At 73.3% G+C, this 115,343-nt stretch carries 80 protein-coding genes, 1 tRNA gene, 3 rRNA genes and 2 pseudogenes (2 of these 86 cut by a window edge); 28 read left to right on the top strand and 58 right to left on the bottom strand.

Annotated features, from left to right (window positions below):
- The 9 genes from OG618_RS13710 to eccD all read right to left on the bottom strand — a co-directional run.
- A protein-coding gene (locus OG618_RS13710; RefSeq protein WP_329487690.1) for a ribonuclease J crosses the window boundary here: on the bottom strand, positions 1 to 109 show its start. It extends 1,577 nt beyond the left edge of the window; the window shows 109 of its 1,686 coding nt (coding positions 1-109); the start codon lies at positions 107 to 109; its stop codon lies beyond the left edge, outside the window.
- Positions 110 to 279: 170 nt separating this feature from the next.
- Positions 280 to 1,179, bottom strand: a complete 900-nt coding sequence (gene dapA / locus OG618_RS13715; RefSeq protein WP_329487691.1) for a 4-hydroxy-tetrahydrodipicolinate synthase — start codon at positions 1,177 to 1,179, stop codon at positions 280 to 282.
- A gap of 215 nt (positions 1,180 to 1,394) precedes the next feature.
- Complete coding sequence (gene thyX, locus OG618_RS13720) at positions 1,395 to 2,126, bottom strand: FAD-dependent thymidylate synthase (protein ID WP_329487692.1); 732 nt, start codon at positions 2,124 to 2,126, stop codon at positions 1,395 to 1,397.
- Positions 2,123 to 2,584: a hypothetical protein gene (locus tag OG618_RS13725; protein ID WP_329487693.1), complete on the bottom strand. Its 462-nt coding sequence runs from the start codon at positions 2,582 to 2,584 to the stop codon at positions 2,123 to 2,125. The genes thyX and OG618_RS13725 overlap by 4 nt, the downstream gene beginning before the upstream one ends.
- 7 nt (positions 2,585 to 2,591) lie before the next feature.
- A complete protein-coding gene (gene dapB, locus OG618_RS13730; RefSeq protein WP_329487694.1) occupies positions 2,592 to 3,347 on the bottom strand; it encodes a 4-hydroxy-tetrahydrodipicolinate reductase in 756 nt (251 codons plus the stop codon).
- Between the two features lie 14 nt (positions 3,348 to 3,361).
- Positions 3,362 to 4,738: a M16 family metallopeptidase gene (locus OG618_RS13735; RefSeq protein WP_396491716.1), complete on the bottom strand. Its 1,377-nt coding sequence runs from the start codon at positions 4,736 to 4,738 to the stop codon at positions 3,362 to 3,364.
- Between the two features lie 83 nt (positions 4,739 to 4,821).
- A complete protein-coding gene (locus OG618_RS13740; RefSeq protein ID WP_329487696.1) occupies positions 4,822 to 7,029 on the bottom strand; it encodes a polyribonucleotide nucleotidyltransferase in 2,208 nt (735 codons plus the stop codon).
- A gap of 463 nt (positions 7,030 to 7,492) precedes the next feature.
- Complete coding sequence (rpsO, locus tag OG618_RS13745) at positions 7,493 to 7,783, bottom strand: 30S ribosomal protein S15 (RefSeq protein WP_030397713.1); 291 nt, start codon at positions 7,781 to 7,783, stop codon at positions 7,493 to 7,495.
- A gap of 163 nt (positions 7,784 to 7,946) precedes the next feature.
- Positions 7,947 to 9,404, bottom strand: a complete 1,458-nt coding sequence (gene eccD / locus OG618_RS13750; RefSeq protein WP_329487697.1) for a type VII secretion integral membrane protein EccD — start codon at positions 9,402 to 9,404, stop codon at positions 7,947 to 7,949.
- A 513-nt stretch (positions 9,405 to 9,917) separates the two neighbouring features.
- Here eccD and eccCa point away from each other — a divergent pair.
- Positions 9,918 to 13,865 carry a type VII secretion protein EccCa gene (eccCa, locus tag OG618_RS13755; protein WP_329487698.1) on the top strand — a complete coding sequence of 1,316 codons (3,948 nt, stop codon included), beginning with the start codon at positions 9,918 to 9,920 and terminating at the stop codon, positions 13,863 to 13,865.
- 481 nt (positions 13,866 to 14,346) lie between these two features.
- A complete protein-coding gene (locus OG618_RS13760; RefSeq protein ID WP_329487699.1) occupies positions 14,347 to 15,756 on the top strand; it encodes an APC family permease in 1,410 nt (469 codons plus the stop codon).
- Between the two features lie 170 nt (positions 15,757 to 15,926).
- Here OG618_RS13760 and mycP read toward each other — a convergent pair whose 3' ends face one another.
- The 4 genes from mycP to eccB form a co-directional block, all read right to left on the bottom strand.
- The gene (mycP, locus tag OG618_RS13765) at positions 15,927 to 17,153 is read right to left on the bottom strand and encodes a type VII secretion-associated serine protease mycosin (protein WP_329487700.1); all 1,227 of its coding nucleotides are present in this window, start codon (positions 17,151 to 17,153) and stop codon (positions 15,927 to 15,929) included.
- Positions 17,154 to 17,265: 112 nt separating this feature from the next.
- Entirely contained in the window at positions 17,266 to 17,556 is a 291-nt protein-coding gene (locus OG618_RS13770) for a WXG100 family type VII secretion target (RefSeq protein ID WP_329487701.1), read from the bottom strand.
- A 73-nt stretch (positions 17,557 to 17,629) separates the two neighbouring features.
- Positions 17,630 to 17,929, bottom strand: coding sequence for a WXG100 family type VII secretion target (locus OG618_RS13775; protein WP_329487702.1), 300 nt, complete (start codon positions 17,927 to 17,929; stop codon positions 17,630 to 17,632).
- A 181-nt stretch (positions 17,930 to 18,110) separates the two neighbouring features.
- Entirely contained in the window at positions 18,111 to 19,799 is a 1,689-nt protein-coding gene (gene eccB / locus OG618_RS13780) for a type VII secretion protein EccB (protein ID WP_329487703.1), read from the bottom strand.
- 170 nt (positions 19,800 to 19,969) lie between these two features.
- Between eccB and eccE the strand changes: the two genes are divergently transcribed.
- The 3 genes from eccE (at position 19,970) to OG618_RS13795 (ending at position 24,706) form a co-directional block, all read left to right on the top strand.
- On the top strand, positions 19,970 to 21,367 hold the full coding sequence (eccE, locus tag OG618_RS13785; RefSeq protein WP_329487704.1) for a type VII secretion protein EccE: 1,398 nt from the start codon (positions 19,970 to 19,972) through the stop codon (positions 21,365 to 21,367).
- Positions 21,367 to 22,137 (top strand): hypothetical protein, encoded by a 771-nt coding sequence (locus OG618_RS13790; RefSeq protein ID WP_329487705.1) that lies wholly within the window; start codon positions 21,367 to 21,369, stop codon positions 22,135 to 22,137. Before eccE ends, OG618_RS13790 begins: the two co-directional genes overlap by 1 nt.
- A 127-nt stretch (positions 22,138 to 22,264) precedes the next feature.
- Positions 22,265 to 24,706, top strand: coding sequence for a MinD/ParA family ATP-binding protein (locus OG618_RS13795; protein ID WP_329487706.1), 2,442 nt, complete (start codon positions 22,265 to 22,267; stop codon positions 24,704 to 24,706).
- Between the two features lie 87 nt (positions 24,707 to 24,793).
- Here OG618_RS13795 and OG618_RS13800 read toward each other — a convergent pair whose 3' ends face one another.
- From OG618_RS13800 to rimP, 10 genes are all read right to left on the bottom strand, one after another.
- Positions 24,794 to 25,738: a bifunctional riboflavin kinase/FAD synthetase gene (locus tag OG618_RS13800; protein WP_329487707.1), complete on the bottom strand. Its 945-nt coding sequence runs from the start codon at positions 25,736 to 25,738 to the stop codon at positions 24,794 to 24,796.
- Positions 25,739 to 25,803: 65 nt separating this feature from the next.
- Positions 25,804 to 29,535, bottom strand: coding sequence for a serine protease (locus tag OG618_RS13805; RefSeq protein ID WP_329487708.1), 3,732 nt, complete (start codon positions 29,533 to 29,535; stop codon positions 25,804 to 25,806).
- Positions 29,536 to 29,804: 269 nt separating this feature from the next.
- Positions 29,805 to 30,734 (bottom strand): tRNA pseudouridine(55) synthase TruB, encoded by a 930-nt coding sequence (gene truB / locus OG618_RS13810; protein ID WP_329487709.1) that lies wholly within the window; start codon positions 30,732 to 30,734, stop codon positions 29,805 to 29,807.
- Positions 30,735 to 30,768: 34 nt separating this feature from the next.
- A complete protein-coding gene (locus OG618_RS13815) occupies positions 30,769 to 31,872 on the bottom strand; it encodes a DHH family phosphoesterase (RefSeq protein WP_329487710.1) in 1,104 nt (367 codons plus the stop codon).
- Between the two features lie 2 nt (positions 31,873 to 31,874).
- The gene (rbfA, locus tag OG618_RS13820; RefSeq protein ID WP_329487711.1) at positions 31,875 to 32,315 is read right to left on the bottom strand and encodes a 30S ribosome-binding factor RbfA; all 441 of its coding nucleotides are present in this window, start codon (positions 32,313 to 32,315) and stop codon (positions 31,875 to 31,877) included.
- Positions 32,316 to 32,469: 154 nt separating this feature from the next.
- A complete protein-coding gene (locus tag OG618_RS13825; RefSeq protein WP_329487712.1) occupies positions 32,470 to 32,766 on the bottom strand; it encodes a DUF503 domain-containing protein in 297 nt (98 codons plus the stop codon).
- A gap of 151 nt (positions 32,767 to 32,917) precedes the next feature.
- The gene (infB, locus tag OG618_RS13830) at positions 32,918 to 36,079 is read right to left on the bottom strand and encodes a translation initiation factor IF-2 (protein ID WP_329487713.1); all 3,162 of its coding nucleotides are present in this window, start codon (positions 36,077 to 36,079) and stop codon (positions 32,918 to 32,920) included.
- 249 nt (positions 36,080 to 36,328) lie between these two features.
- Entirely contained in the window at positions 36,329 to 36,577 is a 249-nt protein-coding gene (locus OG618_RS13835) for a YlxR family protein (RefSeq protein WP_329487714.1), read from the bottom strand.
- 138 nt (positions 36,578 to 36,715) lie between these two features.
- Positions 36,716 to 37,729 (bottom strand): transcription termination factor NusA, encoded by a 1,014-nt coding sequence (gene nusA, locus OG618_RS13840; protein ID WP_329487715.1) that lies wholly within the window; start codon positions 37,727 to 37,729, stop codon positions 36,716 to 36,718.
- Positions 37,730 to 37,786: 57 nt separating this feature from the next.
- The gene (gene rimP, locus OG618_RS13845) at positions 37,787 to 38,353 is read right to left on the bottom strand and encodes a ribosome maturation factor RimP (RefSeq protein ID WP_329487716.1); all 567 of its coding nucleotides are present in this window, start codon (positions 38,351 to 38,353) and stop codon (positions 37,787 to 37,789) included.
- A gap of 1,013 nt (positions 38,354 to 39,366) precedes the next feature.
- Here rimP and OG618_RS13850 point away from each other — a divergent pair.
- Together OG618_RS13850 and OG618_RS13855 are read left to right on the top strand one after the other, a co-directional pair.
- Complete coding sequence (locus OG618_RS13850) at positions 39,367 to 39,816, top strand: ferritin-like domain-containing protein (RefSeq protein WP_442906942.1); 450 nt, start codon at positions 39,367 to 39,369, stop codon at positions 39,814 to 39,816.
- Between the two features lie 130 nt (positions 39,817 to 39,946).
- Positions 39,947 to 40,864, top strand: a complete 918-nt coding sequence (locus tag OG618_RS13855) for an aminoglycoside phosphotransferase family protein (RefSeq protein ID WP_329487717.1) — start codon at positions 39,947 to 39,949, stop codon at positions 40,862 to 40,864.
- On the opposite strand, the gene OG618_RS13860 is transcribed toward OG618_RS13855, so the two are convergent.
- From OG618_RS13860 to dxr, 5 genes are all read right to left on the bottom strand, one after another.
- Positions 40,837 to 41,412, bottom strand: coding sequence for a GNAT family N-acetyltransferase (locus OG618_RS13860; RefSeq protein ID WP_329487718.1), 576 nt, complete (start codon positions 41,410 to 41,412; stop codon positions 40,837 to 40,839). The genes OG618_RS13855 and OG618_RS13860 overlap by 28 nt on opposite strands.
- 55 nt (positions 41,413 to 41,467) lie before the next feature.
- Positions 41,468 to 42,343, bottom strand: coding sequence for a GNAT family N-acetyltransferase (locus OG618_RS13865; protein ID WP_329492101.1), 876 nt, complete (start codon positions 42,341 to 42,343; stop codon positions 41,468 to 41,470).
- Positions 42,344 to 42,480: 137 nt separating this feature from the next.
- Positions 42,481 to 43,641 carry a flavodoxin-dependent (E)-4-hydroxy-3-methylbut-2-enyl-diphosphate synthase gene (gene ispG, locus OG618_RS13870; RefSeq protein ID WP_329487719.1) on the bottom strand — a complete coding sequence of 387 codons (1,161 nt, stop codon included), beginning with the start codon at positions 43,639 to 43,641 and terminating at the stop codon, positions 42,481 to 42,483.
- Positions 43,642 to 43,781: 140 nt separating this feature from the next.
- On the bottom strand, positions 43,782 to 45,086 hold the full coding sequence (locus tag OG618_RS13875) for a M50 family metallopeptidase (protein WP_329487720.1): 1,305 nt from the start codon (positions 45,084 to 45,086) through the stop codon (positions 43,782 to 43,784).
- Between the two features lie 55 nt (positions 45,087 to 45,141).
- Entirely contained in the window at positions 45,142 to 46,386 is a 1,245-nt protein-coding gene (gene dxr / locus OG618_RS13880) for a 1-deoxy-D-xylulose-5-phosphate reductoisomerase (protein WP_329487721.1), read from the bottom strand.
- A gap of 68 nt (positions 46,387 to 46,454) precedes the next feature.
- Here dxr and OG618_RS13885 point away from each other — a divergent pair, with 68 nt between their 5' ends.
- A complete protein-coding gene (locus tag OG618_RS13885) occupies positions 46,455 to 47,120 on the top strand; it encodes an NAD(P)H-binding protein (protein ID WP_329487722.1) in 666 nt (221 codons plus the stop codon).
- Positions 47,121 to 47,242: 122 nt separating this feature from the next.
- Here OG618_RS13885 and OG618_RS13890 read toward each other — a convergent pair whose 3' ends face one another.
- The 3 genes from OG618_RS13890 to OG618_RS13900 form a co-directional block, all read right to left on the bottom strand.
- Positions 47,243 to 48,685: an aldehyde dehydrogenase family protein gene (locus OG618_RS13890; RefSeq protein WP_329487723.1), complete on the bottom strand. Its 1,443-nt coding sequence runs from the start codon at positions 48,683 to 48,685 to the stop codon at positions 47,243 to 47,245.
- A 243-nt stretch (positions 48,686 to 48,928) separates the two neighbouring features.
- Positions 48,929 to 50,497 carry a PucR family transcriptional regulator gene (locus tag OG618_RS13895; protein WP_329487724.1) on the bottom strand — a complete coding sequence of 523 codons (1,569 nt, stop codon included), beginning with the start codon at positions 50,495 to 50,497 and terminating at the stop codon, positions 48,929 to 48,931.
- 136 nt (positions 50,498 to 50,633) lie between these two features.
- On the bottom strand, positions 50,634 to 52,664 hold the full coding sequence (locus OG618_RS13900) for an ATP-binding protein (RefSeq protein WP_329487725.1): 2,031 nt from the start codon (positions 52,662 to 52,664) through the stop codon (positions 50,634 to 50,636).
- A gap of 300 nt (positions 52,665 to 52,964) precedes the next feature.
- Here OG618_RS13900 and gabT point away from each other — a divergent pair, with 300 nt between their 5' ends.
- Positions 52,965 to 54,320 carry a 4-aminobutyrate--2-oxoglutarate transaminase gene (gabT, locus tag OG618_RS13905; RefSeq protein ID WP_329487726.1) on the top strand — a complete coding sequence of 452 codons (1,356 nt, stop codon included), beginning with the start codon at positions 52,965 to 52,967 and terminating at the stop codon, positions 54,318 to 54,320.
- A 506-nt stretch (positions 54,321 to 54,826) separates the two neighbouring features.
- Positions 54,827 to 55,465, top strand: a complete 639-nt coding sequence (locus tag OG618_RS13910; protein WP_329487727.1) for a phosphatase PAP2 family protein — start codon at positions 54,827 to 54,829, stop codon at positions 55,463 to 55,465.
- Between the two features lie 295 nt (positions 55,466 to 55,760).
- Here the strand turns inward: OG618_RS13910 and OG618_RS13915 are convergent, their stop codons facing one another.
- Both OG618_RS13915 and OG618_RS13920 read right to left on the bottom strand, forming a co-directional pair.
- A complete protein-coding gene (locus OG618_RS13915; protein ID WP_329487728.1) occupies positions 55,761 to 56,432 on the bottom strand; it encodes a signal protein in 672 nt (223 codons plus the stop codon).
- 611 nt (positions 56,433 to 57,043) lie between these two features.
- Complete coding sequence (locus tag OG618_RS13920; protein WP_329487729.1) at positions 57,044 to 57,388, bottom strand: DUF2218 domain-containing protein; 345 nt, start codon at positions 57,386 to 57,388, stop codon at positions 57,044 to 57,046.
- A gap of 176 nt (positions 57,389 to 57,564) precedes the next feature.
- Here OG618_RS13920 and OG618_RS13925 point away from each other — a divergent pair, with 176 nt between their 5' ends.
- Positions 57,565 to 58,191 (top strand): MarR family winged helix-turn-helix transcriptional regulator, encoded by a 627-nt coding sequence (locus OG618_RS13925; RefSeq protein ID WP_329487730.1) that lies wholly within the window; start codon positions 57,565 to 57,567, stop codon positions 58,189 to 58,191.
- Here the strand turns inward: OG618_RS13925 and OG618_RS13930 are convergent.
- Positions 58,082 to 59,023 carry an EamA family transporter gene (locus OG618_RS13930; RefSeq protein WP_329492102.1) on the bottom strand — a complete coding sequence of 314 codons (942 nt, stop codon included), beginning with the start codon at positions 59,021 to 59,023 and terminating at the stop codon, positions 58,082 to 58,084. The genes OG618_RS13925 and OG618_RS13930 overlap by 110 nt on opposite strands.
- Before the next feature lie 106 nt (positions 59,024 to 59,129).
- On the opposite strand from OG618_RS13930, the gene OG618_RS13935 reads away from it, so the two are divergent.
- Positions 59,130 to 60,035, top strand: a complete 906-nt coding sequence (locus OG618_RS13935; protein WP_329487731.1) for a LysR family transcriptional regulator — start codon at positions 59,130 to 59,132, stop codon at positions 60,033 to 60,035.
- An 82-nt stretch (positions 60,036 to 60,117) separates the two neighbouring features.
- Here the strand turns inward: OG618_RS13935 and OG618_RS13940 are convergent, their stop codons facing one another.
- The 16 genes from OG618_RS13940 to OG618_RS14015 all read right to left on the bottom strand — a co-directional run bounded on the left by OG618_RS13940 (position 60,118) and on the right by OG618_RS14015 (position 82,035).
- Entirely contained in the window at positions 60,118 to 60,909 is a 792-nt protein-coding gene (locus OG618_RS13940; RefSeq protein WP_329487732.1) for a ZIP family metal transporter, read from the bottom strand.
- 267 nt (positions 60,910 to 61,176) lie between these two features.
- Entirely contained in the window at positions 61,177 to 62,907 is a 1,731-nt protein-coding gene (locus tag OG618_RS13945; RefSeq protein WP_329487733.1) for a restriction endonuclease, read from the bottom strand.
- Between the two features lie 113 nt (positions 62,908 to 63,020).
- On the bottom strand, positions 63,021 to 64,814 hold the full coding sequence (locus OG618_RS13950; protein WP_329487734.1) for a hypothetical protein: 1,794 nt from the start codon (positions 64,812 to 64,814) through the stop codon (positions 63,021 to 63,023).
- 198 nt (positions 64,815 to 65,012) lie between these two features.
- The gene (locus tag OG618_RS13955; RefSeq protein WP_329487735.1) at positions 65,013 to 65,327 is read right to left on the bottom strand and encodes a cupin domain-containing protein; all 315 of its coding nucleotides are present in this window, start codon (positions 65,325 to 65,327) and stop codon (positions 65,013 to 65,015) included.
- Between the two features lie 161 nt (positions 65,328 to 65,488).
- Positions 65,489 to 66,145 carry a YigZ family protein gene (locus OG618_RS13960; RefSeq protein WP_329487736.1) on the bottom strand — a complete coding sequence of 219 codons (657 nt, stop codon included), beginning with the start codon at positions 66,143 to 66,145 and terminating at the stop codon, positions 65,489 to 65,491.
- A gap of 189 nt (positions 66,146 to 66,334) precedes the next feature.
- The gene (locus OG618_RS13965) at positions 66,335 to 67,624 is read right to left on the bottom strand and encodes a DUF6986 family protein (RefSeq protein ID WP_329487737.1); all 1,290 of its coding nucleotides are present in this window, start codon (positions 67,622 to 67,624) and stop codon (positions 66,335 to 66,337) included.
- A 150-nt stretch (positions 67,625 to 67,774) separates the two neighbouring features.
- Positions 67,775 to 69,328, bottom strand: a complete 1,554-nt coding sequence (locus OG618_RS13970; RefSeq protein ID WP_329487738.1) for a DUF2637 domain-containing protein — start codon at positions 69,326 to 69,328, stop codon at positions 67,775 to 67,777.
- 243 nt (positions 69,329 to 69,571) lie between these two features.
- Entirely contained in the window at positions 69,572 to 70,237 is a 666-nt protein-coding gene (locus OG618_RS13975; protein ID WP_329487739.1) for a response regulator transcription factor, read from the bottom strand.
- Positions 70,189 to 71,598, bottom strand: coding sequence for a sensor histidine kinase (locus OG618_RS13980; RefSeq protein ID WP_329487740.1), 1,410 nt, complete (start codon positions 71,596 to 71,598; stop codon positions 70,189 to 70,191). The genes OG618_RS13975 and OG618_RS13980 overlap by 49 nt, the downstream gene beginning before the upstream one ends.
- A gap of 247 nt (positions 71,599 to 71,845) precedes the next feature.
- Positions 71,846 to 71,962, bottom strand: a 5S ribosomal RNA gene (gene rrf, locus OG618_RS13985).
- A gap of 85 nt (positions 71,963 to 72,047) precedes the next feature.
- A 23S ribosomal RNA gene (locus tag OG618_RS13990) occupies positions 72,048 to 75,168 on the bottom strand.
- A gap of 278 nt (positions 75,169 to 75,446) precedes the next feature.
- Positions 75,447 to 76,970: ribosomal RNA gene (locus OG618_RS13995) — 16S ribosomal RNA — on the bottom strand.
- Together the 16S, 23S and 5S rRNA genes form the textbook arrangement of a ribosomal RNA operon.
- Positions 76,971 to 77,514: 544 nt before the next feature.
- The gene (locus OG618_RS14000; RefSeq protein WP_329487741.1) at positions 77,515 to 78,189 is read right to left on the bottom strand and encodes a nucleoside/nucleotide kinase family protein; all 675 of its coding nucleotides are present in this window, start codon (positions 78,187 to 78,189) and stop codon (positions 77,515 to 77,517) included.
- A 33-nt stretch (positions 78,190 to 78,222) separates the two neighbouring features.
- Positions 78,223 to 79,179 (bottom strand): S66 peptidase family protein, encoded by a 957-nt coding sequence (locus tag OG618_RS14005; RefSeq protein ID WP_329487742.1) that lies wholly within the window; start codon positions 79,177 to 79,179, stop codon positions 78,223 to 78,225.
- Between the two features lie 98 nt (positions 79,180 to 79,277).
- Complete coding sequence (gene trpS / locus OG618_RS14010) at positions 79,278 to 80,402, bottom strand: tryptophan--tRNA ligase (RefSeq protein ID WP_329487743.1); 1,125 nt, start codon at positions 80,400 to 80,402, stop codon at positions 79,278 to 79,280.
- A 175-nt stretch (positions 80,403 to 80,577) separates the two neighbouring features.
- The gene (locus tag OG618_RS14015) at positions 80,578 to 82,035 is read right to left on the bottom strand and encodes an APC family permease (protein WP_329492103.1); all 1,458 of its coding nucleotides are present in this window, start codon (positions 82,033 to 82,035) and stop codon (positions 80,578 to 80,580) included.
- Between the two features lie 441 nt (positions 82,036 to 82,476).
- On the opposite strand from OG618_RS14015, the gene OG618_RS14020 reads away from it, so the two are divergent.
- Positions 82,477 to 83,577 carry an ABC transporter substrate-binding protein gene (locus OG618_RS14020; protein WP_329487744.1) on the top strand — a complete coding sequence of 367 codons (1,101 nt, stop codon included), beginning with the start codon at positions 82,477 to 82,479 and terminating at the stop codon, positions 83,575 to 83,577.
- Between the two features lie 142 nt (positions 83,578 to 83,719).
- Positions 83,720 to 85,102 carry a hypothetical protein gene (locus OG618_RS14025; protein WP_329487745.1) on the top strand — a complete coding sequence of 461 codons (1,383 nt, stop codon included), beginning with the start codon at positions 83,720 to 83,722 and terminating at the stop codon, positions 85,100 to 85,102.
- An 84-nt stretch (positions 85,103 to 85,186) separates the two neighbouring features.
- Here the strand turns inward: OG618_RS14025 and OG618_RS14030 are convergent, their stop codons facing one another.
- On the bottom strand, positions 85,187 to 85,717 hold the full coding sequence (locus OG618_RS14030; RefSeq protein WP_329487746.1) for an NUDIX hydrolase: 531 nt from the start codon (positions 85,715 to 85,717) through the stop codon (positions 85,187 to 85,189).
- A 188-nt stretch (positions 85,718 to 85,905) separates the two neighbouring features.
- Here OG618_RS14030 and OG618_RS14035 point away from each other — a divergent pair, with 188 nt between their 5' ends.
- On the top strand, positions 85,906 to 86,910 hold the full coding sequence (locus tag OG618_RS14035; RefSeq protein ID WP_329487747.1) for an ATP-grasp domain-containing protein: 1,005 nt from the start codon (positions 85,906 to 85,908) through the stop codon (positions 86,908 to 86,910).
- Positions 86,911 to 86,958: 48 nt separating this feature from the next.
- Here OG618_RS14035 and OG618_RS14040 read toward each other — a convergent pair whose 3' ends face one another.
- Together OG618_RS14040 and OG618_RS14045 are read right to left on the bottom strand one after the other, a co-directional pair.
- Positions 86,959 to 90,810 carry an ABC transporter ATP-binding protein gene (locus OG618_RS14040; protein WP_329492104.1) on the bottom strand — a complete coding sequence of 1,284 codons (3,852 nt, stop codon included), beginning with the start codon at positions 90,808 to 90,810 and terminating at the stop codon, positions 86,959 to 86,961.
- A 602-nt stretch (positions 90,811 to 91,412) separates the two neighbouring features.
- Positions 91,413 to 92,069 carry a TetR/AcrR family transcriptional regulator gene (locus tag OG618_RS14045; protein ID WP_329487748.1) on the bottom strand — a complete coding sequence of 219 codons (657 nt, stop codon included), beginning with the start codon at positions 92,067 to 92,069 and terminating at the stop codon, positions 91,413 to 91,415.
- 133 nt (positions 92,070 to 92,202) lie between these two features.
- On the opposite strand from OG618_RS14045, the gene OG618_RS14050 reads away from it, so the two are divergent.
- The 4 genes from OG618_RS14050 to OG618_RS14065 all read left to right on the top strand — a co-directional run bounded on the left by OG618_RS14050 (position 92,203) and on the right by OG618_RS14065 (position 98,959).
- The gene (locus OG618_RS14050) at positions 92,203 to 93,936 is read left to right on the top strand and encodes a carboxyl transferase domain-containing protein (RefSeq protein ID WP_329487749.1); all 1,734 of its coding nucleotides are present in this window, start codon (positions 92,203 to 92,205) and stop codon (positions 93,934 to 93,936) included.
- Positions 93,937 to 94,218: 282 nt separating this feature from the next.
- A complete protein-coding gene (locus OG618_RS14055; protein ID WP_329487750.1) occupies positions 94,219 to 96,606 on the top strand; it encodes an acetyl/propionyl/methylcrotonyl-CoA carboxylase subunit alpha in 2,388 nt (795 codons plus the stop codon).
- A complete protein-coding gene (locus tag OG618_RS14060; protein ID WP_329487751.1) occupies positions 96,603 to 97,589 on the top strand; it encodes a hydroxymethylglutaryl-CoA lyase in 987 nt (328 codons plus the stop codon). Before OG618_RS14055 ends, OG618_RS14060 begins: the two co-directional genes overlap by 4 nt.
- 179 nt (positions 97,590 to 97,768) lie before the next feature.
- A complete protein-coding gene (locus OG618_RS14065; RefSeq protein WP_329487752.1) occupies positions 97,769 to 98,959 on the top strand; it encodes an acyl-CoA dehydrogenase family protein in 1,191 nt (396 codons plus the stop codon).
- 262 nt (positions 98,960 to 99,221) lie between these two features.
- On the opposite strand, the pseudogene OG618_RS14070 reads toward OG618_RS14065, so the two are convergent.
- Positions 99,222 to 99,656, bottom strand: a pseudogene (locus OG618_RS14070) (universal stress protein); the annotation flags it as partial.
- Positions 99,657 to 100,773: 1,117 nt separating this feature from the next.
- Between OG618_RS14070 and OG618_RS14075 the strand changes: the two are divergent.
- On the top strand, positions 100,774 to 101,685 hold the full coding sequence (locus OG618_RS14075; protein ID WP_329487753.1) for an HAD family hydrolase: 912 nt from the start codon (positions 100,774 to 100,776) through the stop codon (positions 101,683 to 101,685).
- 239 nt (positions 101,686 to 101,924) lie between these two features.
- Here OG618_RS14075 and OG618_RS14080 read toward each other — a convergent pair whose 3' ends face one another.
- The gene (locus OG618_RS14080) at positions 101,925 to 102,743 is read right to left on the bottom strand and encodes a GNAT family N-acetyltransferase (protein ID WP_329487754.1); all 819 of its coding nucleotides are present in this window, start codon (positions 102,741 to 102,743) and stop codon (positions 101,925 to 101,927) included.
- A 1,146-nt stretch (positions 102,744 to 103,889) separates the two neighbouring features.
- On the opposite strand from OG618_RS14080, the pseudogene OG618_RS14085 reads away from it, so the two are divergent.
- The 5 genes and pseudogenes from OG618_RS14085 to OG618_RS14105 form a co-directional block, all read left to right on the top strand.
- Positions 103,890 to 104,889: pseudogene (locus tag OG618_RS14085) on the top strand (helix-turn-helix domain-containing protein); the annotation flags it as partial.
- A gap of 835 nt (positions 104,890 to 105,724) precedes the next feature.
- Positions 105,725 to 106,327, top strand: a complete 603-nt coding sequence (gene orn / locus OG618_RS14090; protein ID WP_329487755.1) for an oligoribonuclease — start codon at positions 105,725 to 105,727, stop codon at positions 106,325 to 106,327.
- A gap of 184 nt (positions 106,328 to 106,511) precedes the next feature.
- Positions 106,512 to 106,587: transfer RNA gene (locus OG618_RS14095), tRNA-His, on the top strand.
- A 142-nt stretch (positions 106,588 to 106,729) separates the two neighbouring features.
- The gene (locus OG618_RS14100; protein WP_329487756.1) at positions 106,730 to 107,176 is read left to right on the top strand and encodes a DUF4442 domain-containing protein; all 447 of its coding nucleotides are present in this window, start codon (positions 106,730 to 106,732) and stop codon (positions 107,174 to 107,176) included.
- Positions 107,177 to 107,307: 131 nt separating this feature from the next.
- A complete protein-coding gene (locus tag OG618_RS14105; protein ID WP_329487757.1) occupies positions 107,308 to 108,336 on the top strand; it encodes a hypothetical protein in 1,029 nt (342 codons plus the stop codon).
- A gap of 171 nt (positions 108,337 to 108,507) precedes the next feature.
- On the opposite strand, the gene OG618_RS14110 is transcribed toward OG618_RS14105, so the two are convergent.
- Positions 108,508 to 109,452, bottom strand: coding sequence for a spermidine synthase (locus tag OG618_RS14110; protein WP_396491778.1), 945 nt, complete (start codon positions 109,450 to 109,452; stop codon positions 108,508 to 108,510).
- A gap of 195 nt (positions 109,453 to 109,647) precedes the next feature.
- Positions 109,648 to 110,169, bottom strand: a complete 522-nt coding sequence (locus tag OG618_RS14115) for a hypothetical protein (protein WP_329487759.1) — start codon at positions 110,167 to 110,169, stop codon at positions 109,648 to 109,650.
- Between the two features lie 483 nt (positions 110,170 to 110,652).
- On the opposite strand from OG618_RS14115, the gene OG618_RS14120 reads away from it, so the two are divergent.
- Positions 110,653 to 112,260, top strand: coding sequence for a tetratricopeptide repeat protein (locus OG618_RS14120; protein WP_329487760.1), 1,608 nt, complete (start codon positions 110,653 to 110,655; stop codon positions 112,258 to 112,260).
- Between the two features lie 81 nt (positions 112,261 to 112,341).
- Here the strand turns inward: OG618_RS14120 and OG618_RS14125 are convergent, their stop codons facing one another.
- The gene (locus OG618_RS14125; protein WP_329487761.1) at positions 112,342 to 112,992 is read right to left on the bottom strand and encodes a histidine phosphatase family protein; all 651 of its coding nucleotides are present in this window, start codon (positions 112,990 to 112,992) and stop codon (positions 112,342 to 112,344) included.
- A gap of 236 nt (positions 112,993 to 113,228) precedes the next feature.
- Between OG618_RS14125 and OG618_RS14130 the strand changes: the two genes are divergently transcribed.
- Together OG618_RS14130 and OG618_RS14135 are read left to right on the top strand one after the other, a co-directional pair.
- The gene (locus OG618_RS14130) at positions 113,229 to 114,533 is read left to right on the top strand and encodes a hypothetical protein (protein ID WP_329487762.1); all 1,305 of its coding nucleotides are present in this window, start codon (positions 113,229 to 113,231) and stop codon (positions 114,531 to 114,533) included.
- Positions 114,530 to 115,343: the 5' end (the start) of a hypothetical protein gene (locus tag OG618_RS14135; protein WP_329487763.1), read on the top strand. The gene runs 836 nt beyond the window's last position; 814 of the gene's 1,650 nt are visible here — the first part of the coding sequence; the start codon lies at positions 114,530 to 114,532; its stop codon lies off the right edge, out of view. Before OG618_RS14130 ends, OG618_RS14135 begins: the two co-directional genes overlap by 4 nt.

Here is a 115,343-nt window from a genome sequence, read left to right on the forward strand (position 1 = left end):
GGACCGTCATGTTGCGGCCGATCTCGCCGAGGCCGCCGAGCGGAGTGATGCGCAGGGCGCCCTCCTTGAGGGCCGGGGGCGCGCCGAGTTCGGGATGCGGGTGGCTCAAAAGACTCTCCTCACGACGCACGCCATATGCCTGGGGTCCTCCCCGAGAGACATATGGCGTGCGTACTCAGTGTCGGTTTCCTACTGGGTAAGTACTCTCACGCCTTCGTTCCGGTCCAGCGGCGGCCCTCCTGGGAGGTCCGGCGAGCCGGGGCGCGCACGTCTTGTCTGTTACAGGTGTACCCCGCCGGCGGCGAGATCCTTCTTCAATTGCGCGATCTCCTCGGAAGTCGCGCCGACCAGTGGCAGCCGGAGCGGGCCGGCGGGCCGGCCCTGCAGCTCCAGGGCCGCCTTGGTGAGGATGACACCCTGCGTGCGGAACATACCGCTGAAGACCGGCAGCAGGCTCTGGTGGATCGCCGTGGCCTTGGCCACATCCCCGCCCAGGTAGGCGTCGAGCATGCTGCGCAGCTCCGCGGCGACCACGTGCCCGACCACGCTGACCACACCGACGGCGCCGACCGAGAGCAGCGGCAGGTTGAGGATGTCGTCGCCGGAGTACCACGCCAGGTCGGAGCGGGCGATGGCCCAGGCGGCGGCGCCGAGGTCGCCCTTGGCGTCCTTGTTGGCGACGATCCGCGGGTGCTCGCCGAGCCGGACCAGCGTCTCGTGGCTCAGCGCGACACCGCTGCGGCCGGGAATGTCGTAGAGCATGACCGGCAGGCCGGTGGCGTCCGCGATGTGCGTGGTGTGCCGGTACAGGCCCTCCTGCGGGGGCTTGCTGTAGTACGGCGTGACGACCAGCAGGCCGTGGGCCCCGGCCGCCTCGGCCTGGCGGGCGAGGTCGGCGCTGTGGTGCGTGTCGTTGGTGCCGACACCGGCCACCACGTGGGCGCGGTCCCCCACCGCTTCCACGACGGCGCGGACCAGCCGGGCCTTCTCGGCGTCGCTGGTGGTCGGGGACTCACCGGTGGTGCCGTTGAGGACGAGGCCGTCGTTGCCTGCGTCGACGAGGTGTGCGGCGAGGCGCTGGGCGCCGTCGAGGTCGAGCCCGCCGTCAGCGGTGAACGGGGTCACCATCGCGGTCAGGACCCGGCCGAACGGCGTCTGGGGGGTGGAGGTCGGAGCCATGCGTCCAAAACTACTCGTAGGCGGTGGGGCGGTACCCAGGCCGGTCCAGGGTTCGGACAGGTGTGGCGCGCGGAGCGGCACAAAGATGGGATTCCGGTGCTGCATGCTCGGGGGTTCACGCAGCACCGGAATCCGTGTCACGAGCGTAGGGAGCGGCTAGAAAAGCCGCAATCCAGACATGCCAGGCAAGCCGCCCATATGCCTGTCACCCCAGCTCAGGGGGCGACCCGGCCGTGCTTCTCGAAGGCCGCATGGGTGAGCGGCATGAGCCGGGCCCACTGCTCCTCCATCTGCTCGGCGACCATCTCGATCTCGCGCTGCGGGAACGACGGCACCGCGGCGTTCTCCTTCTTGGTCCGCAGCGACAGGAAGTGCATCAGCGAGCGGGCGTTGCAGGTCGCGTACATCGAGGAGAACAGGCCGACCGGCAGCACGGCCCGGGCCACCTCGCGGGCGACACCGGCCGCCAGCATCTCCTGGTACGCCCGGTAGGCCCCCTGGTAGGCGGCCTCCATCTGCTCGGCGACCACGTCGAACTGCTTCGGCGTGCCCTCGACGAACTCGTAGCGCCCCGGGCGGCCCTGCTGGACGAGCTTGCGCTCCTCACCGGGCACGTAGAACACCGGCTGCAGCTCGCGGTAGCGGCCGGACTCCTCGTTGTACGACCAGCCGCTGCGGTGGCGGTGGAACTCCCGGAAGACGAAGATCGGCGCACTGATGAAGAAGGTCATCGAGTTGTGCTCGAACGGCGTACCGTGCCGGTCCCGCATCAGGTAGTTGATCAGACCGGTGGACTTCTCCGGGTCCTGCTGCAACGCCTCCAGGGACTGCTCCCCGGCCGTCGAGACCCGGGCCGCCCAGATGACGTCCGAGTCGGCGGCGGAGCTGCGGACCAGCTCCACGGTGACATCGCTGCGGAACCTGGGGGCGGTGGGTTCGTCGGTCACGCGGTACTCCTTGCGGGTTCGTTGGTGCGGTGCAGCCGGATCGCGTGCTGCATGGTCTTACGGGCGCGCGGGGTGTCGCCGGCGTCGGCGTACGCCACCGCGAGGCGGAAGAAGACCCGCCAGTCGCCGGGCGAGGCCTCCGCCTCGGCCTTGCGGCGGGCGAACACCGCGTCGGCCGAGTCCCGGTCGATCCGGCCGCCGGCGGTGCGCTTCAGCTCGTCCACCGGCAGGCCGCCCTCGGCCTCCAGCTCGCGGGCGAGCCGCTCGCTGGCCCGGCCGAAGCGGACGGTCTGGCGCAGGAACCAGACCCCGATCGGCGGGACGACGAAGGCGCACAGGCCCAGGCCGATGCCGAGCGGCTTGCCGGTGGCGATCAGCTGGACGCCCTCGCCGACGCAGACCAGGGCCACCAGCAGCAGCACGCCGGAGAGGACGAAGAAACCGGTACGGGAGGTCACCGGTCGCTCACAGGTCCAGGAAGTTCTCAAGGCCCACGGTGAGACCGTGGTTCTCGACGACCTTGCGCACCCCGAGCAGGATGCCCGGCATGAAGCTGCTGTGGTGCAGCGAGTCGTGCCGGATGGTGAGGGTCTCGCCGGTGTCGCCGAACATCACCTGCTGGTGCGCCAGCAGGCCGCGCAGCCGGACGGCGTGCACCGGGATCCCGTCCACGTCCGCGCCGCGGGCACCGGGCAGGCTGTGCGTGGTCGGGTCCTGCTGCGGCGGGCGGCCGGCCTCGGCGCGGGCCGCGGCGATCAGCTGCGCGGTCCGGGTGGCCGTACCGCTCGGCGCGTCGGCCTTGCGGTCGTGGTGCAGCTCGACGACCTCGACCGACTCGAAGTACCTGGCGGCGGTCTGGGCGAACTTCATGCCCAGCACCGCGCCCAGCGAGAAGTTCGGCGCGACCAGCACACCGAGCGGCCGCGGCTCGCCGCCCGGCATCAGCCAGCCCTCCAGCTCGCCCAGCCGCGCGTCGTCCCAGCCGGTGGTCCCGGTGACGACGTGGATGCCGTGGTGGACGCAGTAGTCGAGGTTGGCCATCACCGAGTCGGGGTGGGTCAGCTCGACAGCGACCTGGGCCCCGGCCCGGGTCAGCTCGTCGAGGTCCGATCCCCGGCCCAGGGCGGCGACCAGCTCCAGGTCGGGGGCGGCCTCGACGGCCTTGACCGCCTCGGAGCCGATCCGGCCCTTGGCGCCGATCACGGCGACACGCAGCGTCATGGTGAGAAGTCCCTTCAGACCAGCAGGTCGGCGAGCCGGGCGGCCCGCTTGTCGTTGATCGGACCGATCAGCGCCAGCGAGGGCCGGTGCGCGCCCAGCACGTCACGGGCCACCGCGTGGACGTCGTCCAGGGTCACGGCCGCGATCCTCGCCAGCATGTCGTCCACCGAGAGGTGGTGGCCGTAGCTCAGCTCGGCCTTGCCGATCCGGTTCATCAGGGAGCCGGTGTCCTCCATGCCGAGCACGGTGGAGCCGGAGATCTGGCCGATCGCCCGGCGCAGCTCCTCCTCGGTGATGCCGTCGGCGACCACCTTGGCGAGCTCCTCGCGGCAGATCCGCAGCACCTCCTCGACGCGCTTGGGCTGGCAGCCGGCGTAGATGCCGAACAGGCCGCTGTCCGCGTAGGAGGACGAGTACGAGTACACCGAGTACGCCAGGCCGCGCTTCTCCCGGACCTCCTGGAACAGCCGCGAGCTCATCCCGCCGCCGAGTGCCGCGTTCAGCACGCCCATCGCCCAGCGGCGCTCGTCGTGGCGCGGCACCCCGGGCACGCCGAGCACCAGGTGGGCCTGCTCGGTGGAGCGGTTGAGCACCTCGACCTTGCCGGCGGTGCGCACGGCCTTGACGCCGCGGCGGGCCTCGGCGGGCTCGGCCCCGGAGCGCGCCAGCAGCGCCGCGAAGGCCTTCTCGACCTGGCGGACCACCTTGCGGTGGTCGAGATTGCCGGCCGCGGCGACGACCAGGTGCTCGGGCTTGTAGCGGCGGTGGAAGAACCCGGCGATCTGGTCGCGGGTGAGCCCGTTGACCGTCTCCTGGGTGCCGAGGATCGGGCGGCCGAGCGGGCCGCTGCCGAAGATCACCTTGGCGAAGAGGTCGTGCACCACGTCACCCGGGTCGTCCTCCGCCATCGCCATCTCCTCCAGGATGACGCCGCGCTCGGCCTCGACGTCCTCCGGGCGGATCAGCGAGCCGGTGAGCATGTCGCACACCACGTCGATGGCGAGCGGCAGGTCGGTGTCGAGCACCCTGGCGTAGTAGCAGGTGTTCTCCTTGGCGGTGAAGGCGTTCATCTCACCGCCGACCGCGTCCAGGGCGGCCGAGATGTCCAGCGCGCTGCGCCGCTCGGTGCCCTTGAAGAGCAGGTGCTCCAGGTAGTGCGTGGCTCCGTTGAGCTGGGGGGTCTCGTCCCGCGAACCGACTCCGACCCAGATGCCGAAGGTCGCGGAGCGCACCGTCGGCAGGGTCTCGGTGACGACCCGCAGGCCGCCGGGGAGGACGGTGCGGCGCACCGTGCCGGCGCCGTCCACGCCCTTGAGCAGGGTCCGGGTGGTGCCGGGGCGCTGCTTCGCCGCCGAGGCCTGGGCCACGGGGTGTACCTCCGTAGAAAGCATGTGCAACAACAGGGTGCGGCCCGCACGCCGACGGGGCGTGCGGGCCGCGGCCGCTTCTATCGAACCGGGGGGCTAGCGGCGCTTCACTCGGAAGCGGCCTCGCCACCCTCTTCGCCCTCGACGACCGGGATCAGCGAGAGCTTGCCGCGCGGGTCGATCTCGGCGATCTCGACCTGGACCTTGGCGCCGACGGCGAGCACGTCCTCGACGTTCTCCACGCGCTTGCCACCGGCCAGCTTGCGGATCTGCGAGATGTGCAGCAGGCCGTCCTTGCCCGGCATGAGCGAAACGAACGCGCCGAACGTCGTGGTCTTCACCACGGTGCCCAGGTAGCGCTCCCCGACCTCCGGCATGGTCGGGTTGGCGATCTGGTTGATCGTCGTACGGGCAGCCTCCGCCGAGGGACCGTCGACCGCACCGATGTAGATGGTGCCGTCGTCCTCGATGGTGATGTCCGCGCCGGTGTCCTCCTGGATCTGGTTGATCATCTTGCCCTTGGGGCCGATGACCTCACCGATCTTGTCCACCGGGATCTTGATGGTGATGATGCGCGGCGCGTTCGGCGACATCTCGTCGGGCGCGTCGATGGCCTCGTTCATCACGTCGAGGATGTGCAGGCGGGCGTCCTTGGCCTGCTTCAGCGCGGCGGCCAGCACGGAGGCCGGGATGCCGTTCAGCTTGGTGTCCAGCTGCAGCGCGGTGATGAAGTTGCGGGTACCGGCGACCTTGAAGTCCATGTCGCCGTACGCGTCCTCGGCGCCCAGGATGTCGGTCAGCGCGACGTAGTGCGTCTCGCCGTCGATCTCCTGCGAGATGAGGCCCATGGCGATACCGGCGACGGCGGCCTTCAGCGGCACACCGGCGTTCAGCAGCGACATGGTGGAGGCGCAGACCGAGCCCATCGAGGTGGAGCCGTTGGAGCTCAGCGCCTCGGAGACCTGGCGGATCGCGTAGGGGAACTCCTCGCGGGTCGGCAGCACGGGCAGGATCGCCCGCTCCGCCAGCGCGCCGTGGCCGATCTCGCGGCGCTTGGGCGAGCCCACGCGGCCGGTCTCACCGACCGAGTACGGCGGGAAGTTGTAGTTGTGCATGTAGCGGCGACGCGTCTCCGGGGAGAGCGTGTCCAGCTGCTGCTCCATGCGCAGCATGTTCAGCGTGGTGACACCCAGGATCTGGGTCTCGCCGCGCTCGAACAGGGCCGAGCCGTGGACGCGCGGGATGGCCTCGACCTCGGCGGCCAGGGTGCGGATGTCGGTGACACCGCGGCCGTCGATGCGGACCTTGTCCTTGATGACGCGCTCGCGCACGACCTTCTTGGTCAGCGCGTTGTACGCGGCGCTGATCTCCTTCTCGCGACCCTCGAACTCCGGCAGGAGCTTCTCGGCGGCGATCGCCTTGACGCGGTCCAGCTCGTTGTTGCGCTCCTGCTTGCCCGGGATGGTGAGCGCCTGGGCCAGCTCGTCCTTGACCGCGGCGGTCAGGGCGGCGAGCACGTCGTCCTGGTAGTCCAGGAAGACCGGGAACTCGCCGGTGGGCTTGGCGGCCTGGGCGGCCAGCTGGGACTGCGCGGCGCAGAGCACCTTGATGAACGGCTTCGCGGCGTCCAGACCGGCGGCGACGACGTCCTCGGTCGGCGCCTCGGCGCCGCCCTCGACCAGCTTGATGGTCTTGTCGGTGGCCTCGGCCTCGACCATCATGATCGCGACGTCACCGTCGGGCAGGACGCGGCCGGCGACGACCATGTCGAAGACGGCCGACTCCAGCTCGGAGTGGGTCGGGAAGGCCACCCACTGGCCCTTGATCAGCGCGACGCGGACGCCGCCGATCGGGCCGGAGAACGGCAGGCCCGCCAGCTGGGTGGACGCGGAGGCGGCGTTGATGGCCACCACGTCGTACAGGTGGTCGGGGTTGAGCGCCATCACGGTGACGACGACCTGGATCTCGTTGCGCAGGCCCTTGACGAAGGACGGGCGCAGCGGGCGGTCGATCAGGCGGCAGGTGAGGATCGCGTCCTCGGAGGGCCGGCCCTCGCGACGGAAGAACGAGCCGGGGATGCGCCCGGCGGCGTACATCCGCTCCTCGACGTCCACGGTCAGCGGGAAGAAGTCGAAGTGCTCCTTCGGCTGCTTGGAGGCGCTGGTGGCCGACAGCACCATGGTGTCGTCGTCCAGGTAGGCCACGGCGGAGCCGGCGGCCTGACGGGCCAGGCGGCCCGTCTCGAAGCGGATGGTACGGGTGCCGAAGGAACCGTTGTCGATCACGGCTTCGGCGTAGAACACGTTCTCTTCCACCTGGAAGATCTCCTCTTTCGTACGTCTCCGGGAGAGCGCCCCCGCGCATCGCTGCCGGTGGCCCGGGGCCCTCGTGCGCTCTTGCGCAGAGGAAGGCAGTCGGGCCGGTCTTCGATCGAAGCCTCCGGTGGGCCCCGCTCGGTCTGCGGGGCTTCCGGCGGCCACTACCGAGGACCGGCGCCTCTCGGCTGCCGGGCCGGGGCGGGCGGTCCGCGTCTGGACGCTCTCTCGGATGCGGGCGGCTTCCGTTTGAAGCCTTCGTCCCGCGGGGGGTCGGGGTCTTTCGCCCGGGTGGCGCGGTGTCGCGCCATCACCCGGCATGCCCACAACCCTACGGTGCAATCCTCGGCCACCAGGGGAGGTGCGCGCGAGTTGTTATGCGGTGCCGGGTCGCGGGTCGGCGACCGCGGCATACGCGCGAGGGGCGGCTCCCCGGTGTGGGGAGCCGCCCCGAGCGGCGGTCTTAGCGGGCGCCACCGGCGGCACCGCGGCGGATGCCCAGGCGGTCGACGAGCGTACGGAAGCGCTCGATGTCCTTCTTGGCCAGGTACTGCAGCAGGCGGCGGCGCTGGCCGACCAGGATCAGCAGGCCACGACGCGAGTGGTGGTCGTGCTTGTGGGCCTTGAGGTGCTCGGTCAGGTCCGAGATGCGGCGCGAGAGCATGGCGACCTGGACCTCGGGGGAGCCGGTGTCGCCCTCCTTCTGGCCGAACTCGGCGAAGATCTGCTTCTTGACGTCAGAGGCGAGAGCCACTGCAACTCCTTTGAGGTGGTACCGAGCGGGCCTGGTCTACGGCACAGGACTCTGCGAGAACTCGGTGTCGTGACTGAGTGCGGCCGGCGGTCGGCGACCCGCGAGGGGCGGACACCCTGCTGCACTCGAAGGGCAAGCGTACCAGTGTGCCCGGTGCGACCGGTCAGCCGGTGGCACCGCGGACCAGGCCGTAGACCTCCAGCACGCCCAGCGCCAGCGGGACGAGGGCGATCAGGGTGAGGCTGTCGACCAGGTCCAGGATGCGCCCCCAGAACGGCGAGACGCCGAGTCGGGGCACCACCAGGGCGATCGCGGTGAGCACCGCGGCGCCGAAGGCGATCGAGGTGGCCAGCCAGATGGTGCGCAGGTCCACGTCGGTGGAGCTGGCGGCCTTCAGGATGAACAGCGGGGTGTGCAGCGAGAGGCCGACGATCAGCAGCGACAGGCCGAACAGGCCGGCGATGGTGAGGCTGAAGACCTGCGCGGTGTAGCGGAACAGCCGGGCGCGCAGCATGGTGGCGATGCCGAGGGTGAGGGCGAGCAGCTCCGGGAAGAGCTCGTCGGTGAAGCCGAGGACGGCGCAGGTGCCGACGATCACCGCGGCGCAGCCGCCGACCAGGCCGACCAGCACCTCGTGGCCGCGGCGGGCCTGGTGGGCGATGCGCTCGTACTGGACGGCCTCGGCGCGGCCGGCCTCCTCGTCGTAGTCCCGGCTGCGGGTCCGGGTCTGGCCGGGGGCGCTGAAGCCGACGGGCAGCCGGGCGAACCGGGCGGAGAGGCCGGGCAGGAAGCCGATCACGGCGACGGCGGCGACGCCGGTGACCGCGGCGATGTGGTTGGCCGGGGTCGACGGCAGCAGGACGGCCGCGAAGGTGGCCAGCGCGCCGGCGGCGGACACGAAGGCGGCGGCCACGAACAGCGAGTCCTTCTCCGGCAGCAGGCCGACCAGCAGGACGGCCACCACCAGGACGGCGACGCAGCCGGTGAGGAACTGGAGCCGGCCCGGGCCGTCCCACGGGTGGGCGACCGCGATGAGGCCGCTGCCGCCGATCAGGGCGTGCGGCAGCGCGCCGAGGCCGAGCGCGAGCGCGGCCCAGGCGTCCTGGTACACCCGGGCGCGGACGCCGGCCAGGGCGGTGAGCACGACGGCGATGACGCCGGACAGGACGCCGGGCAGGCCGTGCATGTCGTGGCGCAGGTCGGAGAACCAGAGCGCGAAGCCGAGCAGGGTGAGCAGCACGCCGGCGCCGATCAGGCCGAAGGCCCGCATCAACTCGGGGCTCCAGAACCGGCGGTCGGCCTCGACGGCGGTGGCGATGGCGTCGGCGACGTCGTCGTAGACGGCCGGCGGCAGCGACTCGGCGAACGGGCGCAGGCTGAGCAGGTCGCCGTCGCGGACCTGCTGCGCGGCGAGCGGCAGACCGCTGTCCAGCACGGTGCCGTCGCGGCGGACCAGGTGGAAGCCGGTCGGGGCGCCGTCGGGCTGGGTCTGCCCGGAGAGCCGCAGCACCTCGGGGTAGACGTCGGCGAGCGGGACGTCCTCGGGCAGGGCGACGTCGATCCGGCTGTCCGGGGCGACGACGGTGACGCGGCAGAAGCCGGTCGCGGCGGAGGTGCTCATGCCCCCACCTCGCGGACGCTCGACGCGTGCCGGGAACGGCGCGCTTCCCTGACGAGTGGCTCGTTCCGCTCGCTCACTGCGCACCCCTCGATCGCTCGACGCACTGGGCGCTCCCCCTTGTTGACGGTGCCGCTGTACCGGCGGCGGTTCCTGCTGGCTGCTGGCGCGGGCCGGTCGGGGCTGGAACTGACTCGATCCGGCCATGAGTTGGCGCGGCGTTACCCTACCCGTTCCGTTCCCGCCCACCGGCGCGCAGGGGCCGGTGGAACGGCGGCCGGCGGGGCCCCGGGCACCACGGGGCCGCCCTGGCTGATCCGCCGGAAAGCGCCCCAGTAGGATCGGCCCCTGCGCAAGGCGACGGGGGCAGGGGCCGCGCTCCTCCCCGGGTGCCTGCGGTCGGCGGAGCGGGGGCGGCGTCACACGGGGCGCCCTCACCCGTACGTATCCAGTTTGCGTGAGGGCTGATGCCGAAGTGAACGATCAGACCGTTCGAAACCGCGGGGTGGGGTGCGTATGAGCGTGATCACGGTCAAGCGCCCCGCGCGGGCCTATCCCCCGGCGGTGCCGGACGAACCGGTGGAGTTGGTCACCCCGCCCGAGCTGCCCCGGTCGGGCGGCGAGGACTGGATGATGAGCCTGCTGCCGATGCTCGGCATGGGCGGGTCGGCGGTGTTCTTCTTCTCGCCCGGCGCACAGGCCCCGATGAAGATCATGGGCGGCCTGATGGTCGTCTCGACCGTCGGCATGGCGCTGGCGCAGATCGTGCGGGCGCGCAAGGGCGGTTCCACCGCCACCGCCGACGAGCGGCGCGACTACCTGAAGTACCTGCAGCAGATGCGCCGCCAGGTCCGCCGCACGGCGGAGCGCCAGCGCGGCGCGCAGCTGTTCCTGAACCCGGAGCCGGACCAGCTCTGGTCGATCGTCGCGGACGGCCGCCGGCTCTGGGAACGCCGCACCGGGGACGCCGACTTCGCCCAGATCCGGGTCGGCCGGGGGCCGGTCCAGCTGTCGACCCCGCTGGTGGCGCCGCAGACCGCGCCGATGGAGGAGCTGGAGCCGCTCGCCGCGGCCGCCATGCACACCTTCCTCAAGGCCCACGGCACGCTGCAGGACCTGCCGTTGGCGGTCTCGCTGCGCGCCTTCTACCACATCACGGTGTGCGGCGACCCGGACACCGTGTACGGCAACGTCCGGGCGATGATCGCCCAGTTGACGACGCTGCACTCGCCGGACGACCTGCTGGTGACGGTGGCCGCGGCGCCGGGCGCGGTGGAGGAGTGGGAGTGGACCAAGTGGCTCCCGCACAACCAGCACCGCAAGGACAGCGACGGCGCGGGTTCGCGCCGGCTGATCGCCACCGGCCTCGGTGAGCTGGAGTACCTGCTCCAGGACGAACTGGCGGGGCGCCAGCGCTTCGTGCGCGACGCGGCGCCGTCCTCGGACCAGCCGCACATCATCGTCGTGATGGACGGCGCGTCCGTCCCGCACGACTCGCTGCTGGCCGGCGCCGAGGGCGTGCACGGGGTGACCATCGTCGAGGTGGTCCCGGGCGACCTGGACGAGCCGACCGGCCACCTGATCGTGACGGTGACCCCGGACGAGCTGGTGCTGCGTTCGGCCTCCGGCGCGACGTACTCCGGCACCCCGGACACGCTCTCCACCTGGCAGTCCGAGGCCCTGGCCCGGCAGCTGGCGCCGTACCGGATCTCGGCCGGCGGCGACGACGAACCGCTGCTGTCCAACCTGGACTTCACCGAGCTGATGAACTCGGGCGACCCGGGCTCGTTCGACGTGACGCGCAGCTGGCGGACGCGGGCGCAGCACGAGAAGCTGCGGGTGCCGATCGGCGTCGGGGCCGGCGGCGAGCACGTCTACCTGGACATCAAGGAGGCGGCGCTCGAAGGCATGGGCCCGCACGGCCTCTGCGTCGGCGCGACCGGCTCCGGCAAGTCGGAGCTGCTGCGCACCCTGGTGCTGGGCCTGGCGATGACGCACTCCTCGGAGACGCTGAACTTCGTCCTCGCGGACTTCAAGGGCGGCGCGACCTTCGCCGGGATGGCGGACATGCCGCACACCTCGGCGGTGATCACCAACCTGGAGGGCGAGCTCACCCTGGTCGACCGCATGCGCGACGCGATCGAGGGCGAGATGAACCGCCGGCAGGAGCTGCTGCGCTCGGCCGGCAACTACGCCAACCTCAACGAGTACGAGCGGGCGCGCGCGGCTGGTGCGGCGCTGGACCCGCTGCCCTCGCTGGTGCTGATCATCGACGAGTTCTCCGAGCTGCTCACCGCGAAGCCGGACTTCATCGACATGTTCATCCAGATCGGCAGGATCGGCCGTTCGCTGGGCGTGCACCTGCTGCTGGCCTCGCAGCGCCTGGAGGAGGGCAAGCTGCGCGGTCTGGACACCTACCTGTCGTACCGGATCGGTCTGCGCACCTTCTCGGCGGCCGAGTCGCGGGCGGCCATCGGTGTGCCGGACGCGTACCACCTGCCGCCGGTGCCGGGTGTCGGCTACCTGAAGTTCGGCACCGACGTGATGGACCGGTTCAAGGCCGCGTACGTCTCGGGGCCCTACCGGGCGCCGGGGCAGCAGCGGTCGACCGGCGGGCGGCTGGTGACGGCGCAGCCGGTGCTGTTCACCGCGGCCGAGGTGCCGGTGCTGGAGCCGCCGGTGCAGGAGGTGGAGCCGGAGGTCGTGGAGCAGGACGACGCGCTGGTCGACACCGTGCTGGACGTCTTCGTGCAGCGGATGGCGGGGCAGGGCCCGGCCGCGCACCAGGTGTGGCTGCCGCCGCTGGACGAGGCGCCCAGCGTCGACCAGTTGCTGCCGCCGCTGCAGGCGACCGCGGAGCGCGGTCTCACCTCGCCGGGCTTCGGCGCGCTGGGCCGGCTCAACGTGCCGGTCGGCATCGTGGACCGGCCGCGCGAGCAGCGCCGCGACGTGCTGCACCAGGACTACTCGGGTGCGGCCGGTCACGGTCTGATCGTGGGCGGCCCGCGGTCCGGCAAGTCGACGCTGGTGCGCACCACGGTGGCCGGGTTCGCGCTCACCCACACGCCGCTGGAGGCGCAGTTCTACCTGCTGGACTTCGGTGGCGGCGGCTTCCAGTCGCTGCAGGGCCTGCCGCACGTCGGCGGGGTGGCCGGCCGTCTGGACGCCGAGAAGGTGCGCCGGATGATCAGCGAGGTGCACGGGGTGCTGAACCGGCGCGAGGAGCTGTTCCGGGCGACCGGGATCGACTCGATCGCGACCTACCGGGCCCGGCGGGCCAGCGGTCAGCTGCCGGACGAGCAGTTCGGCGACGTCTTCCTGATGATCGACGGCTGGAACACCTTCAAGCAGGAGTTCGAGATGCTGGAGCCGGTGATCGGGGACGTCGCCCAGCGCGGTCTCGGGTACGGCGTCCACCTGATCATCACGGCGGCCCGCTACGCGGAGGTCCGCCCGGCGCTGAAGGACCTGCTGCAGAACCGGACCGAGCTCAAGCTCGGTGACGCGATGGAGTCCGAGGTGGACCGCCGGGTGGCGCAGAACATCCCGGCCCTGCCGGGGCGCGGCGTCACCTCCGGCAAGCTGCACTTCCTCTCCGGCCTGCCCCGGCTGGACGGCTCGTCCTCGGTGGACGACCTCCAGGACGGGGTGACCGCGCTGGTCGCCGCCGTGGACGCGGCCTGGACGGGCCCGCGCGCGCCGCAGGTCCGGATGCTGCCGGCGGTGCTGGACGGCCACTCGCTGCCGAAGGGCTTCGAGTACCCGGAGCGCGGGGTCGCCTTCGGCGTGGACGAGGTCGAGCTGGCGCCGGCGTTCGTCAACTTCGAGACGGACCCGCTGTTCATCGTCTTCGGCGACACCGAGTCCGGTAAGTCGGCGACGCTGCGGATGCTGATCAAGCAGATCACCGAGCGGTACACCCCGGACCAGGCCGGCATCGTGGTCGGCGACTACCGGCGCGCGCTGCTCGGCGCGGTGCCGCAGGAGTACCTGGTCGAGTACGCGGCCGCGCAGCCGGCCATGACCAGCATCGTGGAGATGCTGCGCGGGGCCTGCTCGCGCCGGCTCCCCGGTCCGGACGTGACCGCCGACCAGCTGCGCAACCGCAGCTGGTACAGCGGCAAGGACATGTTCGTGATCGTGGACGACTACGAGCTGGTGGCGACCGGTTCGGGGAACCCGCTGGCGCCGCTGGCCGAGTTCCTGCCGTTCGCCCGGGACATCGGCCTGCGCATGATCATCGCGCGGAGCGCGGGCGGCGCCGGGCGTTCGCTCTACGAGCCGGTGATGCAGCGGATGCGGGAGCTGGGCGGCCAGGGCGTGATCCTCTCCGGCAACAAGGACGAGGGCGCGCTGCTGGGCACGGTCAAGCCGCAGCCGCTGCCGCCGGGCCGGGGCGTGTTCGTCTCGCGCCGGATCACCAGCGGGCAGATGGTGCAGACGGGCTGGTTGCCGTCGGCGTAGCGGGAGCGGCCGCCCCCGGTGGCGGTGACGGAAAGTGAGGGAAGGGGTCGGGTTCCGAGGAGCCCGGCCCCTTCCGCGTCCACGTGCTGAAACGTTATGGAGATCTTTCCGGCCCTGGGCTGCGGTTCCCGCACCCCGGGCGGGCGGTGACCGGCGCCGGGAAGCCGCCTGGGCGACCTTCTCCGAGCCGGGCATCAGCCTTGGAATGAGCGCGCGCAATGCTCTGTTCACCTTGGATTCAAGCGCGATGTGGCAGAGGTAACAAGTCGGACATGCGTGACAATCACCGTCGGTGATCATCGGATCGCATGTTTATGCCCACCTTCGCAACGGATTCCGAAGCATTTCCGGCATTGACGCGGTCATTACGGCCAAGGTTCCATGACGGCCCGGGAGCGAAGGACCAGAACCCCACAGCAGCAAGCCAGCGGAGGCGATACCGCTCCCTCTCCAGGACCGCACAGAGCCGATCGGAAGCCACATGACCGACACGCTTCGCCCGCCACACGCCGTAGCCCCCACTACGGCGGCCGAGGGCGCCGCCTCCCCCCAGACGCTCAAGCGCTCGATCGGCGTCGTGGGCGGGACCCTGCTCACGCTGTCCTGCGTCACCCCGGCCTCCACGCTCTTCGTGATCGTCCCGGAGCTGTTCTCCAGCATCGGCAGCGCCACCGCGCTGGCCATCGCGATCGGCTCGGTGCTCTGCATCGCGGTCGCCTTCTGCTACTCCGAACTCGGCACCCTGATCCCCAGCGCCGGCGGCGAGTACGCGATGGTCGGCACCCTGGCCGGGCGACTGGCCGGCTGGCTGGTCTTCGTGCTCTCGCTGATCGTGGTGCTGATCGTCCCCTCGGTGATCGCCCTCGGCACCGCCGACTACCTCGCCCCGGTGCTGCACGTCGACAAGCCGATCGCCGGCGCCGCGGTGATGCTCGCCGCCACCCTGGCCGGTCTGCTGGACCTGCGCGCCAACGCCTGGATCACCGGCGTCTTCCTGGTCCTGGAGGTCGTCGCCGCCGGTGTGGTGTCGGTGCTCGGCTTCGCCCACGCCAACGGCGACGCGCCCAGCCTGCTGCACGGGGTGGTCGCCGGCGACGGCGGCGCCACCACCACGGTGGGCATCGGCGCCATCGTCGGCGCGCTCGGCATCGCCCTCTTCATCACCCAGGGCTTCTCCACCGCGGTCTACCTCTCCGAGGAACTGGAGGACCCGCGCCGCAACGTCTCGCGCACCGTGCTGTGGACCCTCGGCATCTCCGCCGCGGTCATCCTGATCCCGGTCACCGCGATCACCATGGGCGCCCCCGACCTGGCCACCCTGACCTCCGGCGACATCTCCGGCATGGTCACCGCGTGGAGCAACTCCGCCGTCGGCACCTTCATCAGCCTCTGCGTGGCGCTGGCGATCATCAACGCCGGCATCGTCATGGTCATCCAGAACTCCCGGGTGCTGTTCGCCTCGGCCCGCGACAAGGCCTGGCCCGAGCCGGTCAACAAGGCCTTCTCCACCCTGGGCCGGTTCGGCTCGCCGTGGGTGGCCACGCTGGCCGTCGGCCTGCCGGGCGCCGCGCTCTGCTTCGTCAAGGGCGAGCTGCTCAGCGAGATCACCGGCGTCGCCGTCACCGGGATGTACCTGCTGGTCGCCATCGCCGCGCTGCTGTCGCGCCGCGATCGGCACAAGCACGCCACCGCCTGGCGGATGCCGCTCTGGCCGGCCGTCCCGGTGGTCCTGATCGTCGTGCTGGTCTACATCATCACCCAGCTGGACACCGTGCCCCTGCTGTGGACCGGCGGCATCACCGCCGCCGCCACCCTCTACTGGCTCTTCTACCTGCGCCCCCGGCAGGAGACCCGCTGGGTGATCAGCCTGCCCGAGGACCAGCAGGCCTGACCCCGGCGGGGCCGCCCCCGACCCCCACCCCTCCCCCACACGGCGGTGCCCGGACCACTCCCCCCTGGTCCGGGCACCGCCGTTCCGCACGCGCCGGCCACCCCGGGGTCGGCCGGTCGGACGCGGGCCGACCGGCCGGCGCAGGCTCGCGGCGGGGAGGAGGCTCCGGATCAGTCCGTGGGGCGCCGGCGGTGGTCGCGGAGCACCACGCCGCCGCCGATGAGCAGCGCGACGAGCAGGGCGCCGACGCCCAGGACGTAGGTCGCGGTGCGGCCGTCGCGGTCGGCCTGGGTCTCGCCGAGGCCGAGCGGCTGCGGCACGATCGGGGCGGCGGCCAGCTGGACGGGCTCGTCCGGCTTCGCCTTGTACGGCGGGTCCTCGGGTGCCTTGGTGACGGCCTTCACCGGGTCCACCACGCCCCAGCCGATGTACGCGTTCGCCTCGTGCCCGGTGCGCTGCGCGGTCTGCTCGATCCGGGCGCGCACCTGCGCCGGCTTCCACTTGGGGTGGGCGCCGAGCAGCAGCGCGGCCAGGCCGGCGACGTAGGGCGCGGCGAAGCTGGTGCCGTTGTCCACGCACTGGCCGCCCCGGGGGACGGTGGAGAGCATGTCGACGCCGGGCGCGACGACGTCCACGAAGTCGCCGTACTGGGAGAACGGGGCACGCTCGTTGTTGCGGTCGGAGGCTCCGACGGCGAGCACGGTCGGGAACGCGGCGGGGTAGGTGTCGCCCTCCTTGCCGTCGTTGCCGGAGGAGGCGACCACCACGATGTCCTTGGCCTCGGCGGCCTCGACGGCGGCCTTCAGCTCCGCGTAGCCGCCGAAGTCGGCGTTGCCGGCGCCGCGCACGTCCTGCGAGATGTTGATGACCTTGACGCCCCGCTGGATCGCGATGTAGATCGCCTCGACCAGGGTGTAGACGTCACCGTTGCCCTCGGCGTCGTTCTGCCGGATCGACAGGATGCCGGCGTCCGGGGCGATGCCGACGAAGCCGGTCTGGTCGTAGTGGCCGGCCGCGATGATGCCCGCGACCTTGGTGCCGTGGCCGACGAGGTCGTCCTTGCCGGTGCCCTCGACCTTCTTCTTGTCCTTGTCCTTCAACAGCGAGCCGCCGTCGACCACCCGGTTGGCCAGCTGGGGGTTCTGGTCGTTGACCCCGGTGTCGATGACCGCGACGGTCACCCCCGCACCGGTGACGGTGCCGCCCTGCCAGAGCTCGTCGAGCACCATGCGCTGCAACGACCACGGCACGGCCTGCACGTTCTGGGCGTCCTTGGCGCAGTCACCGGCGGCGGCGATGCCGGGCCCGTCCGCGTGGGCCGGGGCGGCCAGCGGACCGCCGAGCACCGCGAGCGCGGCCACCGTCGCGGCCGCCTTCCGGTACCTGACTACGGACACCCTGCCACCCCTCTTGTCGTCCACCCGTGTTGCGCGCCAGGGGCGGGTGCCCGGACCGGGCACCCGCCCCTTCGGCGGAATCGATCGCCCCCACGACCGGGGGCGGGATCCGTCAGCCCCAGAGCTTGGCGTTGTTGTTCTCGGTGCTGTTGTAGCTCTCGGCCGCCTTGTCCAGCGAGCCGGCGATCTGGGACAGCACCTGCTGCAGGTGGCTGGCGCGGGAGTCCCACTTCGCCTGGTGGGCCTGGTAGCCCTGCTGAGCGGCACCCTCCCAGCTGGAGGCGATCTTGGTCACGCCCGCCTTCAGCTCCTCAAGCTGGGAGTTGATGCGGTTGGCGGTGGCGCGAACCTCGCTGCCGGCGTTCCGGACAGTTTCGAAGTTGACGAGAATGTGGTCGGACACGATGTCTCCTTGTCGAGGAACCGACGCGCTCCCTCACCAGGGGCCGCCGGTGAATGACCTGGCAGAGAGGGGATCAGATCTTGCCGGCGCCGAACGCCGCCTGCTGGTCCGCGTCGGTCGCCGAGTACTGCTTGGTCGTGATCTCGATCGCGCTCTTGATCGCCTTCAGCGACTTGTTGAGCTCGACCGCGTCCTCGTTGAACTGGCCCTGAAGGGTCTTGTAGGCCGTGGCCGCCTGACCCTGCCAACCGCCGGCGATCGAACCCACCAGGCTGTCGAGCTTGCGAATCTCGCCCTCGATCTGGCCGATGACCTCGTCCATGTGCTTGGCGAAAGCCAGCATCTCCTGAGCGGTCGTCTTGAACTGACCCATGCTCTACCGTCCCCCATGAGACAGACATTGTGTCCGGACCGCCGTTCCCGGCCGGTCCGCCGCATCACCGGTGTGATGTCCAGCAGCACTGTAGTCGGCACACGCAACTCGCCCAACACCGGGGAACCGCTAGTTACCAGACCATGACACTGGGGCCAATTCCGTTGCCGGAACGGGCCGGTCAGGCGTTCTGCTGCTGGGCCGCGGTCTTCGCGTTCAGCGCCGGACCGGACGGCACCAGGGCCGACCAGGCCAGCGGTACCGGCACCGGCTGCAGGCCCTGGTAGCCGAGCCGGGCCTGGTTGCCGCCGGCCTCGTCCTGCTGCTGACCCGGCTGCCCGGCGGCCGGGTCACCGGGCTGGACGGTCGGGGTCGCGGTGACGGTCGGGACCGGCTTGCCCGGCTGGGCGGACGGCGCGGCCTGCGCCCCCTTGCCGCCGGTGGTGTTGGCGGGGACGGCGTAGCGCAGCCCGGTCTCGGTGATCAGGTAGTCGCTGCCGGAGCCGCCCGCACCGCCGTCCAGCGCGCGGTAGAAGAGGCCCTGACCGGGGGTCACATAGGCCGAACCGACGCCGCTGCTGTGCTTCGCCGGGAAGTCCGGGCCGGCCCAGACACTGCGCCGCGGCGTCTTGCCGTCCTCGGCCATCCCGTCGAACGTGCTGCAGATCACCGGCTTCGCGTCCTTCGCCGCCTGCCAGTTGTTGGCCGGCGCCCCCGTCCTGGTCGGCCAGTCGTCGGCGTCCTTCAGCGGGGTGCTGGAGTTGAAGGCGGCGTAGTCGGCCGGCATCAGCTCGTCGATCCGCGGCGTCCGGTCGGCGTCCTGGTTGTAGAGCCCCTGCCACGCGGGATTCTGCCGGATCAGCTCGGCCTGGAGCTGGGTGACCACGAACAGCTGGTCCTTGCCCACCACGAAGTTCCGGTCGCCGTACCGGACCAGCCGACCGATCTTGCGGTCCTCCGGCTTCTGCAGCGCCACCGAGGAGTTGGGGCCCTTGACGTCCGGGACCAGCCCGTCGATCTTGGGGAACTGGATCACCGAGCCGGTGACCAGGGTGTCCATCCACTCCCTCTTCACCGGCTGCGGCTTCGCGCTCGCCCCGAAGATCGCCGCCATCAGCTGCTTCTTGTCGCTCTCGGAGGTCTGCGTCCCCCCGATGGCGTGCTTGCGGCCCTGCGAGTCGATCAGGTAGAGGTTCAACTTGCTCTGGTCGATCGGCGGCTGGCCGGGGCCGGGCTGCGCGGCGACCTGCTGGTCGTCGATCTCCTTCACCAGCAGCGCCTGGTCGGTGTCCAGCACCCGGTCCTTGGCGGCCAGCGTCTTGGCGTCGGCACCGCCCGCGAGGAACAGCGCCTGATTGGCCGTCTCCTGCTTGTCGTCCGGACCGGGGCTGTCGCAGACCGACCACTTCATCGGCTTGCTCGCGTTCTCCCTGGTCGGCAGCCGGTCCGGCGCGTTCGGGATGCCGATGGTCGGGCCGTGGCTCGGGTACTTGTCGAGCACCTCGTCGGCGACCACCACCACCTTCGCGTCCACCGGCAGCACCAGCCGCGCCGAGGACATGTTCAGCACCTGGTGCAGCCGCTTGGTCTTGCCGTCCGGATCGGTCAGCACCACGTACCGGGTGGTGCTCTTCTTGCCCTGCACGATGTTCTTGCCGCTGTCCCAGCCCACCGGGGCGCTCGGCTTGAACACCCCCCAGACCCCGAACGCGCCGACCACCAGAGCGCCCACGATGACGCTCGGCAGGATCGCCTTCACCGGCCGCGGCGCGTCCTCGTCGCTGCCGCCCCCGTTGGGCAGCAGGAACGCGCCGACCGTTCGCTTCCGCGCGAAGGTGTAGGCGTTCAGCTCGTCCCGGCGTGATGCCATGCTCGTCGTCTCCCCTGTCTGACCGACATACCCCGTGGTCCGCACCCGCCGGGCGAGAGCGGCTTCGAACCCTCTACGATGCGGCAGCAGACGGTGAGTACGGTACGGGTACGGTTCGCGAACCGGCCAACCGGGCCGCGACAACTGATTCAGAGAGGGTCACTCGGGGGATGCCAAGCCAGACCGCTCCAGGGCGCCGCAGCACCGACGAGGGCAGGGGATCGCGCCGCTCCGGCCGACGGGCCCGGCCCGAACGGGGCCAGGTCGCCGAACCCGCGGCCGCCGTCGGGCCGACGGCCCCCGTACCGGTCCGCGTCCACCCCAGGCCCGGGCTGCTCGGCGGCCGGCTGAGGCTCCAGCAACTCGTGCTGGTCGAGGTCGCGGTGGCACTCGTGGCGGTCGGCTGGACGATCAGCAAGCCGGTGGCCGGCGGCTTCGGCGCCGTCGCCCTGGCGCTGGTCGTCCTCGCGGTCATCCCGCTGCGCGGACGCACCATCCCCGAGGCGCTGCGGGTGCGCGCCGCCCTGAAGGCCCGTCGCAAGCAGGCCCGGACGAACGTCCCGCCGGTCGGTACCGACCCGGCCATCGCCCCCGCGCTGGAGCTGGAACCCGCCCTGCGCACCTGCACCCACGCCACCGAGACCGACTTCGGCGGCCGGCCGATGCGCCGGGAGACCGGCATGGTCGGCGACGGCACCTTCCTCAGCTCGGTGCTGCTCGTCCAGGCCAAGGACCAGCCGCTGCGGCCGGTGCGCACCGCGCTGCCGCTGCCGCTGGACGTGATCTGCTCGGCACTGCGGGTGGACGACATCACGCTGGAGTCGGTCCAGATCGTCCAGCACACCCAGCCGGCGCCGGCCCCGCACCTGCCCGAGCAGTCGCTGGCCGCCCGCGCCTACCAGGAGCTGCCCGACGGCACCGCCACCCCCGGCCTGCGGCTGACCTGGGTGGCGCTCAAGCTCGACCCGGAGCGCGCGGCCACCGCCGTCCGCGCCCGCGGCGGCGGCGAGGAGGGCGCCCGCAAGGCCCTGCAGCGGGTCACCGACCAGCTCGCCGGGCGGCTCAACAGCGCCGGGTTCAACGCCACCGTGCTGGACGAGCGCGAGCTGATCGCCGCACTGGCCATCTCCACCTGCGCCAACCCGCTCGCCGTGGCCGGCCGCCAGGGGACCGGCAGCGGTGGCGGCAGCGGCCGCCGCACCCAGGAGAGCAACCGCTTCTGGCGGATCGACGACCGCTGGCACAGCACCTACTGGATCTCCCGGTGGCCGCAGCTCAGCCGCCCCGGCGGCGCCCCCGGCCGGATCGCCGCGCCGGACCTCGTCAACCTGATCACCGGCTCGCCCGCCCTGGCCAGCACCTTCAGCCTGACCGCCGGTCACGGCACCGGCGGTTCGGTGGCGATCAGCGGCCACGTCCGGGTGACCGGGCGCAGCGAGAGCGAGGTCGTCCAGGTCGGACGACTGGTGGAGGCCCGGGCGCAGAGCACCGGCCTCGGCCTCGCCCGACTCGACCTGGAGCAGGCCCCCGGCATGCTCGCCACCCTGCCCCTGGGAGGTGCTTCCTGATGGCGTACCAGACCTACCCGACGCCCGGCCCGCAGCCCGGTTCCACCGAGCAGCCCCGGGTCCGGCCGCGGATCCTGCCCGGCTTCGGACTGCGCGGCCCGCGCCGCGAGAAGCACGTGCTGACCACCGAGGACCTCGGCGCGCTCTCCTTCCCGGTCGGCGACGACGGCGTGCTGATCGGCGAGGACGTCCAGAAGCAGCCCGCCGTGCTCGGCCTCTTCCGGCCCAGCGCCTACGACCTGGTCCTGGTCGGCGGCGTCTGGACGGCCCAGGTCATCGCGTTGCGGGCGGCCGCCACCGGCGCCCGGATCGCCGTCGAGACCGCGCGCGGGCAGCTGTGGGGACCGATGGCGCAGGCCGCGGGCGGCGGCCAGCCGTGCGTGACCGTCCACCAGGTCGGCCGGCTCGGCCCGCAGGGCGCCTCGGTGACCTCGCCGGTGCTCGTGGTGCGCGACCTCGGCGCCCGCCCGCCGCGCAGCCGGCTCTCCGCCGCGCCCTGGCAGACCACCCTGACCCTGCTGCCCTACCTGGGCCCGAACGCGGCCCGGGTGCTGAACGCCGCCGACCTGGTCGGCGTGCAGCGGGTCTCGCCGCAGGAGGCCGAGCTGATCGGCCGGGTGCTCTCGCTCGGCCCGCAGGACATCGCCGCGCTGCCCACCCTCGGGGACGACATGACGCTCTGGACGACCCGGATGCGCCGCCAGTACGTACGGACCGTCGCCGGGCAGGCCGAGCAGCAGGTCCTGGGCGGGGCACGACGCATGGACTGACCTGCCGGGACCCGATCGCGCCCCGGGCGAGATGAGACTCCGCCTTCAACGGGGGGTGGTGCACGGCCTAGTCTTTGATGCGGCAACGGCACCGCGACGAGCGGCGGCGAACACGAGGGAGCCCTAGGTGAGCAGCGATCGGGACGGCGTCTACGTCGGCGACAACGCGGCGGAGGACGACGACGACTGGTCCGACGCGCCCGACTACACTCCCCCGTCCTGGTACGTGCAGACGGACTCCGCGGCGGCTCCGGCCGCCGGTCCGGGCGCCGGTCCGGCACCCGTCCAGGCGGGCGGAGCACCGGAGGGTGCGGCCGCTCCGGCGGCGGGCGGCGGCCCGGCCGCACCGGCACCGGCACCGGCACCCGTCGTGGCACCGGTCCCCGCGCCCGCGCCCGTGCCCGCGGCCGAATCGTTCGTCGCACCGGCCGTTCCTCCGGCCGCGGACGGTCCGGCGGCGGCGCCGGTCGCCGCACCGGCTCCGGTGCCCGCGCCTGCGCCTGCGCCCGCCCCCGCGCCCGCCCCCGCGCCCGTCCCGGCCGCCGAGCCGGCCCCGGCCGTCGCGACCGCCCCGGAGAAGGCCCCGCCGGTCCCCGCGCCGGCCACCCATGTCGAGGCGCAGCACGTCCCGTTCGCCGCGCCCACCGCCGGTGGGCCCGCGCCCGCCCCGGCGCCGGGCCCCGCCCCCGAACAGCCGCAGGCCGCGGCGGCCCAGCCGTGGCCGCCGGCCGACGTGGCCGCGCACCAGCAGCCCGGCCCGGCCGTGCCCCCGCCGCAGCAGCCGTACGCGGAGCCGCGGCCCTACCCCGGGCCGCCGCAGCAGGCCCAGCCGCCGGCCTACGCCGAGCCCCAGCAGCAGGCGCCGCAGCAGGCCCAGCCCCAGCCCTACGCGGACCCGCAGCCGTACGCCCAGCCGCAGCCCTACCCGGAGCCGCCGCAGCAGGCCCAGCCGTGGCCGCAGCCGGCACCGCCGCAGCAGCCGGCCGACCCCCAGGAGCAGCAGGCCGCCGCCTGGGCGGCCGCCCAGCAGGCGCCCGGCCCCCAGGCGCCCGGCCCGCAGGCACCGCCGGTCGACCCCCGCCAGGGCGGCTGGCCGCAGCCGACCCCGTACCAGCAGCCGCCGCAGCAGCAGGCCCACCCCCAGCAACCCCAGCCCCAGCCCCAGCAGCCGGGCCCCGCCCAGCCGTGGCAGCAGCAGTCCGGGGTCCCGCAGGCACCCGCCGCGTTCCAGCAGTCCGCCGCCCCGCAGCAGGTCTCGCACGGCGCACCGCTCGGCTACACGGCCGCCGTCGAGCTCTCCTCGGACCGGCTGCTGCGCAACCAGCCGAAGCAGCAGCGCCAGCAGCCGCGCTTCCAGTTCGGCGGCAAGGCCGCCGCGGCCGAGCGCGGCCGCAAGCTGGAGGTCATCCGGACGCCGGTGATGAGCTGCTACCGGATCGCGGTGATCAGCCTCAAGGGCGGCGTCGGCAAGACCACGACCACCACCGCGCTCGGCGCGACCCTGGCCAGCGAGCGCCAGGACAAGGTGATCGCGATCGACGCCAACCCGGACGCCGGCACCCTCGGCCGCCGGGTCAAGCGCCAGACCGGCGCGACCATCCGCGACCTGGTGACGGCCATCCCGCACCTGCGCAGCTACATGGACATCCGTCAGTTCACCTCCCAGGACCTGCACTCGGGCCTGGAGATCCTGGCGAACGACGTCGACCCGGCCGTCTCGACCACCTTCAACGACTCGGACTACCGCCAGGTCATCGACGTGCTGGGCCGCCAGTACCCGATCATCCTGACCGACTCCGGCACCGGCCTGCTGTACAGCGCGATGCGCGGGGTGCTGGACCTCGCCGACCAGCTGATCATCGTCTCCACGCCGAGCGTGGACGGCGCCTCCTCCGCGTCGACCACGCTGGACTGGCTCTCCGCGCACGGCTACGCCGACCTGGTGCAGCGCAGCATCACGGTGGTCTCCGGGGTCCGCGAGACCAGCAAGATGATCAAGGTCGAGGACATCGTCGCGCACTTCCAGACCCGCTGCCGCGGCGTCATCGTGGTGCCGTTCGACGAGAGCCTGGCGGCGGGCGCCGAGGTCAACCTCGACATGATGCGGCCCAAGGTCCGCGAGGCGTACTTCGAACTCGCCACCCTGGTCGGCGAGGACATCGTCCGCGCCCAGCAGGCCGCCGCCCAGCAGTCCGGCTGGCAGCAGCAGGCCCACCAGCCCCCGCAGCCCACCGCCCCCTACCCGGGCCAGCCGCAGCCGTACGCCGACCCGCAGCAGCCCTACCCGCAGCAGGCCCAGCAGCAGCCGTACCCGCAGCCGGGCCAGGGCGGCTACCCGGCCGGCGGGCCCGCGCCCGGCGCGCCGTGGGCCCCGCAGCCGGGGCAGGCCCCGCCGCCCCCGCCCGGCTACGGGTACCCGCAGGCCCAGCCGGGGGCCCAGCAGCCCCCGCAGGACTGGCAGCAGCAGCCCCAGCCGCCGGCCGGCGGGTACGGCTACCCGCAGCCCCAGCCGGGCGCGCAGCCGCCGCCCCCCGCCGGGTACGGCTACCCGCAGCAGCCGCAGCCGTAGCGAACCGAAAGGGCCCGCCGGGCCGTCCGTGGATCCAGGGGATCCGTGGACGGCCGGCGGGCCCTTCGGCATCCGCGACCGGTCCGGTCAGCCCCCGTCGGTGAGCTCGCGGGCCTGCTTCACGTCGTCGGCCATCCGGTCCAGCAGCGCGTCGATCGAGTCGAACTTCTCCATCCCGCGCAGGTAGGCGAGGAAGTCGACCGCGACGTGCAGCCCGTACAGGTCCAGGCCGACCCGGTCGATGGCGTACGCCTCCACGGTGCGGGCCGTACCGTCGAAGGTCGGGTTGGTGCCGACCGAGATCGCGGCCGGCATCAGCTCGCCGTCCGCCGTCAGCCAGCCCGCGTAGACGCCGTCGGCCGGGATCGCGCTGTGCGGCACCGTGTCCACGTTGGCCGTCGGGAAGCCCAGCTCGCGGCCGCGCTGGGCGCCGCGCACCACCACGCCCTCGACCCGGTGCGGGCGGCCCAGCACCTCGCCCGCGCCGGCCATGTCACCGGCCGCGACCAGCCGCCGGATGAGGGTGGAGGAGAACGGCTCGCCGTCCCCGGCCGCCCCGCGCACCTGGAGGTCGACCACCTCGACGTCGAAGTCGGCGGCCCGGCCCAGCTCGGCCAGCAGCGCGACGTCGCCCGCCGCGCGGTGCCCGAAGCGGAAGTTCGGCCCCTCGATGACCAGCCGCGCGCCCAGCGCGTCCACCAGCACCTGCCGGACGAAGGTCTCCGGGGACTCCTGGGAGAACTCGGAGGTGAACGGCAGCACCAGGACGGCGTCCACCCCGAGCGCCTCGATCAGCTCCGCGCGGCGCGGCTGCGGGGCGAGCAGCGGCGGGTGGCTGCCCGGGCGGACCACCTCGCTCGGGTGCGGGTCGAAGGTGACCACGACCGAGCGGACGCCGAGCTCACGGGCGCGCTCGACCGCCCGGTTGATGATCAGCTGGTGCCCGCGGTGCACACCGTCGAACGACCCGATGGTGACGACGCTGCGTCCCCAGTCCCCGGGGATCTCCTCCAGGCCACGCCAGCGCTGCACCCTGACCGCTCCTTGTTCCCTACGGCGCGTACCTTCTGTACGCTCAAACGCTCAAACCCGAACCCCTATAGCGTGCCATGCGCCCGCCCCTGCTTCGGCACCGGAAGGCGGGTTGGGCGCACCGCCGGCTGTCCGGTCCCGGACACCGGGGTGGGAACCGGCTCCCGCGGGGTCGCCCGGTCCGCCTCCCGCCCGGCCTCGGCGGCGGCCTCCCGCGGGTCGCGCCCGGCCGCCGCCGGCTCCCGCAGCCGGGCCGACCGGGGGTCGGCGGGCCGGGCCGGGGCCTCGCCCTCGGGCCACCGGGCCAGCAGCAGCGCGAACGCCGCCGAACGGCCCGCGCAGCGGGCCAGCAGCTCGTCCGCGTCCGTGAGCCCGGCCGCGGCGCGGGCCAGCACCGTCCGGGCCCGCGCCGGGCGCTCGGCCGCGCAGTGCTCGGCCAGCCGCTCCACGACGGCGGCGAGCACCTCCTGGTCGCCCTCGGTGGCCAGCAGGGTGTCCAGGAGTTCGCAGCGCAGGGCGTCGGCCTCGGCATCGGCCACCGGGACCGCCAGCACCTGGGCGAACGGCCGCCGCACCGCCACCGGACCGGCCGCCAGGGCGCTGCCGAGCAGCACCCGCAGCTCCAGCCGGGCGGCCGGTCCCCCGGCGGCGCCGCGCGTCAGCCGGCGGCCCAGGTAGTCGACGGCGACCGCGCCCGCCAGCGCCGGGCGCTCCCGCAGCAGCCGGGCCGCCAGTTCGGCGCCGCGCCGGGTGGCCTGCGGCGTCCGGGCGTCGGCCAGCACCCGCAGCGTCTCGGCGACGGCCGCGCCGGGGGCCGCCAGCCGCTGCGCGAACGCGGCCAGGACGGGCTCGGGGTCGCTCTCCAGCGCCGGGGCCAGCGCCCGGGCGGTCAGGAAGCGGTCCTCGCCGTGCCGGTACGCCGCCAGCGCGGCCGGGAGGTGCCGGGCCCGGGCCCGCGGGTCGCGCACCAGCAGCGCCAGCGCGGCGCCGTGCAGGCACGGCTCCTCCTCGCGGGCGAGCAGGGCCAGTGCGGCGAACCGCAGCAACTCCGGTCCGGCCCCGCGCGCGTACGGCGCGGCGCGCAACGCGTGCACGGCGGCGGCGACGTGCCGCTCGGGCCGCCGGTCGTGGCTCCAGCGGTCCACGGCGCGGCAGAGTGCCGACGGCTCCTCACCGGCGAGCACGGTGAGCAGCGCGTCCGCCCGGGGGTGCGCCGCGTCGGCCAGCGCCTCCGTCAGGTCGTCCAGGGCCAGCGCGCGGTGGTGGTACAGCAGGTCGTGGGCGAGGTCGGCGACGGTGGTGCCGGGGCGGCCGGGCAGCCCGCGCGGGTCGTCGAACCAGGCGCAGAGCAGCGGCATCACCCGGGCCGGGTCGGCGCGCAGCCGCTCGGCCGTGGCGGCGAGGAACGGCCGCGCCGGTCCGTCGGCGGTGACCAGTCGCCGCAGGAGTGCCAGTTCGCTCTCGACCGGCAGGCCCAGAGCAGTCCAGAAGCGCGGACCGAAGCGGCCCAGACCGGCCGCCGGGAGCCGCTCGAACCCGCCGGCCGCCGGTGCCACCTCGGCGATCCGGCCGGCCAACTGGGCGAGCAGCGCCCGGTGTTCGTCCAGATCGGGGCTGGCGGCCAGCCCGGCGGCGAGCAACCGGCCGGCCCACCAGCCGGGTTCGCTGCCCGGCGGGCGCAGGTCCAGCGCCCGCCAGAGCCGGTGCAGCCACGGGTCCAGGGCGGTGGCGCCCCAGGTCTCGGCCAGCCGCCCGAGCGCGGACGCCACCGGGGCGACGCGGTGCCGGGGCACCGTACGGGCCTCCCCCGGCGGCGGGGTGTCCTCGGCCTCGCCGAGGAGCAGCCGCAGCGCCGCGTCCAGGTCCAGGTGCAGGCCCTGAAGCCAGTCGGAGAACTCGCCGTGGGCGAGCCGGAAGCCCGGGCCCGCGGGCACGAACAGGCCCTCCGCCAGCACCGCGGCCGCCCAGTTGCCGGGTGGGAAGAGCTCCTCGAAGGCGGCCCGGCCGAGCCCGCCCTGCTCCGCGCCGAGCATCCGCCGGGCCGCCTCGTGCACCCGCCCGGCCACCGCGGCGGCCAGCCTGCGCACCCGGCCGGGCGACGGACCCGCCGGCCGCCCGGCACCCCGCCGGTGGGCGCCCGGGCGCCGGGGCCGCCCGTCGGCGGCGATCCGCTGGGCCACCCGCAGGCAGCAGAGGTCCAGGTGGGCCGCGAACAGCTCGCCGCGGCCCACCGGCTCCCCGCGCAGCCCCTGCGCCCACAGCTCCCCGGCCAGCCGGACGGCGAGCGGGTGGCGGGCGTCCGCGGCCGACGTCCAGTCCGGCGGCAGCCCGTAGCGGCGGCGCACCCGGTCGGCGGCCTCGGCCGGGAGCGGGCCGAGCCGGCGGACGGCGAAGCTCCCGGCCGCCCCCGCGCAGCGGCAGTCGGCCCCGGCCGGCCCGGCCGTGGTGCCGCCCGCCGGTAACTCGTCACCGTCCCACGGCTCCCGGTCCCACGGCTCCCGGTCCCACGGCGGGCCGTCCCCGCCGTGCCGCGGACACCCCGCCGGCGCCGTACCGGGCCCGGCCGCCGCGCGGTCGTCGTCGAGGCCCGCCAGCAGTTCCCAGGCCTCGTCCCCGCAGGCGGTGAGCAGCCGGGCCCCGACCGCCGTCAGCCACTCCCAGGCCGCCCGCAGCCAGGCCCGGTCGAGCGGGACGGGCGCCTCCTCGGGGCCGTCCAGCACGATCAGCAGCGGCCGCCGCGCGGCCGCGCAGAGGGCGGCCACGGCGTCCGGCCCGGGCGGCGGCCGGGTGCCGAGGCCGGCCGCCGCCGAGGCCAGCGCCCGCCGCACCGCCGCGGCGAGCGAGGCGTCCTCGGCGCGCAGGTCGGCGCCGCGCAGCCAGAGCGTGGGAAGCGCCCGGTCCTCGCCTCCGCGCCGGACGGCGAGGGCCGCGAGCTCGGTGGTCCGGCCGGAGCCGGGGGCGCCGACCAGCGCGGTGACCGTCGCCCGCGGATCGTCCCCGGCCAGGCCGTCCGGGCGGTCGACCCGGTCGGCGGCCAGGGCGGCCACCCGGCCGGGACCGGCCCCGGCGGCCGCCACCTGGGCGGCGGCCAGCCGCAGCACCCCCGCCAGGTTCAGCGCCGATCCGTACGCGGGGACACCGGCGGCGTTGCGCGCCAGCGCCTCGGCCAGCGCCGGCGCGCCCTCGCCCGACCCGCTGCCGTTCGCCGGGGCGGCGGTCAGCGCGCCGCCCTGCTCCGGTGCCCGCAGCGCCGGAGCGGCGACGCCGATCACGGCGCCGCTGCGGGCGTCCAGCACCGGCGCCCCGGCGGGCACCGGCCCGGCACCCGTGACGACCGGCAGGTCCAGCAGCAGCACCCCGCCCAGCAGGTGGAAGCGGTCGGGCCGGGCGTAGACCGCGCCGGTGACGCCCAGCACGCCGCAGCGCAGGGCGACCGTCCGCTCCCCCTCGCCGGTGAACGCGGGCAGCAGCACCTCCCGCCCGGCGGCCACCGCGCCCGGCGCCGCGATCGGCAGCGGGGGCACCGGCAGCCCGCCGACGCCGTCGGTCCGCAGCAGGGCCAGGCCGTGCCCGGGCAGCGGCAGGACGCTGTCCGGGCCCAGCACCCTGGTCTGGCCGCCCGGGGTGTGCAGGACGATCCGGTCGAGGTCCGCGACGCTCTCGTGCGCGGTGAGGACGGTCCCCTGCGGGTCCGCGACGAACCCCAGCCCGCGCAGTCGTCCGTCGAGGTCGCGGATCCGCAGCAGGTAGCGCCCCGGATCGTCCGCCACCCCGTCGCCGTCCAGTGCTCCCGGCATGCGTGCAGCCCTCCCGGCAGGGCCGAGCGGCCCGGGAGGCGGACGCGTCGCGGCGACCTGCTCGCCGCCCGGGAGCCTGCCCGGTGCCGGGCAGGCCCGACCGCACCCGCGCCGCTCACCACCGGGGTTCACCTCGCGCGCTCCCCCGTGCGGGTGAACCTCTCCGGCCCCGCTCCGCCAGGTGCCCGCGCGGAAGGCCGAGAGCCCCCCGCCGCCCCGGACGGGGGCGGCGGGGGGCTCGACCGGCACGCGGCCCGGAGCTCCCGGCGTCAGCCGACGAAGACGGCCACCGGCTTCGCCTGACCGCCGTGCTCCTCCACCAGCGCGAGGAACCGCCCGTCCGGCCCGTAGACCGCGATCGGACCGGCCACGCCCATCCCGGGTGCCTTCAGCCGGGCGCCGTGCGACAGCACCTTGGCCTGCTCGGCGTCGAGGTCCCAGCGCGGGAAGGCGGCCGCGGCGGCGTCGCCGATCGGCAGCACCTCCAGCGGAGCGCCGGCGTCACCGGTCACCGCCTCCTCCAGCTGCTCCAGGGTCCGGGCCGACTCCACGCCGTAGGGGCCCACCCGGGTGCGCCGCAGCGCGGTGAGGTGGCCGCCGACGCCGAGGCCGGCGCCGAGGTCGCGGGCCAGCGCCCGGATGTAGGTGCCGGAGGCGCACTCCACCGTCACGTCGAGGTCGATCACCGGGGTGCCGTCCTCGGCGACGGCGGCCCGCTGCTCGTGGACGGTGAAGGAGTGGATGGTGGTCGGCCGGGCCGCGAGCTCGAAGTCCTCGCCCTCGCGCACCCGCGCGTAGGAGCGCTTGCCGTCGATCTTGATCGCGCTGACCTTGGACGGCACCTGCATGATCTCGCCGGTGAGGGCGGCGATCCCGGCGTCGATGTCCTCCCGGCGCACGCCGTCGGCCGGCACGGACGCCGTGACCTCGCCCTCCCGGTCGTCGGTGACGGTGGTCTGGCCGAGCCGGACGGTCGCCTCGTAGGTCTTGGCGGTCAGCATCAGGTGGCCGAGCAGCCGGGTGGCCCGCTCGATGCCGATGACCAGCACGCCGGTGGCCATCGGGTCCAGCGTGCCGGCGTGGCCGACCTTCCGCGTCCCGGCCAGCCACCGCAGTTTGGCGACCACCCCGTGCGAGGTGATGCCCTCCGGCTTGTCGACGATGACCAGGCCGTCCGGGCCGGTTCCCTTGCGCTTCATCTGTTCTTTTCTCTGGAGGCTTCTCTGGAAGTGGTCAGCTGACGGGCCGCAGCGCGCCCCGGAACCGCTCCACCGCGTCGGCCACGGGCTCGCGGGTGGAGAATCCGGCCGCGAAGGTGTGCCCGCCGCCGCCGAGCCCGGCGCAGGCCGCCGCGACGTCCACCGCGCCCTTGGAGCGCGAGGAGCCCCGCAGCGTGCCGTCCGGGTCCTGCTTGAGCACCAGCGCGACCTCGGCCTCGGCCGGGCGGCGCAGGATGTCGATCAGGCCCTCGATCTCCTCGACGGTGACGCTGAACAGCGCCAGGTCCTGGTAGGGCACCCAGGTCCACACCAGGCCCAGGCCGCCGGCCGCGTCCGGCTCGTAGACGGCCCGGTCGAGCGCGGCCGCGAGCACCTTGAGGTAGCCGAAGGACGAGGTGTCCCACAGCTGCCGGGAGATCAGGTCGTGCCGGATGCCGGTGGCCAGCAGCCGCCCGGCGAGTTCGTGGGTGGCTGGCGTGGTGGCCCGGTACTTGAACGAGCCGGTGTCGGTGGCGACACCGGTGTAGAGGCAGGTGGCCAGGGACTGGTCCAGCTCGACGCCGAGCCGGCGCAGCAGCTCGTCCACCAGGACGGCGGTGGCCGGCGCGCTCGGGTCGATCAGCTGGTGGGTGCCGAAGCCGGGGTTGGAGGCGTGGTGGTCGATGACCACCAGCACCGGCGCGGCGAAGGCCTTCTCGTGCAGCAGGCCCAGCCGGCTCTCGGCGGCCACGTCGAAGCAGAGCACCAGCTCCGGGACGGCGGGCACCTCGGAGGCCGGCACGATCAGCTCCTGGCCGGGCAGGAAGGCCAGCGACTCGGGCACGATCTGCGGGTCGTCCCCGAAGGAGACCCGGACCTCGTGGCCCAGCCCGCGCAGGGCCAGCGCGGCCGCCAGGGCCGAGCCGAGCGCGTCGCCGTCCGGGCAGATGTGGCAGATGAGGTCGATGGACCGGGCGCGCCCGATCTCCGCGACCACCTGCTGCCAGACCAGCTCGAAGCCGGGCGCCTCGGCGCGCGGCCCCGGAAGCACCGCGAGGGCACCCTCCACCGTGGTGGTGGAGGACGCCCCCGCGACTGCTCCGGCCGTCGAACCGGTCGACGCCGGCTCACCTGCCATGACTACTCGTCCTCGTCGTCACGCTCGGACGCCGGGACCTTGTAGGGGTCCGCGTCACCGGCGTACTTCGCGCCCGCCGCGGTGGTGCGCACCGCGGCGTCGATGGCCCTGGCCCGGTCGAGCAGGTCGTCGATGTTCCTCGCGTTCTCCGGCAGCGCGTCCGCGACGAAGGTCAGCGTCGGGGTGAAACGCACCCCGATCTTGCCGACCTCGGAGCGGATCACTCCCTTGGCGCTCTCCAGCGCGGCGGCCGAGGCCTCGCGCTCGGCTTCGTCACCGAAGACGGTGTAGAAGACGGTGGCCTCGCGCAGATCGCCGGTGACCCGGGTGTCGGTGATGGTCACATAGCCCAGTCGCGGGTCCTTGATCCGGCGTTGCAGGGTCTCGGCCACGACCACCTGGATGCGGTCTGCGAGCTTGCGCGCCCTAGCGGTGTCGGTCACGTTGCCTCCTCGTGCAATGGGCCGGGTAACTCGGGCGTACTGCCTGCCCGTCGGGGCCCACGCCCCAAAGTACCGGCCCGCGCCCAGCCTTGTGGGCGCTCTCGGTCCTGATCTGTGTGAGAACGGCGACTCGCGCCGGTCCGTTCCGCAGACCTCATTCGTCGTCGTCGTTGTGGTAGCGCCTCCTGGCGGAGAGCAGCTCTACCTCGGGGCGGCCGGCGACCAACCGCTCACAGCTGTCCAGGATCTCGGTGACGTACCCGGCTTCGCCGGACACCACCGCCAGGCCGATCTCGGCCCTGCGGTGCAGATCCTGGTTCCCGGTCTCGGCAGCGCACACGCTGTACTTGCGCTGCAGTTCGGCCACGATGGGCCGCACGATCGAACGCTTCTCCTTGAGCGAATGTACGTCGCCCAGCAGCAGGTCGAAGGTGAGTGTTCCCACGAACATGTATGACAGGTCTCGCCGACCTGGAGGCCTCGGGGGCAGCCCTGGACCGGGCTGCTTCTCGTCATCGCTGACTACCCCAGGACCCTACACAGCGAGACCGGGGCCGGTCGACGGAAATACCACCCGTCGACCGGCCCCGGACACCACCCGCTTACGCGCGCGGCTTCTCGCGCATCTCGTAGGTCTCGACGATGTCCTCGACCTTGATGTCGTTGAACGACCCCAGGGTCACACCGGCCTCGAAGCCCTCGCGGACCTCGGTCGCGTCGTCCTTGAAGCGACGCAGACCCTCGATGGTGAGGCTCTCCGCCACGACCTTGCCGTCGCGGATGAGGCGGGCCTTGGCGTTGCGGCGCAGCAGGCCCTCGCGGACGATGACACCCGCGATGTTGCCGAACTTGGAGGAACGGAACACCTCGCGGATCTCCGCGGAGCCGAGGCGCACCTCCTCGTACTCGGGCTTGAGCATGCCCTTAAGGGCGTTCTCGATCTCCTCGATCGCCTGGTAGATGACCGAGTAGTACCGGACGTCCACGCCTTCCTTGTCGGCCGCGGCGCGCGCACGGCCTTCGGCGCGCACGTTGAAGCCGATGATGATGGCATCCGAACCCATCGCCAGGTTGACGTCGGACTCGGTGATCGCACCCACACCGCGGTGCAGGATGCGGAGCTCGACCTCCTCGCCCACGTCCAGCTTGACGAGGGCGTCCTCGAGGGCCTCGACCGAACCGGAGACGTCACCCTTGATGATGAGGTTGAGCTGCTCGATCTCGCCCGCGGCGATGGCCTTGTCGAGGTCCTCCAGGGACACCCGGACCCGGCGCTGCGCGAACGCGGCGTTGCGGTCGCGGGCCGAGCGCTTCTCGGCGATCTGGCGCGCGGTGCGGTCCTCGTCGACGACGATGAAGCTGTCGCCGGCGCGGGGCACCGAGGTCAGACCGAGGAGCAGCACCGGACGGGACGGGCCGGCCTCGGCGAGGCTGTTGCCGTTCTCGTCCAGCATCGCGCGGACGCGGCCGTAGGCGTCGCCGACCACGATCGAGTCGCCGACGCGGAGGGTACCGCGCTGCACGAGCACGGTCGCCATGGCGCCGCGGCCCTTGTCGAGGTGGGCCTCGATGGCGATACCCTGCGCGTCCTGCTCGGGGTTGGCCCGCAGGTCCAGCGAGGCGTCCGCGGTCAGGACCACGGCCTCCAGCAGCTGGTCGATGTTGAGGCCCTGGCGCGCGGAGATGTCGACGAACATGGTGTCGCCGCCGTACTCCTCGGCCACCAGACCGAACTCGGTCAGCTGACCGCGGACCTTGGTCGGGTCGGCGCCCTCGACGTCGATCTTGTTGACCGCGACCACGATCGGCACACCCGCGGCCTTGGCGTGGTTCAACGCCTCGACCGTCTGCGGCATGACACCGTCGTTGGCCGCGACCACCAGGATCGCGATGTCGGTGGACTTGGCACCACGGGCACGCATGGCGGAGAACGCCTCGTGACCCGGGGTGTCCAGGAAGGTGATCGGGCGCTCTTCGCCGTTCACGATCGTGGCCACCTGGTAGGCACCGATGTGCTGGGTGATGCCACCCGCCTCGCCGGCCACCACGTTCGACTTGCGGATGGCGTCCAGCAGTCGGGTCTTACCGTGGTCGACGTGACCCATGACGGTGACGACCGGCGGGCGCGGGGCCAGCTGGTCCTCGTCGCCCTCGTTGGCACCGAAGTCGATGTCGAACGACTCCAGCAGCTCGCGGTCCTCGTCGTCGCGGCTGACGATCTCCAGGATGAAACCCATCTCGCCGGCCAGCAGCTCGAGGGTCGCGTCGGAGACCGACTGGGTCGCGGTGACCATCTCACCGAGGTTGAACATCACGGAGACGAGCGCGGCCGGGTTGGCGTTGATCTTCTCCGCGAAGTCCATCAGCGAGGCGCCGCTGGACAGGCGAACGGTCTGGCCGTTGCCGCGGGGCAGCATCACACCGCCGACGGACGGGGCCTGCATGGCCTCGTACTCCTGGCGCTTCGCCCGCTTCGACTTGCGACCACGGGCCGGACGGCCACCGGGGCCACGGCCGAAGGCACCCTGCGTGCCACCACGGGCACCCGGGCCGCCGGGACGGCCGCCGAAGCCACCGGGACGCGGACCGAAGCCGCCGCCGCCACCGGGGGCACCGCCACCGGGACGGGGGCCGCCGAAGCCACCGGTCGGGCGCGAGCCCGGACCGGCCGGACGACCGGCGAAGCCCGGACGGGCGCCACCGGCGCCACCCGGACCACCGGGACGGCCGCCGGGGCCACCGGGGCCACGGCCGCCGGGGCCCGGACGCGGGCCCGGAGCCGGACGCTGCGGCATCATGCCGGGGTTCGGACGCGGCATGCCGGACGGGCTCGGGCCACCGGGACGCGGACCGGCCGGGCGGGGCATGCCGTCGGGACGCGGGGCGCCACCGGGGCGCGGCGCGCCACCGGCGCCGGGGGCACCGGCGGGACGCGGACGGTCGCCACCGGGACGCGGACGGTCACCGGCGCCGGGGGCACCGGCGGGACGCGGACGGTCGCCACCGGGACGCGGACGGTCACCGGCGCCGGGGGCACCGGCGGGACGCGGACGGTCGCCACCGGGACGCGGACGGTCACCGGCACCGGGGGCACCGGCGGCCGGACGGGCACCGGGCGCGGCCGGACGGCGGTCGCCGGGGCGGGCCATTCCGGTCGCGCTGCCCGAGGTGAACGGGTTGTTGCCCGGGCGCGGGCCGGCCGGACGCGGGCCCGGACGGGCACCACTGCCGGCGGCGGGGCCGGCCGGGCGCTGGGCCTGCGCGGCCGGGCGCTGGGCCTGGGTCTCCTCGGCCGGGGCCGGGGAGGAGAACTCGGCCGCCGGAGCAGCCGGGGCCGCGGGCGCGGCGGCGGGGCGAGCCGCCGGGCGCGGGCCCGGGGTCGGCGCGCCGGCCGGGCGCGGAGCGGCCGGGGCGGCCTGGGCGGGTGCGGCCGGGGCGGCGGGCGCCGCGGCAGCGGGGGTGGGACGGGGTCCCGGGGTCGCGGCAGGGCGCGGACCCGGGGTCGGGGCACCCGGCCTGGGTGCGGCCGCACCGGCGGCGGAACCGCCGGCGGGCTGGGGCGCCGCGGGCTTCCGCGGGCCAGGCTTGGCAGCGCCACCGGTGGGGGCGACTCCCAGCGCGTCAGTCAACTTGCGTACGACCGGCGCCTCGATGGTCGAGGACGCCGAACGGACGAACTCACCCAGCTCGGTCAGCTTGGCCATCACGGCCTTGCTCTCCAAACCAAGTTCCTTGGCGAGTTCGTAAACCCGGACCTTAGCCACTTCACTCCTGATCTATGAGTCCGGGGTGTCTCGTCCGCCGGACCGTCGCTACTTCATGGGCGTACCCATCGCGTACTCATCGCGTACTCATCGAGTGCTCATCGCAATCTCGACCTACTTCCACATCGCGAGGTACCTGACTGGTGGCACGGCGTGCGGCTGCCCGCGCACTGTGCTTGGTGCGGTGGTTCTCCGCCGCGTGGAGCGGCGGCCGTAACGGGGAGGTGCCCGCCAGAGGCCTGAGGAAGCTCAGGGCGCCGGGGTGTCGCCTGCCCGCTCCCCGATGTACTCGCGGAGCCGCTCGGTGTCGAGTGTGCCCTGGAGCCGGAAGGCCCGGGGGAACGCCCGACGGCGGACCGCGAGGTCGAGGCAGGCCGGATCGGGGTGCAGGTGCGCGCCCCGGCCCGGCAGCGCGCCACGCGGATCGGGGACGCAAACGCCCTCGACCGCCGTGACACGCAACAGCTGGTGCTTGGCCGCGCGCTTGCGGCAGCCCACGCAGGTGCGTTCCGGGCGTGCTCGGACGTGCGTCCGGCCAGACGAAGGCAAGTCTACCCCTCCGAAGGGACATGGCGCCGCCCCGCCGATCCGGGGTGGAACGGCGGGGGGCGGTGGAACGGTGGTGCCCGGGCGCGACTACTCGGCCGAGGACTCCCGGCCGCCGTCGTCGGACTGCCCCTCGGTGTCCGGGCGGATGTCGATCCGCCAGCCGGTCAGGCGGGCGGCCAGTCGGGCGTTCTGGCCCTCCTTGCCGATCGCCAGCGACAGCTGGTAGTCCGGCACGATCACCCGTGCGGAGCGCTGCTGGAGGTCCACGATCTCGACGCTCGTCACCCGTGCGGGGGACAGTGCCGCGGCGACCATCTCGCGCGGGTCCTCGGACCAGTCGACGATGTCGATCTTCTCGCCGTGCAGCTCGCCCATCACCGCGCGCACCCGGCTGCCCATCGGGCCGATGCAGGCGCCCTTGGCGTTCAGCCCGGACCGGCGCGACCACACCGCGATCTTGGTGCGGTGACCGGCCTCACGGGCGATCGCGGCGATCTCGACGCTGCCGTCGGCGATCTCCGGCACCTCCAGGGCGAAGAGCTTCTTCACCAGGCTGGGGTGGGTGCGCGAGAGCGTCACCGACGCGCCGCGCACGCCGCGTCGCACGGCCACCACGTAGCACTTGAGACGGGTGCCGTGCCGGTAGTCCTCGCCCGGGACCTGCTCCTGCGGCGGCAGGATGGCCTCCAGCTTGCCGATGTCCACCAGCACGTTCTTCGGGTCGTTGCCCTGCTGGACGACACCGGTGACGATGTCGCCCTCCTTGCCCGCGTACTCGCCGAAGGTCTGGTCGTCGGCGGCGTCGCGCAGGCGCTGCATCATCACCTGGATGCCGATGCTGGACGCGATCCGGCCGAAGCCGCTCGGGGTGTCGTCGAACTCCTTCGGCTCGACGCCCTCGTCCAGCTCGGCCGGGTCCTCGGTCGCCCAGACCGTCACGTGGCCGGACTTGCGGTCCAGCTCGACCCGCGCGCGGCGGCGCGAGCCCTCGGTGCGGTGGTACGCGGTGAGGAGGGCCGACTCGATGGACTCGACCAGCAGGTCGAAGGGGATGTTCTTCTCGTTGACCAGCGTGCGCAGGGCACTCATGTCGATGTCCACGGCTACGCCTCCTCGTCTTTCGTCACGTTCGTCATGGTGCGGTCGGTGGGCAGGTCGTCACTGCGCACCGTCGTCCCCCTCCTCGGCGCCGTCGTCCGCCGAGTCGTCGTCCACGAAGTCCTGGGCCTGGTCGAGGAGCTCGTCGTCCTTGCGGTTGAACTCCACCTGGACGCGCGCCCGGGACACCTCGGTGTACTCCAGGCGGCGCTCCTTGGGCCGGCCGCGGCCCTTCACCGGCTGCACCTCGACCAGCGCGCCGTCCTCGTCCGCCTCCAGCACCCGGGCGACGATCTCCCCGCCGTCGACCAGGTGGATCGCGGCCAGCCGGCCCTCGGCCCGGCGCCAGTGGCGGGGCTCGACCAGCGGGCGCTCCGCGCCCGGCGAGCCGACCTCCAGCACGTACGCGCCGGTGCCCATCACGTCGGAGGTGTCCAGGGCCTCGCCGACCACCCGGCTGAACTCCGCGATGGCGTCCAGATCCACGCCGCCGTCGGCGTCCACGTCGATCTGCACCTGGCGGCGGCTGCCGGCCTGGGTGACCTTGACGTCCTCCAAGTCCAGGCCCGCCTGGGCGGCCAACGGCTCCAGCAACGCACGCAGCCGGTCGATGTGGGTGGTGCTCATCCGGGTGGACTCCTCGGCCGCGTCTGCTGTTGTCAGAGGGCGCACCGCGCCGTCCGGCGCCGCTCGGGCGCAGGCCGGGTCGCGGCAGCTCGGCCCAAATCCTATCCGGTGAAGTCGCCAACCACCGATTCCGGACCACGTGCGGGCGCCCGGGCGCCACCCACTGCGAGCAAGGTCACACCGGTGGGGCGTGGTCCAGGGCCTGGGAATCCGGGGCCGGACCCGTGAGGATTCTGTAATCATTCACGCCAACGAGGGCACGCAGGCCGTCCTCCCGCACACGCCCCGGAGTGACCGCGATGCAGCCGCCCAGCCGACGGACCCTGCTGGCCCTCGGACTGTTCCTCGCCACCGGCGGCGCCCTCGCCGCCTGCACCGGCTCCCCCGACGAGGGCGGCGCGGGCGGGGGCGAGCACCGGCGGCCCGACCCGGACGAGCCGGTCCGGCTGCGCGCCGTCGACGCCACCGACGCGCTGCTGGCCGGGTACGACGCCCTGCTGGCCGGGGCCGGGGCCGGGCAGGCCGGGCAGCTCCAGCCGCTGCGGGCCGAGGTGCTCCAGCACCGGGCCGCCCTGGCCGCCGGGCTCCCGGGCCCCTCCGCCTCCCCGTCCCTGTCGCAGTCCACGTCCCTGTCGCCGTCCGCCGGCGGGTCCGGGTCCCCCTCGGGATCCCCCGGGTCGTCGTCCGCCACCGCCCCGGCCCCGCCGGTGGCCACCGTCGCCGCGCTCGCCGCGCTGGAGCGGCAGACCGCGCAGACCCGGCTCGCCGACCTCGGCGCCGCCTCGCCGGGGCTGGCCCGGCTGCTCGCCTCGGTCTCCGCGGCCGGGGTGCTGCACGCCGTCGCCCTGGGCGACACCGCTCCGGCCGCCGCCCCGCTGCCCGGGCCCACCGACCCGCCCGGCGGGCCCGCCACGCCGTCCGGCACCGCCCCGGCCTCCCCGGACGCCTCCCCCGCCCCCTCCGGCGGCACGGCGGGCACCGCCCCGGAGGCGCTCACCGCCCTCCAGGGCGCGCTGGCCGCCGAGCACGCCGCGATCTACGGCTACGGCGTGGTCGGCGCCCGGCTCCCGGAGGACCAGCAGCGCACCGACGCGCGGACCGCCCTGGCCGCCCACCAGGCCCGGCGGGACGCCTGGCAACGGCTGCTCGGCGGCGCCGGGGCCACCCCGGGCGCGGCGGCGGCCGGCTACCAGCTGCCCTTCGCCGTCACCGACGCGGCCGGCGCCGGCCGGCTGGCCGCGCACCTCGAAAGCCGGCTCACCGCGGTCTACGCCGACCTGGTCGCCGCCGTCGCCGCCCCGCAGCGCGGCAGTGCCGCGGACGCGCTCCGCGACTGCGCGCTGCGCGCCCGCCGCTGGGGCGCCGCCCCGACCGCGTTCCCCGGCCTGCCCGACCCCGCCGGGACGCCCGCCACGACGGGCCCCGCCACCGCCGGCCCCGACCCCGCAGGCCCGGCCGCCTGACCCCCGGCACCGCCCTGACCTGCGGGCGCGCCGCCACCGCTGCCACCCCGAATCGCTGACCTGCGGTTTCACCGCCATGGCCGACAATGGACGGGTAGCACCACGGGGGAAGCACAACCGGAAGGCCGGCATGTCGGGAGCACCAGGGCAGATCACCGTCCCCGCATGGCTGGCGCGCAGCGTCGGCGCGGACGAGGAGGGCCGGCACTGGCTCACGGGCCTGCCGGCCCGGGTCGGCGCCGGGCTGGCACGCTGGGACCTCACCCTGGAGCGGGTGGCCGACCCGGGCGGCAGTCTGAGCCTGATCGCCTACGTGCACCGCGACGACCTGAGCCCCGCCGTCCTCAAGACCGGGCTGGTCACCCCGGAGACCGACCGGGAGCACGCCGCCCTCGCCCAGTGGGCCGGCCGCGGCGCCGTCCTGCTGCTGGCCGCCGACCCCGCCGAGGGGTCGCTGCTGCTGGAGCGGCTGCACGGCGACATCCCGCTGCGCTCGCTGGCCGAGCCGAAGGCGATGCTGGAGGCCACCAGCCTGCTCCACCGGCTCTGGGTGGAGCCGCCCGGCGACCACGGCTTCGCCACCCTCGCCGACCGGACGGCCACGACCGCCGCCGGACTGCGCCGGCGCGGCGCGCTGCCGGGCGCCGCCGAGGCCGCCCCGCTGGTCACCGAGGCGCTGGCGGTTGCCGAGGGGCTCTGCGCCTCGGCCGACGAGGAGGTGTTGCTGCACGGCGATTTCCACCACGGCAACGTGCTCGCCGCCGACCGCGCGCCCTGGCTGGCGATCGACCCCCGGCCGCTGGTCGGCGAACGCGCCTACGACCTGGCCCGGCTGGCCCTGGACCGGGCGGACACCCTGGTCGGCTCCCCTGGCGTCCCCGCCGCCGTCCGCCGCCGGCTGCACCAGCTCGCGGACGCCCTGGACGTGGACCGGGACCGGCTGCGCGGCTGGACGCTGTTCCGGGCGGCCGACCTCGGCCTGCGCGCCCTGGCCGCGGGCCGCCGGGAGGACGCCGAGCTCTACCTGGAGTTCGCCGGCGCGCTCTGAGCCGGTCCGGTCCCCCGCAGCGGCAGCTCCGCGCCCATCACCGCGTACAGGCGCTCGGTGTTGGGGAAGTGCACCGCCCGCGCGAGGTCCCGGTAGCCGAGCGAACGGTAGAGCCGGCGGGCGGGCGTCTCGGCGTCGATCGCGGAGAGGATGGTGCGCGACAGCCCGGAGCGCGCGCAGAGGGTCCTGATCAGGGTGGAGCCGATGCCCTGCCCCTGGAACTCGGGCAGCACGTGCAGTTCGGTGATCGCGAAGACCTCGTCCAGCCACGCGCCGTGGCCGCCGGCCTCCAGATAGGGCTGGATCACGGTGCTCCACCAGTGCTCCCGGCGGTTCGGCATGCCGTAGCCGAAGCCGACCAGCCGGCCGCCGCTGAGCGCGCCCAGCGCGATCACCCCGGGCTGCTGGGCGTGCCGCCCGACGATGTGCAGCCGGACCAGGACCTCCTCGGGGGTCAGCCCGAACGCCACCGCCTGGACGTCGAGCGCCTGCGGAGCCCATGCCGCAAGGTCGATGGCCTCGATCGTCACCCCGGTCAGCTGATCCATGCCCCGGACGTTACTACCCGTCCGGCCCCCCACGCGGGCGGAGGCGGCAAGGAGCTCAGAACAGCACGCTCATGAACGCCCCGACCTCGCGGAAGCCGACCCGGCGGTAGGCGGCGCGGGCCCGCAGGTTGTAGTCGTTCACGTAGAGCGAGACCACCGGGGCGACCTCGCGCAGGGCGATGTCCAGGACGGCGGCCATGCCGGTCTCGGAGAGGCCGCGGCCGCGGTGGGCCGGGTCGACCCAGACGCCCTGGATCTGGCAGGCGCCCTCGGTGACGGCCCCCACCTCGGCCTTGAAGACGACCTGACCGTCCTCCGTGAAGCGCGCGAACGAACGCCCGGTGGAGATCAGTTCGGCGACCCGGGCCTGGTAGAGCAGCCCGCCGTCACCGGCCAGCGGGGAGACCCCGACCTCCTCGGTGAACATCGCCACGCAGGCCGGCATCAGCGTCTCGATCTCGCTCCGCCGCACCCGCCGTACCAGCGGGTCGGGCGCGATCTCGGCGGACGGCACGGCCGTGGCGAGCAGCGGCTGGTGGGCGCGGACCTCGCGGGCCGGTCCCCAACTGCGTTCCAGCAGGGCCCAGAGGGCGGCGGTGGCCTCGGCCGGGCCGACGATCGAGGAGCAGCGGCGGCCCTGGCGGCGGGCCCGTTCGGCGAAGGCCTGCACGGCCTGCGGGCCGGCGTCCACGAGGACCAGGTTCGCGCCGGCGTAGCAGAGCGCGTCCAGCTCACCGCGCTCGTCGTACCAGCCCCACATCTCGCCGCCGAGGCGCCAGGGGTCCAGCCCGACGGCCTCCACCCTGGTCGCGACGAAGGCGTTGGCGACCGGATCGCGCCGGAGCACCGCCAGGGTGTCCGCGAGGTCGGAGGCCTCCAGGACGCGCGTGGTCGCCAGGGCGCGGACGGCCTGGAACGAGCTGGGGAGCATCACACCTCGATCGAGCATCGAGACAGCACCTCACTGAGACGACTCTGGCCGCACCCTACTCCGTGGCCCCACCCGGCTACGGCCGCGGGGCCGTCCGCGCACGGACGGCCCCGCTTCCGGAAACTACTGCCCGCCGGTCACTCCGCGGCGGTCACGGTCGGCGCACCGGACTCGACGCCCTCGGCCTGCATCTGCTCGGCCAGCTTGAGGGCCTCCTCGATCAGGGTCTCCACGATCTTGGACTCGGGGACGGTCTTGATGACCTCGCCCTTGACGAAGATCTGGCCCTTGCCGTTGCCGGAGGCGACCCCGAGGTCGGCCTCGCGGGCCTCGCCCGGACCGTTGACGACGCAGCCCATGACCGCGACGCGCAGCGGCACCTCCATGCCCTCCAGGCCGGCGGTGACCTCCTCGGCGAGCTTGTAGACGTCGACCTGGGCGCGGCCGCAGGACGGGCAGGAGACGATCTCCAGACCGCGCTGGCGAAGGCCTAGCGACTCCAGGATCTGGTTGCCGACCTTGATCTCCTCCGCCGGCGGGGCCGACAGCGAGACCCGGATGGTGTCGCCGATGCCCTCGGCGAGCAGCGCGCCGAAGGCGACCGCGGACTTGATGGTGCCCTGGAAGGCGGGACCGGCCTCGGTGACCCCGAGGTGCAGCGGGTAGTCGCAGGCGGCGGCGAGCTGGCGGTAGGCGTTGATCATCACGACCGGGTCGTTGTGCTTGACCGAGATCTTGATGTCGCGGAAGTCGTGCTCCTCGAAGAGCGAGCACTCCCAGAGCGCGGACTCGACCAGCGCCTCGGGGGTGGCCCGGCCGTACTTCTCCAGCAGGCGCTTGTCCAGCGAGCCGGCGTTGACGCCGATCCGGATCGGGACGCCGGCGCCCTTGGCGGCCTTGGCGATCTCGCCGACCTTGTCGTCGAAGGCCTTGATGTTGCCCGGGTTGACGCGGACCGCGGCGCAGCCGGCGTCGATCGCGGCGAACACGTACTTCGGCTGGAAGTGGATGTCCGCGATGACCGGGATGCCCGACTTCTTCGCGATGATCGGCAGGGCGTCGGCGTCGTCCTGGGACGGTACGGCGACCCGCACGATCTGGCAGCCCGAGGCCGTCAGCTCGGCGATCTGCTGCAGCGTGGCGTTGATGTCGGAGGTCACCGTGGTGGTCATCGACTGCACCGAGACGGGGGCGTCGCCGCCGACCGGCACGTTGCCGACCATGATCTGCCGGGAGACTCGGCGCTTGGCGAGCGGCTTGAGCGGCAGGGACGGAATACCGAGCGAGATCGCGGTCATGTGCGCAGGGTTCCCCGGGGTTGAGGTGTGGTCGGTCCGGCCGTTCGACGGCCTGGGCCGGGCGCGCCGATGAAACGCGCGCCCGGCCCCCAACGGTACGGCACGGCGGTGGCCCCGGGCACACCAGCCGTACCGGGCGACTAGCTGATCTTGACCGGGTTGACCAGGTCGGCGACCAGGACGAGCAGGGTGAACCCGATGAAGACGCTGGCCACGACGTAGGCCAGCGGCATGAGCCGGGCGACGTCGAACGGACCGGGGTCGGGCCGCTTGAACAGGCTTGCGAATCGGCGGCGCACCGACTCCCACAGGGCGCCGGCGATGTGGCCGCCGTCCAGCGGGAGCAGCGGCAGCATGTTGAACAGGAAGAGCGACAGGTTGATGCCGGCCAGCAGGTTCACGAAGTACGCGATCCGCTGGGTGCCCGGGATGTCGAGCGAGAAGACCTCGCCGCTGACCCGGGCGGCGCCGACCATGCCGATCGGCGAGTCGACGTCGCGCGGGGCGCCGTCCACCACCGAGTTCCACAGCCCCGGGATCTTGCCCGGCAGGGCCACCAGCGACTTCACACCGCTCTCGGCCATGTCGTACATCCGGTCGAGGGATTGCCCGACGCCGAGCCGGACGACACCGCTGGTCGGGGTGAAGCCGAGGAAGCCCGCCTGCACCGTCTCGCCCTTGACCGGCATGCCGTTGCCGTCGTACTTCTGGACGTCGTTGACGGCGATGGTCGGGGTGAGGGTGAGCTGCTGCCCCTCGCGCTCGACCACCACCGGCACGGTCTTCCCGGCCGAACGGCGGATGTCCGCCTGGAGCTGGTCGTAGTCGCCGATCCGGTCGCCGTCGAAGGAGACCACCTTGTCGCCCGGCCGCAGCCCGGCCTGGGCAGCGGGGGTCTTCGGCGCGTCGGCCGGGCAGCTGTCGGTCGGCTGGCCGGCCTTGACCACGCACTGCGCGACGGTGCCGATGGTCGGCACCGTCATCGAGACGCCGAAGCCCATCATCACGGTCAGGAAGAGCCCGAAGGCCAGGATCAGGTTCATGAACGGCCCGGCGAACATGACGATGACGCGCTTCCACGGCTTGCGGGTGTAGAAGAGCCGGCTGTCGTCACCCTCCTGGAGCTCCTCGTAGGAGGCCTCCCGGGCGTCCTCGATCATGGTCCGCCAGGGCGAACTGCTGCGCTTGGTGATCCGCCCGTCCGCACCGGGCGGAAACATCCCGATCATCCGGATGTACCCGCCCAGCGGGATCGCCTTGACGCCGTACTCGGTCTCGCCCTTCTTCCGGGACCAGACCGTCGGACCGAACCCGACCATGTACTGCGGCACCCTGATGCCGAACAGCTTGGCCGTGGAGAGGTGGCCGAGCTCGTGCCAGGCGATCGAGATCAGCAACCCGATCGCGAAGACCAGGATGCCGACCACCGTCAAAACCGTTGCCACCGCAGGCCCTCCGTCATTGCGCTCCGCTCGTCGTCCGGTCGTCCGCCGGGAACCGTCAGCCCGACGCCAGCTCGCGGGCCCGGGCGCGGGCCCTGTCCTCCGCGTGCAGGACGTCCTCGACGGTCAGAGAAGTTCCCGCCGCGGCCCGCCCGCTGTCGTACTGTCCGTGCTCGGCCACGACCTTGGCAACAGTGTCCACGATTCCCGTGAAGGCGAGGCGGCCCTTCAGGAAGGCCTCCACGCACTCCTCGTTCGCCGCGTTGAACACCGCCGGCGCCGTCCCGCCGAGCGATCCCACCTCGCGGGCCAGCCGGACCGCCGGGAAGGCCTCGTCGTCGAGCGGGAAGAACTCCCAGGTGGCGGCCTTCGTCCAGTCGCAGGCCGGCGCCGCGTCCGGGATCCGGTCCGGCCAGCCCATCCCCAGCGCGATCGGCATCCGCATGTCCGGCGGGCTGGCCTGCGCCAGCGTGGAGCCGTCCGTGAACTCCACCATCGAGTGGACCACCGACTGCGGATGGACCACCACCTCGATCCGGTCGAAGGGCACGTCGTACAGCAGGTGCGCCTCGATCACCTCCAGGCCCTTGTTGACCAGGGTGGCCGAGTTGATCGTCACCACCGGCCCCATCGCCCAGGTCGGGTGCGCCAGCGCCTCCTGCGGCGTCACCCCCGCCAGCTGCTCGCGGGTCCGGCTGCGGAACGGGCCGCCGCTCGCCGTGACCACCAGCTTGCGCACCTCGGCGCGGGTGCCGCCGGCCAGCGCCTGGAACAGCGCGGCGTGCTCGGAGTCCACCGGCACGATCTGCCCGGGCTTCGCCACCGCCTTCACCAGCGGACCGCCGACGATCAGCGACTCCTTGTTCGCCAGCACCAGCACCCGGCCCGCCCGCAGCGCCGCCAGTGTCGGGCGCAGGCCGATCGACCCGGTGATGCCGTTCAGCACCGAGTGGCACTCCATCGCGGCCAGCTCGGTGGCCGCGTCCGGGCCCGCCAGCACGGCGGGCAGCGGACGCCCCGCCGCCTTCGCGGCCAGCGCCTCGCGCAGCGCGGGCTCGGCCGCCGGGTCGGCGACCGCCACGGTGTGCACGCCCAGCTCCAGGGCCTGCTCGGCCAGCAACTCCACCCGGCCGCCGGCCGCCGACAGGGCGACCACGCGGAACCGGTCCGGATTGCGGCGCACCACGTCGATGGCCTGGGTGCCGATCGAACCGGTCGAGCCGAGGATCACCAGCTCCCGGGGAGCGGAGGGGTCCTTCACCACGGGGGTGAAGCGCAGCTGCGGGTGGGCGAGCGAAGTCATGCGCCCATTGTGTCCTGCCGGCCGGACTCCACAGGACGCCGGGACGCGTCCCCGCTACCGTCGGAGCCATGCGTACCGTCATCGCCGGAGGCCACGGACAGATCGCGCTCAAGCTCGAACGGCTGCTCGCCGAGCGCGGCGACCGCCCCGCCGGCCTCATCCGCCGCCCCGAACAGGCCGGGGACCTGGCCGCCGCCGGAGCCGAGCCGCTGCTGCTCGACCTGGAGAGCGCCACCGCCCCCGAACTCGCCCGGCTGCTGGCGGGCGCCGACGCCGTGGTCTTCGCCGCCGGCGCCGGCCCCGGCAGCGGCGCCGACCGCAAGAACACCGTCGACCGCGACGCGGCCGTCCTGCTCGCCGACGCCGCCGAACTCGCCGGGGTCCGGCGCTACCTGATCATCTCCTCGATGGGCGCCGACGCCCAGGCGCACTACCCGGCCGACCCGGTCTTCGAGACCTACCTGCGGGCCAAGGGCGCCGCCGACGACGCCGTGCGCGCCCGTACCGCGCTCGACTGGACGGTGCTGCGCCCCGGCCGGCTCACCGACGGCGCGGGCACCGGCCTGGTCCGGCTCGCCCCCTCCGTCGAACGCGGCGCGGTGGACCGCGCCGACGTGGCGGCGGTGCTGGCCGAGCTGCTGCACGAGGCGGGCACCGCCGGGCAGACGCTGGAGCTGGTCGCCGGCAACGCCTCCGTGGCGGAGGCCGTCGCGGCCGCGGCCGGCCGGGTCTGAACCTTCCCCGGACACGCCGAGGGGCCCGGTACCGCCGCAGCGCGGCGGTACCGGGCCCCTCGGGCCGTTCGGGCCCCTCGGCGTGCCGGGAGCCCTTCGGGATCGTTCGGGATCGTTCGGGATCAGAGGTCGAGGCCGGTGAGGACCAGGACCTTCTCCACGGTGTAGTCGTCCATCGCGTACTTGACGCCCTCGCGGCCGACGCCGGAGTCCTTGACCCCGCCGTACGGCATCTGGTCGGCGCGGTAGGACGGCGCGTCGCCGATGATCACACCGCCGACCTCCAGCTCCCGATGGGCGCGGAAGGCGGTCTGCAGGTCACGGGTGAAGACACCGACCTGCAGGCCGAAGGCGGAGTCGTTGACGGCGGCGAAGGCCTCGTCGGTGCCGTCCACCCGGTGCAGCGACAGCACCGGGCCGAACACCTCGGCCTTGGCCAGGATCGCGTCGGCGGGCAGCTCGGCGAGCACGGTCGGGGCGAAGGTCGCGCCCGCACGGGTACCGCCGGTGAGCACCTTGGCGCCCTTGGCCACGGCATCGTCCACCCAGGACTCCACCCGCTTCGCGGCGTTCTCGTCGACCAGCGGGCCGACATCGGTGGCGTCGTCGTTGGGGTCGCCGGTGACCTGCGCCTCGACCTTGGCCACCACCTTCTCCACCAGCGCGTCGTACACCGACGCGTCGGCGATCACCCGCTGCACCGAGATGCAGGACTGGCCGCCCTGGTAGTTGGCGAACATCGCGATCCGGGTGGCGGCCCAGTCGAGGTCGGCCTCGGAGGACCAGTCGGCGAGCACCACGGCCGCGGCGTTGCCGCCGAGCTCCAGAGTGGTGTGCTTGCGCGGCACCGAGTCCATGATCTGGTAGCCGACCTTGTCCGAACCGGTGAAGGAGATCACCGGCAGACGCGGGTCCTGCACCAGCGCGGGCATCCGGTCGTTCGGCACCGGCAGGACGCTCCAGGAGCCGGCCGGCAGGTCCGTCTCGGCCAGGATCTCGCCCAGCACCATCGCGGAGAGCGGGGTGGCCGGAGCCGGCTTGAGGATGATCGGGGCGCCGACCGCGATCGCCGGGGCGACCTTGTGGGCGACCAGGTTCAGCGGGAAGTTGAACGGGGCGATGCCCAGCACCACGCCGCGCGGGAACCGGCGCACCACCGCGAAACGGCCCACGCCGCCCGGGTCGGTGTCCAGCCGCATCGTCTCGCCGTTGGTCCGGCGGGACTCCTCGGCGGCCCAGCGGAAGACGGAGACGGCACGGCCGACCTCGCCGCGCGCCCACTTGATCGGCTTGCCGTTCTCGGCGGTGATCAGCTGGGCGATCTCCTCGGTGCGCTCGGCCAGGCGCTTGGCCACGTGGTCCAGCGCGGCGGCACGGACGTGCGCGGGGGTCGCGGCGAACACCGGCAGCGCGGCCACGGCGGCGTCCAGCGCCTCCTCGACCTGGGCCTCGGTGGGGACGCTGACCTTGCCGACCAGGCGGCCGTCCCAGCTGTTGTGCACCTCGAAGTCGGCGTCGCCGCTCGCCCGGCGGCCGGCCAGCCAGAAATCGTACGTGGTGGTCACCGTGGTACCGGCCCTCTCCTCGTCGTCCTCACGGCCCCACGGACGTGGAACCAGAACCGAGGGTAGGGGCGGCGGCGCGCCGACCGGGTTGGCCACGGAGTAGCGTTCGCCCCCGCGCTCACTCCATCCCGTCCAGCGGACGGGCCGGGTTCCGGTGCTCCGCCGCCCGGGTGGGCGGGGCGGCCGGATGTCGCCCGCCGGGCGGCTGCTCCGCTACTCGGCCACTGCTCCGCTGCTCCTCGCCTACTCTTCGCCGGAGCGAAGGGCCAGCCAGAGTTCCATCCGGACGTCGGTGTCGTCCAGCGAGCGGCCCAGCAACTCCTCGACCCGCCGCATCCGGTAGCGCAGCGTGTGCCGGTGCACGCCCAGGTCGGCGGCGGCCGCGTCCCACTGGCCGTGTCTGGAGAGCCAGGCGCGCAGCGACGCCACCAGGTCGCCGCGGGCGGTCCGGTCGTGGTCCCGCAGCGGGCGCAGCAGCCCCTCCGCGAACGCCGTCACCGCGTCCTCGCCCAGCAGCGGCAGCAGCGAGCCGGCGCCCACCTCCTCGTGGTCCACCGCACGGCGGCCGCCGCGCAGCGCCACCGCGAGCGCCCGCTCGGCCTGCGCGTTCGCGGTACCCGCCTCCTCCAGCGCGGCCGGCGCCGAGACCCCCAGCGACAGGCCCTCGTGCTCCTCCACCGCCCCCAGGCAGGCCCGGTGCACGGCACCGTTGTCCAGCGCCAGCACCATCAGCCGGGGCCCGTGCGTGCCGCCCTCCTCGCGCGCCACCAGCAGCTTCTCCCCCACCCGGGCGCCGGCCTGCTCGGCCCGGTCGCCCAGCTCGCCGAGCGCCTCCGTGGCGTCCACTCCCTGGCCGGCACCGGCCACCATGACCCGGACCGTCCCCTCCGGCAGACCGCCGAAGAGCCCGGCCGCCACCTGCCGGGCGGTCGCCACCTCGCCCGCCAGCACCATCCGCAGCAGCGCCGCGCCCATCCGCTCCTCCGCCTGGCGCAGCTCGCGCGAGCGCTCCAGAGTGAGGGTCAGCAGCGCCACCGCCGCGTTCAGCACGTACCGCTCGGTCGGGGTGATCCGGTCCTCGGTGCCGACCGCGAGGAAGCCCCGGGCCCGGCGGTCCGCCCCCAGCGACTGGACCACCACGTAGTCCTCGTCCGCGGTGTCTATCCCCGGCGAACGCCCCTGCAGCGCGGCGCTCGACGGCGCCGGGCGCCGGCGCAGCCGGTCCACCTCGGCCGCCAGCCGGCCGGCCCGGCGGGCCGCCCAGTCCGGGGCCACCACCGACAGCGCGCCCGAGCCGTCGTACAGCGCCGCCCAGCCGCCCAGCCGCGCCGCCAGCCGGCGCACCACGGCCGTGGTGCCGTCCTTGCCGAGCGCCGCCCGGGTCAGCTCCTCCTGCGCCTCGAAGCTGGTGGTGACCGCCTCGTACTGCTCGGCGGCCAGGGCCGCCGAGACGACCTTGCTGATCGCGATGAACGGCGTCGGCTCCGGCACCCGCAGCAGCGGCAGCCCGCGCTGGGCGGCCGCGTCCACCAGGGGCTGCGGCACCTCGGTGTGCGACAGGCCGACACCGAGGCCCAGCCCCACCACGCCCGCGTCGGCCAGCCGGTGCACGTACGCCTGCAACCCGGCCGCGGTGCGGCCCAGCTTGATCCCGGTGGTGAGCAGCAGCTCACCGCCTTCGAGGAAGGGCGTCGGGTCGTCCAGCTCACTGGTGTGCACCCAGCGGACCGGCCGCTCCAGGTGGTCCGCACCGGCGAGGACCGTCAGATGGAGCGAGGTGTTGCGGACGACGGAGGCGAGTGTGGGAGGCATGGCACCTTCGGGGGACGACCTGACCGCGCCGTTGCGGCCGGGCGAGGAGAGGGCTGGGGAGTCTGGTGGGGGTCTCTCCCCTCATTATGGACGCTCCGGACAACCGGCACTGCCGAATCCACCTCGGAGGCGAGCTTCAGCCCCGCAGGTCCACCAGCAGCGGCGGCACCTGCTCGCCCGAGACCGCGGTCAGCGAGATCACCGCATGGCCCGCCGGCAACGCGTGCGCCAGGTCCGACGGCGACCAGCGCAGCCGCTCCACGTCCCGGGTGGTCACCGACTCGGTCTGCGCCGTCGTCCCCGATAGTGCCTTGCGCCCCAGCCGCCCGGCCCGGCGGACCAGCCCGCCCGAGGTGTCCGGCGCGTGCGTCACCGCCGTCTCCCGGACCAGGTGCGTGCCCCAGGCCTCGGAGAACATCCGGCCGTCCCACGGCGCGATCCCCGGGAACACCATCCGGCAGCCGACCGCCCCGAACAGCGGCGCCCGCAGCGCCTCGGGCAGATCGACCAGGGTCCGCAGCAACAGCACGGCGCCGGCGTTGGCCGCGCGCAGCCGCTGCAGCCCCCGGACGATGTGCGCGTCCAACGCCGTCGACGCGTCGTCGACCACCAGGCCGGCGAAGAGCGAACGGTCCTCCCGGGCCGCCGCGGCCTGCACGAACTGGCCCACCAGCAGCCGCGACAGAATCCGCGCCGCCTCCGGGTGGCTGCGCTCGGGCAGCTTCACCCGCACCCGCAGCGGGTGGTCCAGCACCCGCATCGCGAACGGCGGCCGACCGGTACCGTCGGTCGCGAACGCCCCCTCGAAGGCCGGCCGGTCCAGCAGGGCCAGCCGGTCCGCCAGCAGCGCCCCCGGGTCGTCCGCCCGGCCGCGCTGGCGCTCCCGGTACTCCAGGTCCCGCTCGTACGCCGCCAGCCGGCCCGCCGCGCGCAGCGCCTTCACCAGCGCCTCCAGGGCCTCCGGCTCACCGCCGAGCAGCGCCCGCAGCTCACGCACCGCCGGGTAGCGGCCGAACCCGGCGTGGAACGGGCCGACCACCTGCTGCAGCGCCGTCCGGGCGGTCTCCGCCCGGGCCGTCAGCTCGTCCGGCAGCAGCGCCTCGGCCAGCCGGGCGGCCGCCTCGTCCGGATCCCGCACCGCCCCGTAGAGGTCCAGCCCGTACGCCGAGCCCCGGTCCCCCGGCGCGATCACCACGTCGTACCAGGCATCCGGCCCCAGCTCCGCGTCGGCCGCACCGATCACCACCGCGCACGCCGTACCGGCCAGCGCCTGGAGGCAGAGCGCCTCGGCGACCGGCCGGGCCAGCCGCGCGGTCTTCCCGGTGCCCGCCGGGCCGACCGCCAGCAACGAGGTGCCCAGCAGCGACGGATCCAGCGCGAAACCGGCCGCCCGGTGCGTCAACGGGTTCTTCGGAACGTCCTGCGCCGTGCCCAGCCGCACCTGGCCCAGCAGCAGATCGTGCTGCTCCTCCCGCCCGGCCAGCTCGCGCGCCTCGGAGGGGTGGGCGAACGCCGCCGCGCCCCGGGCGGCCACCTGCTCGACGAAGGCCGGCACGAACACCGGGTCGGCCTGGGCCGACTCCCAGGCCCGCTGGATCCGCACGTAGTCGACGTCCCCGACGGGCTCGCCGTCCAGCCGGCCCGCCGCCGCGGCCGCCCCGCCGAGCCGCAGCGCCGCCCACGGGTCACGCGCCCACTCGGCCTGCACCGCCACGCCCTCCTCGGCGGGCTCCTCCGTGGTCACCGTGCGCGCCATCAACGGCGCCACATACCGCCGCCACACCTCCGGCCAGCGGCCCATCCGGCCGAACACCTTGATCACGACAGCGAGCACGAGCACGTTGACGATCAGCAGGGTGAACATCGCTTCGGACTGCGACGGTTCGGCCAGCGGACCGATGCCGGTCTGCCCGCCGAACCAGACCAGTACGTACGTCGTCAACTGCGTGCCGTAGAGATAGGCGAACCACCCCACCACCGCGTTCAGCCCCGCTCTCAGCAGCAGGGGCCAGGTCGGGACCTTGGCGTCGTCCGCCCGGTCGGGGTCGACCTGGTCGTAGCCCTGCCGGTAGACGCCCGGGGCGGCGTCGGGGCGGGGGGCGGCGACCCAGGCGGCGAGGTCGAAGGGCGGGGGTGCCGCGGGGCGGCCGGGACGTTGGTGCGGCATGGGTGTCGCAGGTGCGGCGGTGGTCCGCTCGCCGTGGCCCCGTGCCCCGTCCAGTCCCATGTACGGCCCCGCTCCCTCGCCCGCCCGGCCCGACCACCGTCGGTCCCGCCATACCCATGCCGCCGCACCGGCGACACGCCCGCGCTCAATGTAGTGGAGCGTGGGCTGCCGGTAGTCGCACTCCCTGCGCTGGCCGCCCCGGACAAGTCGGACGGCCCAGTGCTACCGAGTGGCGCATGCCCGGCCGGGGAGGGCCGCCGTAGCCTGCAAAGCACCGAGCCGAGAAGTCTGGAGAAACCCATGAGCGCCGCAACGCCGCTCCCGCAGGAGCGCCGCCTGGTCACCGCGATCCCCGGTCCGAAGTCGCAGGAGCTGCAGGCCCGCAAGCTGGGTGCGGTGGCGGCCGGCGTCGGCACCACCCTGCCGGTGTACGTGTCCCGTGCCAACGGCGGCGTGCTGGAGGACGTGGACGGCAACTCGCTGATCGACTTCGGATCCGGCATCGCCGTGACCAACGTCGGCAACAGCGCCGAGGCCGTGGTGGCCAAGGCGACCGAGCAGCTGGCCGCCTTCACCCACACCTGCTTCATGGTGACCCCGTACGAGGGCTACGTGGCCGTGGCCGAGCAGCTGAACGAGCTGACCCCGGGCGACCACGACAAGCGCACCGCGCTGTTCAACTCGGGCGCCGAGGCGGTCGAGAACGCGGTGAAGATCGCCCGCGCCCACACCAAGCGCACCGCCGTCGTGGTGTTCGACCACGGGTACCACGGCCGCACCAACCTCACGATGGGCCTGACGGCGAAGAACATGCCGTACAAGCAGGGCTTCGGTCCGTTCGCGCCGGAGATCTACCGGGTGCCGGTGGCCTACCCGTACCGCTGGCTGACCGGCGCGGAGAACTGCGCCGCCGAGGCCGCCGCCCAGGCGATCGACATCATCAACAAGCAGATCGGCGCCGAGAACGTCGCCGCGATCATCATCGAGCCCATCCAGGGCGAGGGCGGCTTCATCGAGCCGGCCAAGGGCTTCATGCCGGCGATCGTGGAGTACGCCAAGGCCAACGGCATCGTCTTCGTGGCCGACGAGATCCAGACCGGCTTCTGCCGCACCGGCCAGTGGTTCGCCTGTGACGACGAGGGCATCGTCCCGGACCTGATCACCACCGCGAAGGGCATCGCCGGCGGTCTGCCGCTGGCCGCGGTGACCGGTCGCGCCGAGATCATGGACGCCGCGCACGCCGGCGGCCTGGGCGGCACCTACGGTGGCAACCCGGTGGCCTGCGCGGCCGCGCTGGGCGCCATCGAGACCATGAAGGAGCAGGACCTCAACGGCAAGGCGCAGCGGATCGGCGAGATCATGCTCGGCCGTCTGCGGGCCCTGCAGGAGAAGTTCGCCCACCACGACTCGGTGCGGATCGGCGAGGTCCGCGGCCGCGGCGCGATGATCGCCGTGGAGCTGGTGAAGCCGGGCGGCAAGGAGCCGAACGCGGAGGCCACCGCGGCCATCGCCAAGGCGTGCCACGCCGAGGGCCTGGTGGTCCTGACCGCTGGCACCTACGGCAACGTGCTGCGCTTCCTGCCGCCGCTGGTCATGCCGGAGCACCTGCTGAACGAGGGCCTGGACATCCTGGAGAACGCCTTCGCCACCGTCTGAGCGGCGGCGCCCCCACCGGGCCGCCCGTGACCGGGTGACACCGACCCGCCGGAGGGATTCCGGACAGCATCGAACGGCCCGTGCGGACACCTCGTCCGCACGGGCCGTTCGGTCGCTACGGGCGGTTTCGTCCTGGTGTGCGGGGCGGGCCGCCGCACCGCCCACCAGGGGTGAAGATGCTGTGCCGAATCGCTGAAGCTCCTCAGTGCGCCGCGGCCGTTGACGTAGTGTCATGACAGATGGACAGCGAGCCCCAGCCATTGGCGGACCCGTCCGCGGCACCGCCCCCACCGGCGGATCCGCAGGTCGCCCGCGAGGACAACCAGGCCGACCCGCAAGGGCCGGCGCACACCGAAGGCCGATCGACCGACCGTCCGACCCATACCCCCCGGGGCGCGCGGAACGGCGATCATCAGAGCCGCCCCGGAGCTCTCCCCCCTGCTCCGGGGCGGCCACTTCGCGTTCCGGAGCGCCTGGCGGGCCCGGCCGGATCGGCGGCCCTGCCGGTGGCGCTGGCCACCGTGCTGGTGCTGATCTCCTGGCAGGTGGCCGTCGACGGGCCGCTGCTCGGACTGGACCGCTGGGTCCGCCACGGCGTCCGGGAGACCCGGCACGACCTCCACAGCACGCTGCTCAACCATCTCGGCGAGGCCCTCTCGGACCTCGGCAGCTCCGTCCCGGCGATCCCGGTCCTGCTGGCCGCCGGGGCATCGGCGGCCTGGCGGTCCCGCCGGGCCGGGGCGGCGCGCCCGTGGCTGCCGGCGCTGATCGCGGTGCTGACGACCGGGCTGATCCCACTGCTGGTCGTCCCGGCGAAGGCCGCGTTCGCCCGGCCGGGGCCGTTCGGGATGCCCCTGGCGCCGGACCAGTGGGGCTGGTACCCGTCCGGCCACACGGCGACCGCGACCCTCTCCTACGGGGTGGCCGCGTTCCTGCTGGCCCGCACCGCCGGCGCCCGCGCCCGCCGCCGCCTGTACGCGGCCGCCGCCCTGCTCGCGGCCGGCGTCGGCCTCGGGCTGGTGTGGAGCGACTACCACTGGCTGCTGGACGTGGTGGCCGGCTGGTGCCTCGGCGGGCTGGTGCTCCGGGCGCTCGCCGGGCTGCCACCGGCCCGGAACGGCCGCGGCTCCCGGCGCCACCCCTAGATGATCGATTCCGAGGGATCGCCTGCGCGTGTGGGAGGGGGAGTCCACCGTCACCGTGTGAAGACAGAGTTGGACTCCCTCGCGGCCGCACTCTATGTGATGACCGACGACCTGCTGAAGGATTCGCCGCAGTTCAGGCGTGCCCCAAGAAGGCAATTCCCGGCCACTTCCAGGCGGCCGGGACAGTGAGTTCCGGCGACACACGGGGTTCGGGGTGCACCGGGCCAGCTGGTCAGGTCCCCTCGGCTCACGGTCGGCGGCCGTCCTCGCTCCCCGTGCCGCAACTAGTGAACGGTCAGACCGCGCTGGTGGGGGTCGGCCGGGCGACCTGGAGGCGGTAGTCCACGGAGGTGGAGAAGGTGCCTGACTCGCCCCGCAGGGTCAGCTCGTGGCTGCCGGGGGTGAGGGGGTCCAGCCGGACCCAGAGGCCGCAGGACCAGGTGTTGAGGGGGCCGGCCGTGGTGGTGAACGGGTTGCCCTTCCGCGGGTTCATCCGGATCGGGGTGGAACCGAGCTCCTCGGGGGTCAGGGAGCGTCCGTCCAGGGTGGCGCTTCCCTTGGCGGCGTTCATGAACTCCAGGCAGTCTGCGGACTCGCCGAACAGGTTCACCAGCGGGAAAACGACCGGCACCCCGACGGGGACGGTGCAGGTGCGGGTGGCCGCGCCGCCGGTGGTACCGGCGAGGAACCAGATGCCGTCCTCCTGGCCCTGGCCGCACAGGTGGCCGTCCTGATCGAGGACCGGGTTGCGGTCCTCCGCGGTGGCGGTGGCCCAGTTCCACCAGCGGGACTGCAGCTCCGGCGAGGTGAGGCTCTGTACAGCGAGCGGGGTGCTCGGTTCGGGCGAGGGCTCGTCCGTGGCCGGGGGTGCGGGCTGCGCGGTCCTGTCGGCTGCCGGAGCGGAGGTGCAGGCCGTGGTGAGGGCCAGGGCACCGACGAGCAGGCCGGCCAGTCGTCTTGCAAGCATGATCGGAAACCTTACGACATGGTGTGCGACCCGCGACGAGCCGGTGTCCGGCACCAGCTCCCCCGCCGACCGCATCCCCGTTGTCGAAGCGCTCCCGGACGCCGTCCGCAGACCAGACGTCCGCCCGGCCCCTGCCCGGCGCCGGGTCAGCCCGACGGCTCGGCCGTGAGCGCCCGCTGCTGAGAACACGCCTCAGGAGGACGGATTCTTCCCGAACCCGAACCCGGACGCGCGCCTCGCTCGTGAGCTGAGGCGTCGGGCCGTTCGCCCTGGCAGCTCCTGGACGGGGCCGACTGAGACCTGACCACCCACCGCCTCCTGTACGCCGGCCCCGTGGACGGCGTCAGCTGCTTCGTGACGACCTGGTCACTCTGAAGCGCCGACCTCAGTAAAGCCCCGGGCTCCGGCCACCGTTGGTCGCCATTGGGTACGAAGACACTGTCGAACAGCGGTGGCCGCAGGTCAGAGCGTCAACTTGCCCCCGGCGCTGGCGCCGGCAGCGCCGAAAGGCGGCCCAGGCGTCGGATGGGAAATCAAGAGAGCAGCTTGCCCAGCGCCTGAGCAGGGGTTGGTCAACCTTCAGGACCGTCACCACCCTTGGAATCAATCAGCTAGCCCTCGGCGGGCTCGGCGGGCTCGTCGTTGCGCTGGACGAGGCCGGGCTCGCCGTTGTCGCGCTGCCAGCTGACGACCAGCTCGTCGCGGGCACCGAAGCGGACCAGGTGACGGCCGACCACGTCCTCCAGGCCCGGCAGGTTCTCGGTCTCGCCCTCGACGGTGAGCAGCAGGGCGTCGGGGGCGGCCTCCAGCGTGGCGGTGCCGCGGCCGAAGGTCAGGGTGCCGCGACCGGTCTCCTCCGACCACTCGGCTTCGATCTTGCGCCCCATGTGGGCGGCGAGCTGCTTGGCGTAGCGGGCGGACCGGTCGGTGGCGACGCGGGCTTCGGAACGGGGCACGGGCCCTCCAGAATCACGGGAGGGAACTTAGGTTGCCCTCACTCGGAACCAAGCTAACCCAGATAGTGAGCCAGACTCAACAACTTTACGGAGCCCTCGTCCGTGGCGCGTCCTGCCCTGCTCCCGCCCCCGGACCGGCCGATACCCTTGGTCGACACCTGCCGAGGAGAGCCCCCATGACCACCACGCCGACCGACGACGCGGGGAGCTCCTCCACCGGCCCCGGCACCGCCCGGGACGGCGCCGCGGCCCGGGACCTCACCGTCGCGCCGGACGGCACCGCAGTGCAGGACACCGCGGCCCAGGACACCGCGGCCCAGGACACCACCGCCGAGCTCGCCGACGCGATGACCAGGGCGATCAAGCGGATCCGCCGCCTCACCAGCGAGCGCCTGGAGCCCTTCGGCATCACCCCCGGTCAGGGCCGCGCCCTGCGCACCCTCGCGCACGCCCCCGGCTGCGAGCTGCCGGACCGCGCCATGCGCCTGGGCGACCTGGCGGAGCGGCTGCACATCGCCCCCCGTTCGGCCACCACCGTGGTGGACGCGCTGGAGGAGGCGGGGCTGGTCGAGCGCACCCCGGACCCGGCCGACCGGCGCGCCGTCCGGATCGTGCTGACGACGGCCGGCCGGTCGGCGGTGGAGCGGATCGGGCAGGTCCGGCACGAGGTGGCGCAGGAGTACTTCGGCCCGATCAACCCGGCCGACCAGGACGCCCTGCTGCGAGCGCTGCGCTCCGCCGAGAGCGCGTACGCGGCCACCATGCCGCCGCGCCGGACAGCGCCCCCGGGCGCAGCGCGGTGATCCCGATCCCGGCGATCACCAGCAGCGCCGCGCAGCCGACCACCGGGCCGATCCGCTCACCGAGCAGCAGCCAGGCGGAGGACATCCCGAACACCGGGACCAGCAGCGAGTAGGGCGCGACCGTGGTGGCGTCGTAGCTGCGCAGCAGGAAGCTCCAGGCGACGAAGCCGAACAGGGTGGAGACCAGTCCGACGTACCCGATCGCGCCCAGTCCGGCCGGGGTGAGGTCGCGCAGAGCCCGCAGGTCGGCGGCCGGGCCCTCGACCAGCAGCGAGAGCCCGAGCAGCGGCAGCGGCGGGACGGCGCTGACCCAGACCATCCAGCGCAGCGCGTCGCGCGGGGCGGCCTTGCGGGTCAGCACGTTGGACAGCCCCCAGGCGACGGCGGCGAGGACGACCAGGACGAAGGCCCCGACCGGGCCGCCGACGCCGTGGTCGACGGCGCTCAGTCCGATGCCGGTGAGCGCGATCCCGAGGCCGGCCAGGCGCTGCGGGCCGGGCCGCTCGCCCAGCAGGACGGCGGCGAACAGTGCGGTGAAGACCGCCTGGCCCTGCAGGACCAGCGAGGAGAGCCCGGCCGGCATCCCGGCGTGCATGCCGAGGAAGAGCAGTCCGAACTTGACCACCCCGAGCACCAGGCCGACCCCGAGGACCCACGGCCACGCCACGCGCGGCGGGCCGACGAAGAAGACCGCCGGGACGGCGACCACCGCGAAGCGCAGGGCGCAGAAGAGCAGCGGCGGGAAGTTCTCCAGGCCGACGTGGATCAGGACGAAGTTGAGGCCCCAGACGGCGGCGACCAGGACGGCCAGCGCGATGTGACGCGGTCTCATGCTGCCGCCGGGGGCGGCCGGTGTTGCGGTCATGGGTCGAGGATGGCCGCCACCAACCATGTAGCACCAGCGATGAATTCTGAAGGGCGGGATTTAGCATTGCTGCATGATGGATCTGGGACGCCTGCGGGCGCTGCACGCGGTGGCCGTGCACGGTTCGGTGGGCGGGGCGGCGGCCTCGCTCGGCTTCACGCCGTCGGCGGTCTCTCAGCAGATCGCCAAACTGGAGCGCGAGACCCGGACGGTGCTGCTGGAGCGTCAGGGCCGGGGCGTGGTGCTGACCGACGCCGCCCGCGAGCTGGCCGTCACCGCGCAGGCGGTGCTGGGCCTGGTGGAACAGGCCCAGGTGCGGCTGGAGGAGCAGCGCGGCCGGGCGGTCGGGCGGCTCCTGGTGGCCGCCTTCGCCACCGGCGCGCGCGGACTGATGCCGGGCGCGCTCGCCGCCCTGCGCGAGCGCTGCCCCGACCTGGACGTCCGGCTGCTGGAGAGCGACCCGTACCCGGCGGCCGAGCTGGTGGCCCGGGGCGAGGTGGACCTGGCGCTGGTCCAGGACTGGCCGACCGTGCCGCTGCCGGTGCAGGAGGGCCTGGTCCGGCTGGACTTCGGCCCGGACCCGGTGGACCTGCTGCTGCCCGCCGCGCACCCGCTGGCCGGGGAGGCCGTGGTCCCGGTGGAGCGGCTCCGCGGGCAGTGCTGGATCAGCGTGCCGCCGGGCAACATCTGCCACGACTGGCTGGTCCGCACGCTGCGCGAGGTCGGAGAGGAGCCCGACGTGCGCTACCAGGTCGGCGAGTTCGAGACCCAGATCGCGCTGATCGCGGCGGGTCTGGGGATGGGGCTGGTGCCGCGGCTCGGCCGGGGCGCCCTGCCGCCGGGGGTGGTCGCCCGGCCGGTCGTGCCGGAGCCGGCCCGGCGGGTGTTCGCGCTCTGGCGCGCCCAGGCCTCCCGGCGGCCGGCGATCACCGAGGCTCTGGCCGCGATGCGGGACCGGTGGGCCGCCCTGGCGGCGTGAGCGCGGGCCCGGCCCGGGTGAGGGGCCGCCCGGGCCGGGTGCGCGGCCGCCCGGGCTGCCCGGACTGCCCGGGTCCGGCTGTTCAGCCGGCGAACCCGATCACCAGCCACATGAAGCCCACCCCGAGGATGGTGCAGAGCAGGGTGGCGCGCGAGGGGTGCGGGCTGTGCGCCTCGGGGAGGATGTCGGAGGTCGCCAGGTAGAGCAGGAAACCCGCGAAGAACCCGAGGTAGAGGCCGAGCAGTTGCTCGGGGATGGTGAACAGCAGGGTGATCGCGGCGCCGGTCACCGGTGCCAGCGCGTCGGCCGCGAGCAGGGTCAGCGCCCGCCGGCGGTCGTTCCCGTACAGCCGGGTGATCGTGTAGGTGTTGAAGCCGTCGGCGAAGTCGTGGGCCACCACGGCGACGGCGACCACCGTCCCGACGGTGGTCCCGGCCTGGAAGGCCGCGCCGATCGCGAAGCCGTCCATCACGCTGTGGCCGACCAGGGCGAGCGCCGCGGTCAGCCCGATCCCCGGCGCGGACGTTCCCTCGGCGACCGCCGGTTGGGCGTGCGCACGGGTGTGGACGTGCTGGTGGCCGTGGGTGTGCGCGGCGTACTCGCCCTCGTGGCCGCGGTGGATGGCGACCGCCCGCTCGACGACGTGGATCGCCAGGAACCCGGCCGCGAACATCAGCAGCGCCTGCGGGACGCCGTGGATCTCCCCGGGCGCCTGGTGCAGCGCCTCCGGCAGCAGGTCGAAGGCCACCACCCCGAGCATCAGCCCGGCGGCGAACCCGAGCACCAGATGGCGCCGGTCACCGGTGCGCTGGGCGACGTAGCCACCGATGAGCGTCATCAGGAAGGCGCCGGCGGCGACCAGGATCGCGGTCATCCCACCTCCCCCGTACCGGAGACCCTACGCATCCCCTCGCCTCCCCCGTGTCCTGAGCGTCCCGGGCAACCCCCGGGCGTCCCGTGCCCCGGTGGCTCGCCGGGGCCGACCGCCGAACGGTGCCGGACGACCCGGGCCGGGAACGCCCCGGTGCCGGTGCCCCCCAGCCTCGCCCGGTGCCCGGGGCGCCGCCCGCCGGACGGTCCGTGAGGGTGAGCCACGAGAGCACCCGGGCACCTGTCAGGCTCGCGGCCCGACCGGGCCCGTTCAGTGACCGGAGGCGAGCGGCAGCCCGAGGTGGGCGCGGGCGAGCTCCCGCACGCCGTCGCCGTCGACCAGATGGATGTGCTGGTGCCCGTCCTCGCCGGTGAGGTCGAGCGCCTCGTCGGTGAACCGGCCGGTGGTCAGCCGCAGACCGTGCTCGGCGGACTCCTCGCGGACGGCCTCCGCCAAGGTCCTGATCTCCTCCTCGCCCACCGCCCCGGACCCGCGGGAGGCCCAGACCACCCAGCGCCCGGGCAGCGCGCTGCCCGCCGCCCCCTCCCCGGTGGCGACCAGGCCCGCCGGGCCGCGCAGTCGTACGCTCCACTGCTCCAGCCCGCCGCGGGTGAGCAGTTCGCGGACCAGGTGGGCGAACTCGTTCGCCGAGAGGTCCGGCGCGGACGGCACGGTGGCGCCCGCCAGGGCGGCCGGTTCGACGCCCGCCCTGGCGTAGGGGTCCGGGGTCACGGCGGCGCCGAGCTGGCGCAGCCGGACCAGTGCCTCGTCCTGTTCGGCGTCCGCGTAGACGCCCTCGCCGTCGTGCTCCTCGTAGGGGGCGGCCGCCGGCAGCAGCCTGGTCCGGGCGAGGGCGTCGCGGTCGGCGTCCACGCTCACCAGGCAGAGCGGCTCCGCTCCGGCGGACTCGCGCAGCCAGCCGTTCAGCACCACCCCGGCCAGTATCTCGTCGGTATCGACGGCATCGGCGGCCTGCAGCGCGCGCAGGGCCAGCCGGGCGACCAGCCGCAGGTAGTCGGTGGCCCGGTCGGCCGGCGGGCGCGGCACCGGGAGTATCTCGCCGTCCGGGGCGAGCCGGTACCCGGTCAGCGACGGCACGAGGTCGAGGGACGGCAGGTCGAGGTCGAGCACGGCGGTGCGGGTGAGCGGGCGGAAGACCGCCCGGCAGGGCGCGGGTACGTCCTGGGTGGCCGTCTCGGCGGCCGCCAGCGCCCGCTCCAGCAGGGACTCGACCGCGGCCGGCTCGGCCAGCCGGTATGCCCGCCGGCACTCCTCCAGGGTCTCGTTGTACTCGCGGACCGCGCGGGCCCTGGCCTGCTCGGCCTGCTCGTGGACCCGCCGCGACTCGTCCTCGGCCGGGCGGTCGGCCCCGGCCCGCCGGGTGCGCCACTCCCGGAGGGCACGCTGGTGGGTGAGCCGGGCCTGGGCCAGCTCGCGCTGGAAGCCGGAGTCCAGCAGTCGCCGGGTCGGCGGCTCGTCGGGGTCGGCCCCGGCCGGCCGCTCGGGCGCGTAGTCCTCCCAGCGCGGTTCGGCGTCGGCCTCGCCGCCGCCCGGGCCGGTGGCCGGGTAGGGCCTCGGCTCGTAGTGGCGGAGCTGGCTCTCGAAGTCCATCGCCGAGACGGGCAGCGCGGCCCGCCGCAGGAGGTCCGCGAGCCGCTCGTGCTCGGCCCGGACGGTGACGGACCGGTGGTGGGTCAGCGCGGCGGCCCGGGTGTGCGCGGCGACCGCCTCGTCCGCGTCCTCCGGGCCGGTCAGGCCGGCCGCGCCGCTCAGGCCGTCCCGGCCGCCATGACCGCCGGCCGCCCGGTCGGCCGGGCCCGGCGAGCCGGGTGGCCCGTCGAGCCCGTACGGACCGTCAGGCCCGTCAGGCCCGGACGATCCGTCGGATCCGTCCGGACCGTCCGGGCCGCTCACGCCGAGGTCACGGAAGACCGAGGCCAGGAAGCCGGGTTGGGGGGCCATCACGGCGCCGTCGGGCTGGCCGTCTGCTGAGTGCTGCATCGGTCGCGGTTCCCCCATGCTCGTCCGGCGCCTGCCCGGGGCGGCCGGCGAGCCTACGGGCCGCCCCTGCCGGACATTGTCCACCGAACGGGCGCACCGGTCAGCCAAGCCTCTCAGTTGGTCCGGGTGTTGGTCAGGTGCAGGCCGATGTAGCCGACATAGATCCGGCCACTGCCCGAACAGTCGTCGAGGTAGTGCAGCCGCGGGGCCGTCCGCCCACCGCCGATCCGCAGGTGCGCGCCCATGAACGCCCGCCGGGAGGCGTCCACGCACTCCGGTACCGGAAGTATCCGCTCGCGCTTCCACTTGGTGTGGCTGAAGACCGTCCGCGACTCCCCGCGCACCGCCTTGCGGGGCGGGAAGCGGTGGCGGCCGGCCGGGGTGTGCTCGCACCACTGCTTGAAGTCGCCGCCCGCCTCGCCGCGCACCGCCGCCTCGGCGTACTCCTGCAGGGACGTCAGACCGCCCCAGGTGAGCCGGGCCCAGCCGGCCCCGGCGCACCGCAGGTCGTCCAGGGCGAGCGCGCTCTTCTGGTCCCCGGTGAAGGTGAGCAGCGGGAACTCGTCCAACCGGGCCATCAGTTCGGTGAAGCTGTCCGGCACCGCCCGGAACCCGGGAGCGCCCGGTGAGCCCGGTCTGCTGCCCGCCCCGGGCGCGGCCGGGCGGCGCCCCGCCGAACCCGGGCCGACGCAGAGCCGACCGGCCGGCCCGCGGGACTGGACGCCCCGGCGCGGCCCGGTGACCGACCCGCCCGGCGGCTCGTCGGCCGCCGACGGCACCCGGCGGCCCCGGCGGCGCTCCCGGCGCAGGCTGTGCCGCACCCGCTCCAGCTCGTCGGCCCTCGCCTGCTGCTCGGCGTGGTCCTGCTGCTCCTCGTGGGCGAGCGCCGCCCGCTCGGCCCGGGCGGTGGCGTCCTCCGGGCCGGTGCCCGGACGGGCCGCGGTCGCGGGCACCCGCAGCACCGGGACGGCGGCCAGCGGTGCCGGCAGCGGCAGCTCGGCGGCGAGCCGGCGCGGTTCGCGGGCCAGCAGCCCGGCCGCCCGGCGCAGGTCCTCCTCGATCCGGTGGCGGGCCAGCACCGGATGCCGCGCACCGTCCGACCGGGAGGCCGGATCGACCTCGGGCTGATAGGTGCGCACCGCCCCGCCGTAGACGGTGTGGTACTCCAGTGCGACGTTGAACTCGGTACGGGCGCCCGGATCCAGGACGTAGGTGGTGGCGAGGCCGGGGAGTTGGCGGCAGAGCGGGCGGACGACGTCCTCCACCCAGCGGTCGAGGTCGTGGTTGACCGGGACGCTCGCCACCACGACGGGCAGCCGGCGCTCCGGATCGCAGAGGGCGTCGATCAGGCCGTCGACCTCGGCGGCGGTCAGCACCCTCGGCGCCGACTGGACGGCGGCCGGGCCGTCGGTGGCGTCCAGCAGCGGCAGCAGACTGCAGGCGAGTTCGGGCACCGGCACCCGGCACGGCGTCCGTACCCCGGTGCCGGTGGTGTGCGTCTCGGCCTCCAGCCGGACCCAGGTGCGGCCGTCGGAGCCGGTCGCCGTGGTCAGCGTGAGTTGGTGGGTGCCGTGCGGGGCCGGGGTGCGCAGCCGGCGGCGGTCGTAGCGCCCGGCCCCCGGGCCGCCCCGCAGGGGACCGCCGTCGCGGTCGAGCAGGACCCGGTCGCCCAGGCGCAGGCGTTCGGCGGGGACTTCGGCGGCCTCGGCGGCGACGGACCGGTGGGCGGCCGGCGGGGGCTCCTCACAGCCTTCGTGTTTCAGCCAGGCGGCGAGGCGCTGGTCCGCCAGGGCCACGGCGTCGGCGTGCGGGAGCGCGGTGGTGACGGTCATCCGATAGGGCGTCGCGAGGCCCCTGGGGCCGGGCAGACCGGCGCGGGCGGGCGACGAGGAACGGTCTGAGGTCATGCGCATACCTCCGTGGTGCGGTGGTGGGGTCTGTCGTCCTCCATCGATGGGGGTGTGTTCGTCCGGTTCTTGCCGGATCCTTGCCCAGGAAACGCCACAGCCCGGAGCGGAAGTTCCAACTCCGGGCCACGTCAATACGTTCGAGTGAATCTGCTCAAGCCGACCACCGGACCGGACCGGCTTCTGCTGCGGCCGGTCTCAGCCCTCCGCGCGGCCCGCGCCGCTGCGGCTCCACTCCGGTTCGGCGACCGGCACCGCCAGCGGGCAGCCCTCCGGGGCGTCGTAATCGGCGATCAGCACCACGGGGACGGTCCCGTGGTTGCGGCCGACGTGGACGTGGACCGGCCCCGCCTCCTCGACCAGCGACTCGCCCGCCCGGCTGACCTCGACCCGGCCGTCGTGCAGGGTCCGGGTCAGCGTCCCCGACAGCACCACCACGTCGACCCGGCCCGGGTGGTAGTGCCAGCCGGTACTGGCGCCCGGGGGCAGGGTGATGGTCTGGACGAGGGACATCTCGGCTCGGCCTCCTGGTCGGCGATCCGCCCAGGCTAGGCAGGGTGCGGGAGGACGGGAACCCGGCCGGACCCGATCTGGCCGAAAGTCTGTCCGGCCCCCGGCCCGGTCGCTCCGCGAACCCCGGCCCGAGCGTCACCCCCGCGCCGCGGGGAACCCGCTCAGACCGGCACCTCGACATACGTCCGACCCGCCGCCACCGCCACCGCGGTACCGCCGGTCGCCTCGGCCAGCCAGGTGCGGAATTCGGCCACCTCCGGCTCCGGCACCCCGACCTCGATCCGCACCCCGGCCGCCTCGTACGCGAGGTCGCTCACCGTGTAGCCGGCCGCCCGCAGGTCGTTCTCGACCCGCCCGGCCCGGGTGTGGTCCGCCGCTACCGCGAGCAGCGCCACCGGCCGCCGTTCCAGCAGCCCGACCGCGTCCACCGCCTCCGACACCGCGCTCCCGTAGGCCCGGACCAGGCCGCCCGCCCCGAGCTTGATCCCGCCGAAGTACCTGGTCACCACGGCCGCGGTGTCGGTCAGCCCGCGCCGGCGCAGCACCTCCAGCATCGGCACCCCGGCCGTACCGCCGGGCTCCCCGTCGTCGCTGGAGCGCTCGCGCCGCTGCTCGTCGCCGACCACGAAGGCGGTGCAGTTGTGCCGCGCGTCCCAGTACTGCTTGCGGATGCCCGCGATGAACGCCTGCGCCTCGTCCTCGTCGGTGACCCGGGCGAGGTGGCAGATGAAGCGGGACTTCTTGATCTCGATCTCGTGGCTGCCCGCGTGCCGGATGGTCAGGTACTGCCTCGGGGTCGGCTCCGGCGTGGCGGACATGGTGCGGCGGTTCTCCCGGAAGACGGCGAAGGCTGGCGGCGGCCCCACGTGGTTCCGGGGCGCCACCGCCAGCCTAGGCCCTGCCCGTCCGGTCACCGGTCCGAGCCGGAGGGCGCCGGGTCGGGGCAAGGACGACTCGGGGCGGCGGCGGGTCGGGGCGGCGGCGAGTCGGGGCGGGGCCGGGAGGGCTCAGCGGCCGGCCAGCGCGTCCAGCCGGGCGCGGTCCAGACCGGTGAGCGAGAGGACCTCGGCGAGGTCGACCGCCCCGCAGTCCAGCCCGCGCAGCAGGTAGCCGCTGAGCGCCCGGGCGGTCGCCGGCTCGTCCATCACGTCGCCGCCGGTCTTGGCGACGTACGCCGCCAGCCGGGCGGCGGCGACCGCCAGGCCCTCGCGGTAGAAGGAGTACACCGCGACGTAACGGGTCGGCAGGTGCGCCGGGTGCATGTCCCAGCCCTGGTAGTAGGCACGGGCCAACGAGCGGCGGACCAGGTCGTGGTGGAGCTTCCAGGCGGCGTGCACCTGCTCGGTGGACCCGGTCGGGATGACGTTGGTCGACCCGTCGGAGAGCCGGACGCCGGTACCCGCGGCGGCCACCTGCATCACCGCCTTGGCGTGGTCGGCGGCCGGGTGGTCCATGCTCTGGTAGGCGGCGCCGACCCCGCAGGCGGCGCTGTAGTCGAAGGTCCCGTAGTGCAGACCGGTGGCCCGCCCCTCGGCGGCCTCGATCATCCGGGCGACGGTGGCCCGGCCGTCGGGGCCGAGGATCGCCTGGGTGGTCTCGATCTGGATCTCGAAGCCGATCCGGCCGGCCGGCAGCCCCGCCGAGCGCTCGAAGTCCGCCAGCAGCCGGACCAGCGCGGTGACCTGCTCGGCGTAGGTCACCTTGGGCAGCGTGAGCACCAGCCCCTCGGGCAGGCCGCCGGAGGCCAGCAGGGTGGTCAGGAACAGCTCCAGGGTGCGGATGCCGCGGTCACGGACGGCCGCCTCCATGCACTTGATCCGGATGCCGATGTACGGCGGGGCGCTGCCGTCCGCCACGGCGGCCGCGATCAGCTCGGCGGTCCGGACGGCGGCCGCGTCCTCCTCGGCGTCGGGCCGGGGGCCGTAGCCGTCCTCGAAGTCGATCCGCAGGTCCTCGACCGGCTCCCGCTCCAGCTTGGCGCGGACCCGGGCGTGCACGTCGGCGAGCAGCGCGTCGTCGGCCACGCCGAGCGCGCCGGCCAGGGCCGCCGGGGTACCGGCGTGCGTGTCGAACGCCTCCAGCGCCTGTCGGCCCCAGTCGCGGACGGTGTCGGCACCGAAGGCGTCGGCCGGGACGTAGACGGTGTGGACCGGCTGCCGGCTGCCGGAGTCGCCCGGGTAGCGGCGGGCCAGGTCGGCGTCGACCGGGGCGAGCAGCGCCTCCACCGCGGCACGCGCCGCTCCGGAGAACGAGGCTCCGCCCGCCGGACCGGTACCGTCCACCTCGACCTGCGACATCCGTACTCCTCCGTGCCGAACCAGCGCTTCAACAGTTTGTTGAGGCGAAGGTAGCCCCGCCGGGGTCGGGCGTCAATGGCCGACCGAGCGGCGGACGGGCGGGCAGGGGGCAGGCGGCAGGCGGCTCCGGCTCCTGGGCGGGTCGGCCGGTCAGTCCCTCCCGGCGGCGGCGTAGCGGTCGCGCAGCTCGGGGAAGAGCTCGGCGACGTCCTTGTGGTGCACCGAGCCGTCCGGCCGGGTGCCGGTCACGCCGTACTCCTTGGTCAGCCAGTCCGCGAGACGCTGCGGGCTGGGCTCCTTCTCGAAGGTGTCGATGTAGCTGACCAGCGCCGTGTAGCAGAGCTCGGGGTCGAGCCGCGACGGCGCCGGGCGGGAGGCGGAGTCGTACGGGCGGCCGGAGCCCTCGGCCTCGTCCGGCTCCGGGGCGAAGCCCTCCTCCTGCGGGTAGTCGGCCTCGCGGACGTACGCGGCGTCCTGCGCGTAGCCGGGCTCCACCGGGAGGTCCGCGTAGCCGGCGCCGTCCGGACCGGTGTGGACCTCGGACTGCGCGACGGCCTGGGCGGCCGGGCGCGCCGCCGGCTGCGGCTCGGGCTGGGCGGCGGACGCCCGCGGCGGCTTGAACCACGGCGAGGCCTGGCCCGGCACCCGGCCGCCCGGGGAGCCGTCGCCCTGCGGCCCGGTGGTCCGCACCGGGCGCTCGGTCCAGACGTTCAGCTCCTCCCGGGGCTGCGGCGGTGCCTGCTCCTCCTCGGCGGCCGGCTCCTGCGAGGCCCGCAGCCGCACCGCGGCCAGCTTGGCCAGCATCGGCGCGGCCACCTCCGCGGGCACCGGCGCCACGGCGGGCACCGCCGCCTCGGACCGGACCTGCTCCACCTGAAGGCCCTCGGGCCGGGCGTTCTCCGGCCGGGCGTTCGCGGGCTGTCCCTGCGCGAGCGGCTGCGCCTGCGGCTGGGTGCCGGCGGCAGCGGCCACCGGGATGGCGGCGGCCGGCGTCCGGCTCTCCCGGAGCTCGGTGGCCGTTCGGGACTCCTCGTCCAGCCGGTCCAGCAGCGCCGGGTCCAGTGGCACCCCGTACTTGGCCAGCTTCAACGGCAGCAGCGCCTGGATCGGCGCCGAGCGGCGCCAGCCGCGCCCGTACCGGAAGCGCAGCTGCGCCCGGTAGACCAGCCGGTTCTGCTCCAGCCGGACGACCTCGTCGTAGGAGCGCAGCTCCCAGAGCTTCATCCGCCGCCAGAGCCGGAAGGTCGGCACCGGGGAGAGCAGCCAGCGCATCAGTCGGACGGACTCCATGTGCCGGTCGGCCGTGATGGCGGCGATCCGGCCGACCGCGTGCCGGGAGGCCTCGACGACGACCACGAACAGCACCGGGATGACGGCGTGCATGCCCATCCCGAGCGGGTCGCCCCAGGAGGCGGCCGCGTTGAACGCGATGGTGGCGACGGTCAGCAGCCAGGCGGTCTGCCGCAGCAGCGGGAAGGGTATGCGGAGCCAGGTCAGGACGAGGTCCAGCGCGAGCAGCACGACGATGCCGGCGTCGACACCGATCGGGAAGGCGTAGGAGAAGGCGCCGAAGCCCTTCTCGGACGCCAGCTCCCGCACCGCGTTGTACGAACCCGCGAAGCCGATGCCCGAGATCAGGCAGGCCCCGGCGGCGACCAGCCCGAGCAGGCTGCGGTGAGCCTTGGTGAGCGGAGGGCGTGCCATAACGTCTATCAACCCCTGGGTGTCGGCTGCGGCCGTGCGCTGCCTCGGCGCCGGTTCCCGGTGGTCGGGGCGCCGGACGACCGAGCAGCCGCCGGGCTCGGCCCACCGGAGTTTACTCGTACAGCTGTTTCAGCTTCCTCGCAGCCCGGGGTGGAACCGGCCCCGGCGGACACCGGGCGCGGGCCCCGTGTCGACCGGGTGTCGGCTGCGTGCCGATCGGGTGCCGACCGGCCGGGCGGGGCGTCAGGCCGGTCGCCCCGCCGTCCCGTTGAGATAGGCGAGGACGGCCTGGACCCGGCGGTTGGCGTCGTCGGCGGGGGCCAGACCGAGCTTGGTGAAGATGTTGGCGATGTGCTTCGCCACCGCGCCGTCGCTCACCACCAGCCGGGCCGCGATCGCCGAGTTGGAGCAGCCCTCCGCCATCAGCTCCAGCACCTCCCGCTCGCGCGGTGAGAGGTGGTGGAGCGCGCCCGGCCGGCGGGAGGTGCGCTGTACCAGCTTGGCGATCACGTCCGGGTCCATCGCGGTACCGCCGGCCGCCACCCGGCGGACCGCGTCGATGAACTGGTCCGCGTTGAAGACCCGGTCCTTCAGCAGGTAGCCGACACCGCCGGTGCCGTCCGCCAGCAGCTCCCGCGCGTATAGCTGCTGCACGTGCTGCGAGACCACCAGCACCGGCAGGCCCGGGATCTCCCGGCGCGCCTGGAGCGCGGCCTGCAGGCCCTCGTCGGTCAGCGTCGGCGGCAGCCGGACGTCGACCACGGCGACGTCCGGCCGGTGCGTCAGCAGCGCGTCCAGCAGTTCGGGGCCGGTCTCGACCGCCGCCGCGATGGTGAAGCCGTGCGCTTCCAGCAGCCGGATCAGGCCTTCGCGAAGGAGGTAGAGGTCCTCGGCGAGGACAACTCGCACGGCAGCTCCAAGGTGATGGTGGTCGGACCGCCCGACGTGCTGTCGATGGCCAGGACACCGTCGAAGGTACCCAATCGCCGCTCGATCCCGCGCAGGCCGGTGCCCCGGCTGGGATCCGCCACACCGACGCCGTCGTCCGTCACCGTGACCCGCAGGTTGCCGGCCCGGTAGAGGATGTCCACCCAGACCTGCTCCGCGCCCGAGTGCTTGGCCGCGTTGGCCAGCAGCTCGCAGATGCTGAAGTAGACGGCGGCCTCGACCGGCGCCGGCAGCCGGTCCGGGAGGCTCACGCACACCTCGGTCGGCAGGGCGCTGTCCAGCGCCAGCAACTGCACCGCGTCGCCCAGTCCGCGCTCGGCGAGGACGGGCGGGTGGATGCCGCGCACGAGGTCGCGCAGCTCCTGGAGCGCCCGGGCCGAGGACTGCCGGGCCTCGGAGAGGAGTTCGCGGGCGGCCACCGGGTCGGTCTCCAGCAGGTGTTCGATCGTGCCGAGGGTCATCCCGATCGCGACCAGCCGTGCCTGGGCGCCGTCGTGCAGGTCGCGCTCGATCCGGCGCAGTTCGGCCGCCTGGTTGCCGGCCGCGTCCGCCCGGGTCTCCGTCAGCTGGGCGACCCGCTTGGTCAGCTGGGCGTGCGAGGCGCGGCCGTCCTGGTCCAGCACCCGCCGGGCCAGTTCCACGTAGCCCCGCACCGCGTACGGCGCCAGGACGACGCCGAGCGCCATCAGCAGCAACCCCAGGACGACCGAGACCAGCGGGGAAGCGCCGGCCGGATCGATCGGCCCGTACTCCCGGTATTCCACCGGAGCGGTCACCGCGTAGCCCGCCCCGCCCACCAGCAGACCGGCCACCGGCAGGGCGAGTACGGCCGCGGCCGCCGGGCTGATCACCAGCCAGGCGATCTCCGACCGGGTGGCCCGGTCCCGGGCGGCCCAGTGCAGCAGGTGGGCGAGCTTCGCGACGCCGTGGGAGCGGTGGTACGAGTACCCCGTCCACCAGTGGCCGCGCTCGTCCCGCTCCAACGCCGGCCGGGGGTCGTACTCGACCGGCAGCCGGATCCCGTACCAGCGGGCGAGTTGACCGCGCGTCCGGTTCGCGACCCGGCGCACCAGCAGGCCGACGGTGACCGCGCCCGCGAGGGCCGCCGCGAGCAGGGTGAACACGGTGCCCAGGTCATAGGGGTCCAGCATCGAGTTCACCGCACCACCGGCGAAGGACGCCGCCAGGATCGGCAGGGCGACGGTGGGTACCGCCCCCAGCGCCACCAGCGCCAGCCGCACCAGACCGCGGCCGCCCGCCAGGAAGGCCGCCTCCGTCTGAGCGCGTACGCCCGCGCCGCTCGTTCGGTTCGCTGCTGTCACGGATGCTCCTGGGGCCGGTACCGGTTGTCCACCCAGTGTCGCCGGGTGGCAAGGGGCGGGGCACTGGCTGTCGCACCCCGATTCCGGGGTGGACCTAGCACCACCCCGGAGCGGCACTCCGTCCCGCCCGGCCGGGAGATCCCCCCGGCGAACCGCAGCCACCCACCGCGAATGCCGCCGGAGAATGCCCCTGGAAACGCAAAGAACCCCCCGATCCTTACGGACCGGGGGGTTCTTTGGAATGATTGTTCGGCGGCGTCCTACTCTCCCACAGGGTCCCCCCTGCAGTACCATCGGCGCTGTGAGGCTTAGCTTCCGGGTTCGGAATGTAACCGGGCGTTTCCCTCACGCTATGACCACCGAAACACTATGAAACTATCAACCGCACCCACGACAGGCCATGTCATGGGGGTCGTTGTTTCAGAACAACACAGTGGACGCGAGCAACTGAGGACAAGCCCTCGGCCTATTAGTACCGGTCAACTCCACCCCTTACGAGGCTTCCATATCCGGCCTATCAACCCAGTCGTCTACTGGGAGCCTTACCCTCTCAAGGAGGTGGGAGTGCTCATCTCGAAGCAGGCTTCCCGCTTAGATGCTTTCAGCGGTTATCCCTCCCGAACGTAGCCAACCAGCCATGCCCTTGGCAGGACAACTGGCACACCAGAGGTTCGTCCGTCCCGGTCCTCTCGTACTAGGGACAGCCCTTCTCAACACTCCTACGCGCACAGCGGATAGGGACCGAACTGTCTCACGACGTTCTAAACCCAGCTCGCGTACCGCTTTAATGGGCGAACAGCCCAACCCTTGGGACCTACTCCAGCCCCAGGATGCGACGAGCCGACATCGAGGTGCCAAACCATCCCGTCGATATGGACTCTTGGGGAAGATCAGCCTGTTATCCCCGGGGTACCTTTTATCCGTTGAGCGACGGCGCTTCCACAAGCCACCGCCGGATCACTAGTCCCGACTTTCGTCCCTGCTCGACCCGTCAGTCTCACAGTCAAGCTCCCTTGTGCACTTACACTCAACACCTGATTGCCAACCAGGCTGAGGGAACCTTTGGGCGCCTCCGTTACTCTTTAGGAGGCAACCGCCCCAGTTAAACTACCCACCAGACACTGTCCCTGATCCGGATCACGGACCCAGGTTAGACATCCAGCACGACCAGAGTGGTATTTCAACGACGACTCCACAACAACTGGCGTTGCTGCTTCAAAGTCTCCCACCTATCCTACACAAGCCGAACCGAACACCAATATCAAGCTATAGTAAAGGTCCCGGGGTCTTTCCGTCCTGCTGCGCGAAACGAGCATCTTTACTCGTAATGCAATTTCACCGGGCCTATGGTTGAGACAGTCGAGAAGTCGTTACGCCATTCGTGCAGGTCGGAACTTACCCGACAAGGAATTTCGCTACCTTAGGATGGTTATAGTTACCACCGCCGTTTACTGGCGCTTAAGTTCTCAGCTTCGCCTGAACGAATCCAAGCTAACCGGTCCCCTTAACGTTCCAGCACCGGGCAGGCGTCAGTCCGTATACATCGCCTTACGGCTTCGCACGGACCTGTGTTTTTAGTAAACAGTCGCTTCTCGCTGGTCTCTGCGGCCACCCCCAGCTCAGAGTGCAAGACTCATCACCAGGAATGGCCCCCCTTCTCCCGAAGTTACGGGGGCATTTTGCCGAGTTCCTTAACCATAGTTCACCCGAACGCCTCGGTATTCTCTACCTGACCACCTGAGTCGGTTTGGGGTACGGGCCGCCATGAAACTCGCTAGAGGCTTTTCTCGACAGCATAGGATCATCCACTTCACCACAATCGGCTCGGCATCAGGTCTCAGCCTTAATGAGTGACGGATTTGCCTATCACTCGGCCTACACCCTTACCCCGGGACAACCACCGCCCGGGCTGGACTACCTTCCTGCGTCACCCCATCGCTCACCTACTACAGACTTGGGCCAGCGGCTCCACCACGTCCCTTTGTCCGAAGACTCCGGGCCGGCTTCACGGCTTTAGCATCACCTGGTTCGACGTTGGCGCTTCAAAGCGGGTACGGGAATATCAACCCGTTGTCCATCGACTACGCCTGTCGGCCTCGCCTTAGGTCCCGACTTACCCTGGGCAGATCAGCTTGACCCAGGAACCCTTGGTCAATCGGCGCAAGAGTTTCTCACTCTTGTATCGCTACTCATGCCTGCATTCTCACTCGTGTACCGTCCACGACTGGTTTCCACCGCCGCTTCACCCGGCACACGACGCTCCCCTACCCATCACAGCAGGCGTTGGCCCTATATGCTGCAATGACACGACTTCGGTGATGTGCTTGAGCCCCGCTACATTGTCGGCGCGGAATCACTTGACCAGTGAGCTATTACGCACTCTTTCAAGGGTGGCTGCTTCTAAGCCAACCTCCTGGTTGTCTCTGCGACTCCACATCCTTTCCCACTTAGCACACGCTTAGGGACCTTAGTCGGTGTTCTGGGCTGTTTCCCTCTCGACCATGGAGCTTATCCCCCACAGTCTCACTGCCACGCTCTCACTTACCGGCATTCGGAGTTTGGCTAAGGTCAGTAACCCGGTGAGGCCCATCGCCTATCCAGTGCTCTACCTCCGGCAAGAAACACGTGACGCTGCACCTAAATGCATTTCGGGGAGAACCAGCTATCACGGAGTTTGATTGGCCTTTCACCCCTAACCACAGGTCATCCCCCAGGTTTTCAACCCTGGTGGGTTCGGTCCTCCACGAAGTCTTACCTCCGCTTCAACCTGCCCATGGCTAGATCACTCCGCTTCGGGTCTTGGGCATGCAACTCAAACGCCCTATTCGGACTCGCTTTCGCTACGGCTACCCCACACGGGTTAACCTCGCTACACACCGCAAACTCGCAGGCTCATTCTTCAAAAGGCACGCAGTCACGGCCATGGTCCGAAGACCACAACGACGCTCCCACGGCTTGTAGGCACACGGTTTCAGGTACTATTTCACTCCGCTCCCGCGGTACTTTTCACCATTCCCTCACGGTACTATCCGCTATCGGTCACCAGGGAATATTTAGGCTTAGCGGGTGGTCCCGCCAGATTCACACGGGATTTCTCGGGCCCCGTGCTACTTGGGTGTTCTCCAAACGAGCCGTACAGATTTCGTCTACGGGGGTCTTACCCTCTACGCCGGACCTTTCGCATGTCCTTCGACTACCCATACGGTTTCTGACTCGTCGACCGGCCGGCAGACCGATCAAGAAGAATCCCACGACCCCGCGATGGCAACCCCTGCCGGGTCTCACACCATCGCGGTTTAGCCTCATCCGGTTTCGCTCGCCACTACTCCCGGAATCACGGTTGTTTTCTCTTCCTGCGGGTACTGAGATGTTTCACTTCCCCGCGTTCCCTCCACATACCCTATGTGTTCAGGTATGGGTGACAGCCCATGACGACTGCCGGGTTTCCCCATTCGGAAACCCCCGGATCAAAGCCTGGTTGACGGCTCCCCGGGGACTATCGTGGCCTCCCACGTCCTTCATCGGTTCCTGGTGCCAAGGCATCCACCGTGCGCCCTTAAAAACTTGGCCACAGATGCTCGCGTCCACTGTGCAGTTCTCAAACAACGACCAGTCACCCACACTCAACGATCCGAAGACCGCCTCGCATGAGACCGGCATCTCTGAAGCAACGACCATACGGCCGTTCCCTCAGGACCCAACAACGTGCCCGACACACCCGATCAACAATCCGTCTTCCACGCCGAAGCAGTACTAACGGATGCCAACCCAGTGTGCCGAATAGTCAACGTTCCACCCATGAGCGACCGTGCAGAACATTTGCCTGCAAGCGGCCATGTGCTCCTTAGAAAGGAGGTGATCCAGCCGCACCTTCCGGTACGGCTACCTTGTTACGACTTCGTCCCAATCGCTGGTCCCACCTTCGACGGCTCCTCCCCTTACGGGTTAGGCCACCGGCTTCGGGTGTTACCGACTTTCGTGACGTGACGGGCGGTGTGTACAAGGCCCGGGAACGTATTCACCGCAGCATGCTGATCTGCGATTACTAGCAACTCCAACTTCATGGGGTCGAGTTGCAGACCCCAATCCGAACTGAGGCCGGCTTTTTGGGATTCGCTCCGCCTCGCGGCATCGCAGCCCTTTGTACCGACCATTGTAGCACGTGTGCAGCCCAAGACATAAGGGGCATGATGATTTGACGTCGTCCCCACCTTCCTCCGAGTTGACCCCGGCAGTCTCCTGTGAGTCCCCATCACCCCGAAAGGCATGCTGGCAACACAGAACAAGGGTTGCGCTCGTTGCGGGACTTAACCCAACATCTCACGACACGAGCTGACGACAACCATGCACCACCTGTATACCGACCACAAGGGGGCGACTATCTCTAGCCGTTTCCGGTATATGTCAAGCCTTGGTAAGGTTCTTCGCGTTGCGTCGAATTAAGCCACATGCTCCGCTGCTTGTGCGGGCCCCCGTCAATTCCTTTGAGTTTTAGCCTTGCGGCCGTACTCCCCAGGCGGGGAACTTAATGCGTTAGCTGCGGCACCGACGACGTGGAATGTCGCCAACACCTAGTTCCCAACGTTTACGGCGTGGACTACCAGGGTATCTAATCCTGTTCGCTCCCCACGCTTTCGCTCCTCAGCGTCAGTAATGGCCCAGAGATCCGCCTTCGCCACCGGTGTTCCTCCTGATATCTGCGCATTTCACCGCTACACCAGGAATTCCGATCTCCCCTACCACACTCTAGCCTGCCCGTATCGAATGCAGACCCGGGGTTAAGCCCCGGGCTTTCACATCCGACGCGACAGGCCGCCTACGAGCTCTTTACGCCCAATAATTCCGGACAACGCTCGCACCCTACGTATTACCGCGGCTGCTGGCACGTAGTTAGCCGGTGCTTCTTCTGCAGGTACCGTCACTTGCGCTTCTTCCCTGCTGAAAGAGGTTTACAACCCGAAGGCCGTCATCCCTCACGCGGCGTCGCTGCATCAGGCTTTCGCCCATTGTGCAATATTCCCCACTGCTGCCTCCCGTAGGAGTCTGGGCCGTGTCTCAGTCCCAGTGTGGCCGGTCGCCCTCTCAGGCCGGCTACCCGTCGTCGCCTTGGTAGGCCATTACCCCACCAACAAGCTGATAGGCCGCGGGCTCATCCTGCACCGCCGGAGCTTTACACCCACCCCCATGCGGAGGAAGGTCATATCCGGTATTAGACCCCGTTTCCAGGGCTTGTCCCAGAGTGCAGGGCAGATTGCCCACGTGTTACTCACCCGTTCGCCACTGATCCACCCCGAAGGGCTTCACCGTTCGACTTGCATGTGTTAAGCACGCCGCCAGCGTTCGTCCTGAGCCAGGATCAAACTCTCCGTGAATGTCTGCTCGTAATCGAGCCGCACTCGCGTCGAGCGGCACGGCAACCACCGGAATAGGGCGGCCCCGCGCACTGCGTCCTCGCTAGTGTTTACTTCATAAAGGAATCTCCAACCCCGATCACAAGGATCAAGGCCGGGGATGTCAACATATCTGGCGTTGACTTTTGGCACGCTGTTGAGTTCTCAAGGAACGGACACTTCCTTCGGACCGCCTTCCAGCGGGCCCTCCGGGCGCTTCGTTCTTTCGTGTTTCCAGCTTACCAGATGTTTTCCGCTCCGTTTCCGGCGCTTCGTTCATCCAACTCGCTGGTGTCTTCCCGGGCTTGACGCCCTGTCCGACGTTTCAAACTCTAGCCGATCCCCGCCCCGAAAGGCGAATCCGGCCGCAATCCATATAAACAGGCACACCGAATAAGGCATGAGCCGTGCCTGCCGTCGAAATGACAAAGCACAACCCAGCCCGAACCGGGAAGTGATGTTTCAAGGGATTGGCCGCTCCGGGACCGTCCGCGTAGACACGTGTCCGGTGCTCCCAGCCGAGCGACTAGAGAACACTACGCCCGTCCGGAGTCTGAGGCAACCCGGTGCCGGGCACCGTCCGCGTGCAGAGCGAGCGGCCGGCCTTCACGTACTCGCCGTTCGGGTGGTCGTTGCCGGTGACCCACTGCCGGGCCGTGGCCTCGTCGCGGCCACCGGCCCGGTGGCGCTCGACCAGGCGCTCCTCGCGGAGGCTGTCATCGGCGTCGACGTACCAGAGCTCGCGCATGAGTCGGCGGGCGTCCGGCCAGGGGTGTTCGGCGGCGGCGAGGTAGTTGCCCTCGGTGACGACGAGGCGGGCCTGCGGCAGCACGACATGGCGGGCGGCGACGGGTTCGTCGAGGCGACGGTCGAAGTCGGGGACGTAGATGGGCTGGAACCGGTCCGCCGCGACCCGGCGCAGCAGTGCGACGTAGCCGTGCGCGTCGAAGGTGGCCGGCGCGCCCTTGCGGTGGGCCAGGCCGAGCCGCTCCAGCTGGGCGGCGGAGAGGTGGAAGCCGTCGAGCGGGAGGTAGGCGGCGCTCCCGGGTCCCTCCCGGCGCTCGACCTCGGCGACCAGGTACCGGGCCAGGGTGGACTTGCCGGCGCCGGGCGGGCCGGCAAGTCCGAGGATGGCGCGGGCATTGCTGCCCGGCCCCCGGAGGAGGCCGAGCGCGAGGGTGATGAGGGTGTCCTCGTTCATGGCCGCACCCTACTGATCCCGGCGCGGCCGGCCTCAGCGGGCGGCGAGTGCGGGCGTCTCCAGGGTGAGGGTCCCGGCGTCGGCGTCGAGCAGGGCGGGCAGGCCCAGCGGGACGGTGAGGGTGGAGGGGCAGTGGCCGAAGCCCAGCTCCCACAGGACGGGGACGCCGAGCGGCCCGAGCCGGTCGAGCATGAGCTCCCGGACCCGCTCGGGGCGGCCGCAGCCCTCCCAGGAGCCGAGGGCGATCCCCGCGACCCCCTCGAAGGCGCCGGAGCGCAGCAGCTGGGTGAAGAGGCGGTCGAGCTGGTACGGATGCTCGTTGACGTCCTCCAGGAGCAGGATGCTGCCGGCGTAGGACGGCCGGGCCGCGGGCGTGCCGCGCTCGGCGGTGAGGACGTGTACGCAGCCCCCGGCGGTGATGCCGCGGGCCCGGCCGGGGACAAGGGCCGAGGCGGTGGCCGAGGTGAGGACCGTCGTGGCCGAGGGGTCGAAGAGGGTGCGCCGCAGGTGCTCGGCCGTCGGTCCGTCGGAGATGAAGGAGGCGCCGGAGCTCATCGGCCCGTACAGCGTGGCCACGCCGAGGCGCTGGGCGAAGGCCTCGTGCAGGGAGGAGACGTCGCTGAAGCCGACCAGCACCTTGGGCGGGGCGGCGCGCATCGCGTCCCAGTCGAGCAGGTCGACCATGCGGTGGACGCCGTAGCCGCCGCGGGCGCAGATGACGGCGTCGACGGTGGGGTCGAGCCAGGCGGACTGGAGGTCCGCCGCCCGGTCCGCGTCGGTGCCGGCCAGGTGGCCGAGGGTGGGATGGGTGTCGAGGACGTGCGGGGCGACGGTGACCCGCAGCCCCCAGGAGCGCAGGATCGCGCACCCGGCGGTGAGCCGCTCGGGGTCGATCGGGCTGCTGGGGGCGACCACGACGACGTGGTCCCCCGGACGGAGCTGCGGCGGGCGGGTCAGCCCGCGGCCGGGCGTGGTCGGGTACTGGTCCATGGCCGGGATCCTTCCAGGGGTGCGGGTGGCGCTGTGGGGAGGGGTGACGCGCGCTCAGACCGGCCGGAGCCGCCCGGAGGTGGTATGCCCCGTTCGGTTCAGACCGATCCCATCACCGCCCTGACCTCGGCGAGGGTGGCGTCGGCGACGGCGTTGGCCCGTTCGGCACCGTCCCGCAGGACCTGTCGGACGTACCCGCGGTCGGCGGCGAGTTCCTCGCGGCGGGCGCGCATCGGGCCGAAGCGTTCGTTGACGGCCTCGGTCACCGTGCGCTTCAGCGCGGCGGCGCCGCCGTCACCGATCTCCTCGGCGACCAGTTCCGGTGCGCGGTCCTGGCAGAGCGCCGCGAGCAGGACCAGGCTGGAGACCTCGGGCCGGGCGGCCGGGTCATAGGTGATCCGGCGGTCGGTGTCGGTCCTGGCGCCGCGGATCAGCCGGGCGGTGGCGTCGGCGGTGGCGGAGAGCGCGACGGCGTTGCCACGGCTCTTGCTCATCTTTCCGCCGTCGGTGCCGAGCAGCATGGGGGCGGCGGACAGCAGGGCGTCCGGGCGGGGGAAGACACCGGTGCCGTCCGGGTGCGGGTAGCGCTCGTTGAAGCGGCGGGCGACGGTGCGGGCCACTTCGAGGTGGGGCAACTGGTCCTGGCCGACCGGGACGACGTTCGCCTTGCAGAAGAGGATGTCGGCGGCCTGGTGGACCGGGTAGGTGAACATCAGCCCGTTCACCGCGGACTGGCCGGAGTGGGCGATCTCGTCCTTGACGGTGGGGTTGCGGCCCAGTTCCGCCACGCTGACCAGGCTGAGGAAGGGGAGCAGGAGCTGGTTGAGGGCGGGGACGGCGCTGTGGGCGAAGATCGTGGCGCGGTCCGGGTCGAGCCCGGCGGCCAGGTAGTCGAGGACGAGGTTCTCGGTGTGCTCGGCGAGGCGGTCGGCGACGTCCCGGTCGGTGATGACCTGGTAGTCGGCGACCACGACGAACATCTCGGTGCCGAGGCGCTGGAGGCGGACCCGGTTCTGCAGGGTGCCGAAGTAGTGGCCGAGGTGGAGCGGGCCGGTGGGGCGGTCGCCTGTCAGGACACGGTGGGCGCCAGGGTCCCGGCGGATCAGCTCGTCCAGATCGGCGCCGGGCCGGTCGGCGCCGGGCCGGTCGACGCCGGGCCGGTCGACGGTCGGATGGTCGACGGCGGGATGGGTGGAGGTGGTGGCGGGGACGGTGGTGGTCATCGGATCTCTCCTCGGAACGGCGGTGGTGGTGGCCGTCCGGGGTTCCGGGCCCGTCCCGTCGGAGAACGCGACAGGGCCGTCCATCCGGACGGCCCTGGTCAGGCGTGGCTGGTGGCCGTCCTAGGACGGCCACCAGTCGAGACCTGCGAAGCGCTTCATGCGTTCGAGGATAGCGTCAGTCCTCCACCACCAGCGCGGGCGTTCCCGCGTGCAAGGTCTCGCCGCGGAAGAACTCGGGCCGGAACGCGGCGTAGCAGGTCATCAGCACCGCCCCGAGCAGCAGGATGCCGACGCCGATGACGAACACCGAGCCGATGCCGAGGACGGCGCCGCTGCCGTACGCCGGGTCCCAGGCGTCGGTGAGGGTCTGCAGGAAGACGCCCGCGAGCAGCACCCCGCCGAGCAGGGGTGCGAGGCCGCGCAGCACGAGGTTCCGCGGGCTGGTGCGCAGCGAGGCGCGGAAGTGCCAGACGCAGGCGAAGGCGGTCAGGGCGTAGTAGAAGCAGATCATCAGCCCGAGCGCCAGGATGGTGTCCTGGACGACGTTCTCGCTGATCAGGCTCATTCCGACGTAGAACACCGCGGTGGCGGCGCCGGCGGCGACCGTCGCGTAGCCGGGGGTGCGGAAGCGCGGGTGCACGGTGCCGAAGCGCGGCGGCACGGCCCGGTAGGAGCTCATCGCGAGCAGGGTGCGGGCCACCGGGATGAAGGTGGTCTGCAGGCTGGCGGCGGCGCTGGCGACGACGGCCAGGAAGAGCAGGATGCTCCACGGCGAGCCGAGCACCGGCCGGGCCAGCGCGGAGAAGACGTTGTCGGCGGTATCCGGATTGCCGAGGCCGGTACCGGTGGCGCCGACGCCGGCGAACATCTGGGCGGCGATCGCGACCAGCAGGTACGAGCCCACCAGGGTGACCATGGAGATCATCGCGGCCCGGCCCGGGGTCTTGGCGCTGCCGAGGGTCTCCTCGTTCATGGTGAGGCAGGTGTCCCAGCCCCAGTACATGAAGATCGAGAGTGACAGCCCGGCGGTGAACGCGCTGAACGAGCTCACCTGGAGCGGGTCGAGCCAGGAGGCGGAGAAGCCGATCGAGTGCGGCAGGTCGCCGGCGGCGGCCTTGTCGATGGCGATGGCCGAGAAGAGCACCAGGACGGCCAGCTGGAGGCCGACCAGGCTGTACTGGAACCACTTGGTGGCCGTCATCCCCCGGTAGCTCATCGCGGTGGCGGCGGCGATCAGCAGGACCACGGTGAGCAGGTGAACGGCCTTGTTGTCGTTCAGTTCGGCGATTCCGCCGCTGCCGGTCATCTCACCGAGCATCAGGTAGAGGAAGTCGGTCGCCACCCCGGCCAGGTTGGAGAGCACGATGATGGTCGCGACCGTCAGGCCCCAGCCCGCCATCCAGCCGACCCGGGGGCCGAAGGCCCGGACCGTCCAGCTGAAGGACGTGCCGCAGTCCGGGAAGTCCTTGTTCAGCTCCTTGTAGGCGAACGCGACGAGCAGCATCGGCAGGAAGCCGGCCAGGAACACCGCGGGCATCTGCACGCCGACGGCCGTGACCGTCGGGCCCAGCGTCGCGGTCAGGCAGTAGACCGGGGCGACCGTGGAGAGGCCCAGGACCACGCTGCTCAACAGGCCTACCGAGTTCCCCCGTAGGCCCTTGTCCCCCGCTGCCCCCGCCGCCCCCCGGTCGGGGACTCCACCACTGGCGCCACTGTCCGGGGCGCCCTGCGGAGCGGCGGGCGCCGTTGCCCGTCCGCTGCTTCCGTGCTCTGAGAGCTGCTGATCAAACACCTGCGCACCCTAGGTGGACGCGTCGAAGGTTGTGTAGGCCAACCCTTGGTGATCTGAGCCACTCGCTTTGATTCCTTCGTCGCAAATGGACGCGGAGCGGTGGATTCATGGCAGCTCGACTCATGTACCTTGGTTTCCAAGGACTGAGGGCGATTTGATTTATCCCTTATGTCATGGGCTGAGACGATTTCTCCCCCGCATCCCGAACCCTCGATCGATCCGGTCCGAACCGTCGGATAGGTTTGCCTCACCTAACATTGATCGATCGAGAAGGAGCGTCGCGTGGCCCCCCACCCCGCCGACCGGACCCTCGTCAGCCGCACCCCGTCCCGCCGGCGGTTCCTCGCCGCCGGGCTCACCGGTGGTGCCGTCCTCGGCCTCGGCGGGCTGCTCACCGCCTGTGGCAGCTCCGGCGGAGCCGCGAGCGGGTCGGCGCAGGCCTCGTCCGGCTCCTCGCCGAACCAGAAGTCGGTCAAGCAGGGCGGCGACGACTACGCCGCCGTGATCGAGAAGATGAAGGACTTCGGCACCGACGCCGCCCCCGGCGTCTACCCGCGCACCGTCAAGCACGCCATGGGCGAGACCGTCATCCCGGCCAAGCCGGTCCGGGTCGTGGTGCTGGACACCGGCGAGCTCGACAACGTCGTCGCCCTGGGCATCCAGCCGGTCGGCGTCGTCTACACCGACGGTTCCAAGAGCATGCCGGCCTACCTCAAGGACGCGGTCGGCAGCCCGGCCGCCGTCGGCACCATCAACAGCCTCAACCTGGAGGCCATCGCCGCGCTCAAGCCCGACCTGATCCTCGGCAGCCAGTTGCGCGCGCAGGACCAGTACGCGCAGCTCTCCAAGATCGCGCCGACCGTCTTCTCGCTGCGCCCGGGCTACCCCTGGAAGCAGAACTTCAAGCTCAACGCCGCGCCGTTCGGCCTGGAGGCGCAGGCCCAGGCCCAGCTCGACGCGTACCAGGCCGCGGCCACCGCGATCGGCGCCGGGCTGGGCGACAAGCGGCCCACCATCACGCCGCTGCGCTTCATGCCCGGCAAGACCCGGCTCTACGCGGAGCTCTCCTTCATCGGCACCATCCTCACCGACGTGCCGCTGCCGCAGCCCAAGATCGAGCAGGTCAAGGAACTCGCGGTCGAGATCAGCCCCGAGCAGATCGACAAGGCCGACGCCGACTGGATCTTCTACGGCGTGTACGGCAGCCCCAGCTCCACCAACCAGGACGCGGTGCTCGGCGGCGCGCTCTGGAAGACCCTCTCGGCGACCAAGTCCGGCCAGGCGCGGCCGGTTTCGGACGAGACCTGGTTCCTCGGGCTCGGCGTCCTGGCGGCCAATGCCGTGCTGGCCGACCTCAAGGGGTTCGTCGCACCGGGCACCTGAGCCCGGGCGGCACGGCGGGCGACCGGGCGGGAGCGGAGCTGACCAGGGCGGTGTCCTCGCACACACCCGCCGGTAAGGCGCTTGGAGCTGGTCCCGGGGTGCGGGAGGATCATCGGGACCGTACCCCGAAGGGCACCTGCCGATGACCACGCTCCATCAGAACGCCGCCGACCTGCCCCCGTCCGGCCCACCCACCGCCGGCGCGTCCTCCGTCGGCGCGCTCGCGGTCGGCGCGCTCGCGGTCGGCGTGCCCGCGGTCGACGTGCCCGGGGGCGGTGCGTCCGGGGGCGGCGTACCCGGGGGCGGTGCGTCCGGGGGCGGTGCGTCCGACGGAATCGTGTCCTGCGCGTCCCACGGGTCCCGCCGGGTGCCTGCCACCGAGGACATACCGGGAACCGGGGCGAGCACCGCAGCCGTGGACTCGCGCTGCACGATGGCGGCCCCGGCCGGCGACCACGGCACCGGCGGGGCCTCCTCCGACGGGTCCGTGCCCCGGCCCCGGGGCGGTGGGACCGACGGGGAGGACGTCCGGGACTCCGGCACCGGCGCTGCTGAAGGCCCTGGTGAAGGCGCCGGTAGACGCGGTGTCGGCGGTGTCGGCGGCGATGGCCCGGGTGACGCCGGGCGTGCCGTCGACGCGAACGGACAGACGGCCGCCCGGCTTCGCGCGGGGCTGGCCGACCGGCTGCGCACCGCCCACGGCCAGGGCCGCTCGCTCGCCGAGCTGGCCGCCGCCTGTCGTCGGCCGGTCGCCGAGGTCCGCGCGCTGCTCGCCGAAGCCCTCGGAGGCACCGAAGCGGGAACGACGGACGAGCCCCGGACCGCCTCCACCACCGGCCCGGAGGCGTTCGTACGGCTCCGGGCGCCGGAGCCGACGGAGGAACGCAGCGTCCCCGTGCTCCGGGCCGCTCAGGCGGAGCTGCGGACCGTCCTGTCCAAGCGGCCCTCCCCCTCCCGGCGGCTACGCCGGATGCACCCGGAGGCCCCCGGACCGGACCGGCCGCTGGAGGCTTCCGGCGCCGGGGCCGCCGCTCCTGCGCTCCTCCTGCCGCCGACGACCCCCGACCCGCTCGTCGGGGCAGCGGGGCCGGTGGCCGGCGCCGGTGAGGAGGCGGACGGTAACGCCGGGAACGCCACCGCCGGGAACGCCACCGGCGGGGGCGCTCCCGGCGGGAGCGCCGAGACGCCGCTGGGCATCCTGATCGGCGGCACCCCGCAGCTCCCCGAGGCCGTCGGCCGCCCCGAAGAACGGCGGCCGGTCCGGGTGGCGGCCGAGCCCGTGCGCATCAGCCCCGGCACCAGTCTGGTAGTCCTGCCGGGCTGGCGACCCGCCATCGCCGTCTCGGTGTCGACCGACCAACTGCTGTCCGCCACCGGCCTCGCCCTCGACCAGCTGGCTTCCGCGCAGCTCTCGGTGCTGATCAACCCCGGCGCGCTGCACGACCGGGAGCTCGACCTGCACGGCTGGCAGGTCGGCCCGGCCGGGCGGGCGGGCCGACGCGGCGGGCAGCAGCAGCCCTCGTAGCGGCGGGGGACGGGCGCCGTCGGGAGCCGCCGGGCCGGCCGCCAGGGGCGCCGCCTCGTCCATGACGCCGAGGCGTCGGGCGCGTCAGACCCTCGGCGCGTTCGGGACGTAGCCGAACTCGACGGGCACCGGCTCGCGGCGGTCGGCCAGCCAGCCCTCCCGGACCTCGGCCAGCAGCTCCGCGAGCCGAGGGGGCCAGACCGCGTCGGCGTCTTCGTCGGTGAGGTCGTCGGCCGTCCACCAGCGCCAGTCGAGGATCCGGTCGGCGGCGTGCATCGCGCTGAGGTCGCCCACCGGCTCCCGGTGCGGCCCGCTGGTCAGGTAGATGTGCTCGTGCTGGCGGACGGGTATGCCGTGCCAGGTGAAGTCGTGTTCCCAGGTGCAGAGCAACGGACCGGGTTCGAGATCGGTCCAGCCGGTCTCCTCCCAGAGCTCACGACGGGCGCCGGTCCACGGCGTCTCGTCCTTCTCGATGCCGCCGCCGGGCATGGTCCAGTGGACGCCGACCTCGCTGTTGTCCGAGCGGAGGAGGAAGACCGACCCGTTCTCGGCGAGTACCACCGTCCGGGCGGCCTGCCTCGGGGTTCGCTTCGCGCGATGCCACAGATTTCGCATCGGGTCACCTTCCCAGTTCGGGCCCGGCTGCGTCGAACGGATTGCGGGCGGGTCGATGGGCGGGCGGCGTCGGACGGACTGCGGGTGGTGCGGCGTCGGACGGACTGTGGGCCGCGGGACGGCATCGCCCTGGCGGAGAAGGGGTGTTGGCGCCGCCGGAAACGGCCGGTGGACGTAGCCTGACGCCCATGCCCGCACCCGCGCTCATCTTCCCGGCCGACCCGCTCAACCCGCACCGGCCCGATCCGCACTTCGCCTGGGAGGCCCGTGTCCTGCGGGGCCTGGGTGGTGAGCTGTACCTCGTCGACCACGACGCACTGCTCGCGGGGAACGCGGAGGAGGCGGTCCGTCAGGTACCGCGGGACTGCGGCCCGCTCTGGTACCGGGGTTGGATGGTTCCGTCGGCCGACTACGCGGCCTTCGCCCGGGCGCTGGCCGGGCGCGGCGCCCATCTGCTGACCAGCGCGGCCGGGTATGCCTCGGCGCACGAACTGCCCGGCTGGTACGGGGTGTTCGAGGGGGCGACACCGCCGAGCGTCTGGATTCCGGTGCGGACGGCGGCCCGGCCGGAGCCGGCGGAACTCGCCGCCGCCGTCGAGCGGCTCGGCGGGCGTGGTCCGGCGATCGTCAAGGACTACGTGAAGTCCCGGAAGCACGAGTGGCACGAGGCCTGCTACGTCCCCGACATGGCCGACCTGGCCGCCGTCGGGCGGGTGGTGGCGCGCTTCGTCGAGTTGCAGGGCGAGTACCTCACCGGCGGCGTGGTGCTGCGCCGGTACGAGGAGTTCCGACGGGCCGGGGGCGCCGGGAGCGGGCGGAACGGGAGCGGCGGGAACGGGGACGGCGGGAACGGGGACGGACCGGACGAACCGGGGGGAGGCGCGAGCGGCGGTGCCTCCGGGGCCCGCCGGGGCGGCGACGAGCGGACGGTGGAGGCCCGGGTCTGGTGGCTGGACGGCGAACCCGTGCTGGTCGGGCCCCATCCGGACACGCCCGGCCAGTCGGCCGAACCGGACCTCACCGACGTCCGGCCGCTGGTCCGAGCCCTCGGCTGCCGCTTCGTCACCACCGACCTCGCCAGCCGGGCCGACGGCTCCGGCTGGCGGGTGGTGGAGGTGGGTGACGGTCAGGTCAGCGACCTGCCGCGCGGGATCGACGCCTCCGCGCTGCTCACCTCGCTGATCGCGGCCTGACGCCGGTTCGGCGCGAGGGCCGGGCGGCGGACTGCGGGACCGGGAGGCTCAGCGGCCGAGGACCTGGCCCGCCGCCTCGTCGGGCACCGGGTGCTTGTCGGCGATGAACGCCTGCCAGAGCCGCGTGTACACGCCTCCCCGCGCGAGCAGTTCGGTGTGCGTGCCGTCCTCGACCACCCTGCCGTGGTCCAGGACGACGACCCGGTCGGCGCGTTCCGCGGTGGTGAGGCGGTGGGCGATGACCAGCGTGGTGCGGCCGCCGCTGAGCCGGTCCGCCGCGTGGTTGACCGCCGCCTCGGTGGCCAGGTCGAGCGCGGCGGTGGCCTCGTCCAGGAGCAGGATGTCCGGGTCGACCAGTTCGGCCCGGGCCAGCGCGATCAGCTGGCGCTGCCCCGCCGAGAGGTTCCGCCCACGGCCGGTGACCTCGTGGTCGTACCCGTCGGACAGGTGGCGGATCATGTCGTGCGCACCGACCGCCCGGGCCGCCGCCTCCACCTCGGCCGCCGTGGCCGAGGGTCGGCCGTACGCGATCGCCTCGCGCACCGTGCCCGCGAACAGGTAGGCCTCCTGCGGCACGACACCGAGCCGGTGGCGGTACTGCGCGAGGTCGTACCTGGTCAAGTCGACGCCGTCCACCCGGACGGTGCCGGAGGTCGCGTCGTAGAACCGGGCAACCAGCTTGACCAGGGTCGACTTGCCGGCGCCCGTCTCACCGACCAGCGCCACCGTCTGGCCGGCGGGTATCCGGAGATCCACTCCGGTGAGCACCTCCCGGGCCCCGTCGGCGCCGCCGTTGTAGGCGAAGCCGACGCCCACGAACTCGATCTCGCCGCGCAGCGCCGCCGTCACCGGCACCGGATCGACGGCCTCGGCGGTGGTGGTCGGGGTCCGCAGCAGCTCACGCGTGCGGCCCAGGCCGACGGCGGCCTGCTGGTAGCCGTCGAACACCTGCGAGAGCTGGTTGACCGGTGCGAAGAAGAGGTCGATGTAGAGCAGGTACGCCACCAGGGCGCCGACCGTCAGCGTCCCGGCGTCGACCCGCGAGGCCCCCACGATCAGTACCAGTGCGGCGGCGACGCTGGAGAGGAACTGCACGAACGGGAAGTACAGCGAGATGTAGAGCTGCGCCCGCACCCGGGCCTCGCGGTAGGCCATCCCCCGGGCGACGAAGCGATCGGTGTTGGCGTCCAGCCGACGGAAGGCCTGGACGATCCGCATGCCCGCGACGTTCTCCTGGAGGTCGGCGTTGACCGTGCTGATCAGGTCTCGGGAGATCTCGTACTGCGTCTTGGACTTCTTGCGGAACACCAGCGTCGCCACCACCAGCAGCGGCAGCACGGCGAAGACCACCAGGGCCAGGCCCGCGTCGATGATCAGCAGGGCGGCGAAGATGCCGAGGAACGTCAGCAGGCTGACCACCGCCGTGACCACCCCGGTCTGCAGGAAGGAGGTCAGCGAGTCCAGGTCGGTGGTCATCCGGGTCATGATCCGGCCGGACAGCTCGCGCTCGTAGTAGTCCAGGCCGAGCCGGTTGAGGTGCGCGAAGATCTTGAGCCGGAGGGTGTAGAGCACCCGCTCGCCGGTGCGGCCGCTGACCCGGCTCTCGGCGCTCTGCACCAGCCAGTCCAACAGCACGATCACCAGCGCCACCAGCGAGGCGGCGGCGACGCCCGACATCAGGCCCTTGCTCACGCCGTCGTCGATGCCGTGCCGGATCAGGATCGGCAGCACCAGCCCGGCGCCCGCGTCCAGGGTGACCAGGAGCAGCGCGAGGGCGAGCGGGCGGCGGAAGGGGCGCAGCAGGCGGCGGAGGCTGAAGTCCGGGTCGCCGGCCTCGGCCTCGGCCCGGGCGACCGCCGGGGTGTCGGTGGCCGGCGGGAGGGCGGCGACCTTGTCGAGGAGGGCGGGGTCCGCGGTGCGGGCCGCCTTGGCCAGCGCGGGCGTCGGCAGGGCGGGCGTCGGCAGGGCGGGCGTCGGCGGGGTGACGGCGGGCGGCTGTGCGGGGGCGCCCGTCCGGGGCTCGGACTCGGTCTCGGCCTCGGTGTCGGACTCGGCGGTGACGGCCCCGGCGGCGATGGCGGTCGGGGGCTTGGTCCGGCCGGCCTCGGGGTCGGAGATCAGGACGCGGTACTGGGGACATCGGGCGTCGAGTTCCTCGTGCGTACCGATGTCCAGCAGGCGGCCGTGGTCCAGGACCGCGATCCGGTCGGCCAGCTGGAGGGTCGACCGGCGGTGCGCGATCAGCAGTGTGGTGCGGCCGGCCATCACCGACCGCAGGGCGTCGTGGATCTCCGCCTCGATCTGCGGGTCGACCGCCGAGGTGGCGTCGTCGAGCAGCAGGATCCGCGGGTCGGTGAGGATCGCCCGGGCCAGGGCTATGCGCTGGCGCTGGCCGCCGGAGAGGGTCAGGCCCTGCTCACCGACCTTGGTCGCGTACCCGTCGGGCAGCTCCCGGACGAACTCGTCCGCCTGCGCGGCCCGGGCGGCCGCCACGACCTGCTCGTCGGTGGCGTCCGGCCGCCCGTACGCGATGTTGGTGCGGACCGTCTCGGAGAACAGGAAGCTCTCCTCGGGAACGATGCCGACGGCCGACCGCACCGAGTCGAGGGTGAGGTCGCGCAGGTCGTGGCCGTAGAGCCGGACCGTGCCGCCCGCCGGGTCGTAGAACCGGGGAACCAGCTGCGCCACCGTCGACTTGCCCGAGCCGGACGCGCCGACCAGGGCCAGCGTCTCGCCGGGGGCGAGCTTCAGGGTGAGCCCGTGCAGGACGGGGGCGGGGTGCTCGGGGTCGTAGCGGAACTCGACCTGGTCGAACTCCAGCGCCACCTCGGCGGTCCGGGGGCCGACGGGCCGCCCGAAGCGGTCGGCGGCGGCCGGCGTCGGTCCGGCGCCGTCGTGGGACGGGTGGAGGCCGTCGGCGCGGGTGAAGTCGAGGGTGACGGCGTCCGGGCGCTCCTGCACCAGCGGCCGCTCGTCGATCAGCTGCAGCACCCGCTCCACACCGGCCCGGGCCTGCTGGCCGACGGTGATGACCATGGTCAGCATCCGGACCGGACCGGTCATCTGCGCGACGTAGGTGGAGAAGGCGACGAAGGTGCCGAGGGTGACCTGGCCCTCGACCGCCAGCCAGCCGCCGAAGGCCAGCACCGCGACCTGGGCGAGCGCCGGGATCGCCTGCATCGCCGGGTTGTAGCGGCTGTTGAGCCGGATCGACCGGAGCCGGGCCGCGAACAGGTTGTGCGAGGCCGCCGCCAGCTTGTCCAGCTCCTGGGACTCCTGGCCGAAGCCCTTGACCACCCGGACGCCGCCGACCGACTCGTCAACCACACCCGCGACGGCGGCCGCCTCCTGCTGGGCCGCCCAGGTGGCGGGGAACAGCCGCTTGCGGCTCAGGACCGAGACCCACCACAGCGCCGGGCCCATGACCAGCGCGATCAGGGTGAGCGGCGGCGACAGCCAGAGCATCACGGCCAGCGACATGACGAACATCAGCAGGTAGCCGGTCATCATCGGCAGCATCGAGAGCAGGCCGTTGATCAGCTGGAGGTCGGAGGTGGCCCGGCCGACCACCTGGCCGGTGTCGAGGCGGTCCTGCCGGTGGCCGTCGAGCCGGCCGAGCGAACGGAAGAGGTCGCTGCGCAGGTCGTGCTGGACGTCGAGGGCGAGCTGGCCCCCGTAGTAGCGGCGGACCTGGGTGCAGGCGAACACCAGGGCGGCCGCCGCCAGCAGCACCACGGCCCACGGCGCCAGCGAGCGGGTGTGCGCGGTGATGACGTCGTCGATGATCAACTTGGTGACCAGCGGCACCAGCGCCGTGACGGCCATTCCGACGATCGAGGCGCCGAAGGCGAGCAGCACGCTCCGCCGCGAGCGCCAGCAGTAGCCGATCAGCCGGCGCAGCCAGCCCGTGCCGGTCCCGCCGGCGGCCGAACCCTCGCCCGGGCTCCCGCCGCCGTCGGCCGGGGCCCCGGCGCCGTCCGGCCGGGCTCCGGCCGCGGCCTGCCCGCCGTGCTTGCCGCCGGGCAGGCCGGTTCCGCCCCGCCGCCCCTTCGTGCCTCGCGGGCCGGTCCGGGTGCCGCTCGGGGAAAGCTCCACCGTAGATCCATGAGTCTCAGGCATATTTAGGGATGCTAACCATTTCGTCCGGTGGCCGCCATGGACTTTCAGGCCAGGGCAGGCCGGGTGAACCGGCCCGGCTGAGGAACCAACAGCCTGCGGCCTGCGGTGATTCCCGGCCGGGGCGCGCGCCTCGGCCGTCACCCTCCAGGGTGAACGAGATCGCGCCGAACGCCCACCGGCCACCGACGCAGCCCGGCGCCGTCCTTTGGGCCTAGGCCGGACGCCCGACCCCGGTCGTCCGGCGGGTGGTCAGCCGGACCCGGCCCGGCCCCGTCGAGCGCTTGCCGTCGACCGCTTGTCGTCGGACCGTTCGGTGCGACGGCGCACGACCGGGCGGCCCTCCCGGCCGCCCCCGGCCGGCCCGGCCGCCCGCGCCGCTCGATTCAGCTGCGCGCGGCCGTGCCGGCGGCCGCCGAGAAGGCGCCGTGCGCCAGGCTGTGCAGCAGGGCGGCCATGCTGTCGCGCTGGAGGGCGGCGCGGTCCTCCTGCGCGCCGCGGTCCTCCTGGGCGGGACTCGGGCCGAGGCTGTGCGGAGTCGAGTTGATCAGCCCGAAGACGGCGTGCACCGCGGCCCGCGCCACCGGCTCGGCATCGGGCACGGCCAGCGACGGATGGGCCCGGCGGACCACGTCCACCCACAGTTCGACGTAGCCGCGCTGGAGCCGGCGGACCGTCCGGCGGTCCTCGTCCTTGAGGTTCAGCAGCTCACGGTCGTGCAGGGTGATCAGGTCGCGGTCGTCCAGCGCGAAGTCGACATGCCCCCTGATCAGGGCGTCCAGCGCCTCGGCGCCGCCGTCGCCGCCACCCGCCCGGCGGCGGCCCTCCTCCAGGAGGCGCTCACTGATGCCGATCAGGAGATCGGCGAGCATCGCGTCCTTGCCGGCGAAGTGCCGGTAGAGCCCCGGCCCGCTGATGCCGACGGCTTTGCCGATCTCGTCGACACCCACGCCCAGGAAGCCCCGGGCGGCGAACAGCCGCGCGGCCTCCCTGCGGATCTGGTCACGGCGTGGGAGCGCGGAGGCGCCCGGGACGTTCGGCATGCTGCCCATCGTAGACAGTCGGGTTATCGCCCGTTAACCTGGGCGGCACGAGTTAACGCTCATTAACGTGGGGGTCGCAGGCACACCCGGGCTCTGCTGCCCACCTGGTGCCGAGAGCAAGGGAGCTCTTGGAATGGTCATCTCCACCGCCGGTGCACCCACCGGCTTCCACGGCGGCGCAGCGGCCGGAACCACGGCGGGCGGCGCGACGAACGGCGCGGCCGCCGGAGCCGTTCCACCGGGCGCCGCCGCGCCCGCCCCCCGGCTCGGCACCGCCGCCGACCCGGGCTCGGAGGCCTACCGGGCCAACACCGAGGCCCATCGTGCGCTGGTCGGCGAGCTGCGCGAGAAGCTCGCCGCGGCCGCACTCGGCGGCGGGGCCAAGGCCCGGGCGCGCCACACCGCCCGCGGCAAACTGCTCCCCCGCGACCGGGTGGACACGCTGCTCGACCCGGCCTCGCCGTTCCTCGAACTGGCGCCGCTGGCGGCCGACGGGATGTACGACGGAGCCGCTCCGGCGGCCGGCGTGATCGCGGGCATCGGCCGGGTCGCCGGGCGCGAGGTGGTCGTCGTCGCCAACGACGCCACCGTCAAGGGCGGCACCTACTACCCGATGACGGTGAAGAAGCACCTGCGCGCCCAGGAGGTCGCGCTGGAGAACCGGCTCCCCTGCGTCTACCTGGTGGACTCCGGCGGCGCCTTCCTGCCGATGCAGGACGAGGTCTTCCCGGACCGCGACCACTTCGGCCGGATCTTCTACAACCAGGCCCGCCTCTCCGCCGCCGGGATCCCGCAGATCGCCGCCGTGCTCGGCTCCTGCACGGCGGGCGGCGCGTACGTACCGGCGATGAGCGACCAGGCCGTCATCGTCCGCAACCAGGGCACCATCTTCCTCGGCGGACCGCCGCTGGTGAAGGCCGCCACCGGCGAGGTGGTGACCGCCGAGGAGCTCGGCGGCGGCGACCTCCACTCCCGCACCTCCGGCGTGACGGACCACCTGGCCGAGGACGACGCCCACGCCCTCTCCATCGTGCGCACCATCGTCGCCGGACTGGGCCCGCGCGCGGCCAGGCCGTGGCCGCTGGCCCCGGCCGAGCCGCCCACCGTCGACCCGGCGGGTCTGTACGGAGCCGTCCCGGTCGACCCCCGGACGCCGTACGACGTCCGCGAGGTGATCGCGCGGCTGGTCGACGGCAGCCGGTTCGCCGAGTTCAAGGCCGAGTACGGCGCGACCCTGGTGACGGGGTTCGCCCGGATCCACGGCCACCCCGTCGGCATCGTCGCCAACAACGGTGTGCTCTTCGCGGAGTCCGCCCTCAAGGGTGCCCACTTCATCGAGTTGTGCGACCAGCGGGGCATCCCCCTCCTCTTCCTCCAGAACATCACCGGCTTCATGGTCGGGCGGCAGTACGAGGCGGGCGGCATCGCCAAGCACGGCGCCAAGATGGTGAACGCCGTCGCCTCCACCCGCGTCCCGAAGCTGACGGTGGTGATCGGCGGCTCGTACGGGGCCGGCAACTACTCGATGTGCGGCCGGGCCTACTCGCCCCGCTTCCTGTGGATGTGGCCGGGCGCGAAGATCTCCGTGATGGGCGGCGAGCAGGCCGCCTCGGTGCTGGCGACCGTCCGGCGAGACCAGCTCGAAGCCCACGGCGAGTCCTGGCCCACCGAGGCGGAGGAGGAGTTCAAGCGCCCCGTCCGGGAGCAGTACGACCGCCAGGGGAACGCCTACTACGCCACCGCACGGCTCTGGGACGACGGAGTGATCGACCCGATGGACACCCGCACCGTCCTCGGACTCGCCCTCACCGCCTGCGCCAACGCCCCGCTCCCGCCGCCCGGCCCGTACGGCGTCTTCCGGATGTGACGGCCGCCCGGGCAGGGCCGCGCGTCACCACGGAGCCTCCTCCGGACGAGCGGCCCTCCCGGGCCCGGCACACCCACCAGACCCGAGCCGCCGGACCGCTCGACCCGCTCGTCGGCCTGTTCGTCGGCCCGCTCGTCGGCCCGCGTGCCGCACCGGGCGTGCCGACCCGGGCCAGGCCCGGCCCGACGGCGGCCCGCCCGGCCGCGCACGACGCGTCGCTGCTGCTGCCGCCTCCCACCACCTCCTTCGCACGGCTCCCCTCGACCCGGAGGATCGCCTCCCATGTTCGACACAGTTCTGGTCGCCAACCGTGGCGAGATCGCCGTCCGGGTGATCCGCACCCTGCGGCGGCTCGGCGTGCGCTCCGTCGCCGTCTTCAGCGACGCGGACGCCGACGCACCGCACGTCCGCGAGGCCGATGTCGCGGTACGGCTCGGACCGGCCGACCGCAGTGACAGCTCGGCCACCGAGACGTACCTGCGGACCGACCAGATCCTCGCCGCGGCCCGCCGCACCGGTGCCCAGGCCGTTCACCCCGGCTACGGCTTCCTCGCCGAGAACTCCTCCTTCGCGCGCGCCTGCGCCGACGCGGGCCTGGTCTTCATCGGTCCTCCTCCCGCTGCGGTCGAGCTGATGGGTGACAAGATCAACGCCAAGGAGGCCGTACGGGCCGCCGGCGTACCGGTGGTCCCGGGCAGCGAAGCCACCGCGCCCACCGACGGGGAACTCGTCGCGGCCGCCGACGAGATCGGCTTCCCCGTGCTGCTCAAGCCGTCCGCCGGGGGCGGCGGCAAGGGCATGCGCCTGGTGCGGGACCGGGCCGAGCTGCCGACCGAGATCGCCGCCGCCCGGCGGGTCGCCCGCACCGCCTTCGGCGACGACACCCTGCTGCTGGAGCGGTGGGTCGACCGGCCGCGCCACATCGAGGTCCAGGTGCTCGCCGACGCCCACGGCACCACCGTCCACCTCGGCGAGCGCGAGTGCAGCCTGCAGCGCCGCCACCAGAAGTTGATCGAAGAAGCACCCTCCGTTCTGCTCAATGCCGAGACCCGCGCCGCGATGGGCGCAGCCGCCGTCCGCGCCGCGGAGTCCTGCGGCTACACCGGGGCCGGCACCGTGGAGTTCATCGTCCCCGGCCTCGACCCGGACTCCCCCGTCCCCACCGAGGGGGTACGGGACTTCTTCTTCATGGAGATGAACACCCGCCTCCAGGTCGAACACCCCGTCACCGAACTCGCCGTGGCCGTCAGCGGCACCACCGACGGCTCCGCCGGGACGGGCGGCACCCAGCAGCGACGACTGGACCTGGTCGAGTGGCAGCTGCGGATCGCCTCGGGCGAGCGCCTCACCTTCACCCAGCCGGACATCTCCTTCCTGGGCCACGCCATCGAGGCCCGGATCTGTGCGGAGGACCCGGAGCGGGACTTCCTCCCCACCGGTGGACGCATCCTCGCCCTCGACGAGCCGCAGGGCGAAGGCATCAGGGTGGACTCGGGTGTCGCCCCGGGCACCGAGATCACCAGCTCCTACGACCCCATGCTCGCCAAGGTCATCGCGTACGGGCCCGACCGCCCGACCGCGCTGCGCCGGCTCCGCGCCGCGCTGGCCGACACCCGGATCCTGGGCGTGACCACCAACACGGGCTTCCTGCGGCGACTGCTCGCCCACCCCGATGTCGTCGCCGGCCGCCTCGACACCGGGCTAGTGGAGCAGACGGCGCAGCAGCAGCCCGCACTGCTCGCCTCGCCCTACGCTCCGGCCAACGCGGCCTCCACCGCTCCGACCGCCGACACCGGCACCGCCGACGCAGACCCCGGCCACTCCGACGAAGCCGCCGGGGGCACCGAGCCCCGGCCTACCGAGGCTCCGACGCCCGCCCACCTCCTCTACTACGCGGCCGCGCTCGCGCGGCACCTGAGCCTCACTCCCACCGCCGACGGCGACGGCTGGACCGACCCCTTCTCCCTTCCCTCCGGCTGGCGCATCGGCGGCCAAGCGGCCTGGACCACCCATCGACTCCGTACCCCCGGCCAGGACCCGGTGTCGGTGAGCATCCGTCCGATCACCGTCGGCAACGTAGCCGAGGCCACTGACATTCCCCCGGGCGTCACCCGTGAGGTGGACATCCGGCTCGGCTCCGGACCGGTCCACCGGGCCCGGGCCGTCCGGTCGGGCGACCGGCTGCACCTCACCGCCGACGGGCTCCAGACGACGTTCGCCCTGGCCGCCGACGGCGCCCCCGGCACGGCCACCGGCCCGGTGACCTGGCTCGGGATCGACGGCGACGCCTGGCCGGTGCACGGCTACGACCCGGTCGGCGAGAGCACCACCGCCGGCGCGGCCCACCACGGCGCCCTCACCGCCCCGATGCCCGGCACGGTCACCGTCGTGAAGACCACGGCCGGCGAGCTGGTCCGCAAGGGCCAACCGCTGCTCGTCCTGGAGGCCATGAAGATGGAACACGTGATCGCCGCCCCGCACGACGGCACCGTGAGCGAGCTGCGGGCCACCGCGGGAGCCACGGTGGCGATGGAGGAGCTGCTGGTCGTGGTCGCCCCGGCCGAGGACGGACCGGGCGGGGAGGAACCGGGGAAGGGCGGACCGGCCTCCGCCGGATCGCCCGCGGACGGCCCGGCGCTCGGTGCGGTCGCCGCCGAGGTGCGGTCATGACCGCCGCCGCGCCCGAGCCCGACGCGCTCGACCTGGGCCTGCCCGCCGAGGTCCGCGACGCGGGCCTGCCCGAGGAGGTCCGGATCCACGAGGTCGGGCCGCGCGACGGCCTGCAGAACGAGAGCGCCCTCGTCCCCGTGGAGGTCAAGGCCGAGTTCATCGCCCGGCTCGCCGGCGCGGGCCTGCGCACGGTGGAGGCCACCAGCTTCGTCCACCCGAAGTGGGTGCCCCAGCTCGCCGACGCCGAGGAACTGGCGCCCCGGCTGGCCGGGTTGCCCGCCCGCCACCCCGGGCTGCGACTGCCGGTCCTGGTGCCCAACGAGCGCGGGCTGGACCGCGCGCTCGCCCACCACGCCACCGACATCGCGGTGTTCGCCAGCGCCACCGAGACCTTCGCCCGCCGCAACCTCAACCGCTCGGCGGACGAGGCGATGGCGATGTTCCGCCCGGTGGTGGAACGCGCCACCGGCGCCGGCGTCCGCGTGCGCGGCTACCTCTCGATGTGCTTCGGCGACCCGTGGGAGGGCCCGGTCCCGGCCGAGCAGGTGATCCGCTTCGGCGTGCGGCTGCTGGAGATGGGCTGCACCGAACTGAGCCTCGGCGACACCATCGGCGTCGCCACCCCGGGCCAGGTCACCGCGCTGCTGGACGGCTTCGGCCGGGCCGGAGTCCCGGTCGACAGGCTCGCGGTGCACTTCCACGACACCTACGGCCAGGCGCTCAGCAACACCCTGGCCGCCCTGCGCGGTGGCGTGACCACGGTCGACGCCTCGGCCGGCGGCCTGGGCGGCTGCCCGTACGCCAAGAGCGCCACCGGCAACCTGGCCACCGAGGACCTGGTCTGGATGCTGCACGGCCTCGGCATCCGGACCGGCGTCGACCTCCGCGCCCTCGTCTCCACCAGTGGCTGGATGGCGCGGCAACTCGGCCGGCCGAGCCCGTCGCGCACCGTCCAGGCGCTGCTCGGCGACGGCCGGGACTGACCGCCCCGCACGCTTCGAGACCCCGCGAGGACCCGCGTCGGCCGCGACCCGGTCCGGCCGGATCTCTCCGTACCACCCGACCCGCTCGACAGCCCGCATGTCCGTCACATCATCGGACCGACATGCGGTCATCCCGATCACGCCCGCGGCCACCCCGGCCGGGCCCCAGGAGGATCACCATGCTCGATCACCGGCTGAACAGCGAGTACGAGGAGCTGCGGCGCACCGTCGCCGAGTTCGCCCAGGACGTGGTCGCGCCGAAGATCGGCGAGTTCTACGAGCAGGGCGAGTTCCCCTACGAGATCGTCCGTGAGATGGGGCGGATGGGCCTCTTCGGCCTGCCGTTCTCCGAGGAGTACGGGGGCATGGGCGGCGACTACTTCGCGCTCTGCCTGGTCCTGGAGGAGCTCGCCCGGGTCGACTCCTCGGTGGCGATCACCCTGGAGGCCGCGGTCTCGCTCGGCGCGATGCCGATCTACCGCTTCGGGACGGAGGAGCAGAAGCGCGAGTGGCTGCCGCGGCTGACCTCCGGCGAGTTGCTCGGGGCGTTCGGCCTGACCGAGCCCGAGGGCGGCTCCGACGCCGGCGCGACCCGCACCACGGCGCGCTACGACGAGGCCACCGACGAGTGGGTCATCAACGGCACCAAGTGCTTCATCACCAACTCCGGTACCGAGATCACCGGCCTGGTCACCGTCACCGCGCTCACCGAACCGATCGCTCGTTCGAGTGAAGAGGGCGAATTCCCCTCGCCACGGCGGGAAATCTCTTCCATCATCGTGCCCACCGGAACCCCGGGGTTCCAGGTGTCCAAGAAGTACTCGAAGGTCGGGTGGAACGCATCCGACACCCGCGAATTGTCCTTTACCGACTGCCGCGTTCCCGCGGCCAACCTGCTGGGCGAGCGCGGCCGCGGCTACGCCCAGTTCCTGCGGATCCTCGACGAGGGCCGCATCGCGATCGCAGCCCTGGCCACCGGCCTGGCCCAGGGGTGCGTCGACCAGTCAGTCCTCTACGCCGGCCAGCGCCGGGCCTTCGGCCGTCCTATCGGCGCCAACCAGGCCATCCAGTTCAAGCTCGCCGACATGGAGATGCGCGCCCACACCTCCCGCCTGGCCTGGCGGGACGCCGCATCCCGGCTGCTGCACGGCGAACCGTTCAAGAAGGAGGCCGCGATCGCCAAGCTGTACTCGTCCGAGGCCGCCGTCGACAACGCCCGTGAGGCGACCCAGATCCACGGCGGGTACGGCTTCATGAACGAATTCCCGGTCGCGCGCTTCTGGCGTGACTCCAAGATCCTGGAGATCGGGGAGGGCACTTCGGAGGTGCAGCGCATGCTCATCGCCCGTGAGCTCGGCGTCACCTCCTGAGGCACCCGCACCAGCTCCGGGGCGCCGCCGGCGCCCTCGGCTCCCCGTCTCTCGGCCTGCCGGTGCACCGGCAGGCCGAGAGACGCCGCCGAGAGACAGGAGAGACAGTGGGGCCCGGGCAGGCCACCCTGTCCTTCACGGCAGTCGTCAGAGATCCATGACATTCGGACCACCGGAGAGGAGGCACCCGAGGCACCGGACGAAAGCACGGCGGGCGGACGCGTCGACGACGACGGCAGGCACCCTCATAGCCGATGAACCGTCAGGGAATCACAATCACCGGACGGTTGGCGCGACGGGCCAGCCGACCGGAGACCGATCCGAAGATCTTGCCGAGCAGGCCGTGCGTGCTGCCGACGACGATCGCGTCCGCGGCGTACTCGCGGCCGACCTCCTCGATCTCATGGCAGATGTCGCCGCCCCGCTCGACCAGGATCCAGGGCACCCCGGCGAGGAAGTCCGCGCAGGCGAGCTCCAGACCGAGCACCTCGGTCCGGTGATCGGGAAGGTCGACGAAGACGGGAGGTTCGCAGCCCGCCCACACCGTGGCCGGCAGGCGATTGGCCACGTGTACGATCACCAGCCCGCAATTCGAGCGACGAGCCATGCCCACCGCATAGGCCAGGGCACGCTCGCTCGACAGCGAGCCGTCGAATCCCACCACCACGCCGTGCTGGAAGGCGGGGTCACACGAGCCGCCGGGCTTCTGCTGCACCCCGGGTTCGCCGGCGGCGCTCGGCAGGCCGGAGCCTCCCGGGTGGTCGGCACCCGGCCCCAGGCGGCCCGTCATCGCGGACTCCGCCGGGTCGGGCCGGTGGTCGCCTCGCTGCTGGCGGGAGCCGGAGCGGTCCCGGCGCGCGATAGCGCGAAGCAGGCGGGAGAATCCCCGGATATCCACGGCGTCCGCGCCCACATCAGGGTCCGCGCCGACTCCGGTCTGTGCACAACCACTGTCTCCCCCGGGCACTGCGCCCGCGCTGCGGACCGCATCCGGTTCAACCGGTCGGGAGGACTCAAAACCAGCCATGGCTCAAGGCTCTTCGAGGAAGATGGGCCGACAAGAGAGGACAACGCTGCCCGGGCAGCAGGCCCGCACGCGGGAAGACGTCGGTCTGCGCCGAGCACCACCGTTTGTGACCTGTTCCTTTCAGAGTACGACGGGCAGGAGGCTCAGCCCAGCGGCAAAGCCTCGGAACGGCTTTGTTACCGCGAATGGAGGATGCGCCCGCCGCCGGCGATGCGCCCCCTGCCAGCGCGCGGTCGCGCCCCCTCCGGCAAAGGAGGGTCTCTGGAGCTTGACTGAGCGAACGGAGCGATGCAACAGGCCACCGGGACACCGTGACCGGACTGTCATTGATCGACAACGATCCGTCGCCGCCCGACACCGGCAACCGGCGTCGCAGGACGTCCGAACGAGGCCGCCACGACCCACAGCCCGTGCGCCGTGCCGTGCCCTCTGCGCCGTCCCCCGGCCGCCATCCATCAGCCCACCGGTCCGGGCCGAATCCGGGTCCACCCCCGCGCCGCGTCCGGATCGACGTCAGGCCGTCCCCTGCCCGGCTCCGGGCCGCCTGTGTTCCACCGTCGGGCCGCTCCCGGTGGGGCCCGCGCCGACCGGTCCGCCGCCGAACCGCTGTGGCCGCCCCCACCTCCCCCGGATCCTCTCCCCCACCCCGAGCAGCCGCCCCGCACTCCAACCCCGGCCCCATCCCTGCCGCGCCTGCCGCTATCCGTTTCAGCCAATTCGCACGGGTTCGCGACGCTGCCTGGCATTTGCCACGTGCATACCCACGGCCGCTGGCACCATGCACGACATGCCGCTGCTCCTGTTCGACCTCGACAACACGCTGCTCCCCAGGGACGCCGCCTTCCGAGCCTGGGCCCGGGACTTCCTGACCGAGCGAGGCCTTCCGCCGGACGACCTCGACTGGCTGGTCACCATCGACGGCGGCGGGTACGTGCCGCGCAGCACCGTACTGTCCGCGATCCAGCGCCGCTACGGCCTGGACGACTCTCTCGACTTCCTGCTCGCCCACTTCCGACGCGGCATCAACTCCCACATCCACTGCCCCTCCCGCAACATCGACGCGCTGCGGGTGGCGCGTGCGGCCGGGTGGACGCTCGGCATCGTCAGCAACGGCAACACCCGGCCGCAGTTGGAGAAGATCCGCCGGACCGGGCTGGGACCGATGGTCGACGGCTGGGTCATCTCGGAGGAGGCGGAGTGCGTCAAGCCGGACCCGTTGATCTTCGAGATCGCCGCGCAGCGGTGCGGCATCGCGCCCACCGGCGACTGGGCCTCGAACACCTGGATGGTCGGGGACCACGCCCCCGCCGACATCGCCGGCGCGGAGCTGACCGGGCTGCGCAGCGTCTGGCTGCACCACGGCCGCCCCTGGGCCGAGCCGGGCTACCGGCCGACGCTCAAGGCGGCCGGTCTGCCGGAGGCGGTCGGGCAGGTACTCGCCGCACGCAGCGCGCCGGGCGCCAGGCCCGGCATCCGGGCCGCCGGACCGGGCCACCGGCGGGCAGTGGGCACGGCCGCGATGGTAGGCAGCCGGCGGCTCCGGGGGCCCGCCGACGGGGCGGCGCCCGCAGCAGCGCTGTCCGGCGCGAAACCCGGCGCGCAGGCCCCGCTTTCCGCCCTGGACGGCCTGCGTGCGCCTGTTCCCGGGGGCCGCCCGGACAGCGGCGCTCCGGCCGCCGTGGCGGCCGTCCGTGTCTGAAACCGTTCAGCCGGAGTTGCCGCAGTCACCCGTGGCCGACCTACCGCCGAGGAGCGTCCGGGGAACACCGGCCGGGTGAGTCGCCGGCCGGACGGACGGCCCGGGCCCGACTGCGCCCGGCGCCGGACCGCCCGACGACCGACCGCGGCGACCGACCGACGACCCTGCTCGCCACCTTCACCTCGGCACGCGGGGCCGGGCACACGGGACCGGGCACACGGGGCCGGGCACGCGGCCTGCTACGGCTGCGCGGTGGCCGACTCCGCGGGGGCCGACCTCGTCCACCAGTGGCTGCGGCCCGCCACGGTGAAGCCGAGCTTGCGGTACAGCGGTTCACCGAGCGCGGTGGCGAGCAGGGTCGCCGGGCGGTCGGGGTCCGCGGCGGCCAGGGCCGTCTCCAGGACGGCCCGGGCCACGCCCCGGGAGCGGTGTTCGGGGAGCGTCGCGACCCAGTACACCCCGGTGGCGCGGCCGTCGTCGAAGGTCAGGCAGGCGCCGGCCAGTTCACCGGCGATCCTGGCCCGCCAGGCCCGGCAACCGGGTTCGTGCAGGAGGCGCTCGGGCAGCATCACACCCCGTATCCAGGGCTGGCGGTCCTCGATCGGGAAGCCGTCGACCACCGCGTGTTCGACCTCGGCGAAGGCGTCGGCGTCCAGCGCCTCATCGACCGTCAGGTCGCCGCCGACCCGGGCGCCTGTCGACGGCAGCGCGCCGAGCAAGGGTGCTTCGAGAGCGCCGGGCTCACGGACCATCACGGGCATCGCCCGGCCGTGCGCGCAGCCGTGGCGCGACATGTCCAGTCCGAGGTAGGGGTCCTCCAGCGTGAGCCGGGTGGTGGACCATTCCTCCAGCAGGGCCGCCAGTTCGTCTTCCAGCACGGCTGGTTGGTCATAGGGACGGGTCACCACGATGCGGTGGGCGTCGTCCGGGGTCCGGGCGCAGCGGACCGCGGTGAACCCGGGACGGATGAGGTGCTGCCACCCGTGGGCGCGCGCTTGGGCGAGCCAGAAGGCGGCGGCGTTGTCGTTGGCCTGTTCGAGCCGGCTGAGGTTGTCCACGACAGGACGGTAGCGCGGGCGACCGGCGTCCGATCCGCAGCCCTGGCACTGGCCGGATGGAGCCAGGGAGGCGCACACTTCGAGAGGCGTGCGCCCTCCCGTGCACCGCCTATTTTCGGTCAATCTCGCGCGACTCCCTCGCCCTTGGGCAAAGCCGCAGCCCAGACCCGCCGGCCGGGTACGCCGAAGCGGGGCACCCCAGGACCGGCCCCGCGACAACCAGCCACCGTTGCACCGGCCCCCTTCCCAGAAGGGTCGACGGGTGCCACGCTTCGTGATCGAATGCATCACGCCAAATTGCCATGTCGACATAGCGTCGGATGGTGAACTTGTCACAACGGCAACGGTCCACCCGATAGATTCGATCTTGGCCAGCAGTGCCGCACCACCACACCACACCACCGAGGGGGCTTGAGCGCCTTGAGCAGGGTGAGCAGGAGCGACGCGGGTCCTGACAGCGACCAGGCCGTGGCCGATATCGCGGGTCGGTCCGTGAGAGGCACCGGCGTTTCGGCCACCGCTGCCAACCCCCGTTCCCCCGGCACCTCCAGCGCCGCCCCATACGCCCCGTACGCCTCGGTGAACACTCCGGCCTCACCGGCCTCACACACCCCCTCCGCACCAGCGGGCTCCGGTACAGGCACCTCCTCGGGCGCCCCGGACCATGCCGGACGACCCGTCAGCCGACCCGTCGTCAGCCACGGCGGTCTCCAGGGCCAGGGGACGGCCGGGCATGCCGGCCCGTCGGTTCCCGGCCATCCTGGCGGTCACCCCGGAGCTCAGTCCGGCGCCCAGCCCGGCGGGCACCAGCTCGGCCGGGCGCTCGGCCATCCGGGCTCGGACGCGACGTTCCCGGCCTCCCCCGGTCCGGGCGCCGCGACGACGCCCACCGGGCTGCCCGGAGGCACCTTCGGCCAGGGTCCGAGCGGGCAGGGTTCGGGCGGCCACGGCCCCCACCTCCACGGCCCCAACAGCCACAGCCCCGGCCCCCAGGGCCAGAGCGGCCAGAACGGCCAGAACGCGAACGGCGGCGGCCCCAACAGCCAGGGCCACGGCGGCCAGGGCGGCCACGGCGGCCAGGGTGTCAACGGCCACGGCGGCTACGGCGCCGGCGGGTCCGGCCTGAACGGCCCCTCGGTCCCCCTGATGTCCGCCGCCCCCCGGAAGCTCTCGGGCCGGCGCCGGCGCGAGACCGTCGCGGTGCTGATCTTCGGCGGCGCCCCGATCTTCGAGAGCTCGATCCCGCTCTCCGTCTTCGGCGTCGACCGCCAGGACGCCGGAGTGCCCCGCTACCGCCTGCTGGTCTGCGCCGGCGAGGAGGGGCCGCTGGCCACGACCGGAGGCCTCACCCTCTCCGCTCCGTACGGGCTGGAGGCGCTCGCCCGGGCGGGCACCATCGTCGTCCCGGCCTGGCGCTCGATCTCGCAGCCGCCGCCGGTCGAGGCGATCACCGCCCTGCGCAAGGCCCACCACGAGGGCGCGCGGATCATCGGCCTCTGCACCGGCGCCTTCGTGCTCGCCGCCGCCGGCCTGCTGGACGGCCGCCCCGCGACCACCCACTGGATGTACGCGCCGACCCTGGCCAAGCGCTATCCCCGGGTCCACGTCGACCCGCGGGAGCTCTTCGTCGACGACGGCGACGTGCTGACCTCGGCCGGCACCGCCGCCGGCATCGACCTCTGCCTGCACGTGGTGCGCAGCGACCACGGCGCCGAGGCCGCCAACGCGCTGGCCCGCCGGCTGGTGGTGCCCAGCCGCCGCAGCGGGGGAGGCCAGGCCCAGTACATCGATCAGTCTTTACCGGAGGAGATCGGCAACGACCCGCTCGCCGAGGTGGTCACCTGGGCGCTGGAGAACCTCAACCAGCAGTTCGACGTCGAGGTGCTGGCCGCGCGTGCCTACATGAGCCGACGGACGTTCGACCGCCGGTTCCGCACGCTCACCGGCAGCGCCCCGCTGCAGTGGCTGATCACCCAGCGGGTGCTCCAGGCACAGCGGCTGCTGGAGACGTCGGAGCTGTCGGTGGACGATGTCGCCCGCCGCTGCGGCTTCCGGTCGCCGGTGGCGCTGCGCGGGCACTTCCGGCGCCAGCTCGGGGTCTCGCCGGCCGCGTACCGGACCAGCTACCGGGCCCGTCGCCCCGGCTCGGCCTCGCCGACGCCGGCGCCGCTGCACGCCGGTGACCTCCGGCTGGCCGGTGCCGTGCCGGCGTCGGCCGCGGCCCATGCCACGGCGGCCCTGGCGGCCGCCGCCACGGCGGCGGGCGGGGTGGTCCCCGGCCAGCACGGGCCAGCACCCGCACTGCCGTACCCCTCCGGCGGCCCGGGCCAGCACGGCTCGCTCGGGCAGCACGGCCAGCACGGCCAGCACGGCCAGCCGTCCGGGCAGGGGGTGCACGCTCGTGCCTCCCAGCCCTACCCGCATCCGCAGGCGGCTCACCAGCCGCACTCCGGCCAGCCGGGGACGGGGCGGGGCACGGCGCGGCCGCCCCTGGTCCCGCCGCAGGCCGGTCCCGGGGCGGGCCGGCCGCCGCGCACGGCGGAGCACGCCGCGGCGGAGGACGGTCAGCCGCAGCCCGGAGCCCGCGGTCAGGGGCAGGGGCACCGCAGCGCGGCCGAGCGACCGTCGGAGGACGGCTCCGGCGGCCGGGGGCACGGTGCGGCCACCGGCCGGGCGTCGGCGTCGGCCGCTCCGGCGACGCCGGAGGGTCGGGCCCGCCAGGCCCGCGGCCCCCAGGTCCGACCGCAGGGTGGCCGGGCCGCGGGCCCGGACGGGGCCCGTGAGCCGCGTGACCCCCGTCCCGCCCGGGACGGTCACCAGGCGCACCCGGTCCACCCCGCCCACCAGGCCGGTACGGCCCGGGAGGCGCACGAGCCCGACGGCCACGGTCAGGACGCGCACGGCTCCGAGTCCTGCGCCCCGGCACCCCGCTCGGCTCCTTCGGTGCCCGTGGCGCGTGATCGCGCCGTAGGGTGAGTGGCGTGAATGACCGTTTGGTATGGATCGACTGTGAAATGACAGGCCTCGACCTCGACCGGGACGCCCTGGTCGAGGTCGCGGCGCTGGTGACGGACTCCGAGCTGAACGTCCTCGGCGAGGGCGTCGACGTCATCATCCGCCCGCCCGCCGAGGCCCTGGCGAACATGCCCGAGGTGGTACGCACCATGCACACCTCCTCCGGGCTGCTCGACGAGCTGGAGCAGGGCGTCACGCTCGCCGAGGCCGAGGCACTCGTCCTCGCCTATGTGCGCGAGCACGCGCCGGAGGCCGGGCGGACGCCGCTGTGCGGGAACTCCGTGGCGACCGACCGCGGCTTCCTGTCCCGGGACATGCCGGCACTGGAGGGGCACCTGCACTACCGGATCGTCGACGTCTCCTCGATCAAGGAGCTGGCCCGGCGGTGGTACCCGAGGGCGTACTACAACAGCCCGCAGAAGGGCGGCAACCACCGGGCGCTCGCGGACATCCGCGAGAGCATCGACGAACTGCGGTACTACCGCGAGGCGGTGTTCGTCCCCCAGCCCGGCCCGGACACCGACACCGCGCGCGCGATCGCCGAGAAGTACCACGCCCCGACGGACTGACCCGTCCGCCCCTCCCGGGGCCGGACGCGAAGGCCGCCGTCGGCCCCGGGAGGGGTCCGCGCCGGGCTGAGGGAAAGGCCCGCGCCGGGCTGAGGGAAACCCTGGCGCGAGCACCCTTCCGGATCCTGTATTGTTCTTCCTGTCGGAACGGGAACGCGAAGAGCGGGAACGAGCCGGACAGATGGTGGGTGTAGCTCAGTTGGTAGAGCACCTGGTTGTGGTCCAGGTGGCCGCGGGTTCAAGTCCCGTCACTCACCCCAGAGCCTGAGGGGCCGATCTCTTCAAGAGATCGGCCCCTCAGGCGTTTTCGCGTTCCCACGGCCTCCCGCCTCCTCCCGGTTCCCGTGGTTTCCCCTCCGGGAGGTCTGCCGCCAGAAGCTACCGACTAGTAACATTGCTGCCATGACCACACCTTCGATCGGCCAGCTCCTCGACTCGACCGTGCCGATGGCACGCACCCTCAAGCTGGAGTACCTGGAGACGACGCCGGAGCGTGCCGTCCTCCGGCTGCCGGACCAGCCCGAGTACCACAACCACGTCGGCGGCCCGCACGCCGGCGCGATGTTCACCCTCGCCGAGTCGGCGAGCGGCTGCATCGTGCTGGGCGCCTTCGGTGACCAGCTCTCGCGGGCCGTGCCGCTCGCGGTGAGCGCCGAGATCTCCTACAAGAAGCTGGCCATGGGCACCGTCACCGCCACCGCGGTGCTGGGCCGTCCGGCCGCGGACATCGTCGCCGAGCTCGACAAGGGCGAGCGGCCGGAGTTCCCCGTCACCGTCGAGATCACCCGTGCCGACGGCGCCGTGACCGGCATCATGACCGTCATCTGGACGCTGCGCCCCAACTCCTAATCCCCGCAGGAGCCCTGGCCCGGTCACGGGTCCGTCGGCGGGGCCGGCGAGCCGATGACACCTGGTCCGCGTGATGACTGTCCGTGACGACGCCCGTGACCTCACGGCCCGTTCGCTCGTTCTCAACTCACGTGCGAGCCAATCACGCGACCAAGGCCCCGGAACCCGTCCGACGCGCCGTCGGTGCCGCCCGGCGCCCCGGCGGCCGGTGGCTGCCCCGCCCGCGTGTCGTCGCCGCGGGCGGGGCGCTCCTCGCACAGCTCTGGGGCCTGGGAGCGGCCGGCGCCTACGCGGCGGCGGCCGGGCCGCTGCCGGAACCCGTCAGCCGCACCGTCGGCCGGACGCTGGACGGCGGCCCGGTCCTCGACGGGGGGTCAGCCGGGCACCCCGTGGGCGCGGCCGGCCAGGGCGCGGCGCCGCACTCCCCCGGTCCGGCGCCCAGCGGGCAGGCAGCCGCCCACCGACCCTCCGCCGAGCAGCCGTCCGCCGACCTGGCACCCGCCGGGCAGCCGGGCCCTGCCCGGGCGGCGCCCGGCCGGACGCCGCCCGGGCAGGCCGCGTCGCCCGGCGTCCTCGGCCGGCTCGCCGAACCGGCCGCCGCGGCCGTGCCCGTGCCTGCTCTCAGCGCCGCAGCCGCACCCGTCGGCGGCCTGCTCCAGGACCGGATCAGAGCGGGCGACCTGCCGCTGCCCGGTCAGCGGGCCTCCGTCCCGGACGCCTTCGCGATCGCCTCCGGACTGCTCGCCGCCGTGCCGGCCCAGACCCGCTCCGCCGAGACCCGCGCCTCCCGGGACGCCGACACCGGCGAGCCGGCCGCCGAACCCGGTCGGACGGGGGGCGGCGCCGCTCCGGCGGGGCCGTCCGCCCCGACCGCCACCGGGTCGCACGGCCCCGCCGTCCCGCCGCCCGACCGCGAAGCCGCCGACCGTCGGGCGCAGACCGCGGGACACCCCGGGGCAGGCGGCGGCGAGAGCGCCCGGACCGCCGTCGCCGACCGGTCCGCGCCGCACGAGAGCCCGGTCGCGACCGGCACGGCCGCCGAGTTCGCCGGGCACGGCCTCTCCGGCACCGGGACAGCCGTCCTGGCGCCCATCGCGGCCGGGTTGCTGCTCACCGGTGCCGCGATGTGCAAGCACCGGGGGCTGCCGCGCGGGCACTGAGCCGGACCTCGTCGGGCGCCCGGGCGTCGCCCCCGCTGTGGGGACGGCTCCCCCAGGGCGCCCGGGCGCTGAGGCGCGCAGGCGTCCAGGGCCTGCCTTCGGACTCCCGCCGACCACCCGGAGACGGGCGGGGCGGGAGACGGGCGGCGCAGGCCGGGCGCACCCCGACGGCTACCGGAAGACCTCCGGCGGCGGGGCCGGGGAGGGGGCGGCGGTGACGTCGGTGGCGGGCGCCGCACCGGCGGCGAAGTCGGCCAGCGCGCGGCCGTGTTCGACCCGGCCGAGGGCAGCGTCCGAGGCCACCTTGCGGCTCAGTTCGGCGATCGGGAGGGACGTGTGCGCGGCGGCCAGGATCAGGTTCCCGAACCGCTTCCCGCGCAGCACGGCGGGGTCCGCGACCAGGCAGAGCTCCGGGAAGACCGCACCGAGGGTGGCGATCTGCGAGCGGGCGAAGGACAGGGCCGACCCGTCGGCGATGTTCACGGCGTACCAGCCGCCCGGGGCGAGCGCGCGGGCGGCCAGTGCGGTGAACTCGACGGTGGTGCAGTGGGCCGGGACGCGGGCGCCGGAGAAGACGTCGGCGATCACCAGGTCGACGGTGCCCTCGGGGGTCCGCTCCAGGACGCTGCGGGCGTCCGCGCCGCGGACCTTGATCTGCCAGCCGCGTTCCAGCGGGAGTTCGGTCCGGACGAGCTCGGTGAGCGCGGTGTCGATCTCGGCGACCTGCTGGCGGGAGCGCGGGCGGGTGGCCGCGACGTAGCGGGCCAGGGTGAGGGCGCCGCCGCCGAGGTGCAGGACGGTGACCGGCCGGCCGGGCGGGGCGACCAGGTCGATCAGGTGGCCGAGCCGGCGCTGGTACTCGAAGCCCAGGTGGGTCGGGTCGGCGAGGTCGACCATCGACTGCGGGGCGCCGTCGATCAGCAGCGACCAGGCGGCGGAACGGTCACGGTCCGGGCGGAGTTCGGCCAGCCCGGAGTCGACGGGACGGGTGAGCGCCCCCTGGGCGTGCGTGCGGCCGCCGGGGCCGGTGACCGCCGACTGCGGCTCCGCCGCCGTACGGCCCTTGTCGGTACGGGCCTTGTCCGTGCCGCGGCCGGCCCTGCTGCTTCGTCCCATACCGGCCATTATCGCCGTCGTGCCGAAGGTCTCCGCAGCTCAGCGAGGGACCGGCGGAAGGAGGAGAGGGGGTGGCCGGTCCGGAAGCGGTCCGGGTGGCCCCGCCCGATGACGGGCACGACGTGTCTCCGCGGCCCGGGCAGCATGGACGGCACCGTTCGGTGCTGGCCTTCCGGACGGGCCTCGGAAGGGGTCTCAGAACGGTCCGAGGCCGCCGGCGGTCAGGGTGCAGGCGGCCTCGCAGAGCGCCGAACGCAGGACCCAGGCGTCGGTGGGGCGGGCGGTGAAGTCCGCTCCGACCGGTGGCATCACCCAGCGTGGATCGGTGGCGGGCAGGAGCAGGGCGCCGGCGGTACACGAGCTGCCGGGCAGGTGCCACGTCTCGGAGGTGCCGGCCGGGACGAAGAAGGAGACCGTGCTGCCGTTGCGGCTCTGCAGCGCCGCACCGCAGGCCCGGCGCAGCCGCAGGATGTCGACCGTCTCCAGGCCGTGCCGCAGCGCCACCGTGACGGTGTCGCAGCCGGTGACCACCACACCGCCCTCCGAGCCGAGCCGGCGGGCCGGCCCGCTGCCGCCGCCGCACGGGGCCCGGCCGCCCTCCAGGGGCCCGCGGCCCGGGCCGCGGTCGTCGGCCGCCTCGGGCAGCAGGGCGGGGGCGGCGGCCGCCAGCACCCCTCCGGCGACCAGGCGGTGGTACTGCGGTACTCCGATGGCCATCACGGGCTCTCCTGTCACCTCGTCCGATCGGAAGTGCCGCTGCTCCGGGGTGGGGGCCGCCACTGCGGGCGGTGGGCCTGGGCGACGACCGGGGCTTCCACGTAACAGGACAACGCCGGGGACACGGTCGAGGCCACGGGGCGCCTTACAGCAAGGCATGGCATTTCATGGCAGATCCAGGCAACAGCGCCCGGTTTGACCGCAATTGACAGCACATCATCCACAAACGCGCTGTGTCCAATCGGTGACTCCGGGTACTGTCGGTTGCGAGCCCGGGCCCATCCAGCCCCACCGGGCCCACCCGTGGCCGACCCCACCGGGCCCACCCGCGGCCGAGCGGAGTCCACGCGACCGAGCGGGCCCCGGTCGGCCGACCGGCCGCACGGCACCACCACCACCGGGCCGAACCACCGTACCCAGGACCGACACCCTCCGGAACCGCCCCACTTCGCACCTGCACCCCGCACGACCACGGAGCGCACCATGGCAGCCACCCCACCGGCCGAGCCGAACCGCCCGTCACCCAACACCGTGATGCGCGCACTGCGCGGCGACCGTTCGCCGGGCGAGTTCGCGATGGCCGTACGACGGGCCGCCCGCGAGATCGGCGAGCACGTCTCCTGCGACGCCCGCTACGTAGGGCGGGTCGAGGCGGGCGAGATCCGCTGCCCCAACTACGCCTACGAGCGGGTCTTCCGGCACATGTGGCCGGACCGCTCGCTGGCCGACCTCGGCTTCGCCCCCCGCACCTCCGTCCGCCGCCGCTCGGCGGACGGCGGCGCGGGTTCCGCACCACCCCGGCTCCACCCGCAGTTCCCGCCCCTGCCCGCCCCGCGCTCGCCGCACTCCATCCAACTCCCGTACGCTGCCTCGCCGTACGCGGAACCACCCCCACCGGACGGACCTGCGTCGCCGAGGTCCCCGGCGTCACTCCGGGGGCCCGATGGACCGCACCATTTCGACGAGGAGAACGACGACGTGCGTCGCCGTACGTTCCTGGCCGGCGGCCCGGCCGCGCTGGCCACCGTGATCGGCATCGACCGGCCGGCCTGGGCCGCCGACCGCGCCGCCCCGGGCACACCCGGGGCCGAGGAGACCGCCCGACTCGGCGCCGCCCCGGGCCTGTTCGACCCCGAGCGGGGCAGCGGCTTCGTCCCGGGCCGCCCCGGGCCGGTGCCTCCGCCCCGCCGGATCGGCGCCGCGGAGGTGCTCGACGTCGAGCAGGCCGTCCGCGACATCCGGCTGGCCGACGACGTGTACGGCGCCGACGCCCTGTTCGAGTTGGCCGGGCAGTCGCTGCGCACCGCCTACGTGCTGCTCAACGAGGGCGAGTACAGCGCCGAGACGGAGCGAAGACTTCAGGCCGGTGCCGGCGAACTCGCGATCTCGGTGGGCTGGCTGGCGCACGACTCGAACCGCTTGGCGGACGCCCGGTCGCTCTACGCCGAGGCGCTCGCCACCGCCCGGATGGCGGGCGACTCCGCCCTGGAGGCGCACGTGTTCTGCAACAGCGCCTTCCTCGCCCGGGACGCCGGACGCCCCCGCGAGGCGCTCCGCGCCGCCCAGGCCGGGCAGGCCGCCGCCCGGCAGCTGGACTCCGACCGGCTGCTCTCCCTGCTGGCCATGCGCGAGGCCGGCGGCTGGGCGCTGCTGCAGGACCGGGCCGCCTGCGAACGGGCGCTCGGCCGGGCGTACACCCTGTTCGACCGCGGCCCCTCCGAGGCCGACCCCGAGTGGATGTCCTTCTTCGGCGAGGCCGAGATCGCCGGGCTGCAGTCCCAGTGCTGGTCCGCGCTCGGCGACTGGGACCGGGCCAGCGAACAGGCGGGGCTGGCCATAGCCCTCCAGGAGCCGCACTTCGTGCGCAACCGCGTGCTGTACACCGCCGAGCTGGCGCACGACCGCCTCGGCCGGGGGGACGTGGCCGGCGCCGCCGGCCACGGCACGGCCGCCGTGGCCCTGTTCGGCGAGGTCCGCTCGGCCCGGATCCGCAGCATGCTGGCGGACACCGCCGAGCGGCTGCGCCCGCACCGGACGGTGCCGGAGGTCGGCCGGTTCCTGACCGAGTACGACCTAGCGGCGGCCGCCTGAGCGGGCCGGGGCCGGCGCTCGCCGGTACCGCGGCCGCGCCCCGCCCCTGACCGACCGTCGGACGCGGGGCGCGGCGACCGGTCAGTGCTGCAGGCCCTCCAGGTGGCTGAGGTCGTTCCAGACCTCGACCGCCGGTGCGCCGTACTCCCAGGACAGCACGCAGAGCGCCGCCGTCCCGAGCTTGAAGCGCTGGGCGTACTCGGGCGGCAGCCCGAGCCAGCGGGCGGTCAGGATGCGCAGCAGGTGGCCGTGCGCGAAGAGCACCACGTCGCGGTCGGCGCCGTGCATGACCGTGGTCGCCTCGTCCGGCACGCCGTGCTCGTCGTTGAGGCCGGCGAGGAAGCCGTCCACCCGGGCGGCGACCTCGGACAGCTTCTCGCCGCCGGGCACGCCGTCCCGCCAGATAAGCCAGCCGGGGTGGTCGGTGGCGCGGATGTCCGGGCCGGTCCGGCCCTCGTACTGGCCGTAGTCCCACTCCAGCAGCTCCGGCCGGTCCACGGCACGGTCGCCGAAGCCCGCCAGGGCGCAGGTCTCCTTGGCGCGGCCGAGCGGGCTGGTGTAGACGAGGGCGTCCGGCAGGCCGTTCCAGGGGGCCTCGGCCAGGCGGGCGCCGAGCGCCCGGGCCATCGCGCGGCCCTCCTCGGTCAGCGGGATGTCGGTCCGGCCGGTGTGGCGGCCGGTGGCCGACCACTCGGTCTCGCCGTGGCGGACCAGGACGATTCGGGCGGGCATGAGTGGCTCCTCGCAGCGGGGCGGTGGCAACGGTCGGTCTCACCATTGAGCACCGGCACTCCATGATCCCTCACCTGCGGACCTCCTACGAGCCCGGGCGCCGCCGCAGCGAATCGGCCCCCGGGTGGGCGGCGACCGGCACACCCGCCCGCCCACCGCCCGGAATCGGCGCGGATGGCCGCGGATGGCCGGACCGGACCGGATTGTCGGACCCGGGTGCGACACTGGGCCGCACCATGAACGTCTCGACGAACGTCCCGTCCCACGGGCACTTTGAGCCGCTCGCCCAGCGGCTCGCCGACCTGCGCGGTCCCGCACCGCAGCGCAGCCTGAACGCCCGCGCGCTCGCCGCGCTCGCCGCCAATCCGGGCTGTCACCGCCGCGCCGTGCTCGACGCCGCCGGGGTCGACAAGTCGGCACTGGCCGCCCGGCTCGGCCGGCCCGCCCCGTTCGGCCAGTCCCCGTTCGCCCTCGCCCGCGGCGTGATCTTCGAGTCACGGCTGAAGGAGGACGACTACACGGCGCTGCTGGAGCCGCTGCGCCGCCACCTCGGCCTGCCGGCCGACGGCGGCGCCCCGCTCGCCGTGCCCGATCTGCTGCGCCGCTCCGGCCCCGCGGTCCGGGCCGAGCGGACGACCGCCGCACTGGCCCAGGCCGCCGCCGATCCGCGGGCCTGGACGCTGCTGGACCACCCGCTGCTGCGGCTCACCGTGGCCGGCAGCACCGCCTACCTGGAGCCGGACGCGGTCGTGGTGCACGGCGGGCGGTGCACCGTGATCGAGATCAAGTCCTTCCCGGTGCTGGACGGCAGTGCGGACCCGGCCAAGGTCGGTGCCGCTGCCCGCCAGGCCGCTGTCTACGTCCTGGCGCTCCAGGAGACGGCCGCCGCGCTGGCCGGCCGGGAGCCGGACCGCAACCCGTACGTCGAGCAGCGGCTGCCGGGCAGCCCCCGGCTGAGCGTGCTGCTGGTCTGCCCGAAGGACTTCAGCAACCGGCCGACCGCGGTGACCGTGGACGTCCGGCGCGAGCTGGCCACCACCCGCCGCCAGCTCAGCCGGATGACCGGCATCGGCCGGCTGCTGGACGCGCTGCCGCCGGGAGCCGGCTTCGACCTCGCGTCGGATCCGACGGGGGCCCCCGCCCGCTCGGCCGAGCAACTGGCGGAGTCGGTCGAGGCGGTGCCGGCCGCGTACAGCCCGGACTGCCTCTCCACCTGTGAGCTGGGCTTCCACTGCCGTGCCCGGGCCCGCTGCGAGGACCGGGTCGAGCAGCTCGGCCGGGGCGTGCGCGGCGAGTTGGGCAGTATCCGGACCGTCACCGAGGCACTGGCCGCCGCCGAGGAGACCGGCCCCCGCCCCGAGGCCGCCCACCCCGAATCCACGGCCGCCGACGCCGGCCACGACGGCAACGACAGCGGCGACGGCAACGACGAGGCCGCCGCCCGGCTCGCGTACGCCGCCGCGCTGCGCGCCGAGGCGCTGGGCCGGCCGCTCGCCGAGCCGCCGGCGGAGGCGTTCGCCGGGGCCGGAGCCGCCCGATGAGCCTGCTCGGCACCCTCGCCCGGCTGGAGGCCGTCCGCAGCGGTCGGGCCGAGCCGCTGGCCACCGTCCGCCACCGGCACCTCGCCGAACGCCCGATGGTGGTCGTCCCGCTGACCGCCGCCGGCGAGGCGGGCGCACCGCTGGCCGTGCTGCTGGGCACCGACCGCTCGGCGCCCCGGCTGCACATCGTCCCGCAGCCGCTCAACCGCACCCTGCGCTTCGACTTCCTGGCCGAACTGGCCGCCGACCTGCTGCCCTACCTGGAGTCCTTCGCCGACGAGGTGGAGCAGATCGAGGGTTCCGAGAAGGATCCGGAGACCGGCGAGAAGACGCAGGTCTTCCGCGAGCTGTGCGCCGACGCGCCGCAGCTGATCGTGCCCAACGCCGCGGGCGTGCACCACCTCGCCCTGCTCGGCCGCTCCACCCGCTTCCGCCGCACCGTGGAGGACGACGAGCCGGGCCCCTACCCGGCGCCGGCCCGGGTGCCGCTGCTCGGCCGCTGGCTGACCCACCTCACCGACCGGGCCCAGGTGCCCGGCTCCAGCCTGCTGCTGGCGATGACCGGCCTGCTCTCCCGGCACTGGGCGACCGGCCAGAGCCACCTGGAGGACCAGCACCTCGCCGCCCGGCTGGCCTGGCACGCGCCGCCGGCCGGCCTGACCGGGGCCGAGGCCGCCGAGCTGGCCGAGTCCGCGCGGGACGGGGCCGGCCAGCTGCTCCACCCGCCCGCCGGCCCGGCCACCGACCCGCGCTTCGACGAACTGGTGCTGGGCCCGGCCATCGCCCGCTACGACGCCGCCGCGGCCGCCC

This window comes from Kitasatospora sp. NBC_01246 (assembly GCF_036226505.1).
In the GTDB taxonomy this organism is placed as follows: domain Bacteria; phylum Actinomycetota; class Actinomycetes; order Streptomycetales; family Streptomycetaceae; genus Kitasatospora.

Excerpts from the sequence above, each read along its gene's own strand:
- dapA (WP_329487691.1), bottom strand. The coding sequence starts at position 1,179 with ATGGCTCCGACCTCCACCCCCCAGACGCCGTTCGGCCGGGTCCTGACC.
- dapB (WP_329487694.1), bottom strand. The coding sequence starts at position 3,347 with ATGACGCTGCGTGTCGCCGTGATCGGCGCCAAGGGCCGGATCGGCTCC.
- OG618_RS13735 (WP_396491716.1), bottom strand. The coding sequence starts at position 4,738 with ATGCTTTCTACGGAGGTACACCCCGTGGCCCAGGCCTCGGCGGCGAAG.
- eccD (WP_329487697.1), bottom strand. The coding sequence starts at position 9,404 with ATGAGCACCTCCGCCGCGACCGGCTTCTGCCGCGTCACCGTCGTCGCC.
- eccCa (WP_329487698.1), top strand. The coding sequence starts at position 9,918 with ATGAGCGTGATCACGGTCAAGCGCCCCGCGCGGGCCTATCCCCCGGCG.
- OG618_RS13760 (WP_329487699.1), top strand. The coding sequence starts at position 14,347 with ATGACCGACACGCTTCGCCCGCCACACGCCGTAGCCCCCACTACGGCG.
- OG618_RS13775 (WP_329487702.1), bottom strand. The coding sequence starts at position 17,929 with ATGGGTCAGTTCAAGACGACCGCTCAGGAGATGCTGGCTTTCGCCAAG.
- eccB (WP_329487703.1), bottom strand. The coding sequence starts at position 19,799 with ATGGCATCACGCCGGGACGAGCTGAACGCCTACACCTTCGCGCGGAAG.
- eccE (WP_329487704.1), top strand. The coding sequence starts at position 19,970 with ATGCCAAGCCAGACCGCTCCAGGGCGCCGCAGCACCGACGAGGGCAGG.
- OG618_RS13790 (WP_329487705.1), top strand. The coding sequence starts at position 21,367 with ATGGCGTACCAGACCTACCCGACGCCCGGCCCGCAGCCCGGTTCCACC.
- OG618_RS13805 (WP_329487708.1), bottom strand. The coding sequence starts at position 29,535 with ATGCCGGGAGCACTGGACGGCGACGGGGTGGCGGACGATCCGGGGCGC.
- truB (WP_329487709.1), bottom strand. The coding sequence starts at position 30,734 with ATGAAGCGCAAGGGAACCGGCCCGGACGGCCTGGTCATCGTCGACAAG.
- OG618_RS13815 (WP_329487710.1), bottom strand. The coding sequence starts at position 31,872 with ATGGCAGGTGAGCCGGCGTCGACCGGTTCGACGGCCGGAGCAGTCGCG.
- OG618_RS13825 (WP_329487712.1), bottom strand. The coding sequence starts at position 32,766 with ATGTTCGTGGGAACACTCACCTTCGACCTGCTGCTGGGCGACGTACAT.
- rimP (WP_329487716.1), bottom strand. The coding sequence starts at position 38,353 with ATGAGCACCACCCACATCGACCGGCTGCGTGCGTTGCTGGAGCCGTTG.
- OG618_RS13855 (WP_329487717.1), top strand. The coding sequence starts at position 39,947 with ATGTCGGGAGCACCAGGGCAGATCACCGTCCCCGCATGGCTGGCGCGC.
- OG618_RS13860 (WP_329487718.1), bottom strand. The coding sequence starts at position 41,412 with ATGGATCAGCTGACCGGGGTGACGATCGAGGCCATCGACCTTGCGGCA.
- OG618_RS13865 (WP_329492101.1), bottom strand. The coding sequence starts at position 42,343 with ATGCTCCCCAGCTCGTTCCAGGCCGTCCGCGCCCTGGCGACCACGCGC.
- ispG (WP_329487719.1), bottom strand. The coding sequence starts at position 43,641 with ATGACCGCGATCTCGCTCGGTATTCCGTCCCTGCCGCTCAAGCCGCTC.
- dxr (WP_329487721.1), bottom strand. The coding sequence starts at position 46,386 with ATGACTTCGCTCGCCCACCCGCAGCTGCGCTTCACCCCCGTGGTGAAG.
- OG618_RS13885 (WP_329487722.1), top strand. The coding sequence starts at position 46,455 with ATGCGTACCGTCATCGCCGGAGGCCACGGACAGATCGCGCTCAAGCTC.
- OG618_RS13895 (WP_329487724.1), bottom strand. The coding sequence starts at position 50,497 with ATGCCTCCCACACTCGCCTCCGTCGTCCGCAACACCTCGCTCCATCTG.
- OG618_RS13900 (WP_329487725.1), bottom strand. The coding sequence starts at position 52,664 with ATGCCGCACCAACGTCCCGGCCGCCCCGCGGCACCCCCGCCCTTCGAC.
- gabT (WP_329487726.1), top strand. The coding sequence starts at position 52,965 with ATGAGCGCCGCAACGCCGCTCCCGCAGGAGCGCCGCCTGGTCACCGCG.
- OG618_RS13915 (WP_329487728.1), bottom strand. The coding sequence starts at position 56,432 with ATGCTTGCAAGACGACTGGCCGGCCTGCTCGTCGGTGCCCTGGCCCTC.
- OG618_RS13925 (WP_329487730.1), top strand. The coding sequence starts at position 57,565 with ATGACCACCACGCCGACCGACGACGCGGGGAGCTCCTCCACCGGCCCC.
- OG618_RS13930 (WP_329492102.1), bottom strand. The coding sequence starts at position 59,023 with ATGAGACCGCGTCACATCGCGCTGGCCGTCCTGGTCGCCGCCGTCTGG.
- OG618_RS13935 (WP_329487731.1), top strand. The coding sequence starts at position 59,130 with ATGATGGATCTGGGACGCCTGCGGGCGCTGCACGCGGTGGCCGTGCAC.
- OG618_RS13940 (WP_329487732.1), bottom strand. The coding sequence starts at position 60,909 with ATGACCGCGATCCTGGTCGCCGCCGGCGCCTTCCTGATGACGCTCATC.
- OG618_RS13945 (WP_329487733.1), bottom strand. The coding sequence starts at position 62,907 with ATGCAGCACTCAGCAGACGGCCAGCCCGACGGCGCCGTGATGGCCCCC.
- OG618_RS13950 (WP_329487734.1), bottom strand. The coding sequence starts at position 64,814 with ATGACCTCAGACCGTTCCTCGTCGCCCGCCCGCGCCGGTCTGCCCGGC.
- OG618_RS13955 (WP_329487735.1), bottom strand. The coding sequence starts at position 65,327 with ATGTCCCTCGTCCAGACCATCACCCTGCCCCCGGGCGCCAGTACCGGC.
- OG618_RS13960 (WP_329487736.1), bottom strand. The coding sequence starts at position 66,145 with ATGTCCGCCACGCCGGAGCCGACCCCGAGGCAGTACCTGACCATCCGG.
- OG618_RS13965 (WP_329487737.1), bottom strand. The coding sequence starts at position 67,624 with ATGTCGCAGGTCGAGGTGGACGGTACCGGTCCGGCGGGCGGAGCCTCG.
- OG618_RS13970 (WP_329487738.1), bottom strand. The coding sequence starts at position 69,328 with ATGGCACGCCCTCCGCTCACCAAGGCTCACCGCAGCCTGCTCGGGCTG.
- OG618_RS14000 (WP_329487741.1), bottom strand. The coding sequence starts at position 78,189 with ATGAACGAGGACACCCTCATCACCCTCGCGCTCGGCCTCCTCCGGGGG.
- OG618_RS14005 (WP_329487742.1), bottom strand. The coding sequence starts at position 79,179 with ATGGACCAGTACCCGACCACGCCCGGCCGCGGGCTGACCCGCCCGCCG.
- trpS (WP_329487743.1), bottom strand. The coding sequence starts at position 80,402 with ATGACCACCACCGTCCCCGCCACCACCTCCACCCATCCCGCCGTCGAC.
- OG618_RS14025 (WP_329487745.1), top strand. The coding sequence starts at position 83,720 with ATGACCACGCTCCATCAGAACGCCGCCGACCTGCCCCCGTCCGGCCCA.
- OG618_RS14030 (WP_329487746.1), bottom strand. The coding sequence starts at position 85,717 with ATGCGAAATCTGTGGCATCGCGCGAAGCGAACCCCGAGGCAGGCCGCC.
- OG618_RS14035 (WP_329487747.1), top strand. The coding sequence starts at position 85,906 with ATGCCCGCACCCGCGCTCATCTTCCCGGCCGACCCGCTCAACCCGCAC.
- OG618_RS14045 (WP_329487748.1), bottom strand. The coding sequence starts at position 92,069 with ATGCCGAACGTCCCGGGCGCCTCCGCGCTCCCACGCCGTGACCAGATC.
- OG618_RS14050 (WP_329487749.1), top strand. The coding sequence starts at position 92,203 with ATGGTCATCTCCACCGCCGGTGCACCCACCGGCTTCCACGGCGGCGCA.
- OG618_RS14055 (WP_329487750.1), top strand. The coding sequence starts at position 94,219 with ATGTTCGACACAGTTCTGGTCGCCAACCGTGGCGAGATCGCCGTCCGG.
- OG618_RS14060 (WP_329487751.1), top strand. The coding sequence starts at position 96,603 with ATGACCGCCGCCGCGCCCGAGCCCGACGCGCTCGACCTGGGCCTGCCC.
- OG618_RS14065 (WP_329487752.1), top strand. The coding sequence starts at position 97,769 with ATGCTCGATCACCGGCTGAACAGCGAGTACGAGGAGCTGCGGCGCACC.
- OG618_RS14075 (WP_329487753.1), top strand. The coding sequence starts at position 100,774 with ATGCCGCTGCTCCTGTTCGACCTCGACAACACGCTGCTCCCCAGGGAC.
- OG618_RS14100 (WP_329487756.1), top strand. The coding sequence starts at position 106,730 with ATGACCACACCTTCGATCGGCCAGCTCCTCGACTCGACCGTGCCGATG.
- OG618_RS14110 (WP_396491778.1), bottom strand. The coding sequence starts at position 109,452 with ATGGGACGAAGCAGCAGGGCCGGCCGCGGCACGGACAAGGCCCGTACC.
- OG618_RS14115 (WP_329487759.1), bottom strand. The coding sequence starts at position 110,169 with ATGGCCATCGGAGTACCGCAGTACCACCGCCTGGTCGCCGGAGGGGTG.
- OG618_RS14120 (WP_329487760.1), top strand. The coding sequence starts at position 110,653 with ATGGCAGCCACCCCACCGGCCGAGCCGAACCGCCCGTCACCCAACACC.
- OG618_RS14125 (WP_329487761.1), bottom strand. The coding sequence starts at position 112,992 with ATGCCCGCCCGAATCGTCCTGGTCCGCCACGGCGAGACCGAGTGGTCG.
- OG618_RS14130 (WP_329487762.1), top strand. The coding sequence starts at position 113,229 with ATGAACGTCTCGACGAACGTCCCGTCCCACGGGCACTTTGAGCCGCTC.